General features: G+C 63.1%; 111 protein-coding genes, 3 tRNA genes, 1 other RNA gene and 1 pseudogene (1 of these 116 only partly in view). 55 read left to right on the forward strand and 61 right to left on the reverse strand.

Annotated elements, in window-relative coordinates; genetic code table 11:
* A partial coding sequence (locus tag LOM8899_RS18630; protein WP_245820481.1) for a hypothetical protein occupies positions 1-70 on the reverse strand: 70 nt, incomplete at its 3' end.
* A 322-nt stretch (positions 71-392) separates the two neighbouring features.
* Positions 393-482, reverse strand: a tRNA-Ser gene (locus tag LOM8899_RS18635).
* A 145-nt stretch (positions 483-627) separates the two neighbouring features.
* Here LOM8899_RS18635 and LOM8899_RS18640 point away from each other — a divergent pair.
* Positions 628-1758, forward strand: a complete 1131-nt coding sequence (locus LOM8899_RS18640; protein ID WP_093993880.1) for an AI-2E family transporter — start codon at positions 628-630, stop codon at positions 1756-1758.
* Between the two features lies 1 nt (position 1759).
* On the opposite strand, the gene LOM8899_RS18645 is transcribed toward LOM8899_RS18640, so the two are convergent.
* The 13 genes from LOM8899_RS18645 to LOM8899_RS18705 form a co-directional block, all read right to left on the reverse strand.
* Positions 1760-2416 (reverse strand): M35 family metallo-endopeptidase, encoded by a 657-nt coding sequence (locus LOM8899_RS18645; RefSeq protein WP_093993772.1) that lies wholly within the window; start codon positions 2414-2416, stop codon positions 1760-1762.
* Positions 2417-2633: 217 nt separating this feature from the next.
* Complete coding sequence (locus tag LOM8899_RS18650; RefSeq protein WP_093993773.1) at positions 2634-4994, reverse strand: DUF3772 domain-containing protein; 2361 nt, start codon at positions 4992-4994, stop codon at positions 2634-2636.
* Positions 4991-6025, reverse strand: a complete 1035-nt coding sequence (locus LOM8899_RS18655; protein WP_093993774.1) for a cysteine synthase A — start codon at positions 6023-6025, stop codon at positions 4991-4993. Before LOM8899_RS18655 ends, LOM8899_RS18650 begins: the two co-directional genes overlap by 4 nt.
* Positions 6026-6143: 118 nt before the next feature.
* Positions 6144-7271, reverse strand: a complete 1128-nt coding sequence (locus LOM8899_RS18660; protein ID WP_093993775.1) for an NUDIX domain-containing protein — start codon at positions 7269-7271, stop codon at positions 6144-6146.
* Positions 7272-7308: 37 nt separating this feature from the next.
* Entirely contained in the window at positions 7309-7755 is a 447-nt protein-coding gene (locus LOM8899_RS18665) for a TrgA family protein (protein WP_133065069.1), read from the reverse strand.
* 38 nt (positions 7756-7793) lie between these two features.
* Entirely contained in the window at positions 7794-9005 is a 1212-nt protein-coding gene (locus tag LOM8899_RS18670; protein WP_093993777.1) for an SAM-dependent methyltransferase, read from the reverse strand.
* A 143-nt stretch (positions 9006-9148) separates the two neighbouring features.
* A complete protein-coding gene (locus LOM8899_RS18675) occupies positions 9149-10570 on the reverse strand; it encodes a cryptochrome/photolyase family protein (protein ID WP_093993778.1) in 1422 nt (473 codons plus the stop codon).
* Positions 10571-10585: 15 nt separating this feature from the next.
* Complete coding sequence (locus LOM8899_RS18680; RefSeq protein ID WP_093993779.1) at positions 10586-11806, reverse strand: aminotransferase class V-fold PLP-dependent enzyme; 1221 nt, start codon at positions 11804-11806, stop codon at positions 10586-10588.
* 82 nt (positions 11807-11888) lie between these two features.
* Entirely contained in the window at positions 11889-13571 is a 1683-nt protein-coding gene (locus tag LOM8899_RS18685; RefSeq protein WP_093993780.1) for a BCCT family transporter, read from the reverse strand.
* A 109-nt stretch (positions 13572-13680) separates the two neighbouring features.
* Positions 13681-14670, reverse strand: a complete 990-nt coding sequence (acuI, locus tag LOM8899_RS18690) for an acryloyl-CoA reductase (protein WP_093993781.1) — start codon at positions 14668-14670, stop codon at positions 13681-13683.
* A gap of 91 nt (positions 14671-14761) precedes the next feature.
* Complete coding sequence (locus tag LOM8899_RS18695; protein WP_168770598.1) at positions 14762-16042, reverse strand: DUF1963 domain-containing protein; 1281 nt, start codon at positions 16040-16042, stop codon at positions 14762-14764.
* A complete protein-coding gene (locus LOM8899_RS18700; protein WP_093993783.1) occupies positions 16039-17142 on the reverse strand; it encodes a dimethylsulfoniopropionate demethylase in 1104 nt (367 codons plus the stop codon). The genes LOM8899_RS18695 and LOM8899_RS18700 overlap by 4 nt, the downstream gene beginning before the upstream one ends.
* Positions 17143-17649 carry a DinB family protein gene (locus tag LOM8899_RS18705; protein WP_093993784.1) on the reverse strand — a complete coding sequence of 169 codons (507 nt, stop codon included), beginning with the start codon at positions 17647-17649 and terminating at the stop codon, positions 17143-17145.
* A gap of 208 nt (positions 17650-17857) precedes the next feature.
* Here LOM8899_RS18705 and LOM8899_RS18710 point away from each other — a divergent pair, with 208 nt between their 5' ends.
* Positions 17858-18898 carry a type 2 periplasmic-binding domain-containing protein gene (locus LOM8899_RS18710; protein ID WP_093993785.1) on the forward strand — a complete coding sequence of 347 codons (1041 nt, stop codon included), beginning with the start codon at positions 17858-17860 and terminating at the stop codon, positions 18896-18898.
* 52 nt (positions 18899-18950) lie between these two features.
* Here LOM8899_RS18710 and LOM8899_RS23750 read toward each other — a convergent pair whose 3' ends face one another.
* Together LOM8899_RS23750 and LOM8899_RS23940 are read right to left on the reverse strand one after the other, a co-directional pair.
* Complete coding sequence (locus LOM8899_RS23750; protein WP_245820608.1) at positions 18951-19235, reverse strand: LCCL domain-containing protein; 285 nt, start codon at positions 19233-19235, stop codon at positions 18951-18953.
* Positions 19236-19274: 39 nt separating this feature from the next.
* Positions 19275-19670 (reverse strand): annotated as a pseudogene (locus LOM8899_RS23940) (LCCL domain-containing protein); the annotation flags it as partial.
* A 43-nt stretch (positions 19671-19713) separates the two neighbouring features.
* On the opposite strand from LOM8899_RS23940, the gene ssrA reads away from it, so the two are divergent.
* Positions 19714-20063, forward strand: a transfer-messenger RNA (tmRNA) gene (gene ssrA / locus LOM8899_RS18720).
* Between the two features lie 74 nt (positions 20064-20137).
* Positions 20138-20824 (forward strand): DUF1194 domain-containing protein, encoded by a 687-nt coding sequence (locus LOM8899_RS18725; RefSeq protein WP_093993787.1) that lies wholly within the window; start codon positions 20138-20140, stop codon positions 20822-20824.
* Between the two features lie 96 nt (positions 20825-20920).
* Here the strand turns inward: LOM8899_RS18725 and LOM8899_RS18730 are convergent, their stop codons facing one another.
* The 3 genes from LOM8899_RS18730 to guaB all read right to left on the reverse strand — a co-directional run bounded on the left by LOM8899_RS18730 (position 20921) and on the right by guaB (position 26015).
* Entirely contained in the window at positions 20921-23149 is a 2229-nt protein-coding gene (locus LOM8899_RS18730) for an ATP-binding protein (protein WP_245820615.1), read from the reverse strand.
* 222 nt (positions 23150-23371) lie between these two features.
* The gene (locus tag LOM8899_RS18735) at positions 23372-24538 is read right to left on the reverse strand and encodes an RsmB/NOP family class I SAM-dependent RNA methyltransferase (protein WP_093993788.1); all 1167 of its coding nucleotides are present in this window, start codon (positions 24536-24538) and stop codon (positions 23372-23374) included.
* 28 nt (positions 24539-24566) lie between these two features.
* The gene (gene guaB, locus LOM8899_RS18740) at positions 24567-26015 is read right to left on the reverse strand and encodes an IMP dehydrogenase (protein WP_093993789.1); all 1449 of its coding nucleotides are present in this window, start codon (positions 26013-26015) and stop codon (positions 24567-24569) included.
* A 217-nt stretch (positions 26016-26232) separates the two neighbouring features.
* Here guaB and LOM8899_RS18745 point away from each other — a divergent pair, with 217 nt between their 5' ends.
* From LOM8899_RS18745 to LOM8899_RS18755, 3 genes are all read left to right on the forward strand, one after another.
* Positions 26233-28272 (forward strand): ASKHA domain-containing protein, encoded by a 2040-nt coding sequence (locus LOM8899_RS18745; protein WP_093993790.1) that lies wholly within the window; start codon positions 26233-26235, stop codon positions 28270-28272.
* A gap of 90 nt (positions 28273-28362) precedes the next feature.
* Positions 28363-28436, forward strand: a tRNA-Gly gene (locus tag LOM8899_RS18750).
* A gap of 120 nt (positions 28437-28556) precedes the next feature.
* The gene (locus tag LOM8899_RS18755) at positions 28557-29558 is read left to right on the forward strand and encodes a fatty acid desaturase (RefSeq protein ID WP_093993791.1); all 1002 of its coding nucleotides are present in this window, start codon (positions 28557-28559) and stop codon (positions 29556-29558) included.
* A gap of 19 nt (positions 29559-29577) precedes the next feature.
* Here the strand turns inward: LOM8899_RS18755 and LOM8899_RS18760 are convergent, their stop codons facing one another.
* On the reverse strand, positions 29578-30420 hold the full coding sequence (locus LOM8899_RS18760) for a fumarylacetoacetate hydrolase family protein (protein WP_093993792.1): 843 nt from the start codon (positions 30418-30420) through the stop codon (positions 29578-29580).
* A 436-nt stretch (positions 30421-30856) separates the two neighbouring features.
* On the opposite strand from LOM8899_RS18760, the gene LOM8899_RS18770 reads away from it, so the two are divergent.
* Positions 30857-31201 (forward strand): TfoX/Sxy family protein, encoded by a 345-nt coding sequence (locus LOM8899_RS18770; RefSeq protein ID WP_093993794.1) that lies wholly within the window; start codon positions 30857-30859, stop codon positions 31199-31201.
* Positions 31198-31671, forward strand: a complete 474-nt coding sequence (locus LOM8899_RS18775) for a lytic transglycosylase domain-containing protein (RefSeq protein ID WP_093993795.1) — start codon at positions 31198-31200, stop codon at positions 31669-31671. The genes LOM8899_RS18770 and LOM8899_RS18775 overlap by 4 nt, the downstream gene beginning before the upstream one ends.
* A 199-nt stretch (positions 31672-31870) precedes the next feature.
* On the opposite strand, the gene ndk is transcribed toward LOM8899_RS18775, so the two are convergent.
* Positions 31871-32293: a nucleoside-diphosphate kinase gene (gene ndk / locus LOM8899_RS18780; RefSeq protein ID WP_093993796.1), complete on the reverse strand. Its 423-nt coding sequence runs from the start codon at positions 32291-32293 to the stop codon at positions 31871-31873.
* A gap of 138 nt (positions 32294-32431) precedes the next feature.
* On the opposite strand from ndk, the gene LOM8899_RS18785 reads away from it, so the two are divergent.
* The 3 genes from LOM8899_RS18785 to LOM8899_RS18795 are packed head-to-tail and all read left to right on the forward strand — an operon-like array spanning position 32432 to position 35556.
* Positions 32432-34282: an ABC-F family ATP-binding cassette domain-containing protein gene (locus LOM8899_RS18785; protein WP_093993797.1), complete on the forward strand. Its 1851-nt coding sequence runs from the start codon at positions 32432-32434 to the stop codon at positions 34280-34282.
* A 52-nt stretch (positions 34283-34334) separates the two neighbouring features.
* The gene (locus tag LOM8899_RS18790; RefSeq protein ID WP_093993882.1) at positions 34335-34961 is read left to right on the forward strand and encodes a MarC family protein; all 627 of its coding nucleotides are present in this window, start codon (positions 34335-34337) and stop codon (positions 34959-34961) included.
* A gap of 16 nt (positions 34962-34977) precedes the next feature.
* Entirely contained in the window at positions 34978-35556 is a 579-nt protein-coding gene (locus LOM8899_RS18795) for a retropepsin-like aspartic protease family protein (protein ID WP_093993798.1), read from the forward strand.
* Here LOM8899_RS18795 and LOM8899_RS18800 read toward each other — a convergent pair.
* From LOM8899_RS18800 to LOM8899_RS18810, 3 genes are read right to left on the reverse strand one after another with little or no spacing between them, the layout of a single operon-like run.
* Positions 35546-36022, reverse strand: a complete 477-nt coding sequence (locus tag LOM8899_RS18800; protein WP_093993883.1) for a GFA family protein — start codon at positions 36020-36022, stop codon at positions 35546-35548. The two genes, LOM8899_RS18795 and LOM8899_RS18800, sit on opposite strands and share 11 nt — an antisense overlap.
* A complete protein-coding gene (locus LOM8899_RS18805; RefSeq protein ID WP_093993799.1) occupies positions 36019-36483 on the reverse strand; it encodes a DNA polymerase III subunit chi in 465 nt (154 codons plus the stop codon). The genes LOM8899_RS18800 and LOM8899_RS18805 overlap by 4 nt, the downstream gene beginning before the upstream one ends.
* Positions 36483-36887 carry a VOC family protein gene (locus tag LOM8899_RS18810; protein ID WP_093993800.1) on the reverse strand — a complete coding sequence of 135 codons (405 nt, stop codon included), beginning with the start codon at positions 36885-36887 and terminating at the stop codon, positions 36483-36485. The genes LOM8899_RS18805 and LOM8899_RS18810 overlap by 1 nt, the downstream gene beginning before the upstream one ends.
* A gap of 135 nt (positions 36888-37022) precedes the next feature.
* Between LOM8899_RS18810 and lptF the strand changes: the two genes are divergently transcribed.
* The 6 genes from lptF to rsmA all read left to right on the forward strand — a co-directional run bounded on the left by lptF (position 37023) and on the right by rsmA (position 44481).
* The gene (gene lptF / locus LOM8899_RS18815) at positions 37023-38150 is read left to right on the forward strand and encodes an LPS export ABC transporter permease LptF (RefSeq protein WP_093993801.1); all 1128 of its coding nucleotides are present in this window, start codon (positions 37023-37025) and stop codon (positions 38148-38150) included.
* Positions 38147-39241 (forward strand): LPS export ABC transporter permease LptG, encoded by a 1095-nt coding sequence (gene lptG / locus LOM8899_RS18820; RefSeq protein ID WP_093993802.1) that lies wholly within the window; start codon positions 38147-38149, stop codon positions 39239-39241. Before lptF ends, lptG begins: the two co-directional genes overlap by 4 nt.
* Positions 39241-41346 carry an LPS-assembly protein LptD gene (locus LOM8899_RS18825; RefSeq protein WP_093993803.1) on the forward strand — a complete coding sequence of 702 codons (2106 nt, stop codon included), beginning with the start codon at positions 39241-39243 and terminating at the stop codon, positions 41344-41346. The genes lptG and LOM8899_RS18825 overlap by 1 nt, the downstream gene beginning before the upstream one ends.
* 66 nt (positions 41347-41412) lie before the next feature.
* On the forward strand, positions 41413-42633 hold the full coding sequence (locus LOM8899_RS18830) for a peptidylprolyl isomerase (protein ID WP_093993804.1): 1221 nt from the start codon (positions 41413-41415) through the stop codon (positions 42631-42633).
* Positions 42633-43613, forward strand: a complete 981-nt coding sequence (gene pdxA / locus LOM8899_RS18835; protein ID WP_093993805.1) for a 4-hydroxythreonine-4-phosphate dehydrogenase PdxA — start codon at positions 42633-42635, stop codon at positions 43611-43613. Before LOM8899_RS18830 ends, pdxA begins: the two co-directional genes overlap by 1 nt.
* A 22-nt stretch (positions 43614-43635) precedes the next feature.
* Positions 43636-44481 carry a 16S rRNA (adenine(1518)-N(6)/adenine(1519)-N(6))-dimethyltransferase RsmA gene (gene rsmA / locus LOM8899_RS18840; RefSeq protein WP_093993806.1) on the forward strand — a complete coding sequence of 282 codons (846 nt, stop codon included), beginning with the start codon at positions 43636-43638 and terminating at the stop codon, positions 44479-44481.
* Here the strand turns inward: rsmA and LOM8899_RS18845 are convergent.
* The 8 genes from LOM8899_RS18845 to LOM8899_RS18880 form a co-directional block, all read right to left on the reverse strand.
* Positions 44434-45039, reverse strand: coding sequence for a P-loop NTPase family protein (locus tag LOM8899_RS18845; protein ID WP_133065070.1), 606 nt, complete (start codon positions 45037-45039; stop codon positions 44434-44436). The genes rsmA and LOM8899_RS18845 overlap by 48 nt on opposite strands.
* The gene (locus LOM8899_RS18850) at positions 45036-45743 is read right to left on the reverse strand and encodes a DUF4167 domain-containing protein (RefSeq protein ID WP_093993808.1); all 708 of its coding nucleotides are present in this window, start codon (positions 45741-45743) and stop codon (positions 45036-45038) included. The genes LOM8899_RS18845 and LOM8899_RS18850 overlap by 4 nt, the downstream gene beginning before the upstream one ends.
* A 230-nt stretch (positions 45744-45973) precedes the next feature.
* Complete coding sequence (gene prmC, locus LOM8899_RS18855) at positions 45974-46822, reverse strand: peptide chain release factor N(5)-glutamine methyltransferase (RefSeq protein ID WP_093993809.1); 849 nt, start codon at positions 46820-46822, stop codon at positions 45974-45976.
* Positions 46819-47874: a peptide chain release factor 1 gene (gene prfA / locus LOM8899_RS18860; RefSeq protein ID WP_093993884.1), complete on the reverse strand. Its 1056-nt coding sequence runs from the start codon at positions 47872-47874 to the stop codon at positions 46819-46821. The genes prmC and prfA overlap by 4 nt, the downstream gene beginning before the upstream one ends.
* 46 nt (positions 47875-47920) lie before the next feature.
* On the reverse strand, positions 47921-48382 hold the full coding sequence (locus LOM8899_RS18865; RefSeq protein ID WP_093993810.1) for a DUF1499 domain-containing protein: 462 nt from the start codon (positions 48380-48382) through the stop codon (positions 47921-47923).
* Entirely contained in the window at positions 48379-49356 is a 978-nt protein-coding gene (gene speB, locus LOM8899_RS18870; protein ID WP_093993811.1) for an agmatinase, read from the reverse strand. The genes LOM8899_RS18865 and speB overlap by 4 nt, the downstream gene beginning before the upstream one ends.
* Positions 49356-50735, reverse strand: a complete 1380-nt coding sequence (locus LOM8899_RS18875; RefSeq protein WP_093993812.1) for an aminotransferase — start codon at positions 50733-50735, stop codon at positions 49356-49358. The genes speB and LOM8899_RS18875 overlap by 1 nt, the downstream gene beginning before the upstream one ends.
* A gap of 100 nt (positions 50736-50835) precedes the next feature.
* Positions 50836-51993, reverse strand: a complete 1158-nt coding sequence (locus LOM8899_RS18880; protein ID WP_093993813.1) for a M20 aminoacylase family protein — start codon at positions 51991-51993, stop codon at positions 50836-50838.
* A 61-nt stretch (positions 51994-52054) separates the two neighbouring features.
* Here LOM8899_RS18880 and mazG point away from each other — a divergent pair, with 61 nt between their 5' ends.
* Positions 52055-52897 carry a nucleoside triphosphate pyrophosphohydrolase gene (gene mazG / locus LOM8899_RS18885; protein ID WP_093993814.1) on the forward strand — a complete coding sequence of 281 codons (843 nt, stop codon included), beginning with the start codon at positions 52055-52057 and terminating at the stop codon, positions 52895-52897.
* An 84-nt stretch (positions 52898-52981) separates the two neighbouring features.
* Positions 52982-53986 carry a Fe(3+) ABC transporter substrate-binding protein gene (locus LOM8899_RS18890; protein ID WP_093993815.1) on the forward strand — a complete coding sequence of 335 codons (1005 nt, stop codon included), beginning with the start codon at positions 52982-52984 and terminating at the stop codon, positions 53984-53986.
* 71 nt (positions 53987-54057) lie between these two features.
* Here the strand turns inward: LOM8899_RS18890 and LOM8899_RS18895 are convergent, their stop codons facing one another.
* Positions 54058-55863, reverse strand: a complete 1806-nt coding sequence (locus tag LOM8899_RS18895; RefSeq protein WP_093993816.1) for an ABC-F family ATP-binding cassette domain-containing protein — start codon at positions 55861-55863, stop codon at positions 54058-54060.
* 112 nt (positions 55864-55975) lie between these two features.
* On the reverse strand, positions 55976-56734 hold the full coding sequence (locus tag LOM8899_RS18900; RefSeq protein WP_093993817.1) for a GNAT family N-acetyltransferase: 759 nt from the start codon (positions 56732-56734) through the stop codon (positions 55976-55978).
* 70 nt (positions 56735-56804) lie between these two features.
* Between LOM8899_RS18900 and msrB the strand changes: the two genes are divergently transcribed.
* A complete protein-coding gene (msrB, locus tag LOM8899_RS18905) occupies positions 56805-57209 on the forward strand; it encodes a peptide-methionine (R)-S-oxide reductase MsrB (RefSeq protein ID WP_093993818.1) in 405 nt (134 codons plus the stop codon).
* Positions 57210-57247: 38 nt separating this feature from the next.
* Here msrB and LOM8899_RS18910 read toward each other — a convergent pair whose 3' ends face one another.
* Positions 57248-57724: an outer membrane protein assembly factor BamE gene (locus LOM8899_RS18910; RefSeq protein WP_093993819.1), complete on the reverse strand. Its 477-nt coding sequence runs from the start codon at positions 57722-57724 to the stop codon at positions 57248-57250.
* A gap of 101 nt (positions 57725-57825) precedes the next feature.
* Here LOM8899_RS18910 and LOM8899_RS18915 point away from each other — a divergent pair, with 101 nt between their 5' ends.
* The 8 genes from LOM8899_RS18915 (at position 57826) to LOM8899_RS18950 (ending at position 63462) form a co-directional block, all read left to right on the forward strand.
* Positions 57826-58407: a YceD family protein gene (locus LOM8899_RS18915; RefSeq protein WP_245820610.1), complete on the forward strand. Its 582-nt coding sequence runs from the start codon at positions 57826-57828 to the stop codon at positions 58405-58407.
* 188 nt (positions 58408-58595) lie between these two features.
* Complete coding sequence (rpmF, locus tag LOM8899_RS18920) at positions 58596-58802, forward strand: 50S ribosomal protein L32 (RefSeq protein WP_093993820.1); 207 nt, start codon at positions 58596-58598, stop codon at positions 58800-58802.
* A 20-nt stretch (positions 58803-58822) separates the two neighbouring features.
* Positions 58823-59950 (forward strand): phosphate acyltransferase PlsX, encoded by a 1128-nt coding sequence (gene plsX, locus LOM8899_RS18925; protein ID WP_093993821.1) that lies wholly within the window; start codon positions 58823-58825, stop codon positions 59948-59950.
* A gap of 7 nt (positions 59951-59957) precedes the next feature.
* Entirely contained in the window at positions 59958-60929 is a 972-nt protein-coding gene (locus LOM8899_RS18930; RefSeq protein WP_093993822.1) for a beta-ketoacyl-ACP synthase III, read from the forward strand.
* Between the two features lie 92 nt (positions 60930-61021).
* Positions 61022-61324 carry an integration host factor subunit alpha gene (gene ihfA, locus LOM8899_RS18935; RefSeq protein ID WP_093993823.1) on the forward strand — a complete coding sequence of 101 codons (303 nt, stop codon included), beginning with the start codon at positions 61022-61024 and terminating at the stop codon, positions 61322-61324.
* 8 nt (positions 61325-61332) lie between these two features.
* Entirely contained in the window at positions 61333-62154 is an 822-nt protein-coding gene (locus LOM8899_RS23755) for a MerR family transcriptional regulator (RefSeq protein WP_245820612.1), read from the forward strand.
* 53 nt (positions 62155-62207) lie between these two features.
* Positions 62208-62284, forward strand: a tRNA-Pro gene (locus LOM8899_RS18945).
* A 68-nt stretch (positions 62285-62352) separates the two neighbouring features.
* The gene (locus LOM8899_RS18950) at positions 62353-63462 is read left to right on the forward strand and encodes a 2'-deoxycytidine 5'-triphosphate deaminase (RefSeq protein WP_093993824.1); all 1110 of its coding nucleotides are present in this window, start codon (positions 62353-62355) and stop codon (positions 63460-63462) included.
* Positions 63463-63469: 7 nt separating this feature from the next.
* Here LOM8899_RS18950 and LOM8899_RS18955 read toward each other — a convergent pair whose 3' ends face one another.
* From LOM8899_RS18955 to argS, 7 genes are all read right to left on the reverse strand, one after another.
* Positions 63470-64855, reverse strand: coding sequence for a GGDEF domain-containing protein (locus tag LOM8899_RS18955; protein ID WP_133065071.1), 1386 nt, complete (start codon positions 64853-64855; stop codon positions 63470-63472).
* A gap of 107 nt (positions 64856-64962) precedes the next feature.
* Complete coding sequence (locus tag LOM8899_RS23485; RefSeq protein WP_168770600.1) at positions 64963-65118, reverse strand: hypothetical protein; 156 nt, start codon at positions 65116-65118, stop codon at positions 64963-64965.
* A gap of 1 nt (position 65119) precedes the next feature.
* Positions 65120-65773, reverse strand: coding sequence for an SMC-Scp complex subunit ScpB (gene scpB / locus LOM8899_RS18960; protein WP_093993826.1), 654 nt, complete (start codon positions 65771-65773; stop codon positions 65120-65122).
* Positions 65766-66560 carry a segregation and condensation protein A gene (locus LOM8899_RS18965; protein WP_093993827.1) on the reverse strand — a complete coding sequence of 265 codons (795 nt, stop codon included), beginning with the start codon at positions 66558-66560 and terminating at the stop codon, positions 65766-65768. Before LOM8899_RS18965 ends, scpB begins: the two co-directional genes overlap by 8 nt.
* A 2-nt stretch (positions 66561-66562) precedes the next feature.
* On the reverse strand, positions 66563-67561 hold the full coding sequence (locus tag LOM8899_RS18970; RefSeq protein ID WP_093993828.1) for a glycoside hydrolase family 3 N-terminal domain-containing protein: 999 nt from the start codon (positions 67559-67561) through the stop codon (positions 66563-66565).
* Positions 67561-68730 (reverse strand): SPOR domain-containing protein, encoded by a 1170-nt coding sequence (locus tag LOM8899_RS18975; protein WP_093993829.1) that lies wholly within the window; start codon positions 68728-68730, stop codon positions 67561-67563. Before LOM8899_RS18975 ends, LOM8899_RS18970 begins: the two co-directional genes overlap by 1 nt.
* Before the next feature lie 79 nt (positions 68731-68809).
* Positions 68810-70552 carry an arginine--tRNA ligase gene (argS, locus tag LOM8899_RS18980; protein WP_093993830.1) on the reverse strand — a complete coding sequence of 581 codons (1743 nt, stop codon included), beginning with the start codon at positions 70550-70552 and terminating at the stop codon, positions 68810-68812.
* A 76-nt stretch (positions 70553-70628) separates the two neighbouring features.
* Between argS and LOM8899_RS18985 the strand changes: the two genes are divergently transcribed.
* Positions 70629-71762 carry a hypothetical protein gene (locus LOM8899_RS18985; protein ID WP_133065072.1) on the forward strand — a complete coding sequence of 378 codons (1134 nt, stop codon included), beginning with the start codon at positions 70629-70631 and terminating at the stop codon, positions 71760-71762.
* Entirely contained in the window at positions 71759-72730 is a 972-nt protein-coding gene (locus LOM8899_RS18990) for a hypothetical protein (RefSeq protein ID WP_093993832.1), read from the forward strand. The genes LOM8899_RS18985 and LOM8899_RS18990 overlap by 4 nt, the downstream gene beginning before the upstream one ends.
* Here LOM8899_RS18990 and LOM8899_RS18995 read toward each other — a convergent pair.
* The gene (locus tag LOM8899_RS18995; protein WP_245820617.1) at positions 72639-74471 is read right to left on the reverse strand and encodes a cation:proton antiporter; all 1833 of its coding nucleotides are present in this window, start codon (positions 74469-74471) and stop codon (positions 72639-72641) included. The two genes, LOM8899_RS18990 and LOM8899_RS18995, sit on opposite strands and share 92 nt — an antisense overlap.
* A 28-nt stretch (positions 74472-74499) precedes the next feature.
* Positions 74500-75672, reverse strand: coding sequence for a deoxyguanosinetriphosphate triphosphohydrolase (locus LOM8899_RS19000; protein WP_093993834.1), 1173 nt, complete (start codon positions 75670-75672; stop codon positions 74500-74502).
* A gap of 90 nt (positions 75673-75762) precedes the next feature.
* Here LOM8899_RS19000 and LOM8899_RS19005 point away from each other — a divergent pair, with 90 nt between their 5' ends.
* The 4 genes from LOM8899_RS19005 to LOM8899_RS19020 all read left to right on the forward strand — a co-directional run bounded on the left by LOM8899_RS19005 (position 75763) and on the right by LOM8899_RS19020 (position 77871).
* Complete coding sequence (locus LOM8899_RS19005; protein ID WP_093993886.1) at positions 75763-76086, forward strand: HesB/IscA family protein; 324 nt, start codon at positions 75763-75765, stop codon at positions 76084-76086.
* Between the two features lie 205 nt (positions 76087-76291).
* Positions 76292-76645: a DUF7282 domain-containing protein gene (locus tag LOM8899_RS19010; RefSeq protein ID WP_133065073.1), complete on the forward strand. Its 354-nt coding sequence runs from the start codon at positions 76292-76294 to the stop codon at positions 76643-76645.
* 129 nt (positions 76646-76774) lie between these two features.
* Entirely contained in the window at positions 76775-77557 is a 783-nt protein-coding gene (xth, locus tag LOM8899_RS19015; RefSeq protein ID WP_093993836.1) for an exodeoxyribonuclease III, read from the forward strand.
* Positions 77554-77871 (forward strand): hypothetical protein, encoded by a 318-nt coding sequence (locus LOM8899_RS19020; RefSeq protein WP_093993837.1) that lies wholly within the window; start codon positions 77554-77556, stop codon positions 77869-77871. Before xth ends, LOM8899_RS19020 begins: the two co-directional genes overlap by 4 nt.
* On the opposite strand, the gene LOM8899_RS19025 is transcribed toward LOM8899_RS19020, so the two are convergent.
* Entirely contained in the window at positions 77868-79031 is a 1164-nt protein-coding gene (locus LOM8899_RS19025) for an FAD-dependent monooxygenase (protein ID WP_093993838.1), read from the reverse strand. The two genes, LOM8899_RS19020 and LOM8899_RS19025, sit on opposite strands and share 4 nt — an antisense overlap.
* Positions 79032-79454, reverse strand: coding sequence for an RNA polymerase-binding protein DksA (gene dksA / locus LOM8899_RS19030; RefSeq protein ID WP_093993839.1), 423 nt, complete (start codon positions 79452-79454; stop codon positions 79032-79034).
* A 209-nt stretch (positions 79455-79663) separates the two neighbouring features.
* Between dksA and LOM8899_RS19035 the strand changes: the two genes are divergently transcribed.
* From LOM8899_RS19035 to LOM8899_RS19055, 5 genes are all read left to right on the forward strand, one after another.
* Positions 79664-80503: an AAA family ATPase gene (locus LOM8899_RS19035; protein WP_093993840.1), complete on the forward strand. Its 840-nt coding sequence runs from the start codon at positions 79664-79666 to the stop codon at positions 80501-80503.
* Between the two features lie 288 nt (positions 80504-80791).
* On the forward strand, positions 80792-81256 hold the full coding sequence (locus LOM8899_RS19040) for a GNAT family N-acetyltransferase (protein WP_093993841.1): 465 nt from the start codon (positions 80792-80794) through the stop codon (positions 81254-81256).
* The gene (locus LOM8899_RS19045; protein ID WP_093993842.1) at positions 81253-82614 is read left to right on the forward strand and encodes a DUF2927 domain-containing protein; all 1362 of its coding nucleotides are present in this window, start codon (positions 81253-81255) and stop codon (positions 82612-82614) included. The genes LOM8899_RS19040 and LOM8899_RS19045 overlap by 4 nt, the downstream gene beginning before the upstream one ends.
* Positions 82615-82625: 11 nt before the next feature.
* Positions 82626-82796, forward strand: coding sequence for a hypothetical protein (locus LOM8899_RS23490; protein WP_168770597.1), 171 nt, complete (start codon positions 82626-82628; stop codon positions 82794-82796).
* Positions 82797-82806: 10 nt separating this feature from the next.
* Positions 82807-83994 carry a vWA domain-containing protein gene (locus LOM8899_RS19055; RefSeq protein WP_211096230.1) on the forward strand — a complete coding sequence of 396 codons (1188 nt, stop codon included), beginning with the start codon at positions 82807-82809 and terminating at the stop codon, positions 83992-83994.
* Here the strand turns inward: LOM8899_RS19055 and LOM8899_RS23495 are convergent.
* The gene (locus LOM8899_RS23495) at positions 83991-84137 is read right to left on the reverse strand and encodes a hypothetical protein (protein ID WP_168770601.1); all 147 of its coding nucleotides are present in this window, start codon (positions 84135-84137) and stop codon (positions 83991-83993) included. The two genes, LOM8899_RS19055 and LOM8899_RS23495, sit on opposite strands and share 4 nt — an antisense overlap.
* 173 nt (positions 84138-84310) lie before the next feature.
* On the opposite strand from LOM8899_RS23495, the gene LOM8899_RS19060 reads away from it, so the two are divergent.
* Complete coding sequence (locus tag LOM8899_RS19060) at positions 84311-85000, forward strand: M48 family metallopeptidase (RefSeq protein ID WP_093993844.1); 690 nt, start codon at positions 84311-84313, stop codon at positions 84998-85000.
* Between the two features lie 113 nt (positions 85001-85113).
* Here the strand turns inward: LOM8899_RS19060 and LOM8899_RS19065 are convergent, their stop codons facing one another.
* The 3 genes from LOM8899_RS19065 to LOM8899_RS19075 are packed head-to-tail and all read right to left on the reverse strand — an operon-like array spanning position 85114 to position 87530.
* Entirely contained in the window at positions 85114-85662 is a 549-nt protein-coding gene (locus LOM8899_RS19065; RefSeq protein ID WP_093993845.1) for an RSP_2648 family PIN domain-containing protein, read from the reverse strand.
* The gene (locus tag LOM8899_RS19070; protein ID WP_093993846.1) at positions 85659-86873 is read right to left on the reverse strand and encodes an RSP_2647 family RNA methyltransferase; all 1215 of its coding nucleotides are present in this window, start codon (positions 86871-86873) and stop codon (positions 85659-85661) included. Before LOM8899_RS19070 ends, LOM8899_RS19065 begins: the two co-directional genes overlap by 4 nt.
* Before the next feature lie 42 nt (positions 86874-86915).
* Entirely contained in the window at positions 86916-87530 is a 615-nt protein-coding gene (locus LOM8899_RS19075; protein WP_093993847.1) for a DUF6778 family protein, read from the reverse strand.
* A 250-nt stretch (positions 87531-87780) separates the two neighbouring features.
* On the opposite strand from LOM8899_RS19075, the gene edd reads away from it, so the two are divergent.
* Entirely contained in the window at positions 87781-89583 is a 1803-nt protein-coding gene (gene edd, locus LOM8899_RS19080) for a phosphogluconate dehydratase (RefSeq protein WP_093993848.1), read from the forward strand.
* A gap of 23 nt (positions 89584-89606) precedes the next feature.
* Here the strand turns inward: edd and LOM8899_RS19085 are convergent, their stop codons facing one another.
* Positions 89607-90356: a hypothetical protein gene (locus tag LOM8899_RS19085; RefSeq protein WP_133065074.1), complete on the reverse strand. Its 750-nt coding sequence runs from the start codon at positions 90354-90356 to the stop codon at positions 89607-89609.
* 265 nt (positions 90357-90621) lie between these two features.
* Between LOM8899_RS19085 and eda the strand changes: the two genes are divergently transcribed.
* Complete coding sequence (gene eda / locus LOM8899_RS19090; RefSeq protein WP_093993850.1) at positions 90622-91260, forward strand: bifunctional 4-hydroxy-2-oxoglutarate aldolase/2-dehydro-3-deoxy-phosphogluconate aldolase; 639 nt, start codon at positions 90622-90624, stop codon at positions 91258-91260.
* 61 nt (positions 91261-91321) lie between these two features.
* Here eda and LOM8899_RS19095 read toward each other — a convergent pair whose 3' ends face one another.
* Complete coding sequence (locus LOM8899_RS19095) at positions 91322-91603, reverse strand: hypothetical protein (RefSeq protein WP_093993851.1); 282 nt, start codon at positions 91601-91603, stop codon at positions 91322-91324.
* Entirely contained in the window at positions 91600-94386 is a 2787-nt protein-coding gene (locus LOM8899_RS19100) for a [protein-PII] uridylyltransferase family protein (RefSeq protein WP_093993852.1), read from the reverse strand. Before LOM8899_RS19100 ends, LOM8899_RS19095 begins: the two co-directional genes overlap by 4 nt.
* A gap of 128 nt (positions 94387-94514) precedes the next feature.
* On the opposite strand from LOM8899_RS19100, the gene LOM8899_RS19105 reads away from it, so the two are divergent.
* From LOM8899_RS19105 to LOM8899_RS19130, 6 genes are all read left to right on the forward strand, one after another.
* The gene (locus tag LOM8899_RS19105) at positions 94515-94985 is read left to right on the forward strand and encodes a YbaK/EbsC family protein (RefSeq protein WP_093993853.1); all 471 of its coding nucleotides are present in this window, start codon (positions 94515-94517) and stop codon (positions 94983-94985) included.
* A gap of 120 nt (positions 94986-95105) precedes the next feature.
* Positions 95106-95567 (forward strand): DUF2852 domain-containing protein, encoded by a 462-nt coding sequence (locus tag LOM8899_RS19110; RefSeq protein WP_093993854.1) that lies wholly within the window; start codon positions 95106-95108, stop codon positions 95565-95567.
* 67 nt (positions 95568-95634) lie between these two features.
* Positions 95635-96081 carry a DUF2852 domain-containing protein gene (locus tag LOM8899_RS19115; protein WP_168770602.1) on the forward strand — a complete coding sequence of 149 codons (447 nt, stop codon included), beginning with the start codon at positions 95635-95637 and terminating at the stop codon, positions 96079-96081.
* Between the two features lie 153 nt (positions 96082-96234).
* A complete protein-coding gene (locus LOM8899_RS19120; protein ID WP_093993855.1) occupies positions 96235-96684 on the forward strand; it encodes an RDD family protein in 450 nt (149 codons plus the stop codon).
* Positions 96685-96778: 94 nt separating this feature from the next.
* Positions 96779-97615 (forward strand): arginyltransferase, encoded by an 837-nt coding sequence (locus LOM8899_RS19125; RefSeq protein ID WP_093993856.1) that lies wholly within the window; start codon positions 96779-96781, stop codon positions 97613-97615.
* A 4-nt stretch (positions 97616-97619) separates the two neighbouring features.
* Complete coding sequence (locus LOM8899_RS19130) at positions 97620-98000, forward strand: VOC family protein (protein WP_093993857.1); 381 nt, start codon at positions 97620-97622, stop codon at positions 97998-98000.
* 31 nt (positions 98001-98031) lie between these two features.
* Here LOM8899_RS19130 and LOM8899_RS19135 read toward each other — a convergent pair whose 3' ends face one another.
* The 3 genes from LOM8899_RS19135 to LOM8899_RS19145 all read right to left on the reverse strand — a co-directional run bounded on the left by LOM8899_RS19135 (position 98032) and on the right by LOM8899_RS19145 (position 102575).
* Positions 98032-100386, reverse strand: coding sequence for a TRAP transporter large permease (locus tag LOM8899_RS19135; protein WP_093993858.1), 2355 nt, complete (start codon positions 100384-100386; stop codon positions 98032-98034).
* 18 nt (positions 100387-100404) lie between these two features.
* Positions 100405-101319: a TRAP transporter small permease subunit gene (locus LOM8899_RS19140; protein ID WP_093993859.1), complete on the reverse strand. Its 915-nt coding sequence runs from the start codon at positions 101317-101319 to the stop codon at positions 100405-100407.
* Between the two features lie 173 nt (positions 101320-101492).
* A complete protein-coding gene (locus tag LOM8899_RS19145; protein WP_093993860.1) occupies positions 101493-102575 on the reverse strand; it encodes a TRAP transporter substrate-binding protein in 1083 nt (360 codons plus the stop codon).
* Between the two features lie 237 nt (positions 102576-102812).
* On the opposite strand from LOM8899_RS19145, the gene LOM8899_RS19150 reads away from it, so the two are divergent.
* The 4 genes from LOM8899_RS19150 (at position 102813) to ilvN (ending at position 107730) form a co-directional block, all read left to right on the forward strand.
* Positions 102813-104276 carry a cache domain-containing protein gene (locus LOM8899_RS19150; protein WP_093993861.1) on the forward strand — a complete coding sequence of 488 codons (1464 nt, stop codon included), beginning with the start codon at positions 102813-102815 and terminating at the stop codon, positions 104274-104276.
* Positions 104273-104908, forward strand: a complete 636-nt coding sequence (locus LOM8899_RS19155) for a response regulator transcription factor (protein ID WP_093993862.1) — start codon at positions 104273-104275, stop codon at positions 104906-104908. The genes LOM8899_RS19150 and LOM8899_RS19155 overlap by 4 nt, the downstream gene beginning before the upstream one ends.
* A 390-nt stretch (positions 104909-105298) precedes the next feature.
* On the forward strand, positions 105299-107050 hold the full coding sequence (locus tag LOM8899_RS19160) for an acetolactate synthase 3 large subunit (RefSeq protein ID WP_093993863.1): 1752 nt from the start codon (positions 105299-105301) through the stop codon (positions 107048-107050).
* Between the two features lie 107 nt (positions 107051-107157).
* The gene (gene ilvN / locus LOM8899_RS19165) at positions 107158-107730 is read left to right on the forward strand and encodes an acetolactate synthase small subunit (RefSeq protein ID WP_093993864.1); all 573 of its coding nucleotides are present in this window, start codon (positions 107158-107160) and stop codon (positions 107728-107730) included.
* Positions 107731-107796: 66 nt separating this feature from the next.
* Here the strand turns inward: ilvN and LOM8899_RS19170 are convergent, their stop codons facing one another.
* Complete coding sequence (locus tag LOM8899_RS19170; RefSeq protein ID WP_093993865.1) at positions 107797-108060, reverse strand: EF-hand domain-containing protein; 264 nt, start codon at positions 108058-108060, stop codon at positions 107797-107799.
* 318 nt (positions 108061-108378) lie between these two features.
* Between LOM8899_RS19170 and LOM8899_RS19175 the strand changes: the two genes are divergently transcribed.
* Positions 108379-109320 carry a nucleoside hydrolase gene (locus LOM8899_RS19175; RefSeq protein WP_093993866.1) on the forward strand — a complete coding sequence of 314 codons (942 nt, stop codon included), beginning with the start codon at positions 108379-108381 and terminating at the stop codon, positions 109318-109320.
* Positions 109317-109778, forward strand: a complete 462-nt coding sequence (locus LOM8899_RS19180; protein WP_093993867.1) for a GNAT family N-acetyltransferase — start codon at positions 109317-109319, stop codon at positions 109776-109778. The genes LOM8899_RS19175 and LOM8899_RS19180 overlap by 4 nt, the downstream gene beginning before the upstream one ends.
* On the opposite strand, the gene LOM8899_RS19185 is transcribed toward LOM8899_RS19180, so the two are convergent.
* From LOM8899_RS19185 to LOM8899_RS19195, 3 genes are all read right to left on the reverse strand, one after another.
* Complete coding sequence (locus LOM8899_RS19185; RefSeq protein WP_093993868.1) at positions 109753-110658, reverse strand: DMT family transporter; 906 nt, start codon at positions 110656-110658, stop codon at positions 109753-109755. The two genes, LOM8899_RS19180 and LOM8899_RS19185, sit on opposite strands and share 26 nt — an antisense overlap.
* 135 nt (positions 110659-110793) lie before the next feature.
* A complete protein-coding gene (locus LOM8899_RS19190) occupies positions 110794-111768 on the reverse strand; it encodes a DUF3179 domain-containing protein (protein ID WP_093993889.1) in 975 nt (324 codons plus the stop codon).
* A 93-nt stretch (positions 111769-111861) separates the two neighbouring features.
* Positions 111862-111966, reverse strand: the final stretch of a protein-coding gene (locus tag LOM8899_RS19195; RefSeq protein WP_093993869.1) for a peptidylprolyl isomerase. The gene runs 441 nt beyond the window's last position; only the last 105 of its 546 coding nucleotides appear in the window; its start codon lies off the right edge, out of view; its stop codon occupies positions 111862-111864.

Genomic DNA, 111966 nt, shown 5'->3' on the forward strand with positions numbered 1-111966 from the left:
TGCCCTGGCTGATCCCATAGCGCCTGCACACGTCAGCCGTCTTCTCGCCAGCTTCCTGTTCCTTGATCATCTGAATGATCTGTTCGTCGGTGAATCTCGTCTTCAGTTGTCCGTCCTTCAGTTGGGCGGACTCTACACAAAGCTGGAGGAAATTCAGGGGCTCAGGTCAGGGTTTTGGCGGAGTTCAGAAGCAGACTACTGAAAGTTAACGGCAAAAGCGGACCGAACCGGAAAAGACGAGGTCCGCCCAAACTGAGACTGAGTGCCATTCTGTGCCCCGTCTCGGCCCAACGGCGCGTCTATGAGGTTCGACCCGTTCGGGCAAACCCCTTTGATAACACGAAAAAATGTGTGCCCGTCAGGGCGGTGTCACTGGTTCGCAATGGGGATAATGGCGGACAGACAGGGATTCGAACCCTGGAGACGGTCTCCCGCCTACACACTTTCCAGGCGTGCGCCTTCGACCACTCGGCCACCTGTCCGTGATCGCGTGTCTACCCTCGCACGACAGAGGAATGCAAGACCTTGAAGGGCCATCATCGCAACATTTGCGGGTCATTGTCACTGACTGCCGCCTGTCGCATAATGTCGACTTGTCGTTTCATCTCCAAGGACTCTGCAAATCTGATGCCAAGCCCATCATTGCGCCCTGTTGAACCGCGTTCAGAAAGACCGGTGGCTGACCCTTCTCGTGTGCAGGCAGTCGCATTGATCATTATTGCCTTTGCCGTGGTCCTGTTCTTGCTCGTTCAAGCCAGGTTCATGCTGATATCCTTGGTGACAGCCATCGTGTTGTTCAGTTTGACGAGTGATGCGATCAATTTCATCGGTCGACAGAGGATCGGCCCACTGCATGTTCCCAATTGGCTGGCGAGCATCGTCGCACTTGTCCTGATATCGACCGCCCTACTCCTGCTCACGTCCATCGTTCTGGCGCAGGTCAACACCGTATTGACGACGACGTTGGCCTATACGGAAAGAGCGCCTCAAGCCGTTGCCGCACTCTTCGCGTGGCTTGGCCCGGATGCGCAACTGGCTGTGTTCGACAGCCTCTCGAACGTCAATCTATCGGGTTATCTGAGGACGATGGCAGGTCAGGCCGGCGGCTTGATGCAAGCGACCGTGCTGGTCATCCTGTTCGTCGGCTTTCTGTTTGCCGAACGGGTTTGGTTCGCGACCAAGCTGGTCAATTTCGTAGGCGACCCTGTTCAAGCTGATCGTATCAGTCGGATCGTGGGTTCGATCATTCGCCGGGTAAACCGCTATCTGTTTGTCAAAACGATGGTGAGCCTCGTGACCGGTGCAATGGTGTGGTTCGTGGCATCGCTCTTCGGGTTGGAGCTGGCGGTTGCACTCGGCATCATCACCTTTATTTTGAACTACATACCGAATATCGGGTCGATCGTCGCAACCGGGCTTGTGGCGCTCGTTACTTATGTCCAGCTGTCCGAACCGGGACCGACCTTCGCGATATTCCTGATCGTTGGCGCAATTCAGTTCATAAATGGAAACGTGATTGATCCGATGTTGATGGGCCGAGCACTGCGTCTGTCTTCCTTTGGCATCATTATCAGCCTCGCTTTCTGGGGCGCGGTCTGGGGAATTCCGGGGATGTTCTTGTCGGTTCCAATCATGGTCGGCCTCATGATCGTCTGCTCGGAGATACCGGCGCTGCGCCCGATCGCGATCCTGCTCTCTCGCGAGGGCCTGCCTGAACCGGAAACGCAAGGCGAGGCAATCAGGCAGGCAGCAGAATAGCCTAACGAGATGACGCCACGTCATCCGCGTAAAGCATGACGTCTTCGGCGAAATACTGAAAGCTGTCAGCGTTTCTCAGCGCACCATTGGGATCCGACCGCGCCATCGCCATGCAATCGGGCCGCGAATAGCACAGATCATCGGTATCGGCGGTCTGTTCGAAATGACTGAGTTCGTGGATGATCGTGCCTTCCTGTGTCCCGTTCGCCATTTCGTTTGACGTCGGCGACACGCCCGTCATCGTCGGGAGGCGAAAGAACGGCGGGCAGAAGTTCACAAAAAACGGCCGGTTTCGATTGATGAAGGCGTAGGTGCCGCCCTTGCAGCTCGATTCGTAGCTGTTGAGGCATTGGCCGGTGATCTCTTCGGTGACGATGGATTGATAAACCGACTTGAAATTGCGCCGCAGCCGATCCCCGCTTCGACGATTGTACGAACCGAACCACCGGGTGTAAGTTGGCGTGTCACCCACATTGACGGCGGCTTGAAGAGCAAGGTCATGGGCGCCGATGATCGAAGCCTCGATGGCCGCGATCTCGGTTTTTTCGCAATTCTCGAACGATTGCGCTTGGGCGGAACCTCCGACAACAAGCGCCAAGATCATGCCGATCAACGTGCCGCGTCGCTTCATCCGGTCATTGCCTCGTCTCAACCTCATGAGGCGAGGCTAACCCATGCCTTCAGGGCAAGACAAGCGAGACAAGGATTATGAGGTCAATACCGCCGTTGATGCTATGTTCTGCCGCAACCTGACGGCAAGGACTTGGCGCCAATCTCGCTTGGCCACGGGCCAACATCGAACGGGGCAGCCCCCTGCCCCATGACGCTACTGACGCCATCCATCAATGGGCGTCCTCGCCATCGTAGCCAAAACGTCAAAGCTCAGTTTTGGGCGTAAGTGCCTCTGGATTCCGCAACCACAGGTCCCTTTGAGCGAAGGGGATCTCGATCCCTTCTGCTGCGAAACGGGCGTTTATCGCATGGTTCATCTCGGATTTGACGGCCATGACAAAATTTACGTCACGCAAGATCGCCCGAATTTCAAAATCGAGCGAATCCGCGCCGAAGCCGACAAACAGCACCGAGGGCGGTGGCGTCAGTACGACCAACTGATTGCTGGAAGCAATCTCGGTCAGAATTTCGGTCACCTTGTCGACGTTTGACCCGTAGGCCACGCCGACCGGCACGATGACCCGACCGACCGAATTGCCGCGCGTCCAGTTCGTGACCTGCCCCGACACCAAATCGGCGTTTGGCACGATAACGTCGGTTCGGTCGAATGTTTCGATCCGCGTCGAACGCACCGAGATCGCGCGAACGTATCCCATTTGGCCACCGACTTCGATCCAATCCCCCTCTGAGATTGGCCGTTCGATCAACAAGATGATGCCTGAAACAAAATTCGAAACGATGTTCTGAAGCCCAAAACCGATGCCGACCGACAACGCGCCCGCGACAATCGCGAGCGATGACAGATCAAGACCCGCACTGGAGATCGCGACGATGGCGGCGAGGAATATCCCGACATAGCCGACCCCCGCGACAATCGCGTTCTGCCCCCCCTTGTCGATCCGGGTTTTGGGCAAAACCGAACTGCGCAGCGTGCCTTGCAACAGCCGTGTCAGCATATAACCCAAAACGAAGACCAACCCGAATGTCACAAAATCCGTTGGTGAAATGCGGGTCTCGCCGAAGGAATATCCGTCCCGGAAGCGCGACCAGACCTCGCTCAAATCCTGAACTCCGGCGCCCCAGATCAAAGCAAGAACCGGTATCGCCAAGAGCGTGATCGCAAATCCAAACAGGACCGGGATCAAGGCATCACGGCTGGTTTCGTCACCTCCAGTGACCAGCCCATAAATATCGGTCACAAAACCCTGTAATAGCAGAGAAACCGCTACCACGACCAAGGTCATCACAGATGGCACGATCAGAGCATTGGTTGCGTTGGAATAGCCGGCAAAGGCGAGCACTGGTCCAATTATGGCAATGATCTTCAGCACGCGTCCAAGAAGGCCAAAGATCCTGCGGCGGAAACGCGGCTCTTCGCCCTCGGAGTCGGTGTCCGGTTTGGCGGCCAGTATCAGGATCTGGCCCAGTCGGTAGAGAACGTAGGTCAACAACAGCTGAACCGGCAAGAACGCCAAGGCGTTGGCCGCGGCGGAGGTTTCGCCTGTTGCCAAGAACGCATTGACCATTTCACCGATGGCCAGCACCCAACCGGCCCGCAATACATAGCTGCTGGCCTTGCCTCGCCGAACCCGGTGCAAATCCAGAAACGGGTGGTTTTCGGTATCGGCGGTAGCCAATTGGTCGCCCAGCCACCGCGCGATGATGACGAAGAGGCCCGCTTGCGGCAGAACCGCCGACATACGCGCTCCGGCCACACCCAGAAACCCGCTGGCCTGCAACCCGGCTTGAATGCAGAACAGGCCGGTCAGCGGCAAAACGATCTGCAAAAGCGATGTGGTAAATCGCCAGACACCCGCCGCAGCATTGCTCTGGGTTCGCATCGCCATTGCGCTCTGCAAGCGGGCAGACCACTTTCGCCCCCGAATGACCAATACGAGGCCCGCGAGAAGTAGAAGTCCGGCTCGGCCGATATTGTCGTAGAACACGCTCCATCTGCTGCTACTGGTCAGGTTGGCACGGACCTCATGATAGACGCTCGTCGCGCGTTGATTCAGAACACTGACGGCTTCCCCCCAGATGGTTGGATTCAGCGGGGACAGGCCGCGATTCATGAGATCGTTGGTCCGCGTGGACCGTATCAAAGCATCGATTTCGGTTATGAGCCCGTTGGCGTGGGCATAAGCCTCCTGTGCCAGCCGGACGGGCACCTGAAGGCGCGCGAGCTTCTCCTCCAGCTCTTGTCTGCGGGTCGTAATCTCAACGGCCTCTGCCTCTGTTTCAGGGGCTGGGCCGAGCGCTTCGATCTGGGCTTGAACGGTCGAGATTCGTCCTGCGTTCACGCTTTCGGCCTGAAGGAACTGCTCGCGCCACAGCACGAGATCGCCACGCAAACGTTCGAGCGCAAATGTCGATCCACGCCCGAGCTCGGAGATAGCCTCCGTCCGCGCCGCCGTTTCAGACCATGCCTGGTAGTCCGGTCCGGCGACTTGCGACATCGCGGCTTCGACAGGTGCGAGCGCGGGAACGTCGACCTGCGCCCGACCAACGCTTCCCAACAGCCCCAGCCAAAGGGCCAGCAGCAATAGGGAAAGGCGTCGCGTCATACTTCCTCAAAGACGCCCGGGATGGACGACGGCGCCTGTGACAACCAAGACGGAGCCGGCAGACCCTTGTCTTTCAGGAAATCGGGATTGAACAGCTTGGACTGATAGCGGGTGCCGTAGTCACACAAGATCGTCACGATGGTATGCCCGGGCCCAAGTTCGCAGGCCATGCGGATGGCGCCTGCGACGTTGATCCCCGACGAACCGCCAAGGCAGAGCCCTTCGTGTTGCAGCAGATCGAACACAATGGGCAATGCCTCCGCATCAGGGATATTGTAGCTGAAATCAGGCCGGAACCCTTCGAGATTGGCCGTAATCCGCCCTTGACCGATGCCCTCGGTGATGCTGCCGCCCTCGGATTTCAGCTCTCCGGTGGTGTAGTAGCTGTGAAGGGCAGCACCGTCGGGATCGGCCAGACCGATCTTGACGCCCTTGGGCTGCAGCGCCATGCCGACGCCCGCTAGGGTCCCGCCGGAGCCGACGGCACAGATGAAGCCGTCGACCTTGCCGCCGGTCTGTTCCCAGATCTCCGGCCCGGTGGTTTCGATATGTGCCTGCCGGTTGGCGACGTTGTCGAACTGGTTGGCCCAGATGACGCCTTCGTTCGTCGTGCGCGCCAGTTCCTCGGCCAGACGGCCGGAATACCGCACGTAGTTGTTCGGATTTTTATAAGGTGCAGCAGGGACTTGCACCAATTCCGCACCGGCCAGTCGGATCATGTCCTTTTTTTCCTGACTTTGCGTTTCAGGAATGACAATCACGGTCTTGAAGCCCATGGAGGCCCCGACGAGCGCCAGACCGATCCCGGTGTTGCCGGCAGTGCCTTCGACAATCGTGCCACCGGGCTTGAGCAGACCTTTGGCCACGGCGTCACGGATGATGAACAGTGCTGCGCGGTCCTTGACGGACTGGCCCGGGTTCATGAACTCGGCCTTTCCGAGGATTTCACAGCCCGTGGCCTCGGACGCCGCCTTCAGCCGGATTAGTGGTGTGTTCCCGATCGCGGCGGCAAGGTCGGTGTGGATAGTCATGAGCGCGGCCCTTTCTGCATGTTGCAAACTGTCTACGACCCGGTGACAGCGAACTCAAGGGATGGTCAGAAAATGGGCAGGGACAACACGTCGTTCTGCCGTCGGTATCACGTCGGTGTCATTGCCAGCCGGAAGCCCGCTTGCGCGCCAGCCACAGCAGCATCGCGACCAGCGGGCCCGCATTGATTTCGCCGGTGTCGAGAAGCGCCAGAGCGTCGTCGAGCGACAGAACATGCAGACGCAAATCCTCGGCCTCGTGTTCGAGCCCACCAAAGCCGGTTTCGAGACTGTCCAGATCGGCGAAACCTGCAAAGCAGTGAAAGTGATCCGTGCTGGAGCCGGGCGAAGGATAGATCGAAAACATCTTTTCCAGCCCGGTGAGCGAAAGCCCCGCCTCCTCTCCGGTCTCGCGCAGTGCGGCCTCTTCGGGGCTTTCCCCCGGATCGACGATTCCGGCGACCGGTTCGAGTGACCAGGGATTTGAATCGTGGCGCACGGCCGGCCCGGTGCGGAACTGTTCGACCAAGAGCACCCTGTCGCGCACCGTGTCATACGGCAGGACAAGAGCCGCGTCACAGCCTACCAAGACCTCTCGCGGAAGCGGGCCGCTGTTCTGGCCTGCAAACGTGCGGTGCTGGATCGTGACCTGTGCGAGCTTGAAGAAGTCACCCGACAACGGCGCGCGCAGCGAGACATCGAAATCCTGCGGGTAGGCGTCATATCGCAAGGAGGCAGCGGCAGCGCCCTGCCCCGCGCGGACCTTGGCCTCGGCCCGTCCTTGCATCATCTTCCACTGTCGAAACAGCTCCGGACCGGTCAGTGGCGGCGCATGGTTGTCCATCTCTTGGGCCGTCAGGATGGCGGCGCGGGCCTGTGATCGCTCCCACTCGGCCAAGGACCAGACCTTGCCTGCGGGCCGATGATCCTCTGGCGGGAAATAGGCCTCGGCCTGAACCTGCTCGCCCGATGCCGACAGCACGGTGACGACGCGCAGATCATAGCCGAAGGCCACCTCGTATAGATCGAGCCGCGCGCGTTGGGCGGCGCTGAGGCCGGACCAGAGGTTGCCCTGTGCCACTGCATCATGGCGCTCGATAATCATCGGCAAGGCGCTGCCGGCCACTTGATCCACGGCGTGGCCGGCGAGGCGCGCCGGTTGCACCGTCGGAGACAGGCCGTCGGCCGGCCCCGCGACCACGTCGAACAATGGCCGGTGGCATAACGTGCCATAGACGAAGAGATGCATCCGCGAGCCTTTTGATGACAGAGAGAAGCGGTTTGGCCTAGCGTGCCTTGCGGCTGGTGAATTCGATCACCAATCCCGCAATCGCAGCACTTCCGAACAGGACGACCAGAACCTGCACATCGAGCATGATCATGAGGTTCTCGAACATGAGTTCGAAGACGCCGATCACGGCCTCGAGCGGCCCGTCGTATTGACGGCGCAGCGACAGCCGGAGCATCTCGTAGGTGCAGTTCAACAACAGCCCCCAAAAGACCAGCGCGAATGCCGCGGTCAATCCCGCGCTGATCCCGGAAGACCAACCACCGCCAGCACGGCTTCCTGCGACGATCCAGCCGACACCAAGCCCGATCAGCGCGTTGAACTCGGCGAACCGGCCGGGATCGTAGCCTTCGGGAAACAACGGCTTGATCAATTGCGACACATACCAAGCGATGATGGCGAACAGGATCGCCCCCACCAGTTTGGCCATCGTGAACAACCCCATCTCGCGCTCCTGCCTGTGTCTTCGGGCGCGTTGCCGACTTAGCCGGGGCGCGTCACCGTTATCTGCGTCACGTCACAGTTTCCGCTATGAAACGTGGCCGCACAAGAGGTCAGGTAAAAGTTCCACATCCGCCGGAACCTTTCGTCAAAGCCCAGAGCCGACACCTGATCCCACCGATCATTGAAGGTTTCGTGCCACCGCCGCAGCGTGAGATTGTAGCTTTCACCGAACTCGATGGAATGCGCCACCTTCAGGCCGGCCTTTTCCACTTGTTCTCTCAATACCTTGGGGCTGGGCAGCATGCCGCCCGGAAAGATATACTTCTGGATGAAATCGACGCCTCGCTTGTAGACCTCCCAGCGGCGGTCGGCCACGGTGATGATCTGAAGCGTTGCGTTTTTGCCCGGTTTCAGGCGCTCGCGGACGGTCTCGAAGTAGACGGGCCAATACTTTTCGCCGACGGCCTCGAACATTTCGATGCTTGCGATGCCGTCGTAATGGCCGGTTTCGTCGCGGTAATCCTGCATCTTGAACGTCACCTGATCCGACAATCCGGCCTTTTCGATCCGCTCGACTGCGTAGTTGAACTGCTCTTGGCTGATCGTCAGCCCCGTCACCTTCAGCCCACGTTCCTTGGCGGCGTATTCCGCGAACCCGCCCCAGCCGCAGCCGATTTCGAGCACGTGATCGCCGGGTTGTGCCCCCATCTGATCGACCATGGAGGCGTATTTCAGCGTTTGCGCCGCTTCGAGGCTTTCCTGTCCGGTGACGAACTTGGCCGACGAGTAGGTCATCGTTTCATCGAGCCACAGCCCGTAGAAGTCGTTGCCCAGATCATAGTGATAGGAAATGTTCTTTCTGGCCTGCGTCTTGGAATTGGATTGCAGCCAGAACCGCAGCTTTTCGTAGGCCCGGACAAAGGTTTGGCCGGGGAAGCCGTCATAAACGTCCTCGGAGGCTTCGTCATGGATCAGATCCATGAAGGCCATCAGATCGGGTGTCGACCACCAGCCATCGAGGTAGGCGTCGCAGAAGCCGAGATCGCCTTCGCGGATCAGCCGCGCGAAGACATCCGGGTTGTGCACGTTCAATTCGCAGACATAGCCTGCGGCCGGGCCCTGAGCGCGGAAACGTCGGCCATCGGGCAACACGACGTCGATCCGGCCACGTGGAATTTGCTGCATCTTGGCAAATACGGCGGCGAAGTAGCGCGGCAGATCGGTCTGGCCTTGCGTCGTGGTCAGGATCATCCCAACTCCAATTCTATGTTGTCAAAGAGAGCCATGAACGGCTCTCCGGCGCTTTCGACTTCGTTCGGCATCACAAGATAGCTTTGCCGATGCCCGAAGTCACGGAAATCGTTAACAATTGGTTTCGGCGCGGCGGAAGATATTCAGAAATCTCTTTCTTCATAGGCCCTTAGCGCCCGTTCTCGACCCTCTTTCACGTCAACGATCGGCTTTGGGTAGTCCATATCCGGCGAGAGTTCCCAATGCCGCGGGATCGCGTCGAAATAGCTGAGTGCCGTCGCGGGCGGCGAGGAATGTCCTTCGGCGATCCAGCGTTTGGCATAGACATGGTCCGGATCGAACTTCTCGAGTTGGGTTTCGGGGTTGAAGACCCGGAAATACGGCGTCGCGTCCGGCCCCGAGCCTGCCGACCATTGCCATCCCATCGCATTGGAGCAAGGATCCCAGTCGATCAGGCAATCGGCAAACCAGTCGAGGCCGATTTTCCAGTGGCACATCAAATGTTTGGTCAGGTAACTTGCGACGATCATCCGGCCGCGATTGTGCATCGTGCCGGTGACATACATCTCGCGCATGGCGGCGTCGACGAAGGGGATTCCGGTGCGCCCTTGCTTCCACGCGGTCACTTCGTCGCTCTCGGGATCGGTCTTCCACGGGAAGGCGTCCCAATCGGGCTTCCAGTTGCGGTCGGTGATCTCGGGGGTGTGGTGGGCCAGATGATAGGCGAACTCGCGCCAGACCAGCTCCTTGAGGAAGTGCTCGGCACCCGCCTTGCCTTCCTCGATCGCCCGCTGACCGGCGTGCCAGCAGACCCGCGGGCTGAGCTCTCCGTAGGTCAGGTTCTCGGACAGGCCCGAGGTGCCCGGCTTGGCTGGAAAGTCGCGCGCCGTCTTGTAGTCGGCGATGCCGTTGGCGATGAACGCCCCGAGCCTGCCGCGGGCCGCCTCTTCGCCGACCGTCACATGCTCTGCCAGAACTGCGGCGCCCCGGTTCATCGCCTTGTCGAGGTGCCAATCCTGCAGGCTGTCGCTGGCGGGCCAAGTGTCGGGTCCGGGGACGCTGCCTGGCGTCGCGAGGGGCGAAGCGACGTCGTTGCCGCGCACCGACCGCCACATCGGAGAGTAGACCCGGTAGAACCCGCCGGTCTGGGTCGAGACCGACCACGGCTCGAACAACACATGGCCGGCAAAGCTGCGGGCGTCGACCCCGGTGTCCTTGAGCGCGGACTTGATCGGCTCGTCCCGATCACGCGAAACCGGATCGTAGAGCCGCTGCCACCAGACGGCGGTGGCGCCGGTTTCCTCGATCAGCGCTTCAAGACAGGACAGGGCTTTACCTTGCCGCAGGATCAGCTTGCTGCCCTTGTCCTCGAGGCTCTTTGCCAGCGAGGCGACGGAAAGCCCGAGCCGGTAGCGCGCCGCAGCGCCCTGCCCTTCGACGACCTCATCGTTGATGAAGACCGGGATCACGGGCCGCCCGGAGTTGCATGCCTCGCTGAGCGCCTCGTGATCGTGGAGGCGCAAGTCGCGCCTGAACCACATCAGGATGGGTGTCTTGTCCGTCATGTGCTGTCCTACGTTCTAGAAAACGTGATCTAGCGCGGTAATCAGCCGGTCAACCTCTTGAGCCGTGGTATAATGCACGAAAGACAGCCGCAGCACGCCTTTGTCGGGGTCGACTCCCATGCCAGAGAGCGCCCGCCCTGCGTAGAAGTCGCCGCCGCCTGCCATGACCCCGTGCGGGGCGAGCATTGCGGCGGCCTCCTCACCCCCGCCGGCCAGTTCGAGCGCTACGGTGGGTGCTCGTTTGCTGGCATCCGTGGGGCCAATCAGCCGGACGGAGTTCTTGGCGGAGACAAAATCGAGCAGCGGTTGCAGCACTGACTTTTCGGCACCACGCATCAGATCGTGCGCGTGTCGGGCCGCGGCGGCGCCGCTTGCCGGACCGCCATGATGCGCGCTGAGCGCTTCGAAATAGTCGGCCATTCCGGCACTTGCGGCCACTTGGGCATGGTCCGGCCCTGCGGGGGTGAACCTCTTGTAAAGCGTTCCGCCATTGAAGTGATGCGCCTGATTAGGAAGCTCGGCGCCGATGCCGCGCCGGATCGCCATGATCCCCTGATGCGGCCCAAAGGTCTTGTAGGCCGAGAACAGGTAGACATCCGCGCCGAGCGCCCCGACATCCGGAAGGCCATGCGGCGCATAGCTGACCCCGTCCACGATCGCATAGGCCCCGGCGTCGTGGACGAGCGCGGTGATTGCAGCCACGTCGTTGATCTCACCCACCACGTTTGAGCAATGCGGAAAGCAGACCAATTTGACTTGATCGTCCAGCAGCTCGACCAGCGCCTCCGGGTCGAGGCTTCCGGTTTGCGGATCGATCCGCCATTCGCGGACCTCGACGCCTTCCTCGGCCAGCCTGCGCCACGGGCCGGAATTGGCCTCGTGATCCTGATTGGTTACGACGATGGCCTCGCCCGGCTTCAGCCAGCGGCGGACGGCGTTGGCCAGCACGTAGGTGTTCTGGGTGGTCGAGGGGCCGAAGGACAGTTCGTCTGTTTCGATCCCCATCATCGCGGCAAGCCGCGTCCGCGCCTCGTCCATCTCTGCACCGGCGATTTCGGAGGCGGCGTAAGGCGCATAGGGTTGCACCTTGCGTTCGGTATAATACCGCGTGAGCCGGTCGATGACCTGCCCGCAGGTATAGGACCCGCCGGCGTTTTCAAAGAAGGCCTGCCCCTGAAGTGGCGCGGCGGCGAAGGCGGGAAATTGGGCCCGGACCCATTCTGTATCGAGTGTCATGCGGGCACCTGATCGAAAATGCCCCCGATGCGCAAGCACCGGAGGCATTGATTGATGTGTCGCGGGCCTCATTCGGCCGGACTTATTCCGCCAGGGTCGTTGCCTCTGGCTCGAACGTGGTTTCGATGCCGTGCGCCTCGCGCCGTCCGTCAAGGTAGATGCCCTTGATGAGGGCCAGCCCCATCAGAACCATCACCAAGCTGAATGGCAGCGCCCCGATCACCATGGCCGTCTGGATCGCGCCCAGACCACCGGCGATGATCAATCCACCCACCACAAGCGCCAGCGCGGCACCCCAGAACAGGATATGGGGCCGGGCCTTGGGGCCTTCGTCGCCTGCGGCGTTGATCGTGTTGATGATCAGGACCGCGGAGTCAGCCGAAGTGACGAGGTAGGTCAGCAGCAGGATCACGACGACTACGCTCATCACCCACGCCAGACCGCCGCTCAGCATCACGGCGAGCATGGCGAATAGCTGATCCGCCTGACCCGCCCCTGTGATGGCCCCGTCGGCCACCCCCGACAGTTCGAGATCGATCGCTGTGCCGCCGACGATGGCGAACCAGACGAAGCACATCATGGCCGGCACGACCATCGCACCCAGAACGTATTCACGCACCGTGCGCCCCTTGCTGATCCGCGCGAGGAACACGCCCACGAAGGGCGCGAACGCGATCCACCACGCCCAGTAGAAGATCGTCCAGCCGCCCTGCCACGAGGCCAGTTGCGCGGCCTCGGAACCTTCGACCCCGTCGGAATTCCAGACGGTGAAGATATTGCCCGGGATCGAGGCAAGATAGTCGACGATACCCAATCCCAGCGCCTTGAGGCCGAAGAACGTCGAGCCGAAGATCAGGAAGAAGGCAAGAATGAAGAAGCTGAGCCCCATGTTGATGTTGGACAGCCATTTGATGCCTTTGCCGACGCCCGACAGGGCCGACAGCGTCGAGGCGCCCATGATCACCAGCAGGGCAAAGATGATCGCCATGGTGGACGACGATTGCACGCCTTCGGCATTGGTGGTGTAGAGCCATTCGCCAAACCCGATGCGGTAAAGCCCAGAGATGAATTGCTCGACCCCGAAGCCGAGCGTCTGGGCGACGCCCAGAACGGTTGCAACCACGGCCACAACGTCGACCACGTGCCCGACAGGGCCGGACAGCGACTTGCCAAAGATTGGCGTCAGACCGGAGCGGATGGTGAGTGGCAGGCCGCGCCGATAGCTGAAATACCCGAGCGCCAGACCGACGATGGCATAGGCGGCCCATGCTGCGAGGCCCCAGTGCGTAAAGGACCAGATATATGCCTCGCGGACATTGCCCGCGCTGCTGCCTTCGGTCAGGCCCTGAATCGTCGCCGGGTTGCTCGCCCAGTGATACATGGGTTCGGCGGTTGCAAAGGTCAGCATACCGATACCGATCCCGGCGCCGAACATCATCGAAAACCATGAAAAGTTCGAGAATTCGGGCTTGTCGTCGGGAAGGCCCATTTTCAGTCGTCCCGCGGCGGGCCAGATCGCAAGGACCAGGCACAGGATGACGAAGAACGCCATCACGTAGACATACCAATAGTTGAAGGCCCCCAGAATGATGCTGTTGAGCGCCCCTAGAACGGAGGCCGCCTGCGCAGGAAATGCGACCGCCCAGAGGATCAACGCACCGACCAGGATCTTGCCGGATATGGTGACGTCCTTGGTGAACCCCTTATAGAATCCAGACTTCGCCGTTTTGATCGGCAGATCGGTTAATGGTGGCTTCGGTGGCATAGTTATGTCCCCTGCTTGCACAAATATTATGCAAGCAGGGTAGGCCAATACGGGCCGGATCTAAAGGTCGCGTCCCCGAAAGACCCTCGGAACGGATCGATCAGACGAGTCAGGCGTTCACGTCGACGACGACGCGCCCCTTGATCTGCCCCTTCAAAATAGAGGCCCCGAGGGATGGCAGATCGGCCAGAGTCGCCGGCTGAACCATTGCCTCAAGTTTTTTCATGGGCAGGTCTTTTTCGATGCGCTCCCATGCTCTGACCCGGTTTTCATAGGGCTGCATGACGCTGTCGATGCCCAGCAAGTTCACTCCGCGCAACAAAAAGGGAATCACCGTGGCGGGCAAACCGGCCCCGCCCGCGAGGCCGACCGCAGCGACGGAGCTGCCGTATTTCATCTGCCCCAGCACTCGGGCCAACATGTCGCCGCCGACGGCGTCGACACAGCCCGCCCAGGTCTCCGCCTCGAGCGGGCGCTTCACGGTTTCGTTCAGCTCTTCGCGCGGCACGATACGGCTGGCCCCCAGCCCGGTGAGGTAATCGGCCGTTTCAGGCCGGCCCGTGACAGCCGCAACCTGATAGCCGAGATGGCCGAGGATCGCCGTCGCGACCGATCCGACACCACCGGCGGCCCCAGTCACGAGAACTTCGCCCTTGTCGGGTGTCAGGCCGTGGTCCTCGAGCGCCATCACGGCCAACATGGCGGTGAACCCCGCAGTGCCGACAGCCATCGCCTGACGGGTGCTCAGCCCGTTCGGCAGCGGCACCAGCCAGTCGGCCTTGACCCGCGCTTTCTGAGAATAGCCGCCCCAATGCGCCTCGCCCACACGCCATCCGGTCAACACGACCTTGTCGCCCGCCTTGTAGCGTGGATCGTCGGACGCCTCGACGGTTCCGGCAAGATCGATGCCCGGCACGTGCGGATAGTTGCGGACAAGACCGCCGCCGGGGCCGATGCACAGACCGTCTTTGTAGTTCACGGTCGAATATTCGACCGCCACGGTCACCTCGCCTTCTGGCAAATCCGTTTCGGCGATCTGGCTGACGGCGGCGTGGGTCTTGCCCTCTGCGTCCTTGGTTACGATCAAAGCATTGAACATCGTTCTCTTCCCTGTTTATTGGCCAACGTCATGCGCCAGCAGTATCATTTCAAAACGGCCTGAGCACTGCACCGGATCGGGTTCGTACCTATTAGCCTTCAAACGTCACGACGACCTTGTCCCATGCCCCGTCGGCCAGATCGGCGGGTGCGATCCAGAATTTCACAAAGCCCACGTCGCCCCACATCATCCCGATGTACGGGTCGGAACTGAACTGGCACAACATCACCATGCCCCCCATCATAGCGGCCACATCCTGCACGGTCGCGCCTGCGCCGAACATCTGGTGACGGTTGATGTTGATCTGTTGGCTGGTCGGTTGTTCAAGATGGGTGCGCAGCACGTCGGGGATGTTGCGATACACGGCATCTTCGGCCACCCGCATCTCGTCATAGGCGCGGGAGATGGCCTCGTGGAAATGCCAGTATCTGTCGGTCCCGGGACTGCCGTCCGCACGGACAAAGTGCTCGGTCAGAAAATTCGGCCGCAGGTAATGCCCTTTCAGGCTGCGCATTTCATTCGCCAACGCCGCCATGTCGGCTGTCAGCTCTTCGACCACTGCCGTCCCGACCCCCGTGTCGGGCATATGGCCGTCACGGCGCTGATCCCATTTTGCCACGAAGGCGCGCACGTTCTCGGCCAGGGGTTGCCATGCCGGCAGGGCTTCTGTCCATTTGGACGGCCTTTCCTCGGCCAGCCTTACAGATGCGTCAAACAGACCAAGAGCACGGGCCGTATCATCCAAGATAGCCTCGACGACCCGCCACGTGATCGCCTCGCGCGCGGGCATCAACGCCCGTCCGCCGGAACTGGTGCGGGCCACCTGCCGCGGTGGGGACGCTGTCTCCGTGCCAAAGGCCTCGTCGGGGATTTCATAGAGCCCGTCCGGCGGGCAGGCAAAGGCCACCGGCTGCACCGGCCAGCGCGGAAAAACGCGCGGCGCGTTGGCCTCATTGCGGGCCGTTTTCCAGTAAAACGACCAATCTTCGCGATGGATCGGCCCGCAATCCGCCGGCGCTTTGGTCACAGCCCCCTGTGTGTCGTCCGACCAGATCACCCGCCCCACGATCTGTGGATAGGGCAGTTGCCCCATCTTGCTCGACAGATCACTCTCGACGAAAAAGCCCAAGGTGCCGGTGCGGGGAATGTCGATATCGAGGTCCGGCAGATCGGCCAGCGAGACCTGCGCCACGAAATGTAGCGCGTCTCCGTCCATGGGATTCCGCGGCCAGTCCGCTCCGCCAAGTACCGGCAAACCGCCCAGCCAACTGGTGCCGCCGGCCCAATCCTGTCCGGACGTCCGGGAAATGTGGTGCAGCAGCACCGCATTGGAGCGGATAGTGGGGCCACCGGCCGTGTTTGCGCCTGTCAAAGCCAGAATTCCTCCTGCACCTGAGCCTCCCTCGGCCCGTCCGGACAATGCACTATCAGTTCGGTGCCCGGATCCCAATGCGTCATCCGGATCATCGCGATCGAGACGTTGGTGTCAAAGTCCGGCGAATGTGCCGCCGAGGTCACCCGACCCACGGTTTTCTCTCCCGCGGTCACCATCCACGGGCGATCACAGGCTGGCACGGGCGCTCCTCCGATCGCAAGGGGCCGGACCTGCCGCAGCGGTCCTTCGACGGCCACCCGCAGCAAGGCGTCGCGCCCGATACAGCCAATGGCGGTCTGCGTGTTGCAGAACCGCCCGAGGCCGCACTCATGCGGTGTGTTCTCTCGGGTCATGTCGTTGCCGTAGCTGAGCAGCCCAGCCTCGATGCGTTCGATCAGGTTGGGGCACCCTGCCCGCACGTCCAGATCCCGGCCGGCCTCCATCAACGCATTCCAAAGCGGCATGCCGATATCGCCGCCCTCGACGTAGATTTCGAAGCCGCCTTGCTTGGAATAGCCGGATCGGGCGATGATCATGTCGCGGCCCTGAAACTGGAACCAGCCGAACCGGAAGAACCGGATATTGCGGACCGAGTCGCCAAAGACGCGGGCCATCAGGTCGTCGGCCAGTGGCCCCTGAACGCCGAGCGGCGATACATCCGGTTCGTCGACCAGAACGTCCAGCCGGTAGCCGTATGCGATACCCTTGACCCACATCAGCAAGTCGCTGTCGGCAATCGAGATCCACCAGCGATCCTCGGCCAGCTTTACCGCGACCGGATCGTTGAGCATGCCACCCGTCTCGTCGACGATGGGAACATAGTAGCACTGGCCCGGCAACATGCCCCGCAGATCGCGCGGGGTGAGCATCTGCATCAACCGCCCCGCGTCCGGCCCCCGGATCTCGACCTGACGCTCGCAGGCGACGTCCCAAATCTGGACCGCCTCCTTGAGGTGCCTGTAGTCCTCGATCACCGAACGGAACATGGTCGGCAAGAACATGTGGTTATAGACCGTATAGGCCTGAACGCCGGCGGCCTCGACGCCATCGGAGAACGGGGTGCGCCGCAGGCGCCGCGAGGGGGAAATAAGGGCCATTCAGGTCTCCGGCATTAAGAACATATCTGTGACCCCGGGTGTTTGCCCCGCGGCGGTGAGCATCGCATGGACTTGCCCGCGATGATGGGTCTGGTGGTTGAAGAAGTGCATGATCAACGGCTGGATCGGTTTGGACATCTCGCGGCCCGCCGCTTTGGAATGCCATGTCAGATCCCCGGTCAGGTCGATCGCGCGGAGACCTTCGGACCAGAGCGTGATTTGCCCATCCGTGCGGAACCGCTCCGCGCCCCAAACGGAAATCGTCGGCGTCAGATCGACACTGTCCTCTATCCAGCCTTTTGGCCCAGGCCGATCCGCAAACCGGCCGAGCCAAAGCTGATCGGCCCAAAGCAAATGATTGAGCGTTGCCCGGATCGAACCGAAATGCGCGCCACGGTCCTTGTCCAGCTCCGCCGCAGACATCTTTTCGACGATCTTGCGAAGGCCTGAATTCTGCCATGCGTTGTAGCGCGCCATCAGCATGCAATAGTCAGGTGTAATCAGCATCGGCTCCTCCTTGCTGGGCCTGTTCCTCCTACAGTCGGACCAGCGGCATTGGAGGCCTTAGTGCCGCAGGCCGGCCCTTGGTGATTTGTCATGTGCGACAGGGCCTGCGTCGTTTTAGGCCCATTTTGCGGTGCTTGCGAAGCGCCGTCACCCGCCATAACATCGCGGCGGTTTTACCACTCACACCCAATCAACAGGGAGCCACTCTATGACCACCAAGACCCTTCTAGGGGCCGTATCGATCTGTGCGATTGCAACGACCGCCATCGCTCAGGACGCTGACCTTCTGGTGTTTGACTATCCCGGCTTCGAGGAACCGTCTTTCCACGAGACATACGTCTCTGCGAACGGTGCCTCTCCGACTTTCTCGTTCTTTGGGGACGAGGAAGAAGCGTTCCAGAAAATCCGTGCCGGATTCGAAGCCGACGTAACGCATATCTGCGCGGGCTCCGTCACCAAATGGACCGAGAGCGGGATCATCGAGCCGTGGGATGTTTCGCGGATTTCGGAATACGCGAATATCGACCGCAATCTGACCGGGCAATCCGTCGGCGGCGACGGCGATGTCTTCTTCGTTCCGACCGATTTCGGTGCGACAGCCGTTGCCTACAACCCCGATGAAGTCCCTGCCGAGGATGTGGCCAGCCTCAACGTGTTCAAGAACCCGGCCTATGCCGGACGAATGACACTGCCCGACAACGTCGATGACGCATATGCATTGGCCTATCTGGCAACTGGCGTCACCGATTGGGCCGCCGCCACCGATGAGCAGTTCGAAGCCGCCTCCAACTGGCTGCGCGAAGTGCACCCGAACCTGCGCACCTATTGGACCGACCCCGCCGAGCTGGCACAGTTGATGTCCACCGGCGAGATCCTCGTCTCTTGGGCATGGAACGAAACTTTGCCGACGATGATGGAGGAAGGCCGTTCGATCGCCTATCAGCGCGAAGCGACCGAAGGGTCTTCGCTCTGGCTCTGCGGTTATGTCAACATGACCGACGGCCAAGGCTCCGAAGACAAGGCCTATGACTACATCAACGCCATTCTCGACAGTTCGGCCACCGTGCCGCTGCTCGATTCGGGGTTTGGCCATGCGAACGCCGCCGCGATGGCCACCATTCCCGCCGAGGATCTGGATGCCGTCGGGCTGGGCGTGATCGATGCGCCTGTTCTGGCCCAGTTGCCGATGTCGAACGAGCGTCGGGAGCAACAGGCCGAGACATTCGAGATGATCAAAGCCGGGTTCTGAACCTGACATTCATTCAATTGGGGCGGTCCGGTCTGGGCCGCCCCAATTCATTCTAGTTCCGGTTGAAGATGAAGCTCTGTCCGTAGGAGCCCCAGTCCCGGGTGGTGATCCCGTTTGCCTCGCCGCCGCGATACGATGGCAATCCGTCGACCAGCAGTGCCGTCACTTCACCGCCATCGCTGGAAATCACGCCTGCATGGATGGCGGCCACGCAAATCGCGCTATCGGCGGTATAAGGTCCGCTGCCCCAGACAGAGCCGGTGTCGTCGTACGGTGGGCAGGAGCAGGTGTAACTTGGTGCGTCGGTTGGATACGCTGAGCATTCTTCGGCCGTCATGGCTATTTGGCGGCCGAGTTTGAACGTGAAAGACGATCCGTAAGCTCCCCAACTGCGCGTTTCGACTCCATTTGACGAGCTGGCAGGATAACTGTCGAGGCCCGGTCCCGGAAGGACGCGGACCAGACCGCCCTCCCTGCCGACGGCTCCGGCGTGAACGGCGGCCGCACAGATCGCACTGTCAGATGTATACGGACCGCTGCCCCAGACCGTGCCGCTCGGCTCGCCTCCCGCGCAGAGGCATTCAAACGGGGTTTCGCCAATAGTGGCGGAACTACAGGCCTCTTGCGCAGACGCGAGTCCGCTCGAGGATGCGAGAGCGAGAATTGCCCCGAAGGTCAATCGAGTTGTATTAAATGCGGTCATCACGTGCCTCCAAATCAATTTCGCAAAGGCTGGCTTTGCTGGAATGCCTGATCCTAACCCGACGCTCATTTTCCAAACAAGTCAGGAAGATCTGACTTCGATGCGTCGGGCGGACCTTGCGCCGAACCGATGTGAAGCCTATGTAGAGCTTGTCCTTCGGGACTATGGACATAAACGCGCTCGTAATAAGCGGATCGGACCCGGGGGCGGTACCCGGCGGCTCCACCATCAACCTTTATTGGAGGCAGATGGGGCCGAAACAGGATCGACGAACGTCTAAAGGGGATGTCTTTGTCTCGGTGAGGTACCACCGTTATCGGTCCGATTTGTACAGTTGCCAATAACAACCGTGCTCCGGCTATGGCTCTGGCTGCTTAAGCAGTCCGAGTTGCCGAAACTAAGCCCTTGCGCCTAGCCGCGTAAGGCGGGGTTCGCAGGCACCTGGCAACAGAAGCCTGCACTTTCACCACATAACGGCATCGGGCAACGTGACAAAAACCGTTGCGTTGGGCGCTTCTCTGCGGCCAGAATGACTTATGTCAAAGATATCCGAGCGTTTTTCAAACCTTGCAAGAGTGGTCGTCAGCACCGCCTGTGCCTGGCCGGCGCTGTCTGCCTCGGCCACGGCTTGCGATACGGCCCTGTTGCTTGCAATCGATGTCTCGAACTCGGTCGATGTGGCCGAATACCGACTTCAGGTCGATGGGGTCGCCGACGCATTGCTGGACCCCGAGATCGCGGAAACACTCGTTTCCGGCCAAGTCACCTTGAGCTTGATGCAGTGGTCCGGCGTGGAGCGGCAGGCCATGTCGATCGGCTGGACCCAGATGCGCACCGCAGCGGATGTTCTGGCGTTCAGCGAAACCGCAAGGGCCGTTGAGCGGGCGTTCATGTTGTCGGATACGGCCCCGGCGGAAGCCGTCATTTTCGCGATCCGACAATTCGAGCAGGTGCCCGATTGCGCTCGGAAAGTCATTGACGTGTCCGGTGACGGAACACCGAACTCCGGATCGAACGTGCGGGATGCGCGCCTGCTCGCGGAACGGGCGGGGATTACGATCAACGGGATTGCCATCGAGTCCCTCGGCGTTGCGATCACTGGATTTTACCAGCGGGCTTTGATTACGCGGAACGGGTTCGTGCTGACCGCGCGCGGCCATCGGGACTATCCGCGCGCCATTCGCAACAAGATCCTGCGCGAAATCAGCAGGGTCATGGGCTGATCTGGGTTTTCGACCGTTCAAGGCGTGCGGACTATCACACGAGTTCTTGGTTCAGGTTCGTGGGAGGCGGCTTTTGGCCGTGTCGCACCCACCGGATCAGTGAAGCTGTCGCTGCACCGTGGTCGTCAAATCGATGAGGGAGAACGGCTTCGGCAGAAAGACCGAATTCGGGATCATCGCCTGATGTTCGGTAAACGCATCCTCGGCATATCCCGAGACAAAAACCACCTTCGTATCGGGCCGGTCGGCAAGCGCCTCTCTGACCCATGTCGGCCCGTCTTTTCCCGGCATGATGACATCGGTGACAAAGATGTCGACCGTCAGGTCCGGGTCGGAGAGCAACGCCAACGCAGCCTCCGCGCTATCCGCCTCCAACACGGAATACCCGCGCAGCGTCAGCGCGCGCGACGCAAATGCCCGCACCGGTGCCTCGTCCTCTACGAGCAACACGACGCCTTCCGCCTTGCTGTCGAGTTCGAGGCTTTCTGGCTTAGCCGCCGGAGCCGAGGCGGTCGCCAGTTTCTCATGGCTCGGGAAATACAGCGTGAAGGTGCTGCCGCGACCCACATCACTATCGGCGAAGATAAATCCTCCGGTCTGTTTGACGATGCCGTAGGCCGTCGACAGACCCAGCCCGGTGCCTTCTCCGGGTCGCTTCGTGGTGTAGAATGGCTCGAATATCTTCGGCAGTTTCTCCGGTGGGATGCCGGTGCCTTCGTCGACGACGCGCACCACCACGTAGTTCCCCGGCAGAAGCGTCGCGCGGTCTCGTTCAACGGTATTCAGAAGGGTAACGTTCTCGGTTTCGACCTTGATCTCTCCGCCATCCGGCATCGCATCACGGGCGTTCACGACGAGATTCATCAAAACCTGTTCCAGTTGCCGCTTGTCGGCCCGGATGTGCATCAGCGCCGGATCATGGTTCAGCGTCAAAGTAACCTTTTCGCCGACGAGCCGGTTGAGCAGATGCGTCAAATCCGAAAGCGTATCCCGCAGGTCGATCACTTCCGGCATCAGGTTCTGCTTGCGTGAAAACGCAAGCAACTGCCCCACAAGGCTTGCTGCGCGGTTTGCGTTCTGGTGGATCTGGATCAGATCCCCGTAATCCTGATCACCCTGGTCGTGCCGCAAAAGCAGCAGGTCGCAATGCCCTGAGATCGCTGTAAGCAGATTGTTGAAATCGTGCGCCACCCCTCCTGCCAATTGACCGATGGCCTGCATCTTCTGGCTTTGAACGAATTGAGCCTCGAGCGATTTGAGCTCGGTCACGTCATTCAGCACGGCGATGAGATGCGGATCGTCTTCCGCACCGGCGGTATTGAGACTCACCTGCAGGAACGTGTCTTGATGGGAGCCGGTGCCGCGTAGGAATTGAGGGCCGGGAGCGCCACGCCCATCTGCGGTCTCTCGCAGCCATTCGATGATCGGCCGCCCCAAGCCTTCCAGCAAATCCGAAAGGCGCGACGTGGCTCCGATAGGCATCGGCAGGAGTGCGCGCGCCTCACGGTTTGAGGCCAAGACCTCTCCCGAGGGAGCGATCTTGAGAAGCGGGACCGGCAGGTCCTCTATGGCGTCCCATCCGGTGGCGCCACTCAGATTGGATTTGCCAGCCGCCTCCGACGGCAACAAATAGATTTCGCGGCGCCCGCCGGTCGCCTGCACCTCCGCAACGAGGCAGTCGATCGAACCGTCTGCACCGTCAACGCTGTGCACGCGGCCTGTCACCAGCGGCAAATCGTGGAAAACCTTGTCGAGCGTGCGGGCGCGGCCGCCCGTCAGTCGGCGAAATGCATCGTTCATGAACAATATCGTGCCCGATGGACCCGCGGTCAGCATCGGCAAACTCAGTGCGTCGGCGCCGCGCCCTGCCCCTGCGCGCTCGGCCATGTCCTCGATCCGCCACAGGAACACATTGTCCTCGATGCGGTGCGCTGACAGTCTGAGATGCCCACGGCGCGTCACGACGTCCTCTCGGGCAACACCGTGATCGACAGCGCGACCTTGCAGCCGAAACAGCACGCCACCGGGATTGGCGAACATGTCCTTGAACACCTCGGTCAGCGTTACCGCGATCGTGTCCTGAAACCGTTCCGTCGCCGCCGCGTTGCGCGAGGTGATGACGCCCTCGGCGTCCGTGACGAAACTGGGCCAGCCATCGTGAGCGACAAAGCTGCCGACGGCGCGCATCAGGGCATTTCGGTGATTTGATCGCCGCAGAGCGATGAACGTCATGACCCCGGCGGCGGCAAAGAGGCTGACGCCGACCATCATCAGAATGAGCCGAAGTTCGACGACATTCGTCACCAGGCTCGCCAGAATGGCCATTGCGCCGATTACGAACACCATGAGACGTGCCTGTGCGTTCTGCTCCGTCGAGCCGGCCTTCGTCGCCCCCGGTATGGCAGACATCGCCGCGGCGTTCGGCTCCCGATCCGCTTGTGTCACTGCATTCGACCTCTTGCACAATTTTTGCCACTGAACGCCATAAACACTAATGTTGGGTAAACGTTACATCAAAGGCTAGCAAAAAAGGCTCGAACTACAATTTTAGGTTGCGTCGCGCGCCTGCTGCAACACGCTCAGGAAGAAGCCGTCTCCGTCGGGGCCCGGTGTGGTCTGCATCCGGTTGGACTGCACAAAATCAGGGTTGTTCTGTAGAAATCGCGCGACAACGGCATCGTTCTCCGCTCGCAGCACAGAGCAAGTGGCGTAGGCCAGATGACCGCCCGGACGCACGAATTGCCGCGCCTCGGTGAGAACCGAAAGCTGGATGTCAGTGATGTCGGCGAAATCCCGTGCGGTCATGCGCCATTTGCCTTCGGGATCACGTCGCCATGTCCCGCTGCCTGAACAGGGCGCATCGACAAACACGAGATCGAAGCCGGAGGTAGGCAATTCCTCGCGCGATTTCAGAGCTATATCGCACATAGCTCGCGCAGCTCGGGCCGGAAGATCGCGCATTCTTTGCGGAAATGCGTCGTGCGCCGTGATCTGGACTGGCGCGAGACCAGCCATCGCAAGGGATTTGCCACCGCCACCGGCACAGTAATCAAGAACGACGTCGTTTGGCTCAAGTGGGAGGGCGAGCACCGCGGCCTGAGAACTGGCGTCCTGAAGCTCGATCAGCCCCTCTTGATAGGCGCGTGAAAGTGCAATTTTTCGAGCGTTATCGGTGACTTTCAGGGCAGTTTTAACGTTCGCAGCCTGAGCGCAACTGATCTCGTCTGCGGCCAGCATCGCGATCACCTCGTCCGGCTTCGACCTCGCCAGATTGACTCGCACAAAGACCGGAGCGCGATGGCGCAGCACTTCGGCGATGCCGGCCGCCTCATCGCCCCAATCCTTCAGAAACTCGTCGTAGAGCCAGTCGGGAAGATCTGCGCGTTCTGCCGGGCTCGGTATTGCGGCTGTCTCGGACTCCGTTGGCGGCGCGGGGGCGTGGCCTTCTCCTGTCATGATAGTTTCTGGCGCGATCCCGGCGTCGCGGAGCGCCCCGATGGCCATGCCTCGGCCCGTATACGCACCTCCGAGTGCGGCGAAACTGCGCTGGCAGCGCAGCATGTCATAGACGTGGTCGCGCACCGCCCGCCGGTCCTTGGACCCGGCGAAACGACTGCGGCGTCCCCAGGCTATCAGGGCTTTCTCCGCGCGGTTGCCCGCAAGAATGTCGTCCATCACCTCGATGGCTGCGGCGATGCGTGCACCGGGTGTCATAGCGGCGCCTCGGAGGCCACGATCGCCATCAGCCGACCCGGTAGTTCGGGCTTTCGCGCGTGATCTGCACGTCGTGGACATGGCTTTCCTTGAGCCCTGCTCCGGTGATCTTTACAAAGCTGCAGTTCTTGCGCATTTCCTCGACAGTCGCACAGCCGGTATAGCCCATTGCTGCCCGAAGGCCGCCGACGAGTTGGTGAACCACGGCGCTGGCCGATCCCTTGTACGGAACCTGCCCCTCGATACCTTCGGGCACCAGCTTGTCACTGGCGGCGTCCTTCTGGAAATACCGGTCGGCCGAACCGCGCGCCATGGCGCCGAGGCTGCCCATTCCGCGATAGCTCTTGAAGCTACGGCCTTGATACAGAATGACTTCTCCGGGGCTTTCGTCGGTGCCGGCAATCATGCTGCCGACCATGGCACAGGATGCGCCCGCGGCGATGGCTTTGGCAAAGTCGCCAGAGAATTTGATGCCACCATCGGCAATGACGGGGGTATCTCCGGCGGCGCCCGCGCAATCCATGATGGCGGTCAGCTGCGGCACGCCCACGCCCGCGACCATCCGCGTCGTGCAGATCGACCCCGGGCCGATCCCGACCTTGACGGCGTCCGCGCCGGCGCCGATCAGCGCCCGTGTCGCCTCGCCGGTGGCGACGTTGCCCGCGATGACCTGCACGCTGTTGGAGAGCCCCTTGAGGCGGGTCACGGCATGCGCCACACCTTCGGAATGGCCATGCGCTGTGTCGATCACCACGATGTCGACACCCGCCTCGACCAGCGCGGCTGACCTCTCGAACCCGGCGTCGCCGACGGTGGACGCGGCGGCCACCCGCAAGCGGCCCAGCTCGTCCTTGCAGGCGGCGGGGTTGAGCACGGCCTGCTCGCTGTCCTTGAGCGTCAGCAGACCCGTCAGCTTGCCCTGCTTGTCCGTCACCAAGAGTTTTTCGATCCGGCGCGACTTCATCAGGCTGCGGGCTTCCTCGAGGTCGGCGGGCTCTTGCAGGATTGCCAGATTGTCCGTCGTCATCATCACCCGCACTGGGGTGGCGTCGTCCTGGGCAAAGCGCATGTCGCGGTTGGTCACGATCCCGACGACGCGGCCCCCGTCTCCGACGACGGGAAAGCCGGTGACGCGATAACGCTCCATCAGCGCCTTGGCGTCGGCCAATGTCTGATCCGGGGTCAGCGTGATGGGGCTGTAGACGATGCCAGAGACGAAGCGTTTGACGCGCCGGATCTCGCGGGCCTGTTCATCGACGCTCAGATTGCGGTGCACTACGCCGATGCCGCCTGCCTGAGCCATGGCGATGGCCATCCGGCCCTCTGTGACGGTGTCCATTGCAGAGGACAACAGCGGGATGTTCATACCGATCGAACGCGTCACTTTTGTGCGGGTATCGGCGGTGGAGGGAAGCACCGATGACGCGGCCGGAACCAGCAGAACGTCGTCGAATGTCAGGGCCTCACGAATCTCCATGGGGTGTCTCCTCTGGATGGGCTCGTTTGGCACGTCCCTATTGCATGGACAGGGCGCAGTGGGAAGGCCCAAAGGCGCAAGATTTGGGGGAAGTCCACCGGGGCGACGCAAAACCGGCCCTTGGATTGACGAAACTGGGCCGAAGAATGACGGTTCCGGCCTTTCCAATGCAGTGCGATACACTATTGTCCGCCTAAACAATATCAGGGCAGAACGTATGACCGATCCCCTCGTGATCTTCACCCCGTCCGGCAAACGCGGCCATTTTCCCGTGGGCACTCCTGTGTTGACCGCCGCCCGTCAACTGGGCGTCGACCTCGACAGCGTCTGCGGCGGACGCGGGATTTGCTCGAAATGTCAGGTGAGCCCGTCCTACGGCGAGTTTTCCAAGCACGGGGTCACTGTCCAGCCGGATGCCCTGTCCGCGTGGAACAGCGTCGAGGAACGCTATGACAATATCCGCGGCCTGCCCAAAGGGCGCCGCCTCGGGTGTCAGGCGACGGTTCAGAGCGACATCGTCATCGACGTGCCAGCGGAAAGCCAGGTGCACCGTCAGGTCGTGCGCAAGGCCGCCAGCGACCGGGTCATCACGATGGATCCGGCAACGAAGCTTTACTACGTTCAGGTTGCCGAACCCGACATGCACGAACCGACAGGCGATTTCGAGCGGTTGGGCGAGGCGCTCACCGCTCAGTGGGGCATTGGCCCCACCACCGCCCCCCTGCCCGTCATGCGTCGGCTGCAGCCCGCTCTGCGCAAAGGGAAATGGGCCGTTACGGTGGCGCTTCACAAGGGCCACCGGGACGCTCAGCACCGTGTGCTCGATATTTGGCCCGGTTTCCACGAGGGCCGCATATACGGGCTGGCCATCGACCTTGGATCGACCACCATTGCCGCGCACCTGACCGACCTCCGCAACGGATCCGTTGCCGCGAGCGCCGGGATCATGAACCCGCAAATCCGCTTTGGCGAAGACCTGATGAGCCGCGTTTCCTACGCCATGATGAACCCGGGCGGCGATGTCGAAATGACCGATGCCGTCCGCACGGCAATAGATACGCTCACCGTCGATCTGGCCGGGCAAGCCGGCATCGAGCCTGATCAGATCGTCGAAGCGGTCTTTGTCTGTAATCCGGTCATGCATCACCTGTTGTTGGGGATAGATCCCGTCGAATTGGGTCAGGCGCCCTTTGCACTTGCGACATCGAATTCGATCTCGCTGGATGCGACCGAGTTGAACCTCTCTGGCATGAACTCTGCCGCCCGAGTGTTCATTCTGCCCTGTATCGCAGGGCATGTGGGCGCAGATGCCGCCGCGGTAGCCCTGTCGGAAGAACCCGACAAGTCCGACGATCTCGTGCTGATCGTCGATGTCGGCACCAATGCCGAAATTCTGTTGGGCGACCGGTCACGCGTGCTGGCCTGCTCGTCGCCGACCGGGCCGGCATTCGAGGGCGCTCAGATCAGTTCCGGCCAACGCGCCGCCCCCGGTGCCATTGAGCGTGTCGAGATCAACCCCGACACCAAGGAGCCGCGTTTCCGGGTCATTGGCTCAGAGGTCTGGTCGGACGAGCCGGGCTTCGACGAGGCAATCGCGACGACCGGTGTCACGGGCATCTGCGGCTCCGGCATTATCGAGGCCGTGGCGGAATTACGCATGGCGGGCCTGCTGGATTCCAAGGGTTTGATGGGCTCTGCCGAGCAAACCGGGACAGAACGGATGCTGCCCGAAGGGCGAACGCATTCGTATCTTCTCTACGATGGCACCGCCGAGAACGGCCCCAAGGTGACAGTCACCCAAGGCGACATTCGCGCGATCCAGCTCGCGAAATCGGCGCTCTATGCGGGCGCGCGTTTGCTGATGGACGAAATGGGCGTCGACACGGTCGACCGGGTCGTGCTTGCGGGAGCTTTCGGTGCGCACATCTCGCCCAAGCACGCGATGGTCTTGGGGATGATTCCCGATGCCGATCTGGACAAGGTGACCTCTGCCGGCAATGCCGCCGGGACCGGCGCGCGCATCGCGCTTTGCTCGGTTGCGGCGCGTGACCGGATCGAGACGCTGGTGCGCAACATCACCAAGGTCGAGACCGCGATCGAGCCGAAATTCCAAGAGCATTTCGTCAACGCCAACGCCGTGCCACATGCGACCGATCCCTTCCCCAAGCTGAGGGCGATCGCGCCATTGCCGGACCTCAACTTCAACACCCAAGGCGATGGAGCCGACGGAGGGCGGCGTAGAAGACGTCCTCGCTAGGCCAGACGATGCAGGTCTTGCCGGCACGTCCGGCGACGACGTTCTCCCCTTGACCTCGGCTTGGTCTCGCGCCTAAGTGGGCAGACCGTTGCGGGTATGGTGAAAAGGTATCACGAAAGCTTCCCAAGCTTCAGTTACGGGTTCGATTCCCGTTACCCGCTCCAGGTCAGCCACCAAAGACATCGGCCGTTTCCGACCACTCCGAACCTGCAGGCGCGACCTGCGTCTTGAGCGGCGCGGGATCATGCCTATTATATAGTTAATCGGTCACTGGGGATGGACGCATGGATACGCGTGAATTTTCGAGCCGTTATTGTCAGAAGGACGACCGCATCGCGGCGCTGAGTTATTTCGGCACATTTGCGGTGTATTTCCTTACCTTGGCCTTGGCGATTCTGGCGGCCAAGGTGTCCTGGTGGCTGGCCGCCCCCCCCATCGTCGTCAACGCGCTGAGCGGTATCAGGCTCTATGTGCTGCAGCACGATTGCGGGCATCTCTCGTTGTGGTCCAAGCGCGAATGGAACGAGTGGGCCGGCATCGGCCTGTCGACGTTCACCCTCACGCCCTTTCAGGCCATGCAATACAACCACAACCAGCACCATGCCCATGTCGGCGATCTCGATGCCCGACGGTCAGGCGAGATCCACACGATGACCTTGCGTGAATGGGAGCGCGCAACTCATTGGGAACGCTTGTATTACCGGATCTATCGCAACCCGTTCTTTCTGATACCGGTGGGCGGGATTTTCACATATGTGATCCGCTATCGCTGGCCGAAAAATGCGCTGATGGTCGGTTGGCGGAGCATCATGGCCCACAACCTCGCTCTCGCGACTTGGGTCGCTTTTCTGTGGCTCGCAGGCGGGGTGATCGCGCTCTGGGTCTATGCGGCGACCGTCATGATCGCGGCTTGCATCGGTGTTTTCCTCGTCTATCTGCAGCACAATTTCGAGGATACCTACTGGGACCGCAAACCGCGGCATCGGCTCAAGACGGCCGTATTAAAGGGCTCGTCCGCGCTGGATCTGGGGTGGTGGTTCGATCTGGCGACATGCAATATCGCCTATCACGACCTGCATCACGACAATCCGCGCATCCCGTCCTACAGGCTCAAGCAATGCCATAAGGACGCACGCGAACACTTTGATTTACCACTGATTCATTGGCCCGAGGCGCTCCGCAGCTTTCGGTTGAAGCTGTGGGACGAAGAGCAGGGAAAGCTCGTCGCCTTCCCGCCGGCACACGCCCATGCCCCCACGAGGGGCGATGCACAGGGGGCGGCCTGAACCGCCCCCCGGCGTTCGATCAGTCGGCGACAACGTCCTGACGCTGCTCGCCCAATCCCTCGATCCCCAAGGTGACCACGTCCCCGGCCTTGAGATAGGTCGGCGGCTTCATTCCCATGCCGACGCCGGGAGGTGTGCCTGTGGAGATCACGTCACCGGGCAGCAACGACATGAACTGGCTGAGATAGCTGACCAGATGAGCAACGCCATAAACCATTGTTTTCGTTGAGCCATCCTGCATCCGCTTGCCATTCACGTCGCACCACATGGAAAGGTTCTGCGGATCGGCGACTTCGTCCTTGGTGACGAGCCAAGGTCCGATCTGGCCGAAATTGTCGCAGGATTTCCCCTTCGTCCAGGTGCCGGCCCGCTCGATCTGGAATTCCCGTTCGGAGACGTCGTTGGTCAGTGCATACCCCGCGACGTGATTCATCGCATCGGCCTCGGAGACGTATTTGGCATGGCTGCCGATGACGACGGCCAGCTCGACCTCCCAGTCGGTCTTGACCGAATTGCGCGGGATCACGATGGGATCGTTGGGCCCGCAGATCGCGGAATTCGCCTTCATGAAGATCACGGGCTCCGGCGGCACGTCCATCCCGCTCTCGGCGGCATGATCCGCGTAGTTGAGGCCGATACAGATGAACTTCGACATTCCTGCGACGCAGGCCCCGAGGCGGGTGCCCTCCGGTACGACCGGCAAGGACATCGGATCCACCTTGACCAACTCTGCGAGACCGGCATCGGATAGCGTCGCGCCGGCGATATCTGGCACGATCCCGGTCAGGTCGCGGATCGATCCATCTGCGGCCAGCATACCCGGCTTTTCTGCGCCACGGGCGCCATGTCGAAGCAATTTCATCGTGTTATGTCCTCTTCCCTAGAATGCAAAAGGCGAAACGGTCACCTTACCTTGCCGCACTTATAGCCGGATTGATGCGGAGCGAAACAGGTCTCTGCCCTCTGGCGCCGGATTCAGGATCGGCAAATGTTTGCCACATTCCTGCCGTGTTTCAGCCACCGCAGCGCCATTGTTTTATGACACTCTTGACCATTGTCGCAAGTCGGCGCATGGGGACGCCGGCTCTGTTCAGAGCCGTTAGAGGAACGAGTAAGATGGCACCCATGACCAAGAAAACAGCCGAGGGCCAGGCGCCCACGAAACCTGCCCCGCCCCCAAAGAAAGAAAAGCCGAGCAGCCCGATACTGTTCCGGGATCTGGCCAGCATCTGAGCGTCGGATTGCCGAGGCGGAACGGCGAGACTTATCTTTGTCAGCGCTGCTGATATGATCGGCGCATGGCAGCGATCAGTACGATTCCAAACCTTGGCCCGGCCACCGAGGCCCTGTTCAAGGCGGCCGGGATAACCACCGCCGAACAGTTGCGCGAACTGGGGGCGGACGCCGCCTATGCGCGGCTTCTGGAAAACGGCGCGCGCCCCCATTTCATTGGATATTACGTCATCGTCATGGGCCTTCAGGGCCGCCCGTGGAACGACTGCAAAGGCGCCGAGAAGGCCGCCTTGCGCAAACGGTTCGATGCGTTGAAATCCGCCCACTTCGACACGAACAAGTCCGAGATCGAACGGATTCTGGATCAGATCGGCGTTGTGGCCCTTGGTTCGAGAGAGACGACGATATGAGAATACTGCTCACAACCGCGCTTTGCCTGCTTCTGGCAGCCTGCGGTGGCTCCGACGAAGCGGAAAACACCATTGATCCCTCGCAGCTTTACCCCGGCGAAACACCGGAAATGCGCAGCCTTATCAATGAGTACGCCGCATTTCATCAGATCCCTTCGGCCCTGCTGCACAAGGTCATCCAGCGCGAGAGCGACTATCGCGCTTCGGCACGCAACGGACCCTACTATGGGTTGATGCAGATCCTGCCGGAGACCGCCGCCCAGATGGGTCATCAGGGTCCGCCTTCGTCGCTTTTGGATGCGGAGACCAACCTGCTCTATGCCGGGCGCTATCTGCGCGGTGCGTATATCGTGGCGGACGGCGATCTGGACGAGGCGGTGATGTGGTATGCGCGGGGCTACTATTACGAGGCGCGGGATCGCTGCCTTCTGGTGGAGACTGGCCTGCGCGACCGCGAGTTGCGCTGCTAAGTATTAACGCGCCCCGGACCCCTATAAATCCGCTGCGGTCTGGCGTCGGTGTGGCGTCGGTATCTGGTCGGTGTCGTTTTCGGTGAATCCGTCGCGGACCGAATGTAAACCGCCCGTGCGGAGGGGCGCTAAACATAAACAGGCCCGCACCGATGCGTTCGGGCGGGCCTGAGTTTTTTTACCAAGATGAAGGGGCGGTTTAGCCGACCAGTTCGAGCCCGGAGAAGAAGAAGGCGATCTCTTCGGCTGCGGTCTCGGGGGCGTCGGAGCCGTGGACCGAGTTCTCGCCGACCGATTCCGCGAATTCGGCGCGGACGGTGCCCGGAGCCGCGTCGGCGGGGTTGGTGGCGCCCATGACTTCACGGTTTTTCAGAACGGCGCCTTCGCCTTCGAGGACCTGCACGACGACCGGGCCGGAGGCCATGAATTCGGTCAGCTCACCGAAGAAGGGGCGCTCTTTGTGCACGGCGTAGAACTGGCCGGCCTGATCGACGGTCAGCTGGATCCGCTTTTGCGCGACGATGCGCAGGCCGGCGTCTTCGAACTTGGCGTTGATCTTGCCGGTCAGGTTGCGCTTGGTGGCGTCGGGTTTGATGATGGAGAGTGTGCGTTCGATAGCCATGATGTGCCTCTTGTGGTGATGGGGGTTTTGGCCCCGGAAATGGATCGCGGCTGCCCTATCACGGCCCAACAGCCGTGAAAAGACAGTAATCCGCCGCCCCGCATTGACGCCCCCGCCGGGCTGGTGCAAAGGGCTGGCATGCTCCGTATCACAGACCTTTCCTATTCGATCGATGGCCGTTCTCTGATCGAGAACGCGACCGCCGTTATTCCCACCGGCCACAAGGTCGGTCTTGTGGGCCGCAACGGCACCGGCAAGACCACTCTGTTCAAGATGATCCGGGGCGAGTTGATCCTCGATACCGGCAATATCGAGATCCCGCGCGGCTGGAAGATCGGCGGCGTCAGCCAGGAGGTGCCCGGCAACGAGGTCTCGCTGATCGACACCGTGCTCATGGCCGACAAGGAGCGTCACGCCCTGCTGGCCGAGGCCGAGACCGCGACCGACCCCGCCCGCATCGCCGATATCCAGACCCGCCTTGCCGACATCGACGCATGGTCCGCCGAGGCCCGCGCCGCCTCGATCCTCAAGGGCCTTGGCTTCACCGATGAAGAGCAGCGGATGCCCTGCTCTGCCTTTTCCGGCGGCTGGCGGATGCGCGTCGCCTTGGCGGCGGTGCTGTTTTCCGAGCCGGACCTCTTGCTGCTGGATGAGCCGACCAACTATCTCGACCTTGAGGGGGCGCTGTGGCTTGAGGCCTACCTCGTCAAATACCCCCACACGGTGCTGATCGTGTCCCACGACCGCGAGCTGCTCAACCGGTCGGTGGGCGGGATCCTGCATCTCGAAGACAAGAAGCTGACCTATTACACCGGTCCCTATGATAGCTTTGCCCGCCAGCGCGCCGAAAAGCGGATGCTGATGGCCTCGGCGGCGAAAAAGCAGGACGCCAAGCGGGCGCATTTGCAGGCCTTTGTGGATCGCTTCAAGGCCAAGGCCTCGAAGGCCAAGCAGGCCCAGTCCCGGGTCAAGATGCTCGAAAAGATGGAGACGATCCGGGTCCCCGAGGATGCCGCCCGGACGGTGTTCACCTTCCCCAAGCCCGAGGAGCTTTCGCCGCCGATCATCGCCACCGAGGCGGCCGCCGTGGGCTATGGCAATCTGATCGTGCTGCACGATCTGAACTTGCGCATCGATCAGGACGACCGGATCGCCCTGCTCGGCCGCAACGGCGAGGGAAAATCGACGCTTTCCAAGATGTTGTCAGGCAGACTTGAAGTCGCCCGCGGCAAAATGGTGTCGTCGAACAAGCTGCGCATCGGGTTCTTTGCCCAGCATCAGGTGGACGAGTTGCGGGTCGAAGAGACGCCGTTGCAGCACCTTCTGCGCATTCGTGCCGAGGAGGGTCAGGCGAAGCTGCGCGCGCGCCTCGCGGGCTTTGGCCTGATGGCCGCTCAGGCTGAGACCGAGGTGGGCCGCCTCTCGGGCGGTCAAAAGGCTCGACTGTCGCTGCTGCTCGCCACGATCGACGCGCCGCATCTCTTGATCCTCGACGAGCCGACCAACCACCTCGACATCGAAAGCCGCGAGGCCCTCGTCGAGGCGCTGACCGCCTATACCGGCGCGGTGATCCTCGTCAGCCACGACATGCACCTGCTCAGCATGGTCGCGGACCGGCTCTGGCTGGTCAAGGATGGCCGGGTGAACCCCTACGAGGACGACCTTCAGGCGTATCGCCGGATGCTGCTCGCCGTCGAAAAGCCCGCAGACAAGCCAAAGCCCGCGCCAAAGGTCGCCAAGCCGAGCCGCGAAGACATCATGGCGCTCCGTTCCGAGGCCCGCAAATGCGAGGAGCGCGTCAAGAAGATCAACGAGATGCGCGACAAGCTTGCCAAGAAGCTCGCGGATCCGGCACTCTACGAGGACGGTCGCAAAGGCGAGTTGGAAACGTGGAACAAGAAATACGCCGAAGTCATGGAGGGCCTCGACCGCGCCGAAGCGATGTGGATCGGTGCACTGGAGAAGCTCGAGAAGGCGGAAGCGGCCTGATGTTTCTTTTGGCCACAAATACGGGATGCCAGGTCTCGCCACGAGCCCGACGATGACCGAGATCCCCGTCCTCATCACGGCCTTTACCACGCTTTTCATCATCATCGACCCGCCGGGTCTCGTGCCCCTGTTCATCGCGCTGACCCAGGGTCTGGGTGCTGCACAGCGCCGGGCCATCGCCTACCGGGCCTGTCTGGTCGCCGCCGCGCTGATGCTGGCGTTTCTGTTTTTGGGCGAGGCGCTGCTTGGCTTCATCGGTATCTCGATGCCCGCGTTCCGGATTGCGGGCGGGGTATTGTTGTTCCTGACCGCGCTCGACATGTTGTTCGAGCGCCGCCAGTCGCGCCGTGAACACAGCGCCGAAGAGGGCGTCGATCCCGATCACGATCCATCGGTGTTCCCGCTGGCCCTGCCGCTGATTGTCGGACCGGGCGCCATCACCACCATCATTCTATTGGCGGGACAGGCTCAGGGACCTGCGGACTTCGTGGCGATCACGGTGGTCATGGCGCTGGTGCTCGTCACCGTCCTGATCGCCTTCCTCGCGTCCAGCTTCTTTGAGCGGATGCTGGGCAAGACCGGGATCAATATCGTGACCCGGGTTCTGGGCATGCTGCTCGCCGCTTTGGCCGTTCAATTCATTCTCGATGGTCTGCTCTCTTTTGGTTTCGCCTCCTGAGACCTATATCCTGTCCATGGATGGAAATGATTTCGGACAACTCGCCTATCTCGTGCTGCTTGGACTGGCTGTGGCCGGCTGGTTCTTTGCGCAGAACCGCGAAAGCATGGGCAAGGTGGCCCAGCAGGCCGCCGTCTGGGGCTTGATCTTTGTGGGGGCGATCGCGGCTGCGGGCATGTGGAACGACATCTCCCGCGATGTGATCCCCCGACAGGGCGTGCTGTCGGACGGACGGATCGAGGTTCCTGTGGGCCGCGATGGCCACTATCATCTGACCCTCGCAGTCAACGGCACGCCTGTCGACTTCGTGGTCGACACCGGCGCCAGCCAGATCGTGCTGAGCCGTCAGGATGCCGCCAGAGCGGGGATCGACACCACGGCCCTGACCTATCTCGGCACCGCACAGACCGCCAACGGCGTGGTCCGCACCGCCCCTGTCCGCCTCGATAGTCTGAGCCTTGGCGATCTGGCCGACCGTTCCGTCCGCGCGGTCGTCAATGACGGGGACATGGACGGGTCGCTTCTGGGAATGACCTATCTCAGCCGCTTTGAACGGATCGAGATCGAGAACGGTCGTCTGGTCCTTAGCCGCTGACCGGCGGCCAGTGGTCGGTGTCGTGGTCCGGGTGCTGGCGGTTGCTGGCCGCAATGGCGGGCGCTTCGTCGGCCATGTCTTCTTCGGTGGTTCCGATGTTCGGGATATGCCCGATCTGGTCCACCTGCGGCAACCGTCCCTCCATGCCGGATTCGTGGATCAGCGGGATCGCGGCAGGATCGTCAAACGCCCCGAGACAAAGCCCGTAGCCGCCCGGATAGCCATAGAACAGCGGCGTGCCGCAGGCGCTGCAGAACCCGCGCGTCACTTCGGCGGAGCTGTTGAAGGTGGCGGGCGTGCCCCGCGTCCAAATCACCTCTGACGCATCTGCATCGACCAACGATGCAAAGAGATTGCCAACCGCCTTCTGACACATCCGGCAGTGACAAATGTGGGCCTTGCCCCGCGAGGGCACCGCCCGAAATCGCACCGCGCCGCATTGGCAGCCGCCTGAGAGCCCTGTCATCCCGACTCGGCCTTCTTGGTCCATCGTCCGTCCTCCTGCGCCCAATATTGCGCGACGGCTCCCGCTTTGGTCAGTGTCTTCCACTGACCGCGTGCATGCTCGAGCGCCGCCCCGTCAAAGCCGTCGAACAGGATGCAGACCCGCTCGCGTTTGGCGACCTCGTCTGGTGCGACATCGGCCCCGCCGACGATCATCAGGCATTCCGCTTCTTCGTCGGCCGCCTCTCCCGGGGCACATAGCAGCACCGGTTGCAGGGCGTCATGCGCCCCGCCTGCCCGACCATGCGGCAGGAAGCTGTCCTGCGCCCCCAGCCAGAGCGATTTGTCCAGATCGTCCAGCAAATCCGCCGACGGCCCGCGCACGATGACCCGCCATCCGGCCCCGCGCGCCTTGCCGATCAGCATCGGCAGGGTCTGGCTCAGCGGGCTTTCGGTGAGATGGTAGAAGTAGGTCTGCCCCATCAGGACACCACCCGCGGATCATAGCTGCCGATTGTCCAGATGTGCCCTTCCGGGCAGCGCAGCGAATAGGTCTCTCCGCCGTAGTTTTCCTGCTTGAGCGGCATGATGATTTCGGCCCCGGCCGCGACGGCGCGGTCGTGATGCCCCGCCACGTCGTCGACGATGGCATATTGCGTCGTGGTCTCGCGCCCGCCGGTCTCTTGCGGAGAGATCATGAAGGCCGAAAACGCCGAGTCGCGGCTGTCTGGCCCGAACATGAACAGCCCGTCTCCGAGCCGCAATTCGGCGTGCCGGATGGCCCCGTCGTCGTCGCGGTGAACGGCCAGTTCCTCCATCCCGATTACGTCCTTGAGAAATCCGAGTGCGGCTTCGGTATCGCGATATCTTGTGGCGGCGAGCAGCATGGTGGAACTCCTGAAAGAGAGAGGTCGCCCAAGCATAGCGTTGTCTCGCTCAATGACCAGATAGCAGTTCAATCCGCCGCCGGTTTGCGGTAGCGTCTGGGCAAAACCAAAGGCCCGGCGGAAAGGCACTTCAGATTGGCGCGATTTGACCGATATCTCTTGTCGCAACTGATGGTGCTGTTCGGCTTTTTCTCGCTGATCCTGATCCTGATGTATTGGGTCAACCGTGCGGTCGTGCTGTTCGATCAACTGATCGCGGATGGCCAGTCGATCGGGGTCTTTCTGACCTTTTCGGCCCTGACCCTGCCCGGCCTCATTCGCATCGTGCTGCCCTTGTCTGCCTTTGCGGCCGCGCTCTATGTCGCCAACCGGATGATCGCGGAAAGCGAGCTGATCGTGGTGCAGGCCACCGGGTTTTCGCCGTTTCGTCTGGCCCGCCCGATGCTTGTCTTTGGGGTGATCGTGGCCCTTTTGATGTCGATCCTCGTGCATTATCTGGTGCCCGCCTCTGTCACCGAGCTGAACCGTCGCCAGACCGAGATTGCCCAGAATGCCACCGCCCGCCTGCTGCGCGAGGGTCAGTTCCTGTCGCCCGTCAACGGCGTGACCCTGTATATCCGCGAGATCACCCCCGAGGGCGAATTGCGCGACATATTCCTGTCGGACACCCGCGCCAGCGCCGAAAGCGTGACCTATACCGCCAGCAGCGCCTATGTCGTCCGCACCGAAAAGGGCCCGCAGCTCGTGATGATCGACGGCATGGCCCAGACCCTGCGCGCCGACAGCGACCGTCTGATCACGACCGCCTTTGCCGATCTGGTCTATGACGTGGGCGCGATGATCCAGCTGCCCGATACCAGCAGGCGTTCCTCCCGCGAGGTGATGACCCATGACCTTCTGCGCCCGACACCGGCGCTGGCCACGGAAACCGAGAAGACCGAGCCGGAGCTTTATGCCGAGGGCCATAGCCGCATCGCGGAATCCCTGCTCGGCCTGATCGCACCACTCATCGGCTTTGCCACCCTGCTGGTCGGCGGGTTCAGCCGCTTTGGCGTCTGGCGGCAGATGGTGTCGGCCATCTTTCTGTTAGTGCTGATCAAGATGATCGAGAGCGTCACGACAAATGCCGTCCGCGCCGATCCGAGCCTTTGGGCGCTTGTCTATCTGCCCAGCTTCTGCGGCCTGCTACTGACCACCGGTTTGCTCAGCTGGTCGATGAACCCGGCCGTGTTTCGCCGCCGCATCCCAGAGGTGTCGCCGTGATCCTGCACCGCTATTTCGCCCGCCGTTTCGTGCTGACCATCCTTGGTGTGTTCGCGGTGTTCTTCATGCTGCTGCTGTTCATTGATCTGATCGAGCAGTCCCGCCGCTATGGCGACGAGTCCACAGGCTTTGCCCAGCTTTTGGGCCTGACCTTGCTGAATGTTCCGCAGGGCATCTACGAGATCCTGCCGCTGATCATGATCATCTCGACCCTCTCGCTGTTCCTTGGCCTTGCTAGGTCGTCCGAGATGGTGGTGACCCGTGCGGCGGGCCGGTCCGCGATCCGGGCCCTCGTCGCCCCGGTGGGCGTGGCGCTGGGGCTGGGGATACTGGCGGTGGCGCTGCTCAACCCGATCGTCGCCTCGACGACCAAGGCCTACGAGGCCAAGCTCGACGGGATGCAGGGCCGCGCATCGGTGCTGTCGCTGGCCGCAGATGGCCTGTGGTTGCGACAGGGCAGCGACACCGAACAGACGGTCATTCGTGCCACCCGCGCCAATCTGGACGGCACCGAACTGGACGGCGTGACGTTCCTGACCTTTGGCCCCGATGGCCGACCGGAGCGCCGCATCGAGGCGGCGTCCGCGACCCTGTCGGGCGGGGCTTGGATCCTGACTGACGCCAAGGTCTGGCCGTTGGTCGGCACCCGCAATCCAGAGGCCGAGGCGGTGCTGCATCCTACGTTGCAGATCAGCTCGACCCTGACCGCCGACCAGATCCGCGACAGCTTTGGCACGCCGTCCTCGATTTCGATCTGGGAGCTGCCGCAGTTTATCGAGCGCCTGCAGGACGCCGGCTTCTCGGCCCGCAGGCATCAGGTCTTTTTGCAGATGGAACTGGCGATGCCGGTCTTTCTGGTGGCGATGGTGCTGATCGGAGCCGGGTTTACCCTGCGCCATCAGCGCGGCGGCAAGACCGGGGTGATGGTGCTTGCGGCGATCCTGCTGAGCTTTGCCGCGTATTTCCTGCGCAACTTTGCCAAGATCCTCGGCGAGAACGGCGAGATCCCCGCAATTCTGGCCGCATGGGCGCCGCCTTTGGCCGCGATCAGCCTGTCGCTGGCCCTGCTCTTGCATCTGGAAGACGGCTGATGCGGGCGCTTTGGGTTCTTGTCATCCTGTGTTGGCCCTTGACGGCGAAGGCGCAGATTACCGCCTCGCTCGTTGCCGACAGCGTCACCGTGGTGGGCGAGACGCAATTGATCGCCACCGGCAATGTGCAGGCGTTCTACGCCGGTGCCACATTGTCGGCGAGCCGCATCATCTATGATCGCCCCACCGACCGGCTGATCATCGAAGGCCCAATTTTCCTGCGCGAGGAGAATGGCGATATCCTGCTGGCAGACCGTGCCGAGCTGGACCCCCGGTTCGAGAACGGGTTGCTGCGCGGGGCCCGCTTGGTGCTGAACCAGCAGTTGCAGTTGGCTGCCAACCAGATCAGCCGCGTCGAGGATGGACGCTATAGCGCCCTGACCCGCACCGTGGCGACCTCTTGCCAGGTCTGCGGCACCCGCGCGCCCTTGTGGGAGATCCGGGCCGAGACGGTGATCCATGACACCGAGGCCCGCCAGCTCTATTTCGAGGACGCGAGTCTGCACGTGCGCGGGGTTCCGATCTTTTGGCTGCCCCGGATGCGCCTGCCCGACCCGACCCTGGACCGGGCGACCGGTTTTCTGACGCCGAGCATCCCCACGACCAATGATCTCGGGGTCGGCATCAAGATCCCCTATTTCATCCGGCTGGGCGACAGGGCCGACCTGACGTTGACCCCATACTATTCGGGCGCGACCAACACGTTGGAGGCGCGCTTTCGCCAAGCCTATCTGGCCGGTGATATCGAGATCAACGCCGCGGTCAGCCGCGACGATCTGCTGCCCGATACTTGGCGCAGCTATATCGAAGGCAATGGCCGCTTTGATCTGGGCCGCGATTTCAAACTGACCTTCAGCACCGAGGCCGTGTCGGACCCGGACTATCTGTCGGATTACAGCTACTCCGAAGCGGATCGGTTGGCGTCGGGCCTGCGCGTGGTGCGCGTCGACGATGACGAATTGTTCGTGGCCGAGGGCAATTACTACGCCTCGCTGCGCGACGGAGAGGTCGACAGTTCGCTGCCCCCATTGGTGCTGAGCTTTGGCTATGAGCGCCGGATCGTTCCCGATGTAATCGGCGGCGTGGTGACGTGGGGCGTGTCCGGCGATGCGCTCAATCGCGACTACGAGCTTGATCCCGACAACGCCCGCGATCTGTCCCGCCTCGGCCTGATGGCCGCCTATCACAACCAGTGGATCGCCCCGATCGGCATCGTCGCCACGGTCGATGCGGATTTGCGATTGGACTATTACGCCGTCGCGGACGATCCCGCCGCCGAGAGCGGTTGGCGCGTCGGACCAGCCGCGGCGATCACGCTGCGCTGGCCGTTCGTGCGTCCCTCCTCCGGCGGTGTCACCCAGGTGATCGAGCCGGTGGTCAGCCTTGGCTATTCCGACAGCATCGGCGTGCTGCCGCCCAACGAAGACGCGCTTCTGGCCGAGTTGGACGAAGGCAACCTCTACGCCCTCACCCGCACTCCGGGCCAAGACGCCCGCGAGGTCGGCACCCGCGTCAGCGCCGGGGTCGCCTGGACCCGGACCGGGCCCGGCGGCGAGGTGGCGTCGCTGTCCTTTGGCCGGGTCTATCAAAGCGAAACCCAACCGGCCTATTCGCTGGCCTCCGGCCAGTCCTCGGCCACCTCGGATTGGCTGCTGACCGCCGGGCTGGAGACCCGCGGCGGCTTTGGCATCGATCTGCGCACCCTGTTTGACGACCATTGGTCCTTTAACAAGACCGAGACCCGGATCGACTGGGAAAACGATCGCATCGGACTGGCCGCCGCCTATCTGTGGCTTCCTGCCGATCCCAGCCGCGACCGCGAGACCCCGGCCTCGGAATGGCGCTTTGACGCGACCGCCCAACTGAGCCCCAACTGGGCCGTGAGTGCGGATGCCCGCTATGACGTGGGCGCCGACCAATTGGCCCGCGCCGGACTTGGCGTCGGATGGCAGAACGAATGCGTGACAGTGGACCTTTCGGCAGAGCGCCGTTATTCCTCGTCCACAGACGAAGATCCGACGACGACCTATAATCTGACGATCAACCTGATCGGGTTCTCGACAGGACGATCCACCGCCGGGCCAACCGGACAATGCCGTGACTAGAGGCACCAAGACGCAGCGCGGAGGCTGGCAGGACCTGCCCCCGGAGACACAGGAAACGAGGCAACCATGCGCCTGAGACATCTGATCCTAGCCCCGCTGATCGCGTTGGGCCTGACCGCCCCGCAAGGGACCGTGGCCCAGGGCCTGTTTTCCCCGGTGATCACCGTCAACGATGCCGCCATCACCGGCTATGAAATCGACCAGCGCACCAAGCTGTTGAGCGTGTTCCGCACTCCCGGCGATCTGCCGGCGCTGGCCCGTGAACAGCTGATCGAAGAGCGCCTCAAGGCCCAAGCCCTGAACGCCGCCGGACTGCAGCTGAACGACGAAGGCACCCTGCGTGCGATGACCGAATTCGCCGCCCGCGCCAATCTGGAGCTGGACCAGTTCCTGACCATTCTCGCCCAGAACGGCGTCGACGAAGAGACCCTGCGCGATTACGTCATCATGGGCATTGCATGGCGTGACTATATCCGCGCCCGGTTCAGCAGCCGTGTCGAGGTGACCGATGCCGACGTGGACGCGGCTCTCGGTCAGTCGACCACCGGGTCCGACGGGATCGAGGTCTTGCTGAGCGAGATCATCATTCCCGCCCCGCCGCCACAGGCCGCCTCTGCCCTGGCCACGGCCGAGCGCATCTCGCGTCTGACCTCGACTTCGGCCTTCGAGGCCGAGGCCCGCCGCGTCTCTGCCCTGCCCTCGAAGGTGAATGGCGGACGCCTCGATTGGCTGCCGATCAGCAACTATCCGCCGCAGTTCCGCCCGCTGCTTCTGAGCCTGTCTCCGGGCGAAGTGACCCCGCCAATCCAGATCCCCAACGGGGTGGCCCTGTTCCAGATGCGTGCCGTCCGCGAAGTGCCGCGTGCGCCAGAGCCGCCGGCCGCGATCGACTATGCCGCCTTCTACATCGCCGGCGGTCAATCCGAGGCCGGGCTGGCCGAGGCAGCCAGAGTGCGTGCCCGCGTGGACACCTGCGACGATCTATACGGCGTGGCCCGTGGCCTGCCGCCGGAGCAGCTGGAGCGCGACAGCCTGCCGCCCGAGCAGATCCCGCAGGACGTGGCACTGGAGCTTGCCAAGCTCGATCCCGGCGAGGTCAGCACGGCGCTGACCCGGTCAAACGGCCAGACGCTGGTGTTTCTGATGATGTGCGGCCGGACAGCCGCCGGCAATGCCGAGGTGGACCGCGAACAGGTCCGTTCGCAGCTCATCAGTTCGCGCCTTGCGGGCTATGCTGACGGAGTGCTGGCCGATCTGCGCGCTGCCGCCACGATCACCGGCCAGTGATGCCCCCCACCGCCCCGATTGCGATCAGTTGCGGGGAACCGGCGGGCGTCGGCCCTGAGGTTGCCGCCAAGGCGTGGGCGGCCTTGGGCCGCGATATGCCGATGCTGTGGATTGGCGATCCGCGCCACTTGCCCGAGGGCACGTCCTTTGAGGCCATCACCGACCCAGCCGAGGCGGCTGCGGTCTGTACCCGCGCCTTGCCGGTGCTGGCCCGTGACTTTGGCCCGCCGCTGCGCCCCGGCCATCCCAATCCGGCACATGCTCCGGGCGTGGTCGCCGCGATCGCGGAGGCCGTGGCGCTGGTGCAATCGGGCGCCTGTTCGGCCCTATGCACTGCTCCGATCCACAAGGCGGCGCTGATCGACGGCGCCGATTTCGCCTATCCCGGCCACACCGAGTTTTTGGCCGCATTGGCCGGTGACGTGCCGGTGGTGATGATGCTGGCCAGCACCGTGCTTCGCGTGGTGCCTGCGACGATCCATATCCCGCTGAGTGCGGTGCCAACCGCCCTGACCGAGCAACTGCTCTCGGAGACCATAACGATTACCCATGCCGCGCTGCGCCGCGATTTCGGCCTGAGCGACCCACGTATCGCGGTGGCGGGCCTGAACCCCCACGCGGGCGAAGACGGCAAGATGGGCCACGAGGACCGCGATCTGATTGCCCCCCTGGTCGAACGCTTTGCCGCGGAGGGCATGACCATCTTTGGCCCGATGTCGGCCGATACGATGTTTCATCCTGCCGCGCGCGCGCGCTATGACGCCGCTATCTGCATGTACCACGATCAGGCGCTGATCCCGATCAAGACGGTCGACTTTGCAGGCGGCGTGAACGTGACTCTGGGCCTGCCGTTTATCCGCACCTCGCCGGATCACGGCACCGCCTTTGACATCGCAGGCCAAGGCATCGCCGATCCGACGTCGATGATGGCAGCACTCGACATGGCCAGCGGCATGGTAGCGGCGAGGGCGGGATCGTGAGTTTATTTGCCAAGATGAAGACATGAGCGGCATCGACGACCTTCCCCCTCTGCGCGAGGTGATCAAGGCGCATGATCTGCGGGCCAAGAAGGCTTTGGGTCAGAACTTTCTGTTGGATTTGAACCTGACCGCCCGGATTGCCCGGCTGGCCGGCGATCTGAGCGACTGTGACGTTTTGGAGGTGGGCCCCGGCCCCGGCGGTCTGACCCGTGGATTGCTCGCCGAGGGCGCCCGCAAGGTTCTGGCCGTGGAGAAAGACGCCCGCTGCCTGCCGGCGCTGGCGCAGATTGCGGAGCGCTATCCGGGCCGCCTCGAGGTGATCGAGGGGGATGCCTTGGAGGTGGATGTGCTGGCGCATCTGACCCCGCCGATCCGGGTGGCGGCGAACCTGCCCTATAACATCGGGACGGAACTGCTGGTCCGCTGGTTGACCCCCAAGGAGTGGCCGCCGTTCTGGCAGAGCCTGACGCTGATGTTTCAGCGTGAGGTCGCCGAGCGTATCGTAGCACAGCCCGGTGGCAAGGCATATGGCCGCCTTGCCCTGCTGGCCCAATGGCGGGCCGAGCCGCGTATCGTTATGGATCTGGGGCCGGAGGTGTTTTCACCGCCGCCCAAGGTGTCGTCGGCCGTAGTGCATCTGACCGCCCTGCCCGCGCCTCGTTTTCCGGCCGACCCGGAGGTCTTGAGCCGGGTCGTGGCGGCGGCGTTCAATCAGCGCCGCAAGATGCTGCGATCCGGCCTGCGCGGGCTGAGCCCCGATATCGAGGACCATTTGCGTGCCGCTGGCATTGCCCCGACCGAACGGGCGGAGCGGGTGACGCTAGAGGCGTTCTGCGCCCTCGCCCGGAGTTTGCAGGCTGCCCAGTAATGCTTGAGCGGCGTGCCTGTCTGTGAGCCTGAGAACCGGTGTATCGGTGCCGCCGAGCGCCTGTGAGATGGCCGCCTCGAAAGCGCCTGCGTTGCGGACTGTGCCGATGAGGAAGCGCCATTGCCGAAGCCCCGGCCAATCGCGATTGCCCGGCGGATGCTCGGGCCGCGTGCGCCCGATGTAGCGCAGGCTGCGCGACAGCACGCGGCGGAACCGGGTCCACGGCGGCGGATCGAGCCAGATGACCAGCGTGGCGTGTGACAGGGTCTGTGCGGTCAGCCCTGTAGGTCCGGTGTCGAGCACCCATTGCGGTTGCGCGATCTGGGCAGCAAGCGCCGACTGCACTTCGGCTTTGGGCCGTTGGCGCCACCCCTGCCGAAGCGCGAGCGCGTCCTTGTGGATCACCGGTTGATCGAGCTGCTGGCCGAGGCGCGTGGCGAGCCAGCTTTTGCCGGCGCCGTTGGCCCCTGTGACGATGATCCGGGCGGTGGTCTGCAAGCTGACCGTGCCCCCCTGAAAAACAAACGGCCCTCTGAGATCAGAGGGCCGTGAGATCATTCAGCGGCCTCGTTGGGCGGATCGCTGGGGGTGGCCTTTGGGGCGCGAGGTTTGCGGGGGCGCGGCGTCCGTTTTGCGGGGGCGGCCTCCTGCTTTTCCTCTGGCGTCTCCACCAATGTGCTGGCCCCGTCGTCGGGCTGAAGAAAGCCGACATCGCGGATGTCGAGGCTGACGTCCGGCTGGTCGCTGGAGCCGGGATCGGCGGCGGCCTTCGGCTCGTCGCGCGGCTGGCGGCGGCGTGGCTGGCGGCGCTCTTGCGGCTGTGCCTTGGGCTGATCGTCCGAGGCGGCCTCTTGCGGCTTGTCCGAACTGTCGCCGGCGTTGGGATTGGAATTGGCCTCTTCCTGAGCGCGCAGCCGTTGCTGGCGTTCGCGATCCCGTTCGGCCTGCCGATCCCGCTCGGCCTGGCGTTCGCGGTTCTGGACCTCTTGTTCCTCACGCTGGCGGTCGATTTCGCGCTGCGCTTCGGCCAGCATCCGCGTGTAGTGTTCGGCGTGCTGAGAGAAGTTCTCCGCGTTCACGCGGTCGTTGGACAACTGCGAATCCCGGTGCAGCTGGTTGTATTTCTCGATGATCTGCTGGGGCGTCCCGCGCACTTTGCCATCTGGACCGGAACTGTCGAACACCCGGTTGATGATGTTGCCGCCCGAGGGACGATTGTTGCGGTTTTTGTTGCCCCGCGACCGTGACTTGGATGATCTCATGGAATTTTTCTGTCCAGCTTGAAAAGGAAGTGACCTGGATTGCGTTGCGCCCGGCCTGATACGCGCAAGCTGCGCGTTCTGATCTGAGGAAGCCCTGCGGTGATCTGGCTGCGTATCCTACAGGGAGAGCCGCGGCCCTCTTCCTGCTGAATGACTTTGAATAACCATGCTACGCAAACAAGAGCAAGAAAAAACTGTGTCCTTATGGCGGATCGGCGATTTTGCCCGGTTTAGAACGGTATTTCGATCCATTGCGCAACAATTACGCGATCCCGACCGTCGAGATCGCGGATGACGGCGAGGGTTTCGAATCCGTGTTTCTGTGCGATCTGGCTGACATCCTGCGCCTGATCGGGGCCGATTTCGACCACGACCCGACCGGATTCGGCCAGATAGGGCCCGATGCTGCCGAAGATCGCCCGATAGGCGGCGAGCCCGTCGGATTCGTCGGTCAGCGCCATCCGCGGTTCCCAATCGCGGACTTCGGGTGCGAGTTCGGCCATTTCCCGCGTCGAGATATAGGGCGGGTTGGAAACGACGAGGTCAAAGACCCCTTCGACCTCGGCTGCCCAATCAGAAACCATGAACCGTGCCCTGTGGCTCAGCTCCAGCGTTTGGGCGTTGGTCTGGGCGACCTGAACAGCGACGGGCGAGATGTCGACACCGACCCCGCGCGAGTCGGCCATCTCGGCCAAGAGCGTGAGCAGGATGCATCCCGATCCGGTGCCCAGATCGAGCACATGCCCGAAGGGCTGGGCCAGCGCCGCTTCGACCAGAATTTCGGTCTCGGGCCGTGGGTCGAGCACATCGGCGGTGACGAGGTAGTCCCGCCCGTAAAAAGCCCGTTTGCCGATCAATTGCGAGACGGGCTGTCGGTTGACCCGTCGTGCGATCAGGTCGCGGAATTTGGCCTGGGCGTCCGGCTCCACCGGTTCGGGAAGGACCAGCGTCAGCCGCCCCGCCTCGACCCCGACCGCGAAGGACAGGAGCCGACGCGCATCGCGTGCCGCGTCTGGCACGCCTGCCTCGGTCAGCGCCCGCGTGGCCGCAATCAGCAAGCTATTGCCGGTCTCGGTCATCCGTCCATCTCGGCCAGGAGGTTGGCCTGTGCTTCTGCCGTCAATGCTTCGATCACCTCGTCCAAATCACCCTGCATGATTGCATCGAGTCGATACAAGGTCAGGTTAATCCGGTGATCCGTCATCCGCCCCTGCGGGAAATTGTAGGTCCGAATCCGCTCGGACCGATCCCCGGAGCCGACCTGCGCCTTGCGGTCGGCAGAGCGTTCGCCGTCGATCTTGGAGCGTTCCAGATCGTAGAGGCGCGACTTGAGCACTTCCATCGCCAGTTCGCGGTTCCGGTGCTGGGACTTCTGGCTCGACGTGACCATGATGCCCGTCGGGATATGGGTGATCCGCACAGCAGAGTCGGTGGTGTTGACGTGCTGGCCGCCCGCCCCGCTGGCGCGCATGGTGTCGATGCGAATGTCGGTGGCGGGAATGTCGATATCGACGTCCTCTGCCTCGGGCAGCACGGCGACGGTGGCTGCAGAGGTGTGGATCCGCCCGCCCGATTCCGTTTCCGGCACCCGCTGCACCCTGTGCACTCCGCTTTCGTATTTCAGCTTGGCAAAGACCCCGTCACCGGCGACGCGGGCGATCACTTCCTTGATCCCGCCCAGTTCGGTGGCCTGCTCTTCGATGATCTCGAACTGCCAGCCCTGCGCCTCGGAATAGCGTTGATACATTCGCAGAAGGTCCGCCGCAAAGAGCGCGGCTTCGTCGCCGCCGGTGCCGGGGCGGATTTCGATCATTGCGGGCTTGTCGTCGGCGGCATCCTTGGGCAGCAGCGCGATGCGCAGATGCGCCTCGGCCGCTTCGCGCCGCTCGCGCAGCCCGGGCAGTTCGTCCTCGGCCAGCGCCCGCATCTCGGGATCGTCGAGCATCGCTTCGGCGCCCTCGATTTCCTCCAACAGCGCCTCGTAAGCGGCAATCGATTCGACCACCGGGCGGAGGCCGGAGTATTCCCGCGTCAGCCCCGCGATCTCGCCCGGCGCGACGCCAGAGGCGAGCTTGGCCTCGAGGAATTGGAACCGTTGGGTGATCTGGGCAAGGGTCTGGGCATTTATCATGCCGCTGATGTTTCCCATCCACGCCGCGCGGTCAAGATGGGCTGGATCATTCCCACCGCAGGTCCGGCGCTTCGTTCAGGCCGCCGAGTTGCTGAAGCCACCCGCCGAGACGGGCCGCATTGACCCCGAAATCCTCTGTACCCATCCCTTGCCGGGCGACCACGCAGAGCCGGTCCCCCTTGACCTGCGCCGTGGTGAAATCGGGATAGCCCATGAGCGCCGAGCGCGTGACCCACGTGATATGCCCCTCGGCCACCGATCCGGCGAGCCGCTCTGTGCGCGGGCTGGCCACGGCGATGGCGTCGAGGGCCGCCAGATCGCCTGCCCCGAAGGAAACCCGCGCCTCGGCTGTCCGACAGAACGCCGCGGCATTGGGCGGCGGCGCGTAATCCGCGCGGGCGATGTCGACATGCCATTTACCCGCGTCGATCGGGCTGAACCGTATCCAGAGCATGAGCCCGGCGGTGGCCGCAACGACCGCGAGAAGAACGAAGGCCAACACTTTCATTTCGCCTCCTTTTCCCGCAACGCCCAGCAGTAGAGACAGATCAGCTCCATCGCCACATGCGCCCCCGCGATGGCGGTCGCACCGGTGGTGTCGTAGGGCGGCGAGACCTCGACGATATCGCCGCCGACCATGTTGATCCCCGCCAGATCGCGCAGGATTGCCGCCGCCTGCCAAGACGCCAGCCCGCCCCAGACCGGGGTGCCGGTGCCGGGCGCAAAGGCCGGATCGAGCGCGTCGATGTCGAATGTCACGTAGGTTGCATTCTGCCCGACGATTTCCTTGGCCCGCGCCGTCACCCAGGCACTGCCCTTTTCGTGCACCGTCCGGGCGTCGATATATTCCATACCGAGGTAGTCGTCGCATTCGGTCCGGATGCCGATCTGCACCGAGCGGCCGGGATCGACCAGCCCGAGCTTGACCGCCTTGTACATCATCGTGCCGTGGTCGATCCGGTCCATGTCGTCATCGGCCCATAGGTCGGAATGGGCATCGAACTGGATCACGCTCATCGGCCCGAACTTTGCCGCGTAAGCCTTTAGAATCGGGAGGGTAATGTAGTGATCACCGCCGAGCGTCACAGTGCCCGGACCGGCGGCAAGGATGCCTGCGATGTGGGTCTGAAGCGTGCCGGGAAAGGCCTGCGTGTTCGCGTAATCGAAGGCCAGATCGCCGTAGTCGAGGATCGCGAAATCACTGAGCGGGTCGAACCCGTTCCAGCCGTAGGGCGGATCATACGGCTGAAGCGTGCTGGCCTCGCGGATCGCGCGGGGGCCGAAGCGGGTGCCGGTCCGGTGCGTGACGGCCTGATCAAAGGGCACGCCGGTGATCGCCAATTGCGCACCGGTCAGGTCCTTGGAATAGCGCCGCCGGAACAGCGACGTCGCCCCGCCGAAAGCATTCTCGAACGACAGCCCCTTGAGGTCATCGCGGGTAAAAGCCTGATCGACCTGCGTTTTCGCGTCTTCGAGTGCCATTAGCCCACCTTGATCCCTTCGCGCACCAGATCGTCGGTGGCGGCGGTGATGGCCGCGCCCAAGGTTTCGACGATCTGGGTGATTTCACTGTCCGATATGATGAGCGCGGGCGACATGACGTTGAGCGCCCCGAGCGGCCGCACCATCAAGCCCCGCGCTTCGGCCGCATGGGTGACGCGCCGCCCGATATCGACCTCGTCGGGAAAGGCCCGCTTGGTAGCCTTGTCGGCCACGTTCTCGACACAGCCGATCAGGGTATGCCCGCGCACGTCTCCGACGATGGGCAAGTCCGACAGGCTGCGCAGCCCCTCTTGGAAAAGCGCACCGGCGCGGGTGGCGCGGGCGAGAATGTCTTCGTTCTCGATGATCTCGATATTTTTCAGCGCTGCAGCGCAGGCCACGGGATGGCCCGAGTAGGTATAGCCAGAGGTGAACCACTTGTCGCCGCGCATGTCGTCCCACAGGGCGTCGGAAAAGATAACTGCACCAATGGGTTGGTAGCCGCTGCTGAGCCCCTTGGCGCAGCAGATCATGTCGGGAGTGAAGCCGTAGACATCCTGCGAGGCAAACCAAGCGCCGAGGCGGCCAAAGCCGGTGACGACCTCGTCGGCAATGACCAGAATGCCATGCTTGCGACAGACGGCAGCCATGCGGGCGAGATAGTCCTGTGGCGGGACGAGAACGCCACCCGACGCCTGTATCGGTTCTGCAAAGAAGGCGGCGATCTTCTCGGCCCCGACCTCGGCGATCTTGGCCTCGAACTCGGCAACGAGCGCGTCGGTGAGCTGCGCCTCGGTCTGCCCTTCGGCCCGGCGATAGAGGATCGGGGCGCTGACATGGTGGATGGTGTCGGACTTGTAGGTAAATTCCGGCACCCGGTCGCCGTCGCGCAGGCCGATCGACATCGCCGCATAGGTCGAGCCGTGATAGCTTTGTTTGCGGGCGATCACATGGGTGCGCCCGGAAAAGCCCCTCGCCGCCTGAACGTATTGCGCCAGACGGTAGGCGCTGTCGATGGCGGTCGATCCGCCGGTAGTGAAATGCACCCGGTTGAGATCGCCCGGAGCCAGCTCTGCCAGCTTTCCCGCCAGCCGGGCCGCGGGGGCGTTGGTGATATCGACAAAGGTCGAGGTAAAGGCGAGCTTCAGCGCCTGATCGGCGATGGCTTGCGCCATATCGGCCCGGCCCAGCCCGATATTGGTGCACCAGAGACCGCCCACCGCGTCGAGGTATTTGCGGCCCGCGTCATCCCACAGCCAAACGCCTTCGCCGCGGGTCAGCACGACGGCACCTTCGGTCTCGAAGCTGTCGAAATGCGTCCAGGGATGAAGGGCGTGGGCCTGATCCATCGCGGCCAGCGGGCTGAGATCCTGTGTCATGGCGCGACAGAACCAGCCGGCCCGAAAAGGGTCAAGCCCTCCTGCCCCGTCATCGCTGCGTCGCCTCGCCGCTGGCGATATTTGGAATGCGCGGTAGCGCTCATTTTGGTAACGGCTGCGCTGTTTCGACGAGCCGGGCAAAGAACGAAGCTCCGGCCGGAATCACCGCGTCGTCGAAATCGTAGTCGGTATTGTGCCAGGCCGCCGAATCGCCGTTGCCGACAAAAAGAAAGGCTCCGGGCCGCTTTTCCAGAAAGTAGGCAAAATCCTCGGCGCCCATTTCCCGTGGCGCGTCGCTGCGCACCGTGGTGACCTCGTCCGCGATCGCGGCGGCGAAGGCGGTCCGCGCCGGATCGTTCACCGTGGCCGGATAGCCGACGACATAGTCGAGCGACGCCGCCACGCCGTAGCTGGCCGCTTGCCCCGCGACGATCTCGTCGAGCCTGCGCCGCACCATCGCCTGCACCGCCGGGTCAAAGGTCCGCACGGTGCCATTGATCCATGCAGTTCCGGGGATCACGTTGTCCGCGCTGCCGGTGTGGATTTGCGTGACCGACACAACCAGATCGTCGAGGGCGTAGTTGTTCCGGCTGACGATGGTCTGGATCGCCATGACGATCCCGCAGGCCGCCACGACAGGATCGCGCGTGCCGTGTGGCATGGCCCCGTGGCCGCCCTCGCCCGTCACCGTGATGCTGAAGGTGTCCACCGCCGCCATGAGCGGCCCCGGCGTGGTATAGAATTCCCCGACAGGCGTGCCCGGCGCATTGTGCAACCCATAGATCTGCGACACATCGAACCGGTCGAGCACCCCTTCCTGCACCATGACCCCGGCCCCGCCGCCGTCTTCCTCGGCCGGTTGAAAGATCAGCGCCACTGTCCCGGCAAAGTTCCGCGTCTCGGCCAGGTATTCGGCTGCCGCGAGCAGCATCACCGTATGCCCGTCATGCCCGCAGGCATGCATCCGGCCCGGCACCGTCGAGGCATGTGGCAGCCCGGTCGTTTCGGTCATCGGCAGCGCATCCATATCCGCCCGCAGCCCGATCACCGGCCCTTCGCCCTGCCCCCGGATCAGCGCCACGATCCCGCTCTTGGCGATCCCTTCGTGGATTTCGTCGACGCCCATCTCCCGCAGCTTGTTCGCCACGAAGCCCGCCGTCTCGTGGCAGTCAAAGACCAGTTCGGGATGCTGGTGCAGGTATCTGCGCCACTCGGTGTGCACCGGCAGTCGGTCGGCAATGGAATTCAGAACGGGCATGGGTGGACTCCGCGAGGGCCGTGGATAGTTTGGACTTGGTTTCAGAAAAACGAGGACTGTGATGCCCAACCCTGCCGATCCGATCATCCATGACGACAGCGGCGGGCCGGAGCACCAAATCCTGCGCCTGCGTCACATCATGGCCTGCCTGCGCGACCCCGACAATGGGTGCCCGTGGGATATCGAGCAGGATTTTGCATCTATTGCCCCCTATACCATCGAAGAGGCCTATGAGGTCGCCGATGCCATCGCCCGCGCCGACTGGCCCGAGCTGGAGGGCGAGTTGGGCGATCTGCTGCTTCAGACGATCTATCACACCCAGATGGGCGAAGAGGCCGGCCATTTCAGTCTGGCCTCCGTCGCCCGGTCCATTTCGGACAAGATGGTCACCCGTCACCCCCATGTCTTTGGCCCGGAAAGTCGCGACAAGAGCGCCGAGCAACAGACCGCTGACTGGGAGAAGATCAAGGCCGCCGAACGTGCCGGCAAGGCGCAGGGCCGCACCCTCGACGGGGTCGCGATGGGCCTGCCCGCCCTCACCCGCGCGGTAAAGCTCCAGAAGCGCGCCGCCCGCGTCGGCTTTGACTGGCCCGATATCTCGCAGGTCCTGGCCAAGGTGCAGGAGGAGGCCGCCGAGTTGGTTGAGGCCCGTTCGGACCTGACCCACGACGATGTCGTCGAGGAATTCGGGGATCTGATGTTCGTCATGGCCAATCTGGCCCGGCATATGGGCGTCGACCCGGAGGCCGCCCTGCGGGCGACCAATGCCAAATTCACTCGCCGCTTCAAGGGCATAGAGGATGAACTTGCCCGTCGCGGCAAGCGCCCCGCGGAGAGTGATCTGGACGAGATGGACGCGATCTGGAACCAGATCAGGGCCGCCGACAAGCTAGGCAAGACATAACCGACTAATTAATTCAGGTATTGACCAGAGTAAAATAGTCAGGTTTATCTCTGCGCAACGAAACACCAGCAAACAGAGGTCATCATGACTCTTCGTTCCCTTCTTTTGTCTGCCGCCGCGACGGCCTGCGCCCTGCCCGCGATGGCCGATGTGAACATCTACACCACCCGCCAGCCCGAACTGATCGAGCCGGTGATGGCCGCCTTTACCGAGGCCACCGGCATCGCGGTGAACCTCGCCTTCGTGCAGGACGGTCTGGTGGAACGCCTGAAGGCCGAAGCCGGTCGCAGCCCGGCCGATTTGGTGATGACCGTCGATATCGCCAACCTGCAACAGATCGTCGACGCCGATGTGATCCAGCCCGTCGAGAGCGATGTGCTGACCGCGGCGATCCCCGAAAACCAGCGCAGCCCCGACAACCTGTGGTTTGCCCTGACCGAGCGCGCCCGTATCGTCTATGCCAGCAAGGACCGGGTCGCCGACGGCGAAGTCACCACCTATGAAGACCTCGCTTCGGACCAGTGGCAGGGTCGGATCTGCACCCGTTCGGGCACCCATAACTACAACCTCGCCCTGCTGTCCGCCGTCATCGCCCACCACGGCGAAGAGGCTGCCCGCGAATGGGCCGCCGGCATCCGCGCCAACCTCGCCCGCAAGCCCGAAGGCAACGACCGCGCGCAGGTCCGTGCGATCTGGGCGGGCGAATGCGATATCTCGCTCGGCAATACCTACTACATGGGCCAGATGCTGGCCGACCCCGAACAGACCGAATGGGCCAACTCGGTCCGGATCATCTTTCCGACATTCGAGGACGGCGGTACCCACGTCAACGTTTCGGGCATCGCGATGACCAAGGCCGCCCCGAACCGCGAAGAGGCTCTGCAACTGATGGAGTTTCTCGTCTCGCCGGAAGCGCAGTCGATCTATGCCGAGTTGAACAGCGAATACCCGGTGTTGCCGTCGGCCGAGGTTTCGGAGCTGGTCGCCAGCTGGGGCAGCTTTGACGCCGACACGGTCGATCTGACCGAATTGGCCAACCATCGTCCCGCCGCTCTGCGGATCATGGAAGAAGTGAATTTCGACGGCTAACCCGTCGTGGGACGGTCGGACCGGGGACTGTCTGCCCCCGGACCCCCGACCGTATTTTGTGCCAAAAGAAGCTAGCTCTCCGCCTTCTCAGCGAGGGCGAGCCATTCCTCTTCGGCGGCGTCTTTTCTTGCCTGCCGTTCGGCCATGGCTTCGGTTGCCTTTTGGAATTTCAGTGGTGATTGGGTAAACAGATCGGGATCGGCGAGCAGAGTTTCAAGCTTGCTGATCTCGGCGCTGAGCTTGTCGATTTCGTCGGGAAGCGCGTCGAGCCTATGCTTTTCGGTGAAGCTGAGGCCGGAGGCCTTTGTCGCCGCGGCTTTGGGCTTTTCTTTCGGGCCCGCGGCTTTCGGCTGCGTTGCGGCTTTGACCTCGCCGCGCTGCGATTGGTAGTCGCTCCAGCCCCCGGCATAGACCGTCGCCTGCCCGTCGCCCTCCATGGCGATCGTAGTGCTGGCGGTGCGGTCGAGAAAATCCCGGTCGTGCGAGACCAGCAGCACGGTGCCTTCGTAGTCCCCGAGGATGTCCTGCAGCAGGTCAAGCGTTTCGATATCGAGATCGTTGGTCGGCTCGTCGAGCACCAGAACGTTGGAATCCTTGGCCATCAGCTTGGCCAGCAGGAGCCGCGCCTTTTCCCCGCCGGAGAGCGCCTTGACCGGTGCCCGCGCCTGCGCCTCGTCGAAGAGGAAATCCTTGAGATAGCCGATGACGTGCCGGGGCTCGCCGCGCACCATCACCTGATCGGCTTTGCCCGAAACCGCCATCTCAGGATCGCCGGTCAGGCTGTCCCAGAGGCTCATCTTTGGATCAAGGGCGGCGCGCGCCTGATCGAAGACCGCCACGTTGAGATTGGTGCCGTGCTTGACGGTTCCGCTGTCGGGTTCGACTTTGCCGAGCAACATGTTGATCAGCGTCGTCTTCCCCACGCCGTTTGGCCCGACGAAGGCGATCCTGTCGCCGCGTTGCACTGTCAGATCGAAGTTGCGCAGGATCGACCGGCCGTCGAATGACTTGCTCAGCCCCTCGGCCTCGATCACTTTCTTGCCCGAGACGGTGCCGCTTTCGAACACCATCGCCGCCGTGCCCTGCCGCTTGATCTGGGCGGCGCGCTCGGCACGCAGCTCTTGCAGCGCACGGACCCGGCCCATGTTCCGCTTGCGCCGGGCCGAGATCCCTTCGACCGCCCAGCGGGCCTCGGCCTTGATCTTGCGGTTGAGCTTGTGCCTTGCGATGTCTTCCTCTTCCCAGACCTTCTCGCGCCACTCCTCGAATCCGTCGAAGCCGGACTCGCGCCGCCGCACCACGCCCCTGTCGATCCAGTGCGTGGCCCTTGTGAGCGCCCGCAGGAACGCCCGGTCATGGCTGATCACGACAAAGCCCGCGCGGGTGTCCTTCAACTCCGCCTCGAGCCAGGCGATCGCTTGAATGTCGAGGTGGTTCGTCGGCTCGTCGAGCAACATCAACTCCGGCGCTTCGGCCATGAGCTTGGCCAGAGCAGCGCGCCGCCGTTCGCCGCCCGAAGCGACGCTCACGTCCCGCGAGGGATCGAACTTCAGCCCCTCGGCGACCATCTCGATCTTGTAGATCTCGCCCTCGTCCAATCCGCTGGACGCGTAGTCCCCCAAGGTCGCAAAGCCCGCCATGTCGGGGTCTTGCTCCATATAACCGACGGTGACGCCCGGAGCCGCCACGCGGGTTCCGCGATCGGGTTCGATGAGGCCGGCCATCACCTTGAGCAAGGTGGATTTGCCGGAACCGTTTCGCCCGACCAGAGCGACCCTGTCGCCCGGTTGAACAGCCAAGGACAAGTCCTCGAACACCGGATCACCACCGAAGGTGAGCGAGATGTCGGACAGTTGAAGAAGGGGTGCGCGTGCCATGACCGTCAGCTAGAGCGGCCGGGCGAAAGGCGCAAGGCCTGCCCCTTCATCTTGGCCAGAAAACTCACGACACGACGCCGCCGACAGGCACCCCGCCTGAGAACAAGGTGCCCTAGCCCGCCAGCGCCCTCAGAGCCTGTGCCCGGGCTTCTGGTATCGCGCCGACTTCCAGCCCGGTAAAGACGTGCAGCGTGTTCATCTCGGGATCGACGACCGCGTGATCGCTGACCCAGCCCCCCATGACGAGATAGGTGCGCAGAAGCGGCGGCAGGCTTGGCACACCGACTCTTTTCGCCGGTGCTTGACCCGCGGGTCGCGGGCCAAAGCGCACCACCTGCTTGGCCTTGATCCCCGGCTGCCATTCTGCCGGCCCCAGATGTCGTTCGGCCAAGCGGTCGAACGCATTCCGGTGGTCCACCGGGTCGGTACCCGGAAAGGATGAACAGCCGAACAGCATCTTCACCTCCAGCCGATCGACGAATTTCGTCAACGCGCCCCAGGCGACGCGCAGCACATCGGCGTTAGAGGCGGCCGGATGCACGCAGAACCGCCCCAGTTCGAGCATGCGCCCCCGGTAGCATTTCAGCCGATCGAGGTCGTAGGACTGTGCCGAATAGCTCGCGTCGATCTCTGACCCGCTCTCGAGAACCAGAAGCCTGCAGCAACCGGCCAGATCGCCCGTTTGGGCATCTTCGATCAGCAGATGATGACAGACGGCATCGAAGCGGTCGTGTTCGAGCCTGCCCGGCCGCACCGCCAAACCCGCCCGCTCCACAAAGCACAGATGCCGCAGGCCCTGCGCTGCGGCGATATCGGCAGGCCCGTCGGCCATCCGGGCCTGATATCGGCCCTTGCGCAATGTCACGGTCATGTGCCCTCACTTGGCGGAGTGCGTCTGTTGCCCTACCTAGGGATCAACACCCACAGAGGATAGGGATCGAATGGAAAAAGTCATCAAGTCTGACGCCGAGTGGCGCGCGCAATTGTCCGATCTGGCCTACAAGGTGACCCGCAAGCATGGCACCGAGCGGGCCGGCACCCACGACGATTTCCCCAAGGAGCCGGGCACCTTTCTGTGCGTCTGCTGTGGCGCGCCGGTTTTCGAGAGTGCGACCAAGTTCGAGAGCGGCACCGGCTGGCCCTCGTTCTACGCCCCGATCGACGGCGACATGGTCGCGGAGCGCGAGGATCGCAGCTTTTTCATGCGCCGGACCGAGGTGCATTGCAATCGTTGTGAAGCGCACTTGGGCCACGTCTTTCCCGATGGTCCGGCGCCGACCGGCCTGCGCTATTGCATCAATGGTGTGGCCCTCACGTTCGAGCCGGAAAACGATAGCTCATTGTGAACGGGCATGTGGGGCGGGCCTGAACCTGCCCCACGGCCTCAGCCGTCGCTGCCGAACAGGGTCGAGGCGTCGATGTTGCCGAGATTGCCCAGAAGCTGTTCGAGGAACGTCACGTCCTGAATGTTGTCGTCGGTCACCCGGCGAGAGAGTGTCACCACCCGGCCCTGCTCCAGCCCGAACCGTTCGATATTGCTGACCGTTCCGGCGGCGTTGAAGCTGATCGCCAGAACCTCGCGCTCGATTTCGGCGGGTTCGAGAAAGCCGTAGTGCCGGAACCGGCTGGCCACGTAGTAGTAGCCGCTTTCGCTCAGCACTCCGCCCGCCGTCGGAGAACCGACCGCCTGTATGACGCTTTCACGGGTATCGACCCCGACGGTCAGCAAGGCGAGGTCCGCTTCGAGCGGGATGTAGCCGTGGTTGCGGTAGATCGGCGTGCAGGCTGCCGAGACGCACAGCGCCAGAACCAGAGCCAAGCGGTGCAAACCGTACTGTGCGAGGATGTGCCGCCTGTTCATTACGTTACCTTCCGCCCTTCCCGGACCCCTTGTGTTGGGGCCTTTGTGCTTTTACGTGGCTTATAACACGCAGCCGCTTCTGTTCAAGAAAGGATACGTCGATGTCCGCAGACCCGTCGACCCAGCCCAATGCCGCCCTGCCGCAGCATATCGTGCGCATGTCCGATCTGCCACACAGCCGCGACTATACGTTCGAGCTGACCACCACGGAATCGCAGCGTCAGGCGGTGGCCGATGTCCTGGGGATCGTCGGCGTGCGCAAACTAACGATGAAGGGGACGCTGATCCCGCTGGACCGCTCGGATTGGCGGCTGGAGGCGACATTGGGGGCTACGGCCGTGCAGGAATGCGTGGTCACCCTCGATCCCGTCACCACGAGGATTGATGAAAAGGTGCTGCGGGTCTACCGCGCCGACCTGCCCCCGCCCGAAGCCGGGGAAATCGAGATGCCCGAGGACGACACCGAAGAGGGCCTGCCCGCGACCTTGGATCTTGCCGCCGTCATGATCGAGGCCGTGGCGCTGGCCCTGCCCGCCTATCCGCGCAAGTCTGATGCGGAAATCGGTGAGCTCGTGGTGACCGAACCGGGCAAGACGCCGCTCACGCAAAGCGAGATGAAGCCCTTTGCCGGGCTCGCCGCGCTGCGCGCCAAGATGTCCGATGAGGGCGATGGCCCGGAATAAGGCGCAAATGTCGGCCGAAACCCTCCTAAAGGGGGTTGCGCTTTGGCCGATGCGCAGTATGTATGCCCGCTCTTGCTGATCGCGTCTCGACACAGTCTGCTTTGCTCTGTAAAGCCTGCACGAATCCGCATCAACATGCACCGTTTAACCGGGCCAAGCGTGCCCACGAATTGATCTGAGGTTGTGACATGGCTGTCCCACAGAATAAAATCTCCAAGTCGCGCCGGAACAACCGTCGCTCTCATGACTCCCTCGTTGCGGCTAACCCCAACGAATGTCCTTCCTGCGGCGAGTTGAAGCGCCCGCACCACATCTGCCCGTCCTGCGGCCACTATGCCGATCAGGAAGTGGTTGCTCAGACCGCTGAAATCGACCTCGACGACGACGCGGCCTAAGGGCGGCTGACGGTGCCAGCATGAGCATCGCCAATCCGATCAACAAGACTTCACAGCGTGCCGATGGTCGCGTTGTGCTATCGGTGGACGCGATGGGTGGCGACAAGGGGCCTGCAACGGTGGTTGCGGGCCTTGACCGATTCCTGTCCGAGAAAACCGATGCCCGCATCCTGCTGCATGGCGCCAAGTCCGAACTCGACGGTCTTGTGTCCAAGCGTGGCCTGAGCGGTCGTGTCACCGTTTGTGACGCCCCCGACGTCGTGGCGATGTCGGACAAGCCCAGTCACGTGATGCGCCATGGCAAGAAGACCTCGATGTGGTCTGCGGTCGACGCTGTCCGCGACGGCGAGGCCTCTGTCTGTGTCAGCTGTGGCAACACCGGCGCCCTGATGGCGATCAGCATGCTGCGACTGCGCAAGGTCGACGGTGTGAGCCGCCCGGCCATCGCCTGCCTGTGGCCCTCGCTCAATCCGGCAGGCTTCAACGTCATGCTCGACGCGGGCGCAGATATTCGGGCCGATCAGGACGACCTGCTGACCTATGCCCTGATGGGTGCCTCCTATGCCCGAAACGGTCTGGGCATCGAGCGCCCGCGCGTGGGGTTGCTCAACGTCGGGGTCGAGGAACACAAGGGCCGCGCCGAGCTCAAGGTGGCGCACGACATGATCGCCTCTGCCGCCGACAAGGGCGAGTATGACTACGTGGGCTTTGTCGAGGGCGGCGACCTGCCCTCCAAGCGCGTCGATGTCATCGTCACCGACGGATTTACCGGCAACGTCGCCCTCAAGACCGGTGAAGGCACCTCCAACCTGATCTCGACGCTGCTGCGCGAGGCCCTGACCAAGACGCCCCTCAGCATGATCGCCGGCCTGCTCGCCCGCGGATCGCTGAACCGACTGCGCAAACGCATCGATCCGCGCAGGGTGAACGGCGGTGTGTTTCTCGGCCTCAACGGGACTGTCGTCAAAAGCCATGGCTCGGCCGACGAAATGGGCGTCGCCGCCGCGCTGTCGTTGTCCTACGATCTGGCCAAGGCGTCTTTTGCCGACAAACTGGCGGCGCGGGTTGCATCTGCCGCCCTGCTTGCCCAAGATATAGGCACAGAAGACACAGACCACGCCGAACCGAGCGTTGGTTCGGGGGACTAGCAACACCATGGTAACACGCGCAGTCGTCAAGGGCGTCGGGCATTACTTGCCTGAGCGGATCGTTCCGAATTCCGAATTCGAAGCCAGCCTGGATACATCCGACGAATGGATTCGCTCGCGCTCCGGCATCGAGCGTCGGCATTTCGCCGCCGAAGGTCAGAACACCTCGGACCTGGCAACCCGCGCCGCAAATGCCGCGCTGGCCGATGCCGGGCTGACCGGCGCGGATATCGACGCGGTGATTCTCGCCACTTCGACATCGGATTTCACCTTTCCGTCCGCCGCCACGATGGTGCAGGCCGCAATCGGGATGCGCCATGGCTTTGCCTTTGACGTGCAGGCGGTCTGTGCGGGATTCGTCTATGCTCTGGCCAATGCGAACGCCCTGATCATGGCCGGACAGGCCAAGCGCGTGCTTGTCATCGGGGCCGAGACCTTCAGCCGTATCCTCGACTATACCGACCGTTCGACCTGCGTCTTGTTCGGCGATGGCGCCGGGGCGCTGGTTCTGGAGGCCGAGACCGGCACGGGAGAGTCCAGCGACCGCGGCATTCTGGCCACGGACCTGAATTCCGACGGGAGCTACCGCGATCTTCTCTACGTCGATGGCGGCATCTCGACGGGCACCACCGGCGTTCTGCGCATGGTCGGCAAGGAAGTCTTCCGCCATGCGGTCGAGAAACTGGCCCAGACCGCCCACACCGCGCTCGACAAGGTCGGGCTCGGCGCCGATGACGTGGACTGGGTCGTGCCGCATCAGGCCAACATCCGGATCATCCAATCCACAGCCAAGAAGCTGGGCGTGCCGATGGACCGCGTCGTGGTGACCGTGCAGGATCACGGCAACACCTCTGCCGCGTCGATCCCTCTGGCCCTGTCGGTGGGCGTTGCCCGGGGACAGATCAAGCGCGGCGATCTCGTCGTGACCGAGGCCATCGGCGGCGGCCTTGCCTGGGGCTCGGTGGTCCTGCGCTGGTAACGGTTTGGACACCGTGAAGTGCCCTCGGCAAGCCCTTGATATTGACTCTAAATTGCTGGTGCGCCTAATCTCCATCAAACAGGGGGACTAGAATGGCCGACAAGACCTTGACGCGGATGGACCTTGCAGAGGCCGTCCATAAAGAAGTCGGGCTGTCACGCAATGATAGCGCAGATTTGGTGGAATCCGTTCTTCGCCATATCTCAGATGCGCTGGTGCGCGGCGAGACCGTCAAAATCTCATCCTTTGGCACCTTTTCGGTGCGCGAGAAAGCGGCGCGCGTGGGCCGAAATCCGAAGACCGGCGAAGAGGTGCCGATCCACCCGCGCCGGGTGCTGACGTTCCGCTCATCGCATCTGATGAAAGACCGGGTCGCTGCTGGCAACAAGGGCTGACGGACGGTATGGCCAAATCCCGCGACGCGTTTCGCACGATCAGTGAAGTGTCGGACTGGTTGGACACGCCTGCCCATGTGCTGCGCTTCTGGGAAAGCAAGTTCAACCAGATCAAGCCCGTAAAACGGGCTGGAGGGCGGCGGTATTACCGCCCTGACGATATGGCTTTGTTGAGCGGTATCAAGACGTTGCTCCATGAACAGGGCATGACGATCAAGGGTGTGCAAAAGCTCCTGCGCGAACGCGGTATAAAGCACGTGATCGAGATCGGCATTTCGCCCTCGGAAGCCACGGCGGCCGATGACGACCGGACAATTGAGAGCACCGCCGAAGCCGAGGTGCCGACAAACGGGGCCACCGATACCGACGCACCAAAGCACGTGGAGCCGGCCGCATGGGATCCCGACGATCCTTGGCCTGCCGACCCGGCCCCTGCCACACCCGACATGTTCGAAGCCACGTCCGAGGCCACCGCCGAGCCCGAGCCCGAGCCGGAGGAGCCGGCAACAGAGGACGGTGCTTCCGAGGCCGACGCTCCCGCCATGCCGCCGCCGCGCCGCGAGGTATCCCTGCCTTTCGTGCGGGCCCGGGCCGAAGCATCCGAGCCGCCGGAGCCGGCGCCCGAGGCCGAGATCCTCTCGTTTGCAAAGCCGCCACGCCCGCCGATTCCCGACATGCCGGACGAGTCGGTCGACCGTGGGCACCCCGGCCCCCTGACGGCGCTGATGGCCGCCGACAGGGCCGCGATTCGCGCCAACGCGTCTCGGATCACGCCATTGGTGGCCCGGCTGAAGGTCGTGGCCGACCGGATTGCCGACCGGCGCGGTTAACGGGTTTTTCCGGCTTGCCCTTCGCGGAGAATTCAGTCAGAAGGCGCACAGTTCGGGCTATAGCGCAGCCTGGTAGCGCGTCCGTCTGGGGGACGGAAGGTCGCAGGTTCGAGTCCTGCTAGCCCGACCAAAACACCGCCCGCCCGGTTCCGACCGCGGCGGGCGTTTTGTTTGGCGAAGACAGGGATTGGGACACGGATGACAGACTCCACGGCTCAGACCGGCGTTCTGGCGGATCACCAAATCCGGGCGATGATTGCGGACGGATCGATTCGCGCCGATGCCAGAATCGAACCCGGCCAGATCCAGCCCGCCTCGCTCGACCTGCGCCTCGGTGCCACCGCATACCGCGTCCGTGCCTCGTTTCTGGCGGGCAAGAGCCGCACCGTCGCCGAGCGCCTCGCTGATTTCCAGATGCACAAGATCGATTTGACCGGTGGCGCGGTGCTTGAAAAGGGCTGCGTCTACGTGGTGCCTTTGATGGAGGCGGTCACCCTGCCCCACGGCATGACCGCGGCGGCGAGTGCCAAGAGCTCGATCGGTAGGCTCGATCTGCTGACCCGCGTGATCACCGACCACGGGATCGAATTCGACCGGGTGCCTGCGGGCTATGACGGACCGCTCTACGTCGAGATTTGCCCGCGCTCGTTTTCGGTGGTGGCGCAGCCCGGCCAGATGCTCAATCAGATCATCTTTCGCAACGGCCGGACGTGGATGTCGGACGAGGACCTGCGGGCATTGCATAAGGAAACGCCGATTGTGTCCGGGACACCTGTGATTTCGGACGGGCTTGGGTTTTCCGTGGACCTGCGCCCCAGCCAAGGCACGCTGGTGGGATACCGTGCCAAGCCGCACACAGGCGTGATCGACTTGGCGCAGTTGGGCCATTATGACCCGGCCGAGTATTGGGAGGAGGTCCATTCCAAGCAGGGCTGGATCATCCTCGACCCCGGCGCGTTCTACATTCTTGTCAGCCGCGAAGCGATCTCGATCCCGCCCACGGCCGCCGCCGAGATGGCGCCATACCTCGCGATGGTCGGTGAGTTTCGGGTGCACTACGCCGGGTTCTTCGATCCCGGCTTTGGCTATGCCGAAGCGGGTGGCAGCGGGTCCCGCGGCGTGCTTGAGGTGCGGTGCCATGAGGCGCCCTTTGTGCTGGAGCATGGGCAGATCGTCGGCCGGCTGGTTTACGAGCGCATGGCCGCGGTGCCAGAGGCGCTCTATGGTCGCGAGATCGCGTCCAACTATCAGGGCCAAGGGCTGAAACTGTCGAAGCATTTCCGCCCGGTAACGCCCTCGCCGGCGTGAGCGCCATCTAGGCAGCGAGGTCCTGATGCAGGACAACGCGGTTTCGGCCGGCCGACTTCGCTTGATACAGCGCGACATCGGCCCGTTTCAGAGCGTCATAGACGCTCTTGTCGCCGGGTTGGAACCGGCTGATCCCGAACGACGCGCTGGTTTGGTAGGTCGGCTGTTCGCTGGTGTCAGCGCCGGCATCCTGGTCCGTCAGCGCCTCTGCCAATCCCTGCACCCGCTTGCGTATCCGTTCGGCCACGGTAAAGAGATCGACCATCTCGATATCCGACAGGAGGATCACGAACTCCTCGCCACCCCAACGGCCGACGCGGTCCCGGCGGCGCAGCACCGGCCGGATGGCGTCTCCGATGGCGGATAGGATCCGATCTCCCTCGTCGTGGCCATAGGTGTCGTTGATCTTCTTGAAGTTATCCAGATCGAGAAGAATGACCCCACTGGTCCCCTTGCCGGCTTGGAACCGCTCCCAATTCCTGTTCATTTCGATCATCAGACCAGCCCGGTTCAACACCCCGGTCAACGCATCCTGAGTGGCGAGAACCCGAAGCCGCCGTTCGGCCACCCGGCGCACCCCGTCAGATTTGTTGTTCAGGTAGCCGGAGTAGATCGTCATCGCCGCGATACACCAGATGACGATCGCGATCCCGACACTCGCCATCTGGGCATGTTGCTCCGACATCGGAATGGTGCGCACCAGCAGGCCGCCCGCGAACCACGGAACGATCACCCCGGCCACCAACATGAGCCGTGTGCGCAGCCCGATTTCATCGGCCAAAAACACCACCCGGACCTGTGGCCGATTGGCGTTGATCGTCACGATTGCCAAGGTGTTGGCCAGAAGCGCCAATGCCGTCAACGGGCTCATCTGCCCGCCAAAGAACGACAGGGAATAAGTCTGCCCGACGACCGCATTCAACACGAGGGTCACACCGGCAATCAGAAACAGCTGCGAGGACCGCGAATGGTAGGCCCAGGTCAGATTACAGCCATAGAGCATCACGAGGATCAACGCGGTGTCCGCCTCGAAGCTGCCGAAGCGGGAAAACGCGGTCACACCCGACGAAGGCAGAAGGACGCCGCGCAACAAGTGGAAGAGCGCAATACAAAGGAACATCGTCGACACAGCGATGCGCAGTCGCGCAATCGGCATCGACCGCCGAAACCGGAACAGGCCGATGCTCATCCAGATGAGCGCCAGGTAGATGAGTGGATGCATTTGTGGTGAATTCGACCGCACCTCATCGCCCCGGATCACATCCGCCACCCTGAGCATCATACCCCATGTCGCAAAAATCATCCCGGTGACGGCGAGGGGTTTGCGCCAGTATTGGACCAGCAAAACATAGCGATTGCGACCGGTTCTGGCTTTTGCTGAGATCAAAGACACCACGTTTCCTAGCTAACGTTCCTCTACTGGAATAAGCAGGAGAGCGGTAAATGTTATCTTTACACTCAATGCCTTGAGTTAAATTTTAGAAGTCTTTCGCTCTCTCTTCAGAAACGTGTGATCCGCCGGAGAATGCGAATGCCGAGCATCGCGCGTCGCCCGGCGGGACCACGCCCCAGAATGGAATAGACGACGACCGCGATCATCAGTCCCAGCAACCGGCGACAGAGCGCGATGGTGATCCAGACCAGAGCGCGCACCATTCTAGTCGTCCTCGAACAGGGGCGGCTGGCTATCGTCTTTCTCGTCGTCGCTGCTGGCCCCCGGTGGCGGCCGATTGTCTAGCAATCCGGCAGAGCGCAGTTCTTTGACACCGGGCAGATCCCGCGCCGATTCCAGCCCGAAGTGATCGAGGAAAGTCTCGGTCACCACAAAGGTCACCGGCCGGCCGGGCGTCATCCTGCGTCGACCGAGCCTGATCCACTCCATCTCGATCAGTTGATCGACGGTCCCGCGCGAGACGCTGACGCCCCGGATTTCCTCGATCTCGGCCCGGGTGACGGGCTGGTGATAGGCGACGATCGCAAGGGTTTCGATCGCGGCCCGCGACAGCTTGCGCGTCTCGATGGTTTCCTTTTGCATCAGGAAGCCGAGGTCGGGCGCGGTGCGGATGGCCCATGCGTCGCCCACACGGACGACCTGAACCCCCCGCCCCTCATAGCGTTTGCGAAGGTTGGTGAGGGCCTGCGCCGGTTCGCAGCCATGCGGCATCCGCCCCATCATCTCTGAGATGCTGACCGGCCCGGCGGTGGCAAAGAGGATCGCCTCGACCATCCGTTCCTGCTCGGCCATGGGCGGCGCCTCGAAGAGGCTGGCCTCTTGCTGTTCGGGCGGATCGGTCTTGTGATCGTCAGACATCGCGTGTCCTCTTGCGGATCTGGATCGGAGCGAAGGTGTCCCCCTGCCGGATTTCGATCCGACCCTCCTTGGCCAATTCCAGCGAGGCCGCGAAATTGGCCGCGGTGGCAGAGCGCCGCTTGGCCGGGTCGACCTGCCACTCTTCGGGGAGATAGGAGGAAATGTCGGTCCAGTCGCCGGCAAAGCCGATGAGGTGCCGCATCCGCTCCAGCGCCTGTTCGAGCGTCATCACGGCGACCCTGTCCATCACGAAGGGCCGGAATTCGTCCTTTGTCCGGATCCGGGCATAGGCCTGCATCAGATCGAGCAATGAGGCGGTGTATTTCACCTGCCGGACGCGGGCGACGTCCTCGGTAATCCCGCGGGCAAAGAAATCCCGCCCCTTCTGATCCCGCGCCATCAGCTTGGCTGCGGCCTCCCGCATTGCGGCCAGCCGTTCGAGCTGAAAGGCCAGGTGCGCGGCCAGTTCTTCGCCGGACGGCCCCTCGGCTTCGGGATCGGGCGGCAGCAGGAGCCGCGATTTCAGGAAGGCCAGCCAAGCCGCCATGACCAGATAATCGGCGGCGAGTTCGATCCGAAGCTCGCGGGCCTGGGCGATAAAGGCAAGGTATTGCCGGGCGAGCGACAGGATCGAGATTTGCCGCAGATCCACCTTTTGCGTCCGGCTCATCGTCAGCAGCAGATCAAGCGGGCCCTCATAGCCGTCGACATCGACGATCAGCGCCTCGGCGGCCATCCGTTCGGCGACGCTGATCGGTCCTTCGTCAAAGTCGCCTGTTTCGGTCATGCTCACTCCGCCGCCAGCAGCGTCTCAAGTTCGGCCTCAAGGGCTGCAATGTCAACGGGCACGGGCGTTTGCCGCTCTGCCAATGCGATTTCGCCGCGTGCGACGGCGGCTGGGGTCATGCTGCCCGACGCTTCGACCACCGCCTCCATTTCCGCCAGCTTGCCGTTGGAATGCAGCACCAGATCGCAGCCGGCCGCGATCGAGGCGGCGCACCGTTCGGCGACGCTGCCCGACAGCGCCTCCATCGAGATGTCGTCGGTCATCATCAGACCGTCAAAGCCGATCTGATCGCGGATCACCTGCATCACCTTGGGCGAGACGGTCGCGGGCAGGTCCGGGTCTATGGCCTCCATCACGATATGGGCCGTCATCCCCATCTTGATGTGGCGCAGCGCGTGGAACGGGGCGAAATCGCGGGCTGCGAGCGCCTCGGCGCTGGCAGATACGCGCGGCAAAGCCAGATGCCCGTCGACCTGCGCCCGACCGTAACCCGGAATGTGCTTGAGCACGGGCAGAACGCCGCCTTCGAGAAACGCCTCGGCGCAGGCCTTGGCGGCCGCGACGACGCTTTCGATGTCGCTGCCATAGAGCCGGTTGCGCAGGACCGGGTGGCTCTGGTCCTCGACCAGATCGGCCAGTGGCGCGCAGTTGACGTCGATCCCGGCATCGAAAAGCTCTTGCGCGATCAAACGGTTGCGCACCCATTGTGCGCGGATCGGCTTGCGCGCCCGCGCCATCTGATCGAGGGCGGGCAGGTATTCGCGCCACAAGGGGCTGCGCAGACGCTGCACCCGACCGCCCTCCTGGTCGATCAGGATCGGCGCATTCCGCCCCACCGTCGCCCGCAGATCGGCGGTCAGCACCCGCAACTGGCCCGGGCTGTGTACGTTGCGTGCAAAGAGGATGAACCCCCAAGGGTTCGCGTCGCTCAGAAAGGCCCGCTCGTCCGGTGTCAGCACGGTGCCGGAGACACCCAAAATGGCGGCGGAGGGCACGTTCATTACTGGATCACCACGGGGATACAGGCCGCCCCTTCGGAGACGAGCGCCGAGCAGAACCGCCGGGCGTCCGCGATATCGACGAAGCCGGTGGCTCGCAGCCGGAAGAACGCCCGCCCGCCGCTTGTCGCCTCTTGGATCAGGTTCTCCTTGCCCGTCATGAACGCCTCGAACCGGGCGCTCAGCCGTTGCCATTCGGCCCCGGCCAGTTCGGGGCTGTCGAACGCCCCAAGCTGCACCAGCGTCGTGCCAAGCGGCACCTCGGCGGTGCTGACCGCAAAGCCCTGCACCGCGGCTGGCTCTGCCTCGGCGGGCGCCTCTGCTGCGGCGGCGGTCAGGCCCTCTGGCCGGTTGGACGGCCGGAGCGAGCGCAAGAGCCGCCCGTCGCCGTCGACAGCGGCAAGCTCGACGGGACCGTCGGTTTCCAGTTCCGATGCGCCGGCGGCTTCGGCCACCGCTTGAGCGATGGCGAGGGCGGCCGCATCTTCGGACGGCGCATCGCCGTCGATGGCGTCGCTGGAGACCGCCATCTCGCTGGTCGTGTCGGGCACGACGACATCCGTGGAGTCGATCGGCGCGGCTTCGGCCAATTCTGCGTCCGGGCTGGTCGCCACGATCGGAGCCTCGGAGAGTTCCGAAAGCGGCGTGGCACCGGCAGAGATGGAATCGGCGAGCGCGAGGATGTCTTCGGCGCTCATCGGTTGATCCGACGGCGCCACGGACAGCGGCGCGGCCTCGGCGGTCTCGACCGGGCTGGCCGCAACGGGCACGGGTACTTCGGGGTGGAATTCGTCGGCTTCGGCCGTGGGCATGACCATCAGGTCTTCGTCCGTCAGATCCGGTGTCGGAGGGGCCAGCACGAGAACGTCTTCGGGTGGGGCGGCCTCGCCCTCTGCGGCGACGGTGTTGACCGAAAGCCCGGTGTGCAGGGCCACGACCCCGCCGGGATCGCTTGGCGCCTCGCGCATCGGGCCGGACATGGCGCGGACGACAGGCACGCCCGTCGCATCCCGCACGATCAGTTTATAGCCCCATATGCCACCGCCCGCCAAAAGCGCCAGCGACATCGCCGCGCCCATCAGCTGAACTGCCAAACTTGCTTTTGCACCAACGCCGGATGCGCCGCGCGGGTCGGCTGCGTCCGGTGCGAAACCGTTCGTCGCTTCTGCCATTTTGCCTCACTGCCCGGTTGGCCCTTAGCGGGCGCCGGTTCTATTGCCTAGCCTCATGTCCGGCAGCGTGGCGTGCGCTTCAGCGCATCTCGTCTGCCGGGGTCACGCCAAGGATACCCAAACCGTGCGAAATAACAATCGCAGCGGCCCGGATAAGCGCGATTTTCGCCTGTGTGGCAGCCGTGTCACCCTCTTGCAGGAAGCGCAGACTGACATCGTCGTTGCCCCGATTCCACAAGCTGTGCAAATCCGACGCCAAATCATAGAGATAGAAAGCGATCCTATGTGGCTCGTTGGTCCGGGCGGCGATTTCCACCAGCCGTGGCCATTCGGCGATGGACTTGGCGAGTTTCAGCTCGGCCTCGTGGGTCAGCCCGGACAGGTCGGCCCCGGCAAGCGTCGCGTCGGCCACGTCGACGCCGGCTTCGGTGGCCTTGCGCAGTACAGAATTCACCCGCGCATGAGCGTATTGCACATAGAAAACCGGGTTGTCCTTGGACTGTTCAGTCACCTTGTCGAAATCGAAATCGAGCGGGGCGTCGTTCTTGCGGGTCAGCATGTGGAACCGGGTCACGTCTGGGCCGACCTGCTCGACCACGTCGCGCAGGGTGACAAAGGTGCCCGCCCGTTTGCTCATCTTGAACGGCTCGCCGTTCTTGTAGAGTTTGACCAGCTGCGTCAGCTTGATATCGAGCGGCACCTTTTCGTCGGAGAGCGCCGAAACCGCCGCTTTCATCCGTTTGACATAACCGCCGTGATCGGCGCCGAACACATCAATAAGGGCGTCGAAGCCTCTGGTAACCTTGTCATAATGGTAGGCGATGTCCGGAGCGAAGTAGGTCCAGCTGCCGTCGGATTTGGCGACGGGCCGGTCGACATCGTCGCCGTATTCGGTGGACTTGAAGAGCACCTGCTCGCGCGGTTCCCAATCCTCGGGCAGCTTGCCCTTCGGCGGCTCCAGCGTGCCACGGTAGATCAGCCCCTTCTGCTTGAGCGTCTCGATCGCGCCTTCGATCCGGCCGGTGCCGTAGAGCGCCTTTTCCGAGGAGAACACGTCCATTTCGACGCCGAGCAGTTTCAAGTCGGCCCGGATCATGTCCATCATCGCCTCGGTGGCGAACTCGCGGATCTCGGCAAGCCAGAACTGCTCGCCCTTGTCGAGCAGGCTGTCGCCATACTTTTCCTTGAGCGCCTCGCCCACCTCGATCAGGTAGTCGCCGGGATAGGTGCCGTCTGGCCAGTCGACGCTCAGATCGTGCGCTTCTTGATACCGCAAATAGGCAGACCGGGCGAGCACGTCGACCTGTGCACCGCCGTCGTTGATGTAGTATTCCCGCGTCACGTCCCATCCGGCATAGGCCAAGAGGCTCGCCAGAGCGTCGCCGAAGACTGCCCCGCGCGTATGCCCCACATGCAGCGGGCCCGTCGGGTTGGCCGAGACATACTCGACATTGACCTTGCGCCCCTGTCCGAGGCTCGATTGCCCAAAGCGCTCATCGGACAAGGCCGTCTTGACGACGCCCTGCCACTGGCCCGCATCCAGCCGCATGTTCAGGAAACCGGGGCCGGCCACGGTGGCTTCGCTGATCCGGGGATCGTCGGCCAGGAGCCCGGCCAGCCCGTCTGCGATGTCGCGCGGCTTGAGCCCGGCAGGCTTGGCCAGCACCATCGCCGCGTTCGTGGCCATATCCCCATGCCCCGCGTCACGCGGCGGCTCCACGGACACGTTGCTGGTATCGAGACCTTCGGGCAGGCGCCCGTCGGCGACCATCGTATCGAGACAGGACAAGACAAGCGTGCGGATATCAGTGAACAGGTTCACGGGGTTCTTCCTCTTAGGTTTGTCTTGCCCTACCATTTTGGCAACCAAGGTCAATGCACGAGGGGCAGGAATGGCAATGACAGACGACGGCGCGCCACACCGGCGCGACCTGAATTGGGCTGTGGAGACGGCGCGGATCGCCATTGTCATAGCGATTTTTGGCCAATTGGTCATCTCGTCCCTGCCCGCTCGGGCCATTTATCCAACTGCCGAGACCGGCGCATTCGACAGTTGGGGCTACGTGGCGGTCGGCATCCTGTCGGCCATCTCGTCCGTGGCGCACGCGTTGGCGCTGCTCGCGTTGCCAGTGGTGGGCCTCTGGGCGATCGGGGCCGTGCCGCGGTGGCTGCACTGGCTGGCTGTCGCGGCGAGTGTGCTGATCGCGCTCAGTATTCTGCTGAGCCTGATCTTTGCCATGCCACTCCTCGCGGATATCGCAGGCGACATCTGGTATTCCGTGGCGACCCGCAACGACTGGGCCAGCGTTTTGCTATCCCTTCCGTACATCCTGTCGGTCTGGATTGCGGTTCTGACCCTGATCGCGGTGCTGGCGGCGCGGGCGGAAAGTCAATTAGCGGCCGTTTTGGCCGGGATCGCCTGCCTGATCGTGATGGCGATGACCTTGGCCAACGCGACCCAGCTCAACCCGCCCGAAGGCAAGGCCCTTGTCGTCGTCTATGCCGTCCTGTGGCTCTGGGTGCGCTTTGCCCGCCCCGGCCATTTGGCAAAGGGCGCGCAGCCCTGGCTCGTCGCCCTGATCGCGGTGTGGCTCTTGCCGGACGTCCTCTCGCTATTGCCTCGATTGGCTGAGGCCATGCAGGTGATCAGCCCGTCGGCCCGATGGGGCATGGTGGCGCAGATCTTTGCCTCGATCGAGGTCGGGGTCGGCCTCGACTCGGCCCCGCTGGCCCTGATGATCATCATCGCGATCGTCCACATGGCATTGGAGACACCGCGGGCTTCGGCCGTCACGATCACCTGTGCTGCGCTGATCGCCCTTGGCATGATCCTGCCCGAAATCGCATGGCAGCGCGGACTCTCGGGCGGCTTCTCGCAGATGCTCGGCATGGTCAGAAGCGGGGCAATGGCTCCCGGGCCTGCCCTTTTCGGGGCGCTCGCCGCGCTCTCGTGGCCGGTTGCCCAAGTCGCACTCTTCGTCGCATCGGTTCATTTGATCCGCTTGCCGGCAACGAGGCCCGCACGGCCATGAGGGCGCTCAGCTTTGGCATGATGATCGCCTTTGGCCTCGGCTGGCTGGCGACGGTGGCCGCAGAGGCGGCGCTGCCGATCCTCTTGGCCGAGATGCCCGGCGTGGCGGGGCCCGCGGCGAGCACGGTTCTGGACTGGGCAGGCACCCAGACACTCAGCGCAATGGCGCTCAGTGCCGCCGCCTATCTGTGCTATGCCGGGCCGGGCGGCCGGGGATGGGGCGCGCTGGCGCTGCTGGCCATCCTGCCTCTGCTGGCGCTGGCAGTGGTGCAATTCGACCCGCGCATCGTCGTCCGGTTGCAAAGCGCCATCGGCCCGCTGTTCGATGCCGTCAGGGCGGTGCAGCCCAACTTGCGTTTGGGTCTTTTCGCGGGCGTGTCCATGGTCGGCGCGTCGCATCTGATCGCAGGCGGGGTATGGGGGCCGCGGGCCGTGGCTTTGGCCGTGCTGGCGAGCCTTGTCCTGCTGGTGATCGGACCCGGCACCAATGGCGCGGTGGTCCTTGCCCTGCCTGCGCTGGTGTTGCTCGCGCAAGCCGCGATGCGGATGGCCGAGCATGACCACCCGGCGGCCCCCTATATCCTGACGGGGGCGGCCTGCGTGATCACCGGTGTCGGCCTTGTCATCGCGGGCGACAGTCCGCGCCAAGACATCCGAGCGGGGTTTGTCCTGCTGCCGCTCTTTGCCGCCCTCGCCCACCGGATGCGACCCCGCCTGCCTGCCGCCGTGCTGTGGCTGCATGCGTTGCTGATCGCGGCGGGGTTGGCCTATCTGGCCCCCGGCCTGGCGCAATTCGGCGACGTGCGGCCCGCCACCAGCTTTGCCGAGATCGCGGCCGTGGTGCGCCGGGCCGAAGCCCTGCGCACCGGCGTGGGGCTTATGCTGGCTTTTCTGGCGCTACTGGGTCTTGTGGCATTTCGGCTGCGTCGGGACCGCTCGGCTCCCCCTCTTCCGGAGGCACGAGACTGATCAGTCGGGCATCCGGCGCGGTCTTGATCTCTTCGTCCGGGGCGAGCAGGCGCAGCGTGCCGCGCGGACCCACCTGGCCCAAGAGGTATGCGTCGGGCCATTTCGCCATCCAGTCCTCGAGCGTGAATTCGGCCGTCAGGCGCGTCACCCGAAAACGCCATCCCTCGTTCAGCTTCTGCTCCCACCCGTCATGGGTGAGACCGTTGCCGAATTTCCGCCCTCCGAGAGTGGCAGGCAGGCTGTGCCGGGCATTGTCGCTCTTTTCGCGGGTAACCTGATAGACATGGTCGCGCCCGAATTCCGGGGCCAGATCGGTGGCGACGAGCGTATTGTAGGCGTCGTTGTCCGTCGCGGCGATCACGCTTTCAAAGCTGACCAGCTCGACCCGGTTCTCCGCCGCCTCGGAGAGAATGTCGCCTGAGAACGTCTTGATCCCCGCCGAGCGGGCCGGAACGAGGTGGAAATAGTTCGGGTCCGACATCAGCACCGGAACCTCCGCCTTTTCCAACGCCTGCGCCAGCGCGATCGTCCAGTTCGAGCCGCCAAGGATCAGCACGCCGGGCCTGTCGCCGCCCGTCAGACCAAGCGCCTTGGCCATCGGCGCCAGTGTAAAGCCGTGCAGGACGACCGTCACCGCGACGAGCGCGAAGGCCAGCGGCCCGATCCGCGTCGCGTCCTCTACCCCAAGGGCCACAAGCCGTTCGCCAAAGAGCCCGGCCACGGCCACCAGCACCACGCCGCGTGGGCCTGTGAGCGCCACCAAGGCCCGTTCGCGCCACGACAAGCCGCTCGCGATGAGCGAGATCAGCACCGTCACAGGCCGCGCCACCAGAATGACCGCCGCGACGAAGATCACGGCATTCCAGCCCAGCGAGGTGATCGTCGACGGATCCAGCCCGGCGGCAAGAAGGATGAATACCCCGGACACCAGAAGAACCGTGGCCTGTTCCTTGAACCGGCGCAGTTCTTCGTAGGAGGGCAGATCGGAGTTCGCGATGCCGATGCCCATGATGGTCACGGCCAAGAGCCCGCTTTCGTGCAGCATTGTGTCGGACAGGGCAAATACGACGAGGACCGAAACGAACAGGAGCGGCACTTTCATGTATTCGGGCACAACGCCGCGCCGGAAGGCCTGCACCAGACCGTAGGCCCCCGCCGCCCCAAGCGCTACGGCGACCGCGATCCCGACAGCCAGATCAACCGCCGCCGAGCCTACGGAGGTGGCCGTGCGCAGGACCAGCACGACCTCGAAGGCCAGCACAGCGGCCAAGGCCCCTATCGGATCGTTGATGATCGCTTCCCACTGTAGAAGGGCGGCGGGCCGTCGTGACAACCGGGCGCTGCGCAGCAAAGGTGCTATGACGGTCGGCCCGGTGACGATCATGATGCCGCCAAACACGGCCGAGCTTTCCCAGCTCAACCCCGCCACATAGTGCAGCACCAGCGTCGAGGTGAGCCATCCCAAGGGCGCTCCGATGAAGACCAGCCGCCGGACGCCGGTGGCGGCATCACGCAATTGATGCAGGTTGAGCGTCAGACCACCCTCGAACAGGATGATCGCAACCGCAATCGAAATCATCGGCCCCATCAGCGGACCGATATCGCGCGCCGGGTCGAGCAGGCCGAACACCGGCCCGGCCAGCAACCCGGCCACCAGCATCAGGACGATGGCGGGCATGCGCAGCCGCCACGCCAACAACTGGGATCCGACCCCCAGCGCCCCGATCACCCCGAACGCCATCAGCGGGCCGAGGCCCTCGGTCGCTGTCTCAACTGCCAAAGCCGACACCCCTTGCAGTAATCTGTCCGCCGCACAGACGGGCATGTTCCTGAATGGCGAAGCGATCCGTCATCCCGGCGATATAATCGGCGACAATCCGTGCCAAAGCGGTCTCTCCTTGCGCATCGCCCACATCCTTGCGCCATTGCTTGGGCAGTTCGGCGGGCTGGGCCATGAACAGAGGAAATAGATCGTGGATCACCTCTGTCACCTGCTCGCGCATCTCGACGACGACGGGGGCGCGATACATGCGGTGAAACAGGAAGGACCGGATCTGCTTGAGATCGCTCCACAGCGACGGCGTGAACTGGATCACCATGCGGCCGGCGTGCCGGATGTCGACGACGCTCTGCGGATCGAGATCGGCGAGGGTGCGCCGTGCCAGTACGATCACATCCTCGACGAGCACACCAAAGAACCGCCGGAGGGCCTCGTGCCGGCGTCGATAGTAGTTCAGGTCGGGATAGCGGGCGTCAACCTCGGCAAAGCACTCCTTGAGCACCGGTAGCTCGGCCAGCTCGTCCGTTGAAAACAGCTCGGCCCTCAGACCGTCGTGCAGATCGTGGTGATTATAGGCGATGTCATCGGCTAGAGCCGCGACCTGCGCCTCGGCGCTGGCGTGGGTGTGCAATTCCAGATCGTGGCGTGTGTTATATTCGGCCAAGGCATAGGGAATGTCGCCGACGACCGGGCCATTGTGCTTGGCGATGCCTTCGAGCGTCTCCCAGGTCAGGTTGAGCCCGTCGAATTCGGCATAGTGCCGCTCTAGTGCCGTGACGATGCGGATGGCCTGGGCGTTGTGATCAAAGCCGCCGTAGGGGACCATCAGCGCATTCAGCGCATCCTCTCCGGTATGGCCAAAGGGCGGATGGCCCAGATCATGGGCCAGCGCCACGGCTTCGGTCAGCTCGACGTTCAGGCCGAGGGCGGCGGCGACGGTGCGGGCCACCTGCGCGACCTCGATCGAATGAGTCAGGCGCGTGCGAAAGTAATCGCCCTCGTGTTCGATGAAGACCTGCGTCTTGTGCTTCAGCCGGCGGAATGCGCTGGCGTGAATTATCCTGTCACGGTCGCGTTGAAACGGCGACCGGAATACGCTCTCCTCTTCCGGATAGAGCCGCCCGCGGGCGCTCACCGGATTTGAGGCATAGGGGGCTGTCATGGCGGTGCCTCGCCTTCTTGTTGCCAGCTTGTCGTTCTTGCCTGTCCTTCCTATATGTCAGAGGTGAGTCAACCGATAGGCCCCATTATGCTGACCCTTCCCCCAAAAGTGACAGATCGCGCGTTTGACCGGCTTGCCGAGATCGGTGCCGCCGCCGAAGGCAAGGCGCTGCGGGTCGCGGTCGAGGGCGGAGGCTGCTCCGGCTTTCAATACGAGATCGCGCTCGACGAGGTGAAGGACGACGATCTGGTGCTGGAAGGCGCCGGGCAACGGGTCGTGATCGATTCCGTTTCGCTGCCGTTCCTCGCCTCTGCGACCATCGATTTCGCAGACGAATTGATCGGGGCGCGCTTTGTCATCGAGAACCCGAATGCCACGTCGTCCTGCGGCTGCGGCACATCGTTTTCGATGTAATCCGCGCCTCGCATCCAAGCCATCCTGCGGGGCCGTGCAATGCGCGGCCCTTTTTGTTTGCGCAGACCTCCTAAATGGCGGGGCGCTCACGCAGCCCTCACAGCCGTGTGATGATAACATATGATTTTTTCAGCATTTTATCGGAACGAATGCCCGGGGCGGGTGTTGTGTCTGCATGAAGACGATAACAGAAAGGAACTACACGATGACCTTTACAAAAGCACTTATTCCCGCCGCCCTCGCAGCAACTGTTGGCACTGCCGCTCTGGCCGAAAACAGCTTTCTCTATCAGGAAGCAGATCAGATGCTGCCCGCCTCGACCATCATGATCAACGGCGTGACCGCCGAAGCTGACGGCGTGGTCGCCATCTACGATTATTCCACCGGTGAATACGGTGATCTGCTCGGCATGGAAGCCGTCTTTGCAGGCGCCAACTCCGACGTGAACGTCGAACTGCAGGTTCCTGCGGTGTCCGACGTGGTCGCTGTCCTCTATGAAGGCGGCGTGAAGGCCCCGGCAATGGGCGTCGCGATGCTGGAGATCGAACTGGAGTCGTAAGACCCGCGTGATTTCGCATCCCAAGATTAGGGGGGTAGCTTCGGCTGCCCCCTTTTTCGTGCAAAAACGCTCTGGCCCTTGGGCCGCGAACCGCCGATGATGGGCCGACCCCCATCAAGAGGCCCGGATATGAAAATCGCCACATTCAACATCAACGGCGTGAAGGCCCGGATCGAGGCCCTGACCACTTGGCTGGACGAGGCCAACCCGGACGTCGCGTTGCTGCAAGAGATCAAGTCGATCGACGAGAACTTCCCTCGCGAACCCTTCGAGGACCGGGGCTACAACCTCGAGACGCATGGCCAGAAGGGCTTCAACGGGGTCGCGATCCTGTCGAAATTCCCCTTGGAGGACGTGAGCCGCGGTTTGCCCGGCGACGACAGCGACGAACAGGCCCGCTGGATCGAGGCCACGGTCGTCGGGGATGAGAAGGCGATCCGCCTGTGTTGCCTGTATTTGCCGAACGGCAACCCGGCGCCGGGTCCGAAGTATGACTACAAGCTCGACTGGATGAAGCGTTTGCAGACGCGCGCCGAAGCGCTTCTGGCCGCCGAAGAGCCCGCGATCATGGCTGGCGACTACAATGTCATCCCACAGGCCGAAGACGCCAAACGCCCCGAAGCCTGGACCGAAGACGCCTTGTATCGCCCGGAAACCCGGGCGGCTTTCCGGCGTATCCTGAACCTGGGCTTCACCGAAGCCTTTCGTGCCCGCACCCAAGGCCTCGGCCATTACAGCTTTTGGGATTATCAGGCCGGTGCTTGGGACCGAAACGATGGCATCCGGATCGACCACCTTCTGCTGACGCCGCAGGCCGCCGATCTGATGCAGGATTGCTGGATCGAGAGCGCTGTTCGGGGCGGCACGAAACCGTCGGACCACGTGCCGGTCTGGATCGACATCGCGGCATGAGGCTAGGGTTTCCCCTCCTTCTCGGCCTTCTGGCCGCGCCGCCGCTGGCCGCCGAGGGCTGCCGCATCCAGACCGCTGGATCCTCCTGTGTCGTGGTGCCGCAATCGCAGCGATATGTCTCGCCCTATCAGGTGGGCGACACCCTGCCCCGCGGCACTTTTCAGATGCTCTTCAATGCCACCTATTGCGGCCTGCCCGCTGCCGAAGATGGCTGGAGCTACATGAAGGTGGAGCGCGACGTCTTGCGGGTCGACATGTCCACGATGACCGTGCTCGGGATCGTCACCGACGATCTGGCGCGCACCTGCCGCTAATCGGCGGTCACATCGTGCCGGTAAATCCAATTCAGCCGAGATTGCAGCAGGCTCGGCGCGACCTTGCCGACGATGCGCAGGACGGTATGTGCGGCGACGCGCGACGCACCGCTCAGATGAAAATTCGCCCCGTTTCCATTGGCGGCCTTGATCGCGCGGCTGACGCGCGGGCGGCGGCTGTCCTGATAGCGCGTCAAGGCACCGTCCAGATCGCTGGATTGCGAGCAGTTTGCCGCCAGAACCCAGCCGTCCTCGATCGCCAGATTGGCCCCCTGCGCCAGAAACGGCAGAGTCGGGTGAGCCGCGTCGCCCAGAATCGCGATGGTCTGGCCCGTTCCGGCCCGCCCGTGCCAATGCTCTGCGACCGGGTGGCGAAACAGGCCCCAAAGCCGGGTTTCCGACACGTCGGCCAATATCCCGCGCAGCTCGTCACCACACATCGAGAAGGCGGCCTGCATCGCCTCGGGTGCGTCAGGCATGTGCCAGCCGTCAGGTGTCCAACTGGCCTGTTCACGCACCGCAATGATGTTGAGCCTGTCGCCGCGTAGCGGATAGGTCACCACATGGCGGCCGGGCGCCATCCAGACGCGGGCGATAGCCGGCGCATCGGGTTTGTGGATCGTCGCGCGCCACGCCACCTGCCCGGTAAAGAACGGCGCGTCGGAGCCATTGAGCAAAGGCCGGAAATTCGAATGCAGGCCATCGGCGCCGACGATCAGATCGGGTGCGTCGTCGTCCGACCCGAGGTCGATCCCGTCCTCGCCTGTCGTGACCCGAAACCCGGTGCGGATGCGGACCCCGGCATCGGCACATCCCTGTGCCAAGAGATCAATGAGATCAGGGCGGTAAAAGAAGTGGTAGTCGTCGGTGGAGACGTCCAGATAGGCAAGCGTGCGACCGGTCAGGGCATCGGTCGGGGCCAGCTTCTGGGCCTGAATGGATGTCGCCTCCGCCTTTGGGCCGAGGCCCAATCCGCGCAGAACCGCCATCCCGTTCGGGCTGATCTGCACGCCCGCGCCGACCTCGGTAAGCGCAGGGGCTTGTTCCAGAACGGTGACCTCCGCGCCGCTTTGCGCAAAGGTCAATGCTGTCGTCAGGCCACCAATGCCGGCGCCCACCACCGTGACACGGCGGCCGGTGTTGGCTTGCCCCAAGCGCATTCAGTCGTCGCGGTGGACTTTTTCGCGGCGCTCGTGACGTTCCTGAGCTTCGAGGCTCATGGTTGCAATCGGACGGGCATCGAGACGCTTGAGCGAAATCGGCTCGCCGGTGATCTCGCAATAGCCGTATTCGCCCTCGTCGATGCGGCGCAACGCGGCGTCGATCTTGGACACCAGCTTGCGCTGACGGTCGCGGGTGCGCAGTTCGAGCGCCCGGTCGGTCTCTTCGCTGGCGCGGTCTGCAATATCGGGGATATTGCGCGTCTGATCCTTCATCCCTGCAACGGTGTCGCGGCTGTCTGACAGCAGCTCCTGCTTCCATGTGAGCAGTTTGCGACGGAAATACTCCGTCTGCCGCTCATTCATAAATGGCTCACTTTCGGCCGGACGATAATCGTCTGGCAGGAAAGACTCGGCTTTCATCTCCGCTCCTTTTGCATTGTCGAAAGCTGGCTCTTTTAGGTTACCAGTCATCCGGCACACCCCTCTTTGGCTGGGCCTCCAATACTCCGGTCCGTCCGCGGTGTCACCCCCCATTTATGGGTGATTTATCAATCGTGAAGCGACATTGTCGGCGCAGGCTGCGCGGCGTATTGTATTGGGAAACAACCCTTAGATGAGTGAGCGCAAACATGCACTTTGACGGAACCGACAGCTACGTGGCGACCGCAGACCTGACCGTGGCCGTAAATGCCGCCGTGACGTTGGAGCGTCCGTTGCTGGTCAAGGGTGAGCCGGGCACCGGCAAGACCGAGCTGGCCCGACAGGTGGCGCAGTCGCTGGGTCTGCCGATCATCGAATGGCATGTGAAATCGACCACCCGTGCGCAGCAGGGTCTCTATGAATACGACGCCGTCAGCCGGTTGCGTGACAGCCAGCTCGGCGACGAGCGCGTCAACGACGTGGCCAACTACATCCGCAAGGGCAAACTCTGGGAGGCCTTCAGCGCCAAGCAGAAGGTGGTTTTGCTGATCGACGAGATCGACAAGGCCGATATCGAGTTTCCGAACGACCTCCTCCAGGAATTGGACCGGATGGAGTTCTTTGTCTACGAAACCGGCGAGACGGTGAAGGCCGACATTCGGCCCATCGTCATCATCACGTCGAACAATGAAAAGGAATTGCCCGACGCCTTCCTGCGCCGCTGCTTCTTTCACTATATCCGCTTTCCCGAGATCGAGGTGATGAAGCAGATCGTCGAAGTGCATCATCCGGGCATCAAGGACGCCCTTCTGACGACCGCGCTGACACAGTTCTACACGCTCCGCGAGACTCCGGGCCTCAAGAAGAAGCCGTCCACCTCCGAGGTGCTCGACTGGCTCAAGCTGCTTCTGGCCGAGGATTTGACCTCGGACGATCTCAAGGCCAGCGCCAAGGACGCGCTGCCGCGGTTGCACGGGGCGTTGCTCAAGAACGAACAGGATGTGCACCTGTTCGAACGGCTGGCGTTCATGGAGCGCTCCCGGCGCTGAGTCGCGCCCCCCGCCCAATGTCGCGGCGGTCTCGAAAGGGATCATTTCGGGCGAGCGGCCCCGAATATCAACATCTTGCGCTCCGTTCCTGATGCTCCACAAGGGGGCTGCGGCATCCCGGCCACGGTCGGGGGGCAAAGCCCCGCAACCCCGGAAATCCGCGTGATTTCCGCACGAACCGCATGGTTAATCGGCCCGTCTGGTGGGGGCACTTGACGCTGACGGCTGCCGAGGCGCGTTGATCGCGCCGTTGGTACGCGCTGGCGTGGACGATTGAGGAGTGCCATTTTGGCAAAGCCGAACGTGCAGGCGGTGATCCGTCCGCTACGCCCCGACGACGAGGCCGCATGGCGGCCCCTGTGGTCTGCGTATCTGGAGTTCTACAACTCTGGGGTCACTGACGCGGTCTACCGCAGCAGCTTTGACAGGATGACGGATCCGAGCGTCACCGACTACAACGGCCTGGTGGCCGAGGTCGATGGCGAGATCGTCGGGATCACCCATTACATCTATCACCTCCATGGCTGGCGGGTGGAAAAGGTCTGCTATCTGCAAGACCTGTTCGTGGCGCCGCAAGCGCGCGGCATGGGTGTGGCCCAATCCCTGATCGAAGCGGTCTATGCCGCCGCCGATGCCGCCGGTTGCCCGTCGGTCTACTGGATGACCCAAGAGGACAACGCCACCGCCCGGCGTCTCTATGACCGGATCGCCACCCTGACCCCGTTCATCAAGTATCAGCGGCGCAGCGCATGAGAGCACTGTCTGTCATCGCTCTCGCCACCCTGGCGGCCTGTGCCCCTGCCCCGACGGTCGAACCGCCGCCGAGCCGCGCCTTGGTGATCTCGGAAAGCCTGCCGCCGATGCGCAGCTTCACCGTGGCACCTGCGCCGCCGCCGACCCGGTCCAATTCCGATATGGCGAGCGATTTCCTCGATCTGGCCTTTCGAATGGAAAGCGGGCGGGCGGTGCCGGTGATGACCCGTTTCGAGGAACCGATCTCGGTGCGGGTGACAGGAAACGCGCCGCCGAGCCTGACGCCCGATCTGCGCGACCTGTTGTCGCGGATGCGCAACGAGGCCGGGATCGACATCTTCGTCACCGGCGCCCCGCAGGCGAGCATCACGATCGAGGCCGTCCCCCGCGAGGCGCTGCAACGGGCCGTGCCGCGGGCCGCCTGCTTCGTCGTGCCAAGGGTGTCGAGCTGGGGTGAATTCCTCGCCGCCCGGCGTAGCCCGCAAGTCGACTGGACGACGCTCACCCGGCGCGACCGGGCCGCGATCTTCGTGCCCGCCGATGTCAGCCCGCAAGAGGTGCGCGACTGCTTGCACGAGGAACTCGCGCAGGCCATCGGGCCGCTGAACGATCTCTACCGGCTGCCGGATTCGGTCTTCAACGACGACAACATCCACGCGGTGCTGACCGGCTTCGACATGCTGATGCTCAAGGTCTACTACTCGCCGCAACTGCGCAACGGGATGAGCCGGGGCGAGGTCGCCGCCCGGCTTCCCGGCATTCTGGCGGGGTTGAACCCGACCGGGCAGCGGGCGCCGGACCGACAGATCAACGACACCTCGCGCGACTGGATCGAAGCGATGGAGACCGCGCTCTCCCCCGGCGGCTCCGGCCTGCGGCGCAGACAGGCGGCGGAACGGGCGATCAACCTCGCCCGCGCCTTTGGCTGGACAGGTGCACGGCCCGGCTTTGCCTTCTATGCCTACGGGCGGCTGCAACTGGGCAACGATGCGGACATCGCGCTGCAATCCTTCCGCGAAGCCTCGCGCGCCTTCCGCGCCTCGCCCGAGACCCGGCTGCACGAGGCGCATGTCTCGGTGCAACTGGCGGCTTTCGCGCTGGCGGCGGGCGATGCGGAACGGACGCTGGAGTTGACGGATTGGGCCATCCCGGTCGCGATGCAGTATCAGAACGCATCGCTTCTTGCGACGCTGATGATGTTCAAGGCCGAAGCGCTCGAACTAAGCGGCCGTGGCGGCGAGGCAGAGGCGCTTCGGCTGGACAGTCTGGGCTGGGCGCGATACGGATTTGGCTCTGATCGCAACGTCCGTGCGCGGGCCGACGAGATCGCGGCCTTGAATCCACGGGCACCTAGCTAGGGGGCACTCCTATGATCTTTCCGCTGACCGGACTGCTCCTCGGGGCAATTCTGGGCGTGCTGCGCGCCCGCAAGCGCGGCGGAACCACGGCGGACATTCTGCAGTGGGCGGTCGTGCATGCCTTGGTGCTGGGCCTGCTCGGGTTGTTCGTGCTGGTCATCATCGAACGCAACCTCGTCTGAGGGCGGGGCGGTGTTCCTGCCCTTCCTGTCCTACTTGCGCGATGGCGGCGTGCCGGTCAGCCTGCGCGAATATCTGACGTTTCTCGAGGCGATGAAGGCCGGTCTCGTCACCTATGACGCGGACGGGTTCTACTATCTCGCGCGCAGCGCGATGGTCAAAGACGAGCGGCACATCGACCGTTTCGACCAGGCCTTCGCCCGCGCCTTTGCCGGGTTGGAGGCGCTGTCGGCAGATCAGGTGATCGAGGCACTCGATCTGCCCGAGGACTGGCTGCGCAAGATGGCCGAAAAGACGCTCTCCCCCGAAGAGCAGGCCGAGATCGAGGCACTCGGCGGCTTTGAGAAACTGATGGAGACGCTGCGCGAGCGGCTGGCTGAACAAGAAGGCCGGCATCAGGGCGGCTCCAAATGGGTGGGCACGGCGGGCACCTCGCCGTTCGGAGCCTATGGCTACAATCCCGAAGGGGTGCGGATCGGGCAGGACAAGAGCCGGCACCAGCGGGCGGTCAAGGTCTGGGACAAGCGCGAGTTCCGCAACCTCGACGACACCGTCGAGCTCGGCACGCGCAACATCAAGGTGGCGCTGAAACGGCTGCGCAAATGGGCGCGCGACGGAGCGCAGGAAGAGCTGGACCTCGACGGCACCATCCGGGCCACGGCCGAGCATGGCTACCTGGACGTAAAGACCCAGCCAGAGCGGCGCAACGCGGTGAAGGTGTTGCTCTTCCTCGACGTCGGCGGTTCGATGGACCCGCACGTCAAGGTCGTCGAAGAGCTGTTTTCAGCCGCCCGCAGCGAATTCAAGACGCTCGAGCATTTCTACTTTCACAACTGCCTATACGAAGGGGTCTGGCGGGACAACGCCCGGCGGTGGAACGCGCAAGTCCCCACGTGGGAGGTGCTGCGGACCTATGGGTCGGATTACAAATGCATTTTCGTGGGCGATGCGAGCATGTCCCCCTACGAGATCGCGATTCCGGGCGGGGCGAACGAGCACTGGAACAAGGAGGCGGGCGAGGTCTGGCTCAAGCGGGCATTCGCGCAATGGCCTGGCCATGTATGGATCAATCCCGTTCCGCAAGAGCAGTGGCGCTACACCCAGTCGATCGACATGATCCGCCAGACCATAGGACCGGACCAAATGGTGCCGATGACGCTCGCCGGGCTCACCGCCGGGATGCAGGCGCTGGGGCGCTAGTCCTCGCCGCGCTTGTTCAGCACACGGCGCTTTTCGGCGGCCTGCGAGAGCTTGTCCAAAAGCTCGTCGAAGGCTTCCGGAAGCGGGCGGGCCTCGCGCGCGGGAAGTTCAGCATTTTGCTGAGGGTTTTTCTGCTCGTACATCTCAAACTGGCCCTCTTGATTGGGGAGTTTCCAAAAGATACGTCAATTGTGGCGTCAATAAGAAATATTAGGTCGGATCGGCCGGCTTCCAAGGTCATATGTTGCGCATGGGCATCTTTGATATTCAGGCGACCGGCCTTTGAACCTGACGGGAAGAAGACCATATATGTCCTATGATAAAGTTTACACCGATCCTGCTGGCACTTCTCTATGGGCTGTTGATGTACCGTTTCTCCGCATGGCGGACGGGCAAGGAGCTTGACGCCAAATCGACCGAGCTGGCGGATCCGCGGCTGCGCAGCCTGATGGATCGCATGGCCGCAGCTCTGGACCTGAAGAGGATCAAGGTTCACATCTATGAAATCGAGCCGGTCAACGGGCTCGCGGCGCCGGACGGGCGGATTTTCATCACGCGCGGGTTCTACAACAGGTATCGGCAGGGCGAGGTGACCGCCGAAGAGATGGCCACGGTGATCGCCCATGAACTGGGGCATGTCGCCCTGGGCCATTCGCGGCGGCGGATGATCGATTTTACCGGGCAAAACGCGTTGCGCACGGCGCTGGCCATGATGCTGAACCGATTTGTGCCGGGGGTCGGCGTCTGGATCGCAAACGGACTGATTTCGCTGATCGCCGCCCGGCTGTCGCGCAACGACGAATACGAAGCCGACGCCTACGCTTCTGCCTTGCTGGTCAAGGCAGGCATCGGCACAGAGCCGCAGAAATCCCTCTTCAAGAAGCTCGAGACGCTCACCGGGGCGAACGGCGCGGCCATGCCGGCCTGGCTTCTGAGCCACCCGAAGACGGCTGAACGGATCGCCGCCATCGAGTCCAATGAGGCAAAGTGGCACCCGGTCAAATAGGTCTCGGCGTCTGGATGGGACAGGAGCCTCCGGCGGGAGTTTATTTACCAAGATGAAATAGAGGCGCTCAGCCCACCTTCATCTTGGCCGGAAAACTCCCGCCGGAGGCTCCCTCACGATCCGAAGGCGCAGGCCTTGCCCAATCTCGGCAAACGGGCCTTCTTGAGCAGGGAGCGAGCGGTCCAATCCTCGCCGGACAGCCTGCTGGCTTCGCCCACCACGCGTTCGACCACCGGCCGCACCAGTTCGGGAGAGGCTTCGAAAAGCCCGAGGAGAAACGCGTCCGGATCGGCTCTGCTCAGCCCTTCTTCGGCGAGTAGTCCGCGCGGGAAATCCTTGGCGTTGACGGTGACGATTAGATCGCAAGACCCGGCCACGGCTGCTGCAAGGACGTGGATGTCATTGGCGTCAGGCAACCATAGCCGCTGTTCCAATCCGGGGGCATAGCCAATCTCGGCGCGCGGCCAGGCTGCTTGGAGCGTTGCGATTTCGCCTCGGGCGAAGGCTTCCTCGGCCGGCCCGAGCTTCGTCGTGGCCCGCGCCCATTCCTCGAGAATACGTGCGGACCAGCGCGGCTCGTACAGTCCTACCTCAGCGCAACCAATGAGCACCTCCCGCATCACCGTCGGGTAGAGTACGCAGGCGTCGAGCAAGGCTCTCACAGTCGGAACGCCAGCGCCTTCAGGTAGCCGCTTTCCGCCAGTTGCGGCAGCATCGGATGATCCGGACCGGCAAACCCGGTGTAGATGATCTGACCGCTCCGCCCTGCCCGGCCGATCCCGCGGGTGCAGGCACTGCGGAACCGAGACAGGTCCGCCGCGTGTGAGCAGGAGCACAGCATCAGGTAGCCGCCGTCCTTGACCAACCCGGCCGCCAGTCGCGCGACCCTTTCATAGGCCCGAAGGCCGGGCTCGAGTGCCGTTTTCGACGGCGCGAATGCCGGTGGATCGCAGATCACCAGATCGAACCGCGCCCCCTCGCCCGCGAGCGCCTCCATCTGCGCGAAGGCATCGCCCTGCCGAGCCTGGAAATCGGCGCCGCGTCCCATGGCCTCGGCGCCTGCCTCGGCAAGTGCCAGCGCCGGCGCGGAGCCGTCGACGGCCAAGGCGCTGGTCGCGCCGCCTGCCAAAGCCGCGAGGCCAAATCCACCCACGTGGCTGAATACGTCCAGCACCGTGCCGCCTTTGCCCAGCCCCGCCGCGAAGGCGTGATTGGGACGCTGATCGAAGAACAACCCGGTCTTCTGCCCGCCCATCACATCGGCCATGTAGGTGGCGCCGTTCATGCGCACCGGCACGGGGGCCACGGGGGCCGTGCCATGCGCGACGACGAGCTCTTCTTCCAGACCTTCGAGTCTGCGCGCGCGGCCGGAGCCGTTCTTGATGACGCTGCCGACACCCGTCACCGCCACGAGCGCCGCAACGAGGCTGTCGATCATGGCTTCGGACCAGGCGGCGTTTGGCTGGACAACCGCCAGATCACCGAAGCGATCGATCACCACCCCGGGGAAGCCATCCGCTTCGGCATGGACCAGCCGGTAAAACGGGCTGTCGTAGAGCGCCTCGCGATGCGCCAGCGCCCGGCGCAGCCGCGCCTCGATCCACGCTCCGTCGATCACGGCGGAGGGATCGGCATCCATCATGCGCGCGATGATCTTGGAGTTGGGATTGACCGTCACCACGCCCATCGGACGGCGGTCCGGATCCTCGAGCACGGCAAAGCTGCCGGGCGTCAGCGCCTTTGTGCGCCGGTCGAGGACCAGTTCGTTGGCATAGACCCAAGGAAAGCCGTGGCGAATGGCCTGCGGCTTCGCCCGCGGCAAGAGGCGGACGGTCGGATAAGGCAGGGCAAGAATTGCAGAAGGCGGCACCATGGCCGCCCTCCTAACCGTTTATCGTGCGCTGTGTAAGGGGGATCAGACGCGCGGAGCGACAGCAAGCGCCGGGGACAACTCCCGCGTCAGCACAAAGGTGAGATAGTCGACGACGCGGACCTTCTCGGTCTGGCCGGATTGCTCCAGCTCCAACGCGGCCTGACCGCCGGGCGCAGGCAGATCGGCCTCGATCCGACGTGTCGGTTCGACGATGTTGCCGGCTCCGTCGACGATGGTCATGTCGAACACCATGTTATAGACGCCACCGACCGAATACCGGGTCCGCTCGGTCACGCCGTGAAAACGCGCCACGGTGATCTGAACGTAGACGTCCTGACTGCCGTTGAGATCACTGGCCACGTCTCTGGCGGCGGCCTTGAACAGGTCAGCCACCTGAGCATGACGATCCCCGATGGCATCGCCGCGCCAAACGATGTCGGCGACCGGGTAATAGGCATTGGATTCGCTGGCCCGGAGGCTTTCCGGGACGACGACGACGACATCCATCAGGTTATAGTCGCGCCGGATCTCGGTGCCGCTGTCGCTCGCTTGCAGGGTTGGCAATTCGAGCGGTGCGTTCCGGGTCGAGGTATCGACCGTTGCGCAGGCCGACAGTCCGACAGCAAGGGCAAGAGCTGTGATCAGTTTGAGGCTCATGGCGTTTCTCCAGCTTCCGTGGCGCCCTTCAGTGGTCCGGGATTGTTCGCGGAATGGGCTCAATTTTAGGTATCTGCGGCAAAAAAGGCAGAAATATGGAAACTGCGGTTCAAATTTTTGCTAAACTTGCGACAATAGCGCCAAGGCCACAGCCGAATGAGCCAGAAACCCCGGTTTGGGATGCTTCGCTGGATTGTTAGCGCTAACGCTTTGTGCTAGCGAAGACCAAACCCCATTCAGAGGATCCGATATGCCATTGCACCCCACTATTGCCGCTGTGACGGACCGTATTCGTGCTCGCAGCGAAGGCCCCCGCGCCGCCTATATGGAGACGATGAGCCGCGCCGCCGCCGAGGGGCCGCGCCGTTCGCACCTGACCTGTGGCAACCAGGCGCACGCCTATGCCGCGATGGGTCAGGACAAGGATGCACTGGTCGCGGAGCGCGCGCCCAATATCGGGATTATCACCGCTTACAACGACATGCTGTCGGCACATCAGCCGTTCGAACGGTTTCCCGATCTGATCCGCGAAGCCGCCCGCGCCGTCGGAGCCACCGCGCAGGTCGCCGGCGGCGTGCCGGCGATGTGTGACGGCGTCACGCAGGGTCAGACCGGAATGGAGTTGTCGCTGTTCTCGCGCGATGTGATCGCGCTCGCCGCCGCTGTGGGCCTGTCGCACAACACCTTTGATTCCGCGCTCTATCTGGGCGTCTGTGACAAAATCGTTCCGGGCCTCGTGATTGCGGCTGCGACCTTCGGCTATATCCCGTCCGTGTTCCTGCCCGCCGGTCCGATGACCTCGGGCCTGCCCAACGACGAAAAGGCCAAGGTGCGCCAGAAGTTCGCCACCGGCGAGGTCGGCCGCGAAGAGCTGATGAAATCCGAGATGGCCTCCTACCATGGCCCGGGCACCTGCACCTTCTACGGGACGGCGAACTCGAATCAGATGTTGATGGAGTTCATGGGCCTTCACCTGCCGGGCGCCTCCTTCATCAATCCGAACACCCCGATGCGCGATGCGCTGACGGTTGCCGGCACCGAGCGTGCGGCGGCGATCACCGCTTTGGGCAATGCCTTCACCCCGGTCAGCGACGTGCTCGACGAAAAGGCCTTCGTTAACGGGCTCGTCGGCCTGATGGCCACCGGTGGCTCGACCAACCTCGTGCTGCACCTGCCTGCGATGGCCAAGGCCGCCGGCATCATTCTGGATCTGGAGGATTTCTCGGATATCAGCGCGGTGACGCCGCTGATGGCGAAGGTCTATCCCAACGGGCTCGCGGATGTGAACCACTTCCACGCCGCCGGTGGCCTCGGCTACATGATCGGCGAACTTCTGGGCGTCGGTCTGCTGCATGACGACGTCAAGACCGTCGCCGGTGACGGGCTGTCGCTGTATACCCAAGAGCCGAAACTCACCGACGGGCGGGTGCATTACGTTCCCGGCGCGGGCAAATCGCAGAACGACAAGATCCTGCGCCCCGCATCCGATCCGTTCCAGCCGCAAGGTGGCTTGGTCCAGTTGAAGGGCAATCTTGGCCGGGCCGTGATCAAGGTCTCGGCCGTGGCACCGGAGCGTCATGTCATCGAGGCCCCGGTTCGCATCTTCCACGATCAGCTCTCAGTCAAGGCCGCGTTCCAGGCGGGAGAGTTCACCACCGACACGATCGTCGTGGTGCGCTTTCAGGGGCCGCAGTCGAACGGGATGCCGGAACTGCACAACCTGACCCCCACCCTCGCCGTTCTGCAGGATCGGGGCCTGAAAGTGGCGCTCGTCACCGATGGCCGGATGTCCGGTGCCTCGGGTAAGGTGCCTGCCGCGATACACGTCTGCCCCGAGGCGGCAGATGGCGGCCCGATCGGGCTGTTGCGGGACGGTGACGTCGTTCGGCTGGATGCCACGACCGGGGCGCTCGAATGCCTCACCGATCTGAGCGACCGGACACTGGCCGAAGCGGACCTGTCCGGCAATGGCAACGGTGTCGGCCGCGAGTTGTTCGAGGTCTTCCGCCGCAACGTCGGCGGAGCCGCAGAGGGCGCAGGCGTCGTCGTCTGACGCCCGCGCCGTTGCTTTCAGAGCTACTGCTCGCTGGCGACGAAGCCGCCCTGTCCGCTGAACTCCGCGAGGATGTTGTTGGCGGACGGGGCGCCGTCGGGCGTCAGAAAGCCCTGCGACTGGCCCCAGACGCCAGTGCCGCCAGAGCCCGTGAAGGAACCTGACAGGACCACGTAGGCGTCGCCCTCATAGGTCAGCTGGTCCGATGTGACGGACACCGGGCCACCGAAATAGGCGCCGAGCGATCCGGTCCGGGTGGTGACTTCGCCTACGCCCGGTGCGGGGAACGTGGTCGTGACGATCGCCACGATGGATGTGCTCAGACCGTTGTCCGTGGTCAGATCCCCCGACCAGTCGATGGTGTCGCCGGAGGTGGTCTGGCCGGTGATGTTGCTGATCGTGCCCGTCACGGCCGCATTCTGAAAATTGTCAGGCTGGCCAAGCTGCAGGTTCTGATCAAAATCCACCGACAGGGACAGATCGCCGATCACCGCGCCGACCGGGGCACTACTCTGGTCGACAAGGTCCATCTGGACCGCACCGGTGTAGGTGGCCGCGCCGGAGCCGCGCATGTCGGATGTGGGCACCCGCCCCTGGGCATCGGCAAAGGCCGTGTCGAAATCGGCCAAAGTGATGTCTTCACCGTCACCGCCGGCAGTGGTGCTTCCACCGGTGCTCGAACATGCGGACACCAGTCCCGCCAGCAGAAGCACAGTTACACCCCGCATCGCGCGGGACGCGGTCAAATGACCACGGTCGTCACATTTCGTCATTCATAAAACCTTAGATCGAGCCCCCGCCGAACCCAGAAGGTTCTGCCGAACGGCAGAAGCAATGATGTGAAATATACCGATGACCGGCAGAAGCCATCGCCTCGAAAGCTAGGACGCAAGTCATTCTTTGGCAATTGAAAAAACGGTCTGGGACAGGCGTTTGAGGTCCGTCATCGGGCGGCGGCGAGCGCCCTTCGGGTAGACAAGAAGCCCGCGACGGAGTAAGAGCGAGGCAAACCCATGTTAGCGCAATCAGGAACGCCAGATGACACCGGAACACGCCTCTGAACTGAACGCCGAGATCTGCGGCCTTGCCCCCGTGATCCCGGTTCTCGTGATTTCCGACGCCGGGCAGGCCGAAGGGCTGGCAAAGGCGCTCGTGGCCGGCGGTCTGCCGGCTCTCGAAGTCACCCTGCGCACCCCTGCGGCACTGGACGCGATTCGCGAAATGGCCAAGGTCGAAGGCGGCGTCGTCGGCGCCGGCACGCTGATGACCGCCAAGGATGTCGAAGACGCCAAGGCCGCAGGCGCGACCTTCGGCGTCTCTCCTGGCGCCACGGACCGGTTGCTGGATGCCTGCGAAGCCAACGACCTGCCGCTTCTGGCCGGGTCGTCGTCGGCCACCGAGGCCATGCGGCTGCTGGAGCGTGGCTACTGGGTGCAGAAATTCTTTCCCGCCGAGGCGAACGGCGGCGTGCCGGCCCTCAAGGCCATCGGCGCGCCGATCCCGCAGGTCAAATTCTGCCCGACGGGCGGTGTCAGCCTCAAGAACGCGCGGGACTATCTGGCCCTGTCCAACACGCTCTGTGTCGGTGGAAGCTGGGTCGCCCCCGCCGATCTGGTGGCTGCGGGCGACTGGGACGCGATCACGGCCCTGGCCGCCGAGGCCGCCGCTCTGAGCTAGTTCCTGTTACGCGGACACGCTGTCGCGTGACGCCTTTTCCGCGCCCTTTCGGGCGCTCGGATCAGGTGCCCTTGACCCGCGCGGCGCGTCCACCACGGCGTCCCGTCCGCGTGGCCGAGCCGAGCCCTTCCGTCAGGGTCCGGGTCATCGGATGGTCCGGATGCCCTGCCCCGTAGCGTTCCAGCAGCGCCTTGATCGGGCCGCTCGTCTCGGCCCCATTTGGCAGGCTCAGCGCCCAATCCAGAAAGATTGACCGGCATTCCGGAGCGGTGATGCCCTCTATCCGGTAGGATTCGCGGATCAGGCCCTTGGGATCGTCGGGGTCTGGGCTGGCACGGCTCATGGAGCGTCTCCGGTTTCGGGCAGCAGGCTGTCGATCACATCGGCAGCCCTTTGCGACACCGCCTTCATCGCACTGAGCAGCGCCTCGGTCGAGGGTTGAAGCGTCTCTCTCAAGACGAAACGCGACCCGCCTTCGCCCAGATCCTCCGGCACCAGCACTCCGCCGGTCAGCAACCGGGCCGAGGCTTGCAGGGTCCAGAACAGATGCGTCGATTGCCGCAGCCCGTCGGACTGCGCCTCGTCGATCAATCCGGCGGCTTGGCCTGCCTCGATCTGCGCCAGCGTGCCGCGTGCGGGCGAGCCCGCCATCAGCGCCAACATCTGTGCGGCCAATTCCACATCCTGCAACCGGCCCGGACCGATCTTGGCGTCCCAATCGCCCTGCGGCGGCTTGGCATCGGCGATCCGCGCCCGCATGTCGGCCACTTCCCTTGCCACGGTCGCCCCCTTGGATTTCTCTTTCAGAAGCGTTTGGCGAAACGCCTCGACATCCTCTGACAGGGACGCCTCGCCTGCGATCGGCCGGGCGCGGGTCAGCGCGAGGTGTTCCCAAGTCCAGGCTTCGTCCTTTTGATAGCTTTGGAAGGCGGCGTATGACGTGGCCACCGGCCCTTGACGGCCCGAGGGGCGCAACCGCATGTCGACCTCGTAGAGCTTGCCCTCCGCGGTCGGCGCGCTCAACGCCGTCACGAGCGCCTGCGTCAGTTTGGCATAATAGGGCCGCGTCGACAGCGGGCGCGGCCCGTCCGACGCCTCGACGCCGTCGCCGTCATAGATCACGATCAGGTCGAGATCGGAGAGGGCATTCAGCCGCCCCGCGCCGAGCGATCCCATGGCGAGCACGATCGCCCCCCTGCCGGGTGGTGGACCGTGCCGCACCCCGAATTGCGCTACGACCTGTGGCCAGAGCACCGCGACGACCGCTTGCGCGAGGTCGGCATAATGCTCGCCCGCCTCCTCCGCACCGATCAGCCCGCGCAAATGGTGCACGCCGATCCGGAAGTGCCATTCCTTGGCCCACCGCCTCGTGGCATCCAGTCGCGCTTCGTAATCGGCCACTGACCCAAGCGCCGCGGCGAGCGAATCCGACAGACCGGCGACCCCGGGCCATGGCGCAAAGAACGCCCCGCCGATGACCGCATCCAGAACCCCGGCGTTGCGCGACAGGTATCGCGCCAGAGCCGGCGCCGTCGCCGCTATATCGACGATCAGGCCCAAGAGCTTGGGGTTAGCGTCGAAGAGCGAAAACAACTGCACGCCAGCCGGCAACCCGGACAGGAACCCGTCGAAATTGTTCAGGGCCTCGTCGGGGAGCGCCGCCTCTTGGAGCAAGGACAGGATCTGCGGCCGCAACCGGCGGAACAACTCGCGGGCCCGGTCGCTGCGCAGCGCCGGATAATCCGGCCAGCGGGCGGTGACCTCCGCGCCGAAATCCACGGTAGCGCCCTGTGTCGGCGCGGCATCCGGTGCAAAGAACCCTTCCGTGAGGCTATGCACCTCCTCGAGCCGCTCTCGCAGCTCTGCCTCGAAGACCCCACGGTCCTTGCCTACAAAGGCCGCGAGCCTGTCAAACCCGTCGTCCGACGCGGGCAATTCATGGGTCTGAGCGTCCGCGATCATCTGAAGCCGATGCTCGACCTCGCGGTGCGCCCGGTAGTGATCGGTCAGGATGCGGGCGGTGTCCGGTTCGACCCATCCGGCCTGCGCCAGACGGTCCAGCCCGTCGACGGTGCCGCGCACCCGCAAGCTGGGATCGCGCCCGCCGGCAATCAGCTGCCGGGTCTGGGTAAAGAACTCGATCTCGCGGATGCCGCCCCGGCCCAGCTTCATGTTGTGACCGGGCAAGGTGACCGCGCCGTGCAGGCCCTTGTGGTCGCGAATCCGCAAGCGCATGTCATGGGCATCCTGAATGGCCGCGAAATCGAGGTGCTTGCGCCAGACAAAGGGGCGCATCGCCGCCAAAAACATCTCTCCCGCCGCAATGTCTCCCGCCGCGGCCCGCGCCTTGATGTAGGCCGCACGCTCCCATGTCCGGCCGACGCTCTCGTAATAGCTCTCCGCCGCGGCCATCGACAGGCAGACGGGCGTGACGCTGGCGTCGGGGCGCAGCCGCAGGTCGGTTCGAAAGACGTAGCCCTCGGCGGTGTTCTCGCTCAGGATCGCGGTCATGCGACGGGTGACCTTGATGAACAGGGCACGGGCTTCGTCGCGGTCGGCCGGATCATACTGGGATTCGTCATAGAGACAGATCAGGTCGATATCCGAGGAATAGTTCAGCTCGCCCGCACCGCCCTTGCCCATGGCCAAAGCGACCATGCCGCCGGCCTTGCCCTCGTCTTGTGTCACGCCGGGCAGTTTGCCCCGCTCGATCTGGGCGCCCACGAGGGTGACGAGGCTCTGGTGGCAGGCCGCATCCGCCAGATCGGACAGGCGGCCCGTCACCTCCTCCAGCGACCAGACGCCGCCGAGATCCGCAAGGGCCGTGATCAGAGCCATCCGGCGCTTGGCACGGCGCAGCTCGCTGGCCAGTCGATCCGGTGTCAGGCTGGTGATCTCGACCAACAGCGCGGCTGAGGCCGCCTCCGGCTCTGCCACCGCCTGTTCGAGCCACGAGGCCTCCTGATGCATCAGCCCGCCCAGATAGGGGCTGCACCCCGCCGCGCCCGCGATCAGATCGGCCATCGGGCCCTTGGCCCAAGGCAATGCCTCCAGCGCATCCGCGCCGCGCTCGGGATCATAGGGAATGGGGGTGCGGCGGATGCGATCAGCGAGGCTCTTGGTCATGGCGCCAGATTGATCCTGCCCGGCGGTCCGCGTCAATGGCTCCGGGCTGAAACAGCCGGGCCATCGGGCTGCAAGGGGTTGCAGACCCCGATCCCCCTGCCCATTCTGCGCCGGCAAGGAGCCACCCCATGAGCAAGAGCCTCACCCGCGTGACCCGCGCATTGTCCGACGCCGGGCTGGACATCACCCCCATAGACGTGGGCGCGGAGGCGCGAACGGCGCAGCAAGCCGCGGATGCGCTTGGCTGTGCGCTGGATCAGATCACCAAGTCGATCATCTTTGCCGGGGCCACCAGCGGCAGCGCCATCCTGTTTCTGACGGCGGGCGGCAATCAGGTGGATAACGGCAAGGCCCGGGCCTGCGCCGGTGAACCGCTCGAACGGGCGGATGCCGCCCTGATCCGGGCGCAGACCGGGTTCGCCATCGGCGGGGTCGCCCCTGTCGGGCACCTCGGCCCGATAAGAGCGTTTTTCGACCGCAGATTGACCGAATTCGACGTTATTTGGGCGGCAGCAGGCACGCCGAGGCACGTTTTTGCGATCTCACCCACGGACCTTCTGAAAATATCGGGCGCAGAAGTATCTGATTTCACGACATAATAAAAGTAAATGTAAAAAACATTCACATAAAGTCTTGAACGAAGGGCCATCCTTGCGCATATCGGTGATGTGAAAAGCATTCACATAGAGTTTCAACCCACCGGCCTACAGGAGACCGTCATGAGCACGACCGATATCTATACCCCTTCCGCCTCAGTCAACGGCGGACGCCCACTGAGCTGGTTCGGCAAAGCCGAGGCTTGGCTGGATGAGCGCGGCAAAGGCGCATGGATCGCAGCAATGGTCCTTGGCTTTATCTTTGTCTGGCCTGTCGGCCTCGCCCTTCTGGCCTATATGATCTGGAGCAAACGCATGTTTTCTAAGTCCTGCACATCCCGCCGCACCCGTCACGAAAGCTTTCACGCAGTGAAGACAGCCATGCGGCCCTCCGGCAACAGCGCGTTCGACGCCTACAAGACCGACACGCTGCGCCGTCTGGAAGAAGAGCAGCAGAACTTCGAGGAGTTCCTCGAGCGTCTGCGCGAGGCCAAGGACAAGGCCGAATTCGACCAGTTCATGAACGACCGGGCCGCAAAGCCCCGCTCGGATGACGGCGACGACACTACCCAGGCCCCTGCCTGATCGTGTAGACAGGCTCCCTTCGGGGGGCCTGACCCATATTGATCCCATGCATCGAAGGAATGCGATTATGTTGAGTTCGGCCCCCACCGCCCATTCTGCCCCCGTGATGACAGACCGCGCGACGCCGCCGATGGCGCTTCTGGTCTTGTCGACGGTTCTGTTCGCCGTGTTTTCCTTTGTGGTGACGATCGTAGCGATGGCGACGTTCTGGCCCGCCGGCGTCCTGCTCGCCCTTGTTCTGGGCTGGAGGGGCGGGTTCATCCCCAGCTTCGGGCACAGCGCCGAAGCCAGCCGGATGGCGCAGTCCGTCCGCCCCGATCTTGCCGAACCGACCCTGCCCAGCAGCGGCAACGCCAGCTTCGACGCCTACCGGACGGATATGCTGAACCGTCTGCACAAGGAGCAGGAAAAGTTCGAAGGATTCCTGGTGCGTCTGCGCGAGGCCAAGGACAAGAGCGAGTTCGACACCTTCATGGACGAGCGGGCCAAACGCACCCAGATCCCGGCCGAGTGACAGCGCGCCTCTTGCGCTGACGCGGGTCCGCGCTGCACCTTGGACCCTCCCGGTCGGTGCAGCGCCTTTGATGCCGATCAATCCTGACTGTGCACGAACCGGCCATCCGGCCACCAACCGCAACAGATCATAGCAAATGGAAAGCATACGACGATGACCACCTCCCGCCTTCTTCACGGATTGCCCTCCCCGGACGAGGGGGCCGCGTTCTACGCAGGCGTGCCGCTGAAACGCGCGCTCGCTTGGGTGTTTGACGTTGTGCTCATCGGGCTGATCAGCGCCATTGCAGTGCCCTTCACCGCCTTCACCGCGATCTTCTACTTTCCGTTCCTGATGCTCGTACTCGGCTTTCTCTACCGCTGGTTCACCCTTGCGGGCGGGTCCGCCACATGGGGCATGCGGCTGATGGCCATCGAGATCCGGCAGGCGGACGGCGACCGGCTGTCCAACCAGAGTGCCTTTCTGCATACCTTGGGCTATTCGATCTCGGTGGCCGTGGCACCGCTTCAGCTGATCTCGGTCATCATGATGCTGGTCACCGCACGTGGTCAGGGGCTGACCGACACCGTCATGCAGACCGCAGCAATTAACCGTCCCGCGTGATGGATAATCGCGCCGAGCGCCTCGCCGGAAACGGGGGCTTGGCGCGAGGACGGGCAGTTGCTAACGTCTGCTCAGCAGCAGCACTACGGTTTCTATGCGACATACACTGCCCATTGCGCCACAGTTCTATGTGACGGCCCCCCAACCCTGCCCTTATCTCGAGGGACGGATGGAGAGAAAGCTGTTCACGGCACTGCAAGGCGAACAGTCCGAACGTCTGAACGACGCCCTGTCCAAGCAGGGCTTTCGGCGGTCGCAAAACGTGCTGTATCGGCCGTCCTGTGCCGAATGCTCGGCCTGCCTGTCGGCCCGGATCGACGTCAAGGCCTTTGCCGCCAGCCGCAGCCAGCGCCGGGTGCTCAAGCGCAACGCGCATCTGTCGCGCCGGGCGACTTCGCCCTGGGCCACCGAAGAACAATACGCCCTGTTCCGGGACTATCTCGACAGTCGGCACGCGACGGGCGGGATGGCGGACATGGACTTGTTCGAATTCGCCGCCATGGTCGAGGAAACACCGATCCGGTCGCGGCTGATCGAATATGCCGACCCGGACACCAAGGACGACGGACGCGGTGGTCTGCGGGCCGTCTGCCTGACCGATGTGCTCGATGACGGGCTCTCCATGGTCTATTCGTTCTTCGACCCCGACCATGAAAAGGCGTCCCTCGGGACCTTCGTGATCCTCGATCACGTGCGGATCGCGATCGAAATGAACCTGCCCTATGTCTATCTCGGCTACTGGGTGCCCGGCAGTCCAAAGATGGGCTACAAGGCCAAGTTCACCGGACTGGAAGTGTTCCGCAATCGCCGGTGGCAGCCGCTGGGCGATCCGGAGGGATATTCCGCCGATACCGACCCACTCTCGGTCGATCCGATTGCCGAACAGGTCGCCCGGATCAGCCTGCCCGATTCCCGCGTCGTTCGGCGTTAGTCCCGTGCACATTCACGCACTGACCCTCGTCGTGCCCGACTACGATCAGGGCATCGCGTTTTACGTGGACAAGCTCGGGTTCGAGCTGCGGGCCGATACCGACATGGGCAATGGCAAACGCTGGGTCATGGTCGCGCCACCGGGCGGGCAAACGGCGCTGTTGCTGGCCAAGGCCTCCGGGCCGGACCAAGAGGCCGCCATCGGCAATCAGACTGGTGGTCGGGTTGGTTTCTTCCTGATGTCGGACGATTTCAAGGCGGACCACGCCCGGATGCTGGCCTCCGGCGTCCACTTCGAAGAAGATCCGAGGCATGAGGCCTATGGCAGCGTGGCCGTCTGGCGCGACCCCTTCGGCAACCGCTGGGATCTCCTGCAGCTGGCGTAGGGTGGGACCAGGCCCACCCCACCCCTGATTATCAGCCGCCCAACAGGTTCGGCACGATCGTCACGATCCCCGGCACCAAGGCCAAGATCAGCAGACCCAGCACCTGAATGAGCACGAACGGGATCACGCCGCGGTAGATATGGCCCGTCGTGACCTCCTTGGGCGCGACGCCCCGCAGGTAGAACAGGGCAAAGCCGAACGGCGGCGTCAGGAACGACGTCTGCAAGTTCACCGCGATCATGATCGTCACCCAAGCCGGATCCAGCGTGCCGCCATAGATCACCGGCCCGACGATGGGCACGACGATGTAGATGATCTCAAGGAAATCGAGCACGAAGCCGAGGATGAACAGGATCAGCATCACCAGCAGGAACACCGTCCATTCGTTGTCGAACGACTTGAGGAACTGCTGGATGTAGTGCTCTCCGCCGAAGGAGATGATCACGAGGTTCAACAGCTGCGAGCCGATCAGGATCGCAAAGACCATCGCCGTCACCTTGGCCGTTTCGCGCACCACAGGGGCGAGCACATGGCCGGCGAACAGGACCCAGCAGGCATAGAACATGCCGAACATCGCATAGAGGAAACAGGCAAAGGCGACGAAGAAGGCCACATAGGTCTCGAAGGTCGCGCCCTCCTGATTGATCCGCAGGTCGAAGTTGACCCCGATCAGCAGCATGACGACCATCGCGCCAGTGGCCAGAAGGATGATCCGGCCGTTGCCACCGTTCTCGGTCAGCTTGCGATAGGCGGCCAGCATGATCGCACCACCCGCACCCAGACCGGCGGCGGGCGTCGGGTTGGTGATCCCGCCGAGGATCGAGCCGAGCACGGCCACGATCAGAACCAGCGGCGGGAACACGACGCGGAGCAGTTCGTTCTGGCTCAACATGCCAGCGGCGGCCCGGCACCCGTACAGCGCCATCAGGACAGGAATGGCCAGGAGCAGCGTCGTCACGCCCGGCGTGGTCAACGGCCCGATCAACGCGATGTCGACGATCAGAGCGAGCACCAGACCGCCCGCGCCGATCATCAGCGGCAGCGGGTTCGCCGCCGGCGCAACGCCGCGTGCCGTGGTCAGAACAAGACCGAGCAGGACGAGGAAGATCGCGATGCCGGTCCCGACGGGGGCCGCGGCCTCGATACGCTCCGCACGCAGGGTGGCGCGCTCCTCGTCCGTCAGCAGGCGCGATTCCTCGACGCCGCCGGCGGCCTGAATGGCGGCCTCCTGGTCCAGCGCCTCCTGCCAGACCTCCTCGCCGTGCAGCTCGATCATCGACGCCGCACATTGCTCGGACACGTTGGTGCGCAACGAGGCCCGGTCGCCGGCCTGAGAATAGCTGTCGACCGTCACATCCTGGCTACCGACGAAATTCACCTGCCCCAGTGCAATGGTGCCGAGGATCAGGACGACCGGCGCGGCAAGGAACCACGTCAGTTTTTCGTTGCGCGTCGTCGGTGCGCCGGTATTGGCCGCCATCATGACCGGCGGGGCCTTGGACGGGTTCAGCAGCGCGTAGACAAAGGCATAGCCGCCATAGAGCACCGCAAGGAAAATACCCGGCAAAAGGGCTGCCTGAAACAGCGTGCCGACAGAGACGACCGCAGGCTCGCCCAGATAGGTCAGCGCATCGGTGCAGCCCGCCGATTGCGCGCGCACCTCTTGGGCCGTGGAATAGATGTCGCCCGCCAATGTGCCCAGCAGAACGATCACGATGGAGGGCGGGATGATCTGCCCCAAGGTGCCGGAGGCGGCGATGACGCCGGTGGCTAGTTGCGGCGAATAGCCTGCCTTGAGCATCGTCGGCAGGGCCAGCAGGCCCATGGTGACGACGGTGGCGCCGACGATGCCCGTCGAGGCAGCGAGAAACGCGCCCACGACCACGATCGACACGGCCAGACCACCGGGCAGCGGGCCAAACACCCGCGCCATCGTGGTCAGAAGGTCGTCGGCGATCTTGGAGCGTTCGAGCGTGATGCCCATCATCACGAACATCAGAACGGCAAGCAGCGTCTCGATGCTCTGCCCCGCCAGAACCCGTTCGTTGATACGGTTGACGATAAAGCCCAGATTGCGGTCGAGCGCGACTTCCCAACCCTGCGGAAATACCGGCTGGCCGATTGTCGGCAGCTCCGGATACTTGAAGACCGAGATGTCGCCGGGGCGTATCCCCTGCCCCGTCAGGGCATGAAACGCCTCCGACGACGTGTCGACGGCCTGGTGGATCAGATAGCCACCTGAATCCAGCGCCGCGACGATGGCAAACGAAATGACCGCCGCGCCCGAAATTGCAAAGGCCACCGGAAAGCCCGACAGGATACCACCAAACAGGCACAGAAAGACTATGATTAGCCCGACTTCGACACCGTCCAAACCGAAGAGCATGTGAGTATCGTCCCTTAATTAGTGGATTTTTGCGGCCAGATCGGCGGTGGGATCGCCGAGGACGTCGCGGTCGAGGTATTTGCCGTCGCTCTCTTCGCCCTCGCGGAATTCCAGATAGGACCGGAAGAAGAAGGACACGGCCTGCAGGAACAGCAGCGCGGTAAAGACCACCAGAAGGATCTTGAACAGGAAGTAGGCGTTGAACCCGTTCGGAGAGAAGCCGATGGTCTCGACGTTCCAGCGCAGCGCCCGGCTCTTGGCCAGCAGCCGGTCCAGCGTGTCGGAGGCCGAGGGGTTCGGCACCACGAGGTTGCGCCACAGGAAGAACCACGAATAGAGCCAGATCAGCGTGGCGGCCGGCAGCATGAAGAACAGGCTGCCGAACATGTCGACCATACGCTTGGCGCGGAAACTGATCTTGCTATAGACCAGATCGACGCGGACATGTCCGCCCTGCACGAATGTCCATGCGATGCACAGGGTGACGACCATGGCGTTATAGAGCTTGAGCTCTTCGGACCACCACGACAGCGGAAAGGTCACGACCTTGCCAAAGCCGAAGGAGATCTCGGCGACGGTGAACACCCGCTGCATGAAGATGATGACGATCTGCTGAAGCACCATCAACAGGCCGGCCCATGCCGCAAATCGACCGATCGCGTTGGCAAAGCCTTCAAAGGCACGGACACAGCCCCAAAGGAAGCTGTTGCGCCAGACGCCGACGGCGAAGACGATGAGGAAAATGACAAGGAAAACAAAGAACAGCTCGGTCGAGGCGCCGTAGTAGATGAAGCGCATCAGCGCCTCCTTATCGCCCCAGTTCAGCCATTGCGCAGGATGCAAGAGGGCGTAACCAAAGTTGTAGAAGGCCTCGATGATATGCGCGATCAGCCACCCGATGGCATTGCCACCCCATGCTTCGACCAGACCCATGTTGTTCCCCCGTCACGATCTGTGGCCCGCTATGGGGCCGCATTCCACCCTTTTGGGGCGGTTGATTCTTATCGCGGACGAGACGGCAGCAATCCTGCCGCCGCCCCGTAATCGATGTGTGGAAATCAGGACGACGCCGGCCCCGCAGGGAGGCCGGCGTCTGACTGGGTGTGTTAGCCCATGACCCGATCACGCTGAGCGCGGTAGACACCTTCGGAGCGCTGAATCCAGCCCGAAGACGCTGCCATCGACTCGTTGTAGCTGGCGCGGATGCGATCGTAGATCTCGTCGCCGGCGTAAGCGTCCATGGTCTCTTTCGCAGCGGCGCCCATGGCATCCCAGACGCTGTCGGGGAATTCCAGAACGGTCACGCCACCGGCCTGCAGACGCTGCAGAGCGGCACCGTTCTCGTTCATGAACTGAGCGAGGTTCCACTGGTGGGCTTCGCCTGCGGCGATCTCGAAGATCTTCTGATGCGCAGGGGCAAGGCTGTCATAGACGTCGCGGTTCATCGCGAGGCTGAGGCCAGCGGCCGGCTCGTGCATACCGGCGGTGTAGTAGAACTTGGTGATCTCCTGGAAACCAGCCTTCTCGTCCGCCCACGGGCCGATCCACTCGGTGCCGTCGATCGCGCCGGAGGCCAGCGCCTGATACACTTCCGCACCGGGAAGGTTCTGCACCGAAGCACCCATGCGGCCGAGGGTTTCGCCGCCCAGACCGGGCATGCGGAACTTCAGGCCCTGGAAATCTTCCGGACCGGTGATCTCCTTGGAGAACCAACCGCCGGACTGCGGGCCGGTGTTGCCGCCGAGAAAGGACTTCAAACCGAAGATCGAGCCGAGCTCGTCATGGAATTCCATGCCGCCGCCCTGATAGTACCAGTTGGACAGCTCCTGCGGCGCCATGCCGAAGGGCACACCGGTAAAGAACGCATAGGCGGGGTGCTGGTTGATGAAGTAGTAGTCAGCGCCGTGATACATATCGGCCTGACCGGAGGTCACGGCGTCGAACACTTCGAACGCACCGACGAGTTCGCCAGCGGCCTTGAGATCGATGGTCAGAGCGCCATCGGTCATCGCGGTGATGGTGTCGGCGGCGCGCTGAGCGGCGTCATGCACACCGGCAAGGCCACGGCCCCAGGTGGTGACGAGCGTCAGGGTGCGGTTGCCCTGCGCAATTGCCGGAGCGGCCAGTGTGGTGGCAGCAGCGGCGGTGCCGCCAAGCGCAGATGTTCTCAGAAAAGAACGACGATCCATTAAGTATCCTCCCATGGATATGACATCCGCCTTACGCTCTCCCAAGCGTTGGCGGTTCGTTGCGGTGCAGACACCCTAGTGTCGGTGCCGGACGGGCGAAATACCGATTATTACGTATTTTTAGGCCGAGCCTCGAAAAAATCGCACAAACATTCGGCAAAACGGGATCCGGCAAGACGCAACTCGCACGAATGTGGCTTTGATTCGCACCCGATTCCCGGCTATCGAATCGGACAGATGCCAGATGATGCACCCCACCTGTTGCGACGCCTTCTTGGCTGGCTGTCGCCCAGCTACCGGCAGAAGGTCTTTCTTCTGGCGGCGGTGCCGATGCTGCTGGCGGTCAGTCTGATCGCCGTCGTGGTCGCCAACCAATCGCGGCAACTGGCCGACCGCGAGATCGCCGCTCTCGAGGCACAGCTGCTGGAGGCCAAACGCGCCGAATTGCGCAACTACATCTCGATTGCGCGGACCGGTTTCGTCAACATCTATGGACGGGCGGCCCCCGACGATGCGCAGGCCCAGCTCGAGGTCACCCGGATTCTGTCGTCGATGATCTACGGGCAGGACGGCTATTTCTTCGTCTTCAATTACGACGGGACCAATCTGGTAGCACCCCGTCAGACCCAGTTGATCGGCCGCAACTGGGCCGGGATGACGGACATCAACGGTGTGCCGATCACCGATGAGCTGATCCGGCTGGCGCGGTCCGGGTCGGGCTATCACGAATTCGACTGGCCCAAGCCCTCGACCGGGGAAACGGCGCGGATGCTGGTCTATGTGACCGGGCTTCAGGATTGGAAATGGGCGGTCGGCACCGGCATTTTCATCGACGACGTTCAGACGACCGTTGCCGCCTCGCGGGCCGAGGTCGAAGCGCGGATCGAACAGACGTCGGTCTACATCCTCGCGATCGCGGTGATCGCGCTCTTTGTGGTGTTCATGTCCGGCTTTCTGCTCAACCTGCGCGAACGGCGGTTGGCTGATGCCAAGCTCAAGGAGCTGACGCAGCGGGTGATCGACACCCAAGAGGAAGAGCGCGGGCGCGTGGCCCGTGAATTGCACGACAGTATCAGCCAAATCCTCGTCGGCGTGCGCTATGCGCTCGAACTGGCGCGGCGGCGGCTGGCGATGGGCGATGCCCGCTCGGGCGAGAGCCTCGACAAGGGGATCGCCAGCCTCGGCGGCGCCATTCAGGAAGTGCGCCGGATCAGCCGCGACCTGCGGCCCGGCCTGCTCGACGATCTGGGCCTCGGGCCAGCGCTTCAGGCGCTCACCGACGATTTCAGCACCCGAACCGGGATCGCCGTCGATTTCGAAACCGTGGTGTTCCGCAACCGGCTCGACCAGGACGCGCGGATCGCACTCTACCGGATTGCCCAAGAGGCCCTGACCAATATCGAGCGGCACGCAGACGCGTCCAAGGTCACCCTCACGATCCGGGGCAACCGGCACGGCGCGGTGCTACGGATCAGCGACAACGGCAACGGAATGGTCTGGCCCCTGCCCGCCCGCGCCAGACCGCGCGACCAGAAGGGCGGCCTCGGCCTGCGCAACATGGCCGAGCGTATCGAACAACTGGACGGCACCCTGCGGGTTATGTCATCAGCCTCCGGGACGACGATCGAGGCGCAAGTCCCGCTCAGCCACATGCTGCCGCCCGAACAGGCCTCTGGCGGCAACGGAAGGAAATCCGCATGACCGTGACCCGAGTGATGATCGTAGACGATCACCCGATGGTGGCCGAAGGGATCCAGTCGATCCTCGAAACCTACGACGACATCGAAATCGTGGCGACGCTCAGCAACGGGCAAGAGGCGGTCGATCACCTCGAGGCGTTGAACCCCGACGTGATCCTGCTGGATCTGAACTTGCCCGTCATGGGCGGGCTGACCGCGACGGAGATCATGCTCGAACGCGCGCCCGACACCCGTGTGCTGATCCTGTCGATGCATGACAGCCCGGAATACATCTCCACGGCGCTCAGCCACGGCGCGATGGGCTATGTGCTCAAGGACGTGCCCACCGAAGAGATCAAGACCGCCATCGACGCGGTCATGGCCGGCAAGCGCTACCTCTGCACCGGGGCGCGCGGCTCGCTGACGCCGCGCACCGCCGATGGCCGCGAACCGCTGACCAATCGGGAGCAGACGATCCTGCTGCAACTGGCGCGCGGCAAGTCCAACAAGGAAGTGGCCAGCGATCTGGGTATCTCGGTGCGGACGGTGGAAACCCACCGCAAGAACATCAAGAGCAAGCTCGGGATCAGTTCAACTGCGGGCCTGACACGCTATGCGATGGAGCACGGCGTCCTACAGGGCACCGGGGTCTGACCCAACCCCGAGCCGGCCTGTCCCGGCACCTTCTCCGTTGTCGCAGAGACCGGCGGTCTGCCCGGGCCAAAAGGCCGGAATACGGCGGAAACTCCAAACGCCAAACAGCCTCCCCTGCGGCATTTTGTAATAAAGTTGCGCCCGAAGGGCATTTCCCGTCACTTTATTCAGAATCTGGCATTGACGCTCTCGGCGTCACATGCATAAGGTTTCGGCACGCAGAAAAGGGAACGTGATGATCCAGCTTCTAGTCATTGTAGGACACACGCGCATGGGCCGGTAACGGTATTGCCTGAACAGCTTCCCATGCGCCCCCGACAGCCTCGGGGGCTTTTTTATGCCAAACGACGAAAACCGATACGAGCCAGATCAGAAGGACGAAAGAGACCGATGAACAAAACGATGACCGGTGCCAAGATGGTGGTAGAAGCTCTGCGCGATCAGGGCGTCGATACCGTATTCGGCTATCCCGGTGGCGCGGTCCTACCGATCTATGACGAGATCTTTCAGCAAAACCACATTCGGCACATCCTCGTGCGGCACGAACAGGGGGCGGTGCATGCCGCCGAAGGCTATGCCCGCGCAACGGGCAAGCCCGGCGTGGCGCTTGTGACCTCCGGCCCCGGTGCGACGAACGCCGTCACCGGGCTGACCGACGCGCTGATGGATTCGATCCCGATCGTCGTGCTGACAGGTCAGGTTCCGACGTTCATGATCGGCTCTGACGCCTTCCAAGAGGCGGACACCGTAGGCATCACACGGCCCTGCACCAAGCATAACTGGCTGGTCAAGGAAACCGACACCCTGTCGGCGACCCTGCACGAAGCCTTCCACGTGGCCACCTCCGGGCGGCCCGGCCCCGTGCTGGTCGACATTCCCAAGGACGTGCAGTTCGCCACCGGCAACTACACCGAAAAGAAGCTGCGCAAGAGCCACTATCAGCCGCAGCTCAAGGGCGACATCGACGCGATCACCGAGCTGGCCAAGGCGATGGAGACGGCAAAGCGGCCGATCTTCTACACCGGCGGTGGCGTGATCAACACCGGGCCTGCGGGCAGCCAGCTGCTGCGCGAGCTGGTCGAAGCGACGGGCTTTCCGATCACCTCCACGCTGATGGGGTTGGGTGCCTATCCGGCATCGGGCGACAAGTGGCTCGGGATGCTCGGGATGCACGGGCTCTACGAGGCCAACATGGCGATGCACGACTGCGACCTGATGATCAACATCGGGGCGCGGTTCGACGACCGGATCACCGGGCGGCTCGACGCGTTCAGCCCAAAATCGGTCAAGGCGCATATCGACATCGACGCAAGCTCGATCAACAAGGTGATCCGGGTCGATATCCCGATCCTCGGCGATGTGGCGCATGTGCTCGAAGACCTGCTGAAGGTCTGGAAATCGCGCGGACGCAAGACCAACGCCGAAGCCGTGTCCAAATGGTGGGACAAGATCAGGACGTGGCAGGCCGTCGACTGCCTGAAGTACAAGCCCTCCTCGACCGTGATCAAACCGCAATACGCGCTCGAACGGCTCGAAGCACTGACCAAGGACCACGACCGCTACATCTGCACCGAAGTGGGCCAGCACCAGATGTGGGCGGCGCAGTTCCTGGGCTTTGAGGATCCCAATCGCTGGATGACCTCCGGCGGGCTCGGCACCATGGGCTACGGCTTCCCGGCCTCCATCGGGGTGCAGATGGGCCATCCCGACGCGCTGGTCATCAACGTGGCGGGCGAGGCGTCATGGCTGATGAACATGCAAGAGCTCGGCACCGCGATGCAGTTCAACCTGCCGGTCAAGCAGTTCATCCTGAACAACGAGCGGCTCGGCATGGTGCGCCAGTGGCAAGAGCTTCTGCACGGCGAGCGCTATTCGCATTCGTGGTCGGACGCCCTGCCCGATTTCGTCAAGCTGGCCGAGGCGTTCGGTGCCAAGGGCATCCAGTGCAAGGATCCCGCCGATCTGGACGATGCGATCATGGAGATGATCAATCACCCCGGACCGGTGCTCTTTGATTGCCTGGTCGAGAAACACGAAAACTGTTTCCCGATGATCCCGTCCGGAAAGGCCCACAACGAAATGCTGCTCGGCGAAGCCTCGACCAAGGGGGCGATCGACGCGGGCGGCGCGGTGATGGTCTGACATTAACCAATTGTCCGCTCCAAAGGTTAACACCTGGGGCGGACAACGACACCTACGCCATACCGACGTGATACCGACGCATTATCCAAGCCAGAAAGACCTGAAAAATGGCCCCCCTTAAGATTAAGAAAGGCTCGTCGAGCCACTCCGCATACAACCTTCGCGACCCCAATGCAGAGGTCGTCGAACGGCATACGCTGGCCGTCGTCGTCGAGAACGAACCCGGCGTTCTGGCCCGCGTGATCGGTCTGTTTTCCGGCCGCGGCTATAACATCGAAAGCCTCACCGTGGCCGAGGTCGACCACACCGGACACCGCAGCCGCATCACCATCGTGACCGTCGGAACCCCGCATATTATCGAGCAAATTCAAGCACAACTGGGTCGGATCATCCCGGTCCACGAGGTCCATGACCTGACGGTCGAGGGCAGCTCGGTCGAGCGTGAACTGGGCTTGTTCAAGGTTGCCGGCACCGGCGAAAAGCGCGTCGAAGCCCTGCGTTTGGCAGATATCTTCCGGGCCAATGTGGTGGACAGCACGCTGGAGAATTTCGTGTTCGAGATCACCGGCACTCCGGAAAAGATCGACGCCTTTGCCGAACTGATGCGCCCGCTCGGTCTGCAAGAAGTCGCCCGTACCGGCGTCGCCGCCCTCTCCCGCGGCAGCAAGACCCAAGCCTGACACGCCTCCCGCGCGCCTGGAGACTCCAAGCGCGCGGAACCGTTCTTATAACATGATATCAGGCTGTTAGCCTTCCGTCGGGGTCAACTGACCGGCCTCGATCGCGGCTGCTGTTTCATCCGCGTCAAGCACGCCATCGCCTGTCGTATCCATCGTCGAAAACGCCTCTTCCGTCATCGCCGGATATGCGGTGAGAAGTTCCGGGAAACTCAGCATCCCGTCTCCATTGACGTCGATCATCGGGTCGACCTCCTGCGCCGCCGCTGCGCCGGCCAGAAGGGCCACGGCAATGCACGACAGGGCGATTGTCTTGGGATTTGCGGTTTTCATGGATCTTGTCTCCTGTGATTGTTGGACATGGTCGAAGGCGGCTGCCTTCTGGGCCCACCCTGACAAGCCCGCACAACCGGCGCGACAGCGTCGCCGGAAAACACCCCAACTGCGCGAAACCAAGCCCAAAATTGTCTGCAGGCTCCGCGCCGCTCCGCCGAGCAAGCCCCGCTCGGGTGCCATGCGCCAAACCCCACCGATCTCGGCGGAAAAATCGGCAAACCGACGCTGATCCTATGCCCGCGTGACGCGAAAGCAGGGCTGGATTCCCGCGGCCTTTGCTGATTGAGTGCGCCACAAAATAGCAGAGAGCCCCCCATGTCCCCCCGCAAGATCATCATCGACACAGACCCCGGCCAGGATGACGCCGTCGCAATCCTCTTGGCGCTCGGCTCGCCTGATGAGCTTGAAGTGCTCGGCATTACGGCCGTTGCGGGCAACGTGCCTTTGGCGCTTACACAAAAGAACGCCCGGATCGTTTGCGAACTGGCTGGGCGACCGGATGTCGCTGTCTTTGCCGGTTGCGACGCGCCCCTGTCCCGACCGTTGGTCACTGCCGAACACGTGCACGGCAAGACAGGTCTCGACGGCCCCGAAATGGTCGACCCGACGATGCCGCTTCAGGACCAGCACGCCGTCGATTTCATCATCGAAACGCTACGCCGCGAAGCACCCGGCACGGTGACGTTGTGCCCGCTTGGCCCTCTCACGAATATCGCTGCGGCATTTCTGAAGGCCCCCGATATTGTGGAGCGGGTGCAAGAGATCGTCCTGATGGGCGGCGCCTATTTCGAGGTGGGCAACATCACCCCCGCCGCCGAGTTCAACATCTATGTCGATCCGGAAGCGGCGGCGCACGTTTTCGGCGCCGGCGTGCCGCTTGTGGTATTGCCCCTCGACGCGACGCACAAGGTGCTCACGACGACCCCGCGCATCGATGCCTTCCGCGCGATGAACTCGGCCGTCGGTGATACGGTCGCGGCTTGGACCGATTTTTTCGAGAGGTTCGACAAGGAGAAATACGGCTCCGAAGGTGCACCGCTGCACGATCCCTGTGTCATAGCCTATCTGATCAAGCCCGAGCTCTTTTCCGGCCGCAAGATCAACGTGGAGATCGAGGTCGCCTCGGACCTGACGCGTGGCATGACAGTGGCCGACTGGTGGCGCGTGACGGATCGACCGGACAATGCCTTTTTCATCGGCGATGTGGATACCGAAGGGTTCTTCACCCTGCTCACCGAACGATTGGCACGGCTGTGACGACGGCCATCACGCTGGCCACTGCGGAACAGCAGCCCCAGGTCCTTTCCCTGATGGAGCGGCGCGATACGGAAGCGGGCGGCGCACCATGGGACGATTCCGACAACGCGCTTGCCCGGCGTGCGGTTGGACCGCTGCTGCAAGGCGGCAGCGAAGGTGCGATCTGGCTGATCGGTCCGACGCGCGCTCCGTTGGGCTATGCGATCGTCACATTTGGATGGTCAATACCGCTAGCGGGCCGCGAGGGCTGGGTTGAAGACGTGTTCATCCGACCCAACGTCCGTCGGCGCGGGATAGGAACCGAGGTTCTGCATGCCATCGCCGTATCGCTGCGACAGGCCGGGCTGAAGGCACTGCACGTCAGACTGCCCAGTGCTGCGGCCGCAGCCGAGCACTTTTTCGGCGGGGCCGGCTTTGCCACGAACACCGATCTCACGGTGATGACGGATTTGCTCTAGGCACGTGTCGATTGATCAGGATGATCCCTGCCACGACCAGCAAAAGCGAGACGACAAGGGACGGCGCAATCGCTTCATCTAGCAGGAGCCACCCCAAGAACACGCTGAATATCGGCGAGAGAAAGCTGAACGAGGCAACTCCTGACGCAGGATAAATCGACAAAAGCCACAGCCAGAAGAGATAACCCGCACTGACGACGACGACGATCTGAAACGCCAGCCCCCAAAGATGAATTGGCGCGAGGTCGCGGATAAAATCGCCGTAAAACAGGGACATCACCAGCAGAACCGGGGCCGATACGCCTACCTGCCAGATCAACTGCATCTCCGGGCGCAGCTGACGAAGGGCCGAGGATTTCGCCAGTAGCCCGGTCGCCGCCCACAATATTGACGCCACGACCGCCGCAAGATCGCCCCAAAGGCTTCCCACCCCCGGAACCCGGCCAAGCATCGCCCAAACGACCCCCAATAGCGCCAGAACGAGGCCAGCGATCTTGCCCCCGGAGAGCCGCTCTCCAGGCACAAACAGATGTGCGCCGATGACCATCCAGACCGGCATCGAATAGAACAACACGGCGCTGCGACCGACAGTGGTCAAATCCAGAGCGATGAACAAGAACATGAACTCGAACGAGAAGACGAGACCAATCGCAAGGCCGGCCCACCTGACCGCACCCCTGCCGAAATCCAGCGGAATACCGCGAAATCGCAACCATGCCAGCAAGCACAGGACCGCTCCGAGCGAGCGGATTCCCGCAAAGAACACGGGTTGAAGCCCACCATTCGCAACCTTGATCACCACCTGATTGAACGCCAATAGGACGGCGAAACCGGTCAGCGCCACAACCCCGAAGCCATCGATCCGATCTTTTTTGTCCATCCCGCCCGCATGATCAGGCGACACGTCACTGTCAAGCACTCACACAGTTTTCTTTGGGTTAGAAATATCCCGGGGGAGCGCGAAAGCGCGGGGGCAGCGCCCCCAAACCGCTCATCAATTGCGTGCGAAGCACGCTCATTCCGGCAGCATCCATTGACCTTCCGGCCAGAAGGCATGGAAGGCAAATGCGAACATCACGTCATGCACAACGCTTCGCCCATCGGAATCCCGCACGCGCACATTGCCGACCTCCCGGCCGTCGCCGATTGTGGCATCGTCCAAAGCCGACGCCTGCCCCGCCTCCCACGACAGCGTCAACCCGGCGGCGGATATCTCGCCAGCAGAAGACAGCAGGCTGAGGGGCCACGCTCTGTCACCGACGCGCACCACCCGCGCCAATGGCGGGATACCGTGCGGCGGCATCTCACCCCTGTAGAGGAACGGCCGCGCCGAGCTGTCGTAACCGCCATATGGATTCCGCCCGTAATCGCGATTGAACCCTACAGGCTGGTTCATCACCAAGCCATTCGGGTTGCGCTCCTTGAAACTTGACCAGCCTTCGAGCCATCCTGGAAGCATCTCTAGCTCCACCCCCGTCATGTCACCGACGATCCCTTGGCCTGTCGCCTGTTGCCACCAGCTTTCGGTTTCACGGTCAAACATGATCATGTCCGAGTTTCGCAACTTGCCCGTCACGCCAAACGTCAGCGTGTCGGCTCCGACCCGCCGGTCGAATACGACGCCGGAATTGCACAGAGGGCAAAAGGTGACGGCTACAGGAATGCCTCCGACCTCGTCATTGACGATCTCGTGCCAGATCAGATAGCGCACCGGATAGGCCCGCGGCGTCTGGCCCTCGATCTCAAGCACCATGACAGGCTCTACAGCATCTATCCGTGTTTCTTCGGATGCAGGCAGGAAGTCTGGGGCGTTGATTGCGGGGATGCCGTCGCGTGGCGGTCCTCCCGACAGGATTTCCCCCCATGCCTCGATTGCCGTGACGTCGAAATCGGTATTCGGCCACTCACGCGCCCAATCAGTCGGGTCTGCCCCTGCTGCGTTTGCAGTCAGACCAAGCCCGACAATCAAAGAAGCCAGAAATTTGCGCATGTCGCCCTCCACCTGTGCGGCACAGGGTGACGATCTGAGAGGTTTTGCATAGTCCCCTCGCGCCCTTGTGACAGAGCGCGAGAAGCGTTTGGTCTACTCGGTGACCCGCACCGCGGACATCATGTCGGGCTCGCCGATGACGGCTCCATTCTGCCCGGCACCCAGTTTGATCTGGTCAAGCACCTCGAGGCCCGAGGT

Origin of the sequence: Flavimaricola marinus (genome assembly GCF_900184895.1) — a bacterium.
Lineage (GTDB): Bacteria > Pseudomonadota > Alphaproteobacteria > Rhodobacterales > Rhodobacteraceae > Flavimaricola > Flavimaricola marinus.

Coding starts and splice junctions, on each gene's coding strand:
- LOM8899_RS18640 (WP_093993880.1), top strand. CDS start 628: ATGCCAAGCCCATCATTGCGCCCTGTTGAACCGCGTTCAGAAAGACCG.
- LOM8899_RS18645 (WP_093993772.1), bottom strand. CDS start 2,416: ATGAGGTTGAGACGAGGCAATGACCGGATGAAGCGACGCGGCACGTTG.
- LOM8899_RS18650 (WP_093993773.1), bottom strand. CDS start 4,994: ATGACGCGACGCCTTTCCCTATTGCTGCTGGCCCTTTGGCTGGGGCTG.
- LOM8899_RS18655 (WP_093993774.1), bottom strand. CDS start 6,025: ATGACTATCCACACCGACCTTGCCGCCGCGATCGGGAACACACCACTA.
- LOM8899_RS18660 (WP_093993775.1), bottom strand. CDS start 7,271: ATGCATCTCTTCGTCTATGGCACGTTATGCCACCGGCCATTGTTCGAC.
- LOM8899_RS18665 (WP_133065069.1), bottom strand. CDS start 7,755: ATGGGGTTGTTCACGATGGCCAAACTGGTGGGGGCGATCCTGTTCGCC.
- LOM8899_RS18670 (WP_093993777.1), bottom strand. CDS start 9,005: ATGATCCTGACCACGACGCAAGGCCAGACCGATCTGCCGCGCTACTTC.
- LOM8899_RS18675 (WP_093993778.1), bottom strand. CDS start 10,570: ATGACGGACAAGACACCCATCCTGATGTGGTTCAGGCGCGACTTGCGC.
- LOM8899_RS18680 (WP_093993779.1), bottom strand. CDS start 11,806: ATGACACTCGATACAGAATGGGTCCGGGCCCAATTTCCCGCCTTCGCC.
- LOM8899_RS18685 (WP_093993780.1), bottom strand. CDS start 13,571: ATGCCACCGAAGCCACCATTAACCGATCTGCCGATCAAAACGGCGAAG.
- acuI (WP_093993781.1), bottom strand. CDS start 14,670: ATGTTCAATGCTTTGATCGTAACCAAGGACGCAGAGGGCAAGACCCAC.
- LOM8899_RS18700 (WP_093993783.1), bottom strand. CDS start 17,142: ATGGCCCTTATTTCCCCCTCGCGGCGCCTGCGGCGCACCCCGTTCTCC.
- LOM8899_RS18705 (WP_093993784.1), bottom strand. CDS start 17,649: ATGCTGATTACACCTGACTATTGCATGCTGATGGCGCGCTACAACGCA.
- LOM8899_RS18710 (WP_093993785.1), top strand. CDS start 17,858: ATGACCACCAAGACCCTTCTAGGGGCCGTATCGATCTGTGCGATTGCA.
- LOM8899_RS23750 (WP_245820608.1), bottom strand. CDS start 19,235: ATGACGGCCGAAGAATGCTCAGCGTATCCAACCGACGCACCAAGTTAC.
- LOM8899_RS18725 (WP_093993787.1), top strand. CDS start 20,138: ATGTCAAAGATATCCGAGCGTTTTTCAAACCTTGCAAGAGTGGTCGTC.
- LOM8899_RS18730 (WP_245820615.1), bottom strand. CDS start 23,149: ATGGCCATTCTGGCGAGCCTGGTGACGAATGTCGTCGAACTTCGGCTC.
- LOM8899_RS18735 (WP_093993788.1), bottom strand. CDS start 24,538: ATGACACCCGGTGCACGCATCGCCGCAGCCATCGAGGTGATGGACGAC.
- guaB (WP_093993789.1), bottom strand. CDS start 26,015: ATGGAGATTCGTGAGGCCCTGACATTCGACGACGTTCTGCTGGTTCCG.
- LOM8899_RS18745 (WP_093993790.1), top strand. CDS start 26,233: ATGACCGATCCCCTCGTGATCTTCACCCCGTCCGGCAAACGCGGCCAT.
- LOM8899_RS18755 (WP_093993791.1), top strand. CDS start 28,557: ATGGATACGCGTGAATTTTCGAGCCGTTATTGTCAGAAGGACGACCGC.
- LOM8899_RS18760 (WP_093993792.1), bottom strand. CDS start 30,420: ATGAAATTGCTTCGACATGGCGCCCGTGGCGCAGAAAAGCCGGGTATG.
- LOM8899_RS18770 (WP_093993794.1), top strand. CDS start 30,857: ATGGCAGCGATCAGTACGATTCCAAACCTTGGCCCGGCCACCGAGGCC.
- LOM8899_RS18775 (WP_093993795.1), top strand. CDS start 31,198: ATGAGAATACTGCTCACAACCGCGCTTTGCCTGCTTCTGGCAGCCTGC.
- ndk (WP_093993796.1), bottom strand. CDS start 32,293: ATGGCTATCGAACGCACACTCTCCATCATCAAACCCGACGCCACCAAG.
- LOM8899_RS18785 (WP_093993797.1), top strand. CDS start 32,432: ATGCTCCGTATCACAGACCTTTCCTATTCGATCGATGGCCGTTCTCTG.
- LOM8899_RS18790 (WP_093993882.1), top strand. CDS start 34,335: ATGACCGAGATCCCCGTCCTCATCACGGCCTTTACCACGCTTTTCATC.
- LOM8899_RS18795 (WP_093993798.1), top strand. CDS start 34,978: ATGGATGGAAATGATTTCGGACAACTCGCCTATCTCGTGCTGCTTGGA.
- LOM8899_RS18800 (WP_093993883.1), bottom strand. CDS start 36,022: ATGACAGGGCTCTCAGGCGGCTGCCAATGCGGCGCGGTGCGATTTCGG.
- LOM8899_RS18805 (WP_093993799.1), bottom strand. CDS start 36,483: ATGGGGCAGACCTACTTCTACCATCTCACCGAAAGCCCGCTGAGCCAG.
- LOM8899_RS18810 (WP_093993800.1), bottom strand. CDS start 36,887: ATGCTGCTCGCCGCCACAAGATATCGCGATACCGAAGCCGCACTCGGA.
- LOM8899_RS18825 (WP_093993803.1), top strand. CDS start 39,241: ATGCGGGCGCTTTGGGTTCTTGTCATCCTGTGTTGGCCCTTGACGGCG.
- LOM8899_RS18830 (WP_093993804.1), top strand. CDS start 41,413: ATGCGCCTGAGACATCTGATCCTAGCCCCGCTGATCGCGTTGGGCCTG.
- pdxA (WP_093993805.1), top strand. CDS start 42,633: ATGCCCCCCACCGCCCCGATTGCGATCAGTTGCGGGGAACCGGCGGGC.
- rsmA (WP_093993806.1), top strand. CDS start 43,636: ATGAGCGGCATCGACGACCTTCCCCCTCTGCGCGAGGTGATCAAGGCG.
- LOM8899_RS18845 (WP_133065070.1), bottom strand. CDS start 45,039: ATGATCTCACGGCCCTCTGATCTCAGAGGGCCGTTTGTTTTTCAGGGG.
- LOM8899_RS18850 (WP_093993808.1), bottom strand. CDS start 45,743: ATGAGATCATCCAAGTCACGGTCGCGGGGCAACAAAAACCGCAACAAT.
- prmC (WP_093993809.1), bottom strand. CDS start 46,822: ATGACCGAGACCGGCAATAGCTTGCTGATTGCGGCCACGCGGGCGCTG.
- prfA (WP_093993884.1), bottom strand. CDS start 47,874: ATGATAAATGCCCAGACCCTTGCCCAGATCACCCAACGGTTCCAATTC.
- LOM8899_RS18865 (WP_093993810.1), bottom strand. CDS start 48,382: ATGAAAGTGTTGGCCTTCGTTCTTCTCGCGGTCGTTGCGGCCACCGCC.
- speB (WP_093993811.1), bottom strand. CDS start 49,356: ATGGCACTCGAAGACGCGAAAACGCAGGTCGATCAGGCTTTTACCCGC.
- LOM8899_RS18875 (WP_093993812.1), bottom strand. CDS start 50,735: ATGACACAGGATCTCAGCCCGCTGGCCGCGATGGATCAGGCCCACGCC.
- LOM8899_RS18880 (WP_093993813.1), bottom strand. CDS start 51,993: ATGCCCGTTCTGAATTCCATTGCCGACCGACTGCCGGTGCACACCGAG.
- mazG (WP_093993814.1), top strand. CDS start 52,055: ATGCCCAACCCTGCCGATCCGATCATCCATGACGACAGCGGCGGGCCG.
- LOM8899_RS18890 (WP_093993815.1), top strand. CDS start 52,982: ATGACTCTTCGTTCCCTTCTTTTGTCTGCCGCCGCGACGGCCTGCGCC.
- LOM8899_RS18895 (WP_093993816.1), bottom strand. CDS start 55,863: ATGGCACGCGCACCCCTTCTTCAACTGTCCGACATCTCGCTCACCTTC.
- LOM8899_RS18900 (WP_093993817.1), bottom strand. CDS start 56,734: ATGACCGTGACATTGCGCAAGGGCCGATATCAGGCCCGGATGGCCGAC.
- msrB (WP_093993818.1), top strand. CDS start 56,805: ATGGAAAAAGTCATCAAGTCTGACGCCGAGTGGCGCGCGCAATTGTCC.
- LOM8899_RS18910 (WP_093993819.1), bottom strand. CDS start 57,724: ATGAACAGGCGGCACATCCTCGCACAGTACGGTTTGCACCGCTTGGCT.
- LOM8899_RS18915 (WP_245820610.1), top strand. CDS start 57,826: ATGTCCGCAGACCCGTCGACCCAGCCCAATGCCGCCCTGCCGCAGCAT.
- rpmF (WP_093993820.1), top strand. CDS start 58,596: ATGGCTGTCCCACAGAATAAAATCTCCAAGTCGCGCCGGAACAACCGT.
- plsX (WP_093993821.1), top strand. CDS start 58,823: ATGAGCATCGCCAATCCGATCAACAAGACTTCACAGCGTGCCGATGGT.
- LOM8899_RS18930 (WP_093993822.1), top strand. CDS start 59,958: ATGGTAACACGCGCAGTCGTCAAGGGCGTCGGGCATTACTTGCCTGAG.
- ihfA (WP_093993823.1), top strand. CDS start 61,022: ATGGCCGACAAGACCTTGACGCGGATGGACCTTGCAGAGGCCGTCCAT.
- LOM8899_RS23755 (WP_245820612.1), top strand. CDS start 61,333: ATGGCCAAATCCCGCGACGCGTTTCGCACGATCAGTGAAGTGTCGGAC.
- LOM8899_RS18950 (WP_093993824.1), top strand. CDS start 62,353: ATGACAGACTCCACGGCTCAGACCGGCGTTCTGGCGGATCACCAAATC.
- LOM8899_RS23485 (WP_168770600.1), bottom strand. CDS start 65,118: ATGGTGCGCGCTCTGGTCTGGATCACCATCGCGCTCTGTCGCCGGTTG.
- scpB (WP_093993826.1), bottom strand. CDS start 65,773: ATGTCTGACGATCACAAGACCGATCCGCCCGAACAGCAAGAGGCCAGC.
- LOM8899_RS18965 (WP_093993827.1), bottom strand. CDS start 66,560: ATGACCGAAACAGGCGACTTTGACGAAGGACCGATCAGCGTCGCCGAA.
- LOM8899_RS18970 (WP_093993828.1), bottom strand. CDS start 67,561: ATGAACGTGCCCTCCGCCGCCATTTTGGGTGTCTCCGGCACCGTGCTG.
- LOM8899_RS18975 (WP_093993829.1), bottom strand. CDS start 68,730: ATGGCAGAAGCGACGAACGGTTTCGCACCGGACGCAGCCGACCCGCGC.
- LOM8899_RS18985 (WP_133065072.1), top strand. CDS start 70,629: ATGACAGACGACGGCGCGCCACACCGGCGCGACCTGAATTGGGCTGTG.
- LOM8899_RS18990 (WP_093993832.1), top strand. CDS start 71,759: ATGAGGGCGCTCAGCTTTGGCATGATGATCGCCTTTGGCCTCGGCTGG.
- LOM8899_RS18995 (WP_245820617.1), bottom strand. CDS start 74,471: ATGGCGTTCGGGGTGATCGGGGCGCTGGGGGTCGGATCCCAGTTGTTG.
- LOM8899_RS19000 (WP_093993834.1), bottom strand. CDS start 75,672: ATGACAGCCCCCTATGCCTCAAATCCGGTGAGCGCCCGCGGGCGGCTC.
- LOM8899_RS19010 (WP_133065073.1), top strand. CDS start 76,292: ATGACCTTTACAAAAGCACTTATTCCCGCCGCCCTCGCAGCAACTGTT.
- xth (WP_093993836.1), top strand. CDS start 76,775: ATGAAAATCGCCACATTCAACATCAACGGCGTGAAGGCCCGGATCGAG.
- LOM8899_RS19020 (WP_093993837.1), top strand. CDS start 77,554: ATGAGGCTAGGGTTTCCCCTCCTTCTCGGCCTTCTGGCCGCGCCGCCG.
- LOM8899_RS19025 (WP_093993838.1), bottom strand. CDS start 79,031: ATGCGCTTGGGGCAAGCCAACACCGGCCGCCGTGTCACGGTGGTGGGC.
- dksA (WP_093993839.1), bottom strand. CDS start 79,454: ATGAAAGCCGAGTCTTTCCTGCCAGACGATTATCGTCCGGCCGAAAGT.
- LOM8899_RS19035 (WP_093993840.1), top strand. CDS start 79,664: ATGCACTTTGACGGAACCGACAGCTACGTGGCGACCGCAGACCTGACC.
- LOM8899_RS19045 (WP_093993842.1), top strand. CDS start 81,253: ATGAGAGCACTGTCTGTCATCGCTCTCGCCACCCTGGCGGCCTGTGCC.
- LOM8899_RS23490 (WP_168770597.1), top strand. CDS start 82,626: ATGATCTTTCCGCTGACCGGACTGCTCCTCGGGGCAATTCTGGGCGTG.
- LOM8899_RS23495 (WP_168770601.1), bottom strand. CDS start 84,137: ATGTACGAGCAGAAAAACCCTCAGCAAAATGCTGAACTTCCCGCGCGC.
- LOM8899_RS19060 (WP_093993844.1), top strand. CDS start 84,311: ATGATAAAGTTTACACCGATCCTGCTGGCACTTCTCTATGGGCTGTTG.
- LOM8899_RS19070 (WP_093993846.1), bottom strand. CDS start 86,873: ATGGTGCCGCCTTCTGCAATTCTTGCCCTGCCTTATCCGACCGTCCGC.
- LOM8899_RS19075 (WP_093993847.1), bottom strand. CDS start 87,530: ATGAGCCTCAAACTGATCACAGCTCTTGCCCTTGCTGTCGGACTGTCG.
- edd (WP_093993848.1), top strand. CDS start 87,781: ATGCCATTGCACCCCACTATTGCCGCTGTGACGGACCGTATTCGTGCT.
- LOM8899_RS19085 (WP_133065074.1), bottom strand. CDS start 90,356: ATGACGAAATGTGACGACCGTGGTCATTTGACCGCGTCCCGCGCGATG.
- eda (WP_093993850.1), top strand. CDS start 90,622: ATGACACCGGAACACGCCTCTGAACTGAACGCCGAGATCTGCGGCCTT.
- LOM8899_RS19095 (WP_093993851.1), bottom strand. CDS start 91,603: ATGAGCCGTGCCAGCCCAGACCCCGACGATCCCAAGGGCCTGATCCGC.
- LOM8899_RS19100 (WP_093993852.1), bottom strand. CDS start 94,386: ATGACCAAGAGCCTCGCTGATCGCATCCGCCGCACCCCCATTCCCTAT.
- LOM8899_RS19105 (WP_093993853.1), top strand. CDS start 94,515: ATGAGCAAGAGCCTCACCCGCGTGACCCGCGCATTGTCCGACGCCGGG.
- LOM8899_RS19110 (WP_093993854.1), top strand. CDS start 95,106: ATGAGCACGACCGATATCTATACCCCTTCCGCCTCAGTCAACGGCGGA.
- LOM8899_RS19115 (WP_168770602.1), top strand. CDS start 95,635: ATGTTGAGTTCGGCCCCCACCGCCCATTCTGCCCCCGTGATGACAGAC.
- LOM8899_RS19120 (WP_093993855.1), top strand. CDS start 96,235: ATGACCACCTCCCGCCTTCTTCACGGATTGCCCTCCCCGGACGAGGGG.
- LOM8899_RS19125 (WP_093993856.1), top strand. CDS start 96,779: ATGCGACATACACTGCCCATTGCGCCACAGTTCTATGTGACGGCCCCC.
- LOM8899_RS19135 (WP_093993858.1), bottom strand. CDS start 100,386: ATGCTCTTCGGTTTGGACGGTGTCGAAGTCGGGCTAATCATAGTCTTT.
- LOM8899_RS19140 (WP_093993859.1), bottom strand. CDS start 101,319: ATGGGTCTGGTCGAAGCATGGGGTGGCAATGCCATCGGGTGGCTGATC.
- LOM8899_RS19145 (WP_093993860.1), bottom strand. CDS start 102,575: ATGGATCGTCGTTCTTTTCTGAGAACATCTGCGCTTGGCGGCACCGCC.
- LOM8899_RS19150 (WP_093993861.1), top strand. CDS start 102,813: ATGCCAGATGATGCACCCCACCTGTTGCGACGCCTTCTTGGCTGGCTG.
- LOM8899_RS19155 (WP_093993862.1), top strand. CDS start 104,273: ATGACCGTGACCCGAGTGATGATCGTAGACGATCACCCGATGGTGGCC.
- LOM8899_RS19160 (WP_093993863.1), top strand. CDS start 105,299: ATGAACAAAACGATGACCGGTGCCAAGATGGTGGTAGAAGCTCTGCGC.
- ilvN (WP_093993864.1), top strand. CDS start 107,158: ATGGCCCCCCTTAAGATTAAGAAAGGCTCGTCGAGCCACTCCGCATAC.
- LOM8899_RS19170 (WP_093993865.1), bottom strand. CDS start 108,060: ATGAAAACCGCAAATCCCAAGACAATCGCCCTGTCGTGCATTGCCGTG.
- LOM8899_RS19175 (WP_093993866.1), top strand. CDS start 108,379: ATGTCCCCCCGCAAGATCATCATCGACACAGACCCCGGCCAGGATGAC.
- LOM8899_RS19185 (WP_093993868.1), bottom strand. CDS start 110,658: ATGGACAAAAAAGATCGGATCGATGGCTTCGGGGTTGTGGCGCTGACC.
- LOM8899_RS19190 (WP_093993889.1), bottom strand. CDS start 111,768: ATGCGCAAATTTCTGGCTTCTTTGATTGTCGGGCTTGGTCTGACTGCA.